The sequence below is a fragment of the Streptomyces sp. NPDC088732 genome, assembly GCF_044751205.1.
Classification (GTDB): domain Bacteria; phylum Actinomycetota; class Actinomycetes; order Streptomycetales; family Streptomycetaceae; genus Actinacidiphila.
The window spans coordinates 283822-398526 of sequence record NZ_JBIVLI010000002.1 but is presented as its reverse complement, the minus strand read 5'-3'; the positions used below and the strand labels follow the sequence as shown (position 1 = coordinate 398526).

Annotated in this window: 97 protein-coding genes, 2 tRNA genes and 3 pseudogenes (2 of these 102 cut by a window edge); 47 read left to right on the top strand and 55 right to left on the bottom strand. The window is 72.6% G+C overall.

Translation table 11 applies throughout. The annotated features are described in order from the left end of the window. Window positions 1–377 carry the 5' portion of an isocitrate lyase/phosphoenolpyruvate mutase family protein gene (locus ACIP9H_RS04635; protein WP_401583001.1) on the bottom strand. The gene continues 403 nt to the left of window position 1, outside the view, so 377 of the gene's 780 nt are visible here — the first part of the coding sequence; the start codon lies at window positions 375–377; its stop codon lies beyond the left edge, outside the window. A gap of 108 nt (window positions 378–485) precedes the next feature. Here ACIP9H_RS04635 and ACIP9H_RS04630 point away from each other — a divergent pair, with 108 nt between their 5' ends. Both ACIP9H_RS04630 and ACIP9H_RS04625 read left to right on the top strand, forming a co-directional pair. Continuing rightward, a complete protein-coding gene (locus ACIP9H_RS04630) occupies window positions 486–695 on the top strand; it encodes a hypothetical protein (protein WP_401582999.1) in 210 nt (69 codons plus the stop codon). A 126-nt stretch (window positions 696–821) separates the two neighbouring features. Then, the gene (locus ACIP9H_RS04625) at window positions 822–1616 is read left to right on the top strand and encodes an SAM-dependent methyltransferase (protein ID WP_401582998.1); all 795 of its coding nucleotides are present in this window, start codon (window positions 822–824) and stop codon (window positions 1614–1616) included. 134 nt (window positions 1617–1750) lie between these two features. Here the strand turns inward: ACIP9H_RS04625 and ACIP9H_RS04620 are convergent. From ACIP9H_RS04620 to ACIP9H_RS04610, 3 genes are all read right to left on the bottom strand, one after another. Next, window positions 1751–1823 (bottom strand) — tRNA-His (locus ACIP9H_RS04620). A gap of 90 nt (window positions 1824–1913) precedes the next feature. Continuing rightward, a complete protein-coding gene (gene orn / locus ACIP9H_RS04615; RefSeq protein WP_401582996.1) occupies window positions 1914–2525 on the bottom strand; it encodes an oligoribonuclease in 612 nt (203 codons plus the stop codon). A 5-nt stretch (window positions 2526–2530) separates the two neighbouring features. After that, window positions 2531–4078 carry a helix-turn-helix domain-containing protein gene (locus ACIP9H_RS04610; RefSeq protein ID WP_401957456.1) on the bottom strand — a complete coding sequence of 516 codons (1548 nt, stop codon included), beginning with the start codon at window positions 4076–4078 and terminating at the stop codon, window positions 2531–2533. Window positions 4079–4791: 713 nt separating this feature from the next. On the opposite strand from ACIP9H_RS04610, the gene ACIP9H_RS04605 reads away from it, so the two are divergent. Beyond that, a complete protein-coding gene (locus ACIP9H_RS04605; RefSeq protein WP_360905951.1) occupies window positions 4792–5313 on the top strand; it encodes a universal stress protein in 522 nt (173 codons plus the stop codon). Between the two features lie 107 nt (window positions 5314–5420). Continuing rightward, the gene (locus tag ACIP9H_RS04600; RefSeq protein WP_360905950.1) at window positions 5421–6017 is read left to right on the top strand and encodes an acetate uptake transporter; all 597 of its coding nucleotides are present in this window, start codon (window positions 5421–5423) and stop codon (window positions 6015–6017) included. A gap of 72 nt (window positions 6018–6089) precedes the next feature. Here ACIP9H_RS04600 and glmS read toward each other — a convergent pair whose 3' ends face one another. The 6 genes from glmS to ACIP9H_RS04570 all read right to left on the bottom strand — a co-directional run bounded on the left by glmS (window position 6090) and on the right by ACIP9H_RS04570 (window position 14133). Next, window positions 6090–7904 carry a glutamine--fructose-6-phosphate transaminase (isomerizing) gene (gene glmS, locus ACIP9H_RS04595; protein ID WP_401582994.1) on the bottom strand — a complete coding sequence of 605 codons (1815 nt, stop codon included), beginning with the start codon at window positions 7902–7904 and terminating at the stop codon, window positions 6090–6092. 89 nt (window positions 7905–7993) lie between these two features. Continuing rightward, on the bottom strand, window positions 7994–8269 hold the full coding sequence (locus ACIP9H_RS04590) for a hypothetical protein (RefSeq protein WP_360905948.1): 276 nt from the start codon (window positions 8267–8269) through the stop codon (window positions 7994–7996). Window positions 8270–8341: 72 nt separating this feature from the next. Continuing rightward, on the bottom strand, window positions 8342–9508 hold the full coding sequence (locus ACIP9H_RS04585; RefSeq protein WP_401582992.1) for an acyl-CoA dehydrogenase family protein: 1167 nt from the start codon (window positions 9506–9508) through the stop codon (window positions 8342–8344). Window positions 9509–9516: 8 nt separating this feature from the next. Further along, window positions 9517–10440, bottom strand: coding sequence for a hydroxymethylglutaryl-CoA lyase (locus ACIP9H_RS04580; protein WP_401583218.1), 924 nt, complete (start codon window positions 10438–10440; stop codon window positions 9517–9519). A gap of 29 nt (window positions 10441–10469) precedes the next feature. Beyond that, window positions 10470–12482, bottom strand: a complete 2013-nt coding sequence (locus ACIP9H_RS04575; RefSeq protein WP_401583216.1) for an acetyl/propionyl/methylcrotonyl-CoA carboxylase subunit alpha — start codon at window positions 12480–12482, stop codon at window positions 10470–10472. 22 nt (window positions 12483–12504) lie between these two features. After that, complete coding sequence (locus ACIP9H_RS04570; RefSeq protein ID WP_401582991.1) at window positions 12505–14133, bottom strand: carboxyl transferase domain-containing protein; 1629 nt, start codon at window positions 14131–14133, stop codon at window positions 12505–12507. A 139-nt stretch (window positions 14134–14272) separates the two neighbouring features. On the opposite strand from ACIP9H_RS04570, the gene ACIP9H_RS04565 reads away from it, so the two are divergent. The 3 genes from ACIP9H_RS04565 to tesB are packed head-to-tail and all read left to right on the top strand — an operon-like array spanning window position 14273 to window position 17013. Continuing rightward, window positions 14273–14896, top strand: a complete 624-nt coding sequence (locus tag ACIP9H_RS04565) for a TetR/AcrR family transcriptional regulator (RefSeq protein WP_401582989.1) — start codon at window positions 14273–14275, stop codon at window positions 14894–14896. A gap of 40 nt (window positions 14897–14936) precedes the next feature. Continuing rightward, window positions 14937–16094, top strand: a complete 1158-nt coding sequence (locus ACIP9H_RS04560; RefSeq protein ID WP_360905944.1) for an acyl-CoA dehydrogenase family protein — start codon at window positions 14937–14939, stop codon at window positions 16092–16094. Between the two features lie 34 nt (window positions 16095–16128). Further along, window positions 16129–17013, top strand: a complete 885-nt coding sequence (gene tesB, locus ACIP9H_RS04555; RefSeq protein ID WP_401582987.1) for an acyl-CoA thioesterase II — start codon at window positions 16129–16131, stop codon at window positions 17011–17013. 31 nt (window positions 17014–17044) lie between these two features. On the opposite strand, the gene ACIP9H_RS04550 is transcribed toward tesB, so the two are convergent. Then, the gene (locus tag ACIP9H_RS04550) at window positions 17045–17845 is read right to left on the bottom strand and encodes a phosphatase (RefSeq protein ID WP_360905942.1); all 801 of its coding nucleotides are present in this window, start codon (window positions 17843–17845) and stop codon (window positions 17045–17047) included. A gap of 117 nt (window positions 17846–17962) precedes the next feature. Beyond that, on the bottom strand, window positions 17963–19468 hold the full coding sequence (locus tag ACIP9H_RS04545; protein WP_401582984.1) for a PucR family transcriptional regulator ligand-binding domain-containing protein: 1506 nt from the start codon (window positions 19466–19468) through the stop codon (window positions 17963–17965). Between the two features lie 181 nt (window positions 19469–19649). On the opposite strand from ACIP9H_RS04545, the gene speB reads away from it, so the two are divergent. Then, window positions 19650–20612, top strand: coding sequence for an agmatinase (gene speB, locus ACIP9H_RS04540; protein WP_401582982.1), 963 nt, complete (start codon window positions 19650–19652; stop codon window positions 20610–20612). Window positions 20613–20652: 40 nt separating this feature from the next. Here speB and ACIP9H_RS04535 read toward each other — a convergent pair whose 3' ends face one another. Further along, a complete protein-coding gene (locus ACIP9H_RS04535) occupies window positions 20653–21231 on the bottom strand; it encodes a GNAT family N-acetyltransferase (protein WP_401582980.1) in 579 nt (192 codons plus the stop codon). A gap of 54 nt (window positions 21232–21285) precedes the next feature. Here ACIP9H_RS04535 and ACIP9H_RS04530 point away from each other — a divergent pair, with 54 nt between their 5' ends. Then, the gene (locus ACIP9H_RS04530; RefSeq protein ID WP_401582978.1) at window positions 21286–21921 is read left to right on the top strand and encodes a TetR/AcrR family transcriptional regulator; all 636 of its coding nucleotides are present in this window, start codon (window positions 21286–21288) and stop codon (window positions 21919–21921) included. A gap of 75 nt (window positions 21922–21996) precedes the next feature. Continuing rightward, window positions 21997–25842, top strand: coding sequence for an ABC transporter ATP-binding protein (locus ACIP9H_RS04525; RefSeq protein ID WP_401582976.1), 3846 nt, complete (start codon window positions 21997–21999; stop codon window positions 25840–25842). Window positions 25843–25906: 64 nt separating this feature from the next. Here ACIP9H_RS04525 and ACIP9H_RS04520 read toward each other — a convergent pair whose 3' ends face one another. From ACIP9H_RS04520 to ACIP9H_RS04485, 8 genes and pseudogenes are all read right to left on the bottom strand, one after another. Beyond that, window positions 25907–26533 (bottom strand): hypothetical protein, encoded by a 627-nt coding sequence (locus ACIP9H_RS04520; RefSeq protein ID WP_401582974.1) that lies wholly within the window; start codon window positions 26531–26533, stop codon window positions 25907–25909. A gap of 98 nt (window positions 26534–26631) precedes the next feature. Beyond that, window positions 26632–28428 carry a glycoside hydrolase family 3 protein gene (locus tag ACIP9H_RS04515; protein ID WP_401582972.1) on the bottom strand — a complete coding sequence of 599 codons (1797 nt, stop codon included), beginning with the start codon at window positions 28426–28428 and terminating at the stop codon, window positions 26632–26634. A gap of 92 nt (window positions 28429–28520) precedes the next feature. Further along, the gene (locus ACIP9H_RS04510; protein ID WP_401957445.1) at window positions 28521–29570 is read right to left on the bottom strand and encodes a hypothetical protein; all 1050 of its coding nucleotides are present in this window, start codon (window positions 29568–29570) and stop codon (window positions 28521–28523) included. Window positions 29571–29574: 4 nt separating this feature from the next. Further along, window positions 29575–29877, bottom strand: a pseudogene (locus ACIP9H_RS04505) (LysR substrate-binding domain-containing protein); the annotation flags it as partial. A 43-nt stretch (window positions 29878–29920) separates the two neighbouring features. Continuing rightward, the gene (locus tag ACIP9H_RS04500; RefSeq protein WP_401582968.1) at window positions 29921–30832 is read right to left on the bottom strand and encodes a LysR family transcriptional regulator; all 912 of its coding nucleotides are present in this window, start codon (window positions 30830–30832) and stop codon (window positions 29921–29923) included. A 157-nt stretch (window positions 30833–30989) separates the two neighbouring features. Then, a complete protein-coding gene (locus ACIP9H_RS04495; protein ID WP_401582966.1) occupies window positions 30990–31790 on the bottom strand; it encodes a sugar phosphate isomerase/epimerase family protein in 801 nt (266 codons plus the stop codon). A 10-nt stretch (window positions 31791–31800) separates the two neighbouring features. Beyond that, window positions 31801–32724, bottom strand: a complete 924-nt coding sequence (locus ACIP9H_RS04490) for a GNAT family N-acetyltransferase (RefSeq protein WP_401582964.1) — start codon at window positions 32722–32724, stop codon at window positions 31801–31803. A 110-nt stretch (window positions 32725–32834) separates the two neighbouring features. Next, on the bottom strand, window positions 32835–33941 hold the full coding sequence (locus ACIP9H_RS04485) for a LacI family DNA-binding transcriptional regulator (RefSeq protein ID WP_401582962.1): 1107 nt from the start codon (window positions 33939–33941) through the stop codon (window positions 32835–32837). A 236-nt stretch (window positions 33942–34177) separates the two neighbouring features. Here ACIP9H_RS04485 and ACIP9H_RS04480 point away from each other — a divergent pair, with 236 nt between their 5' ends. Genes ACIP9H_RS04480 through ACIP9H_RS04470 form a run of 3 tightly spaced genes read left to right on the top strand, consistent with a single transcriptional unit; the run spans window position 34178 to window position 36827 of the window. Then, window positions 34178–34801, top strand: a complete 624-nt coding sequence (locus tag ACIP9H_RS04480; protein WP_401957440.1) for a hypothetical protein — start codon at window positions 34178–34180, stop codon at window positions 34799–34801. Next, a complete protein-coding gene (locus ACIP9H_RS04475; RefSeq protein ID WP_401582958.1) occupies window positions 34798–35973 on the top strand; it encodes a dihydrodipicolinate synthase family protein in 1176 nt (391 codons plus the stop codon). The genes ACIP9H_RS04480 and ACIP9H_RS04475 overlap by 4 nt, the downstream gene beginning before the upstream one ends. Window positions 35974–35975: 2 nt before the next feature. Continuing rightward, on the top strand, window positions 35976–36827 hold the full coding sequence (locus tag ACIP9H_RS04470; protein WP_401582957.1) for a sugar phosphate isomerase/epimerase family protein: 852 nt from the start codon (window positions 35976–35978) through the stop codon (window positions 36825–36827). A 265-nt stretch (window positions 36828–37092) separates the two neighbouring features. Here ACIP9H_RS04470 and ACIP9H_RS04465 read toward each other — a convergent pair whose 3' ends face one another. The 7 genes and pseudogenes from ACIP9H_RS04465 to ACIP9H_RS04435 form a co-directional block, all read right to left on the bottom strand. Further along, window positions 37093–37536: a DUF937 domain-containing protein gene (locus ACIP9H_RS04465; RefSeq protein ID WP_401582955.1), complete on the bottom strand. Its 444-nt coding sequence runs from the start codon at window positions 37534–37536 to the stop codon at window positions 37093–37095. 66 nt (window positions 37537–37602) lie between these two features. After that, window positions 37603–37992 (bottom strand): D-ribose pyranase, encoded by a 390-nt coding sequence (gene rbsD, locus ACIP9H_RS04460; protein ID WP_401582954.1) that lies wholly within the window; start codon window positions 37990–37992, stop codon window positions 37603–37605. Beyond that, a complete protein-coding gene (gene rbsK / locus ACIP9H_RS04455) occupies window positions 37989–38891 on the bottom strand; it encodes a ribokinase (protein WP_401582952.1) in 903 nt (300 codons plus the stop codon). The genes rbsD and rbsK overlap by 4 nt, the downstream gene beginning before the upstream one ends. A gap of 43 nt (window positions 38892–38934) precedes the next feature. Continuing rightward, a pseudogene (locus ACIP9H_RS04450) lies at window positions 38935–39798 on the bottom strand (D-ribose ABC transporter substrate-binding protein); the annotation flags it as partial. 123 nt (window positions 39799–39921) lie between these two features. Continuing rightward, window positions 39922–40897: pseudogene (locus tag ACIP9H_RS04445) on the bottom strand (ABC transporter permease); the annotation flags it as partial. Further along, complete coding sequence (locus ACIP9H_RS04440) at window positions 40887–42425, bottom strand: sugar ABC transporter ATP-binding protein (RefSeq protein ID WP_401957637.1); 1539 nt, start codon at window positions 42423–42425, stop codon at window positions 40887–40889. The gene ACIP9H_RS04440 and the pseudogene ACIP9H_RS04445, both read right to left, overlap by 11 nt. 26 nt (window positions 42426–42451) lie before the next feature. Then, window positions 42452–43465, bottom strand: coding sequence for a LacI family DNA-binding transcriptional regulator (locus ACIP9H_RS04435; protein WP_360905924.1), 1014 nt, complete (start codon window positions 43463–43465; stop codon window positions 42452–42454). A 299-nt stretch (window positions 43466–43764) separates the two neighbouring features. On the opposite strand from ACIP9H_RS04435, the gene ACIP9H_RS04430 reads away from it, so the two are divergent. The 4 genes from ACIP9H_RS04430 to ACIP9H_RS04415 all read left to right on the top strand — a co-directional run bounded on the left by ACIP9H_RS04430 (window position 43765) and on the right by ACIP9H_RS04415 (window position 49589). Then, window positions 43765–45996: an ATP-dependent RecD-like DNA helicase gene (locus ACIP9H_RS04430; protein WP_401957435.1), complete on the top strand. Its 2232-nt coding sequence runs from the start codon at window positions 43765–43767 to the stop codon at window positions 45994–45996. A 132-nt stretch (window positions 45997–46128) separates the two neighbouring features. Beyond that, window positions 46129–47418 carry a citrate synthase gene (locus ACIP9H_RS04425; RefSeq protein ID WP_401582948.1) on the top strand — a complete coding sequence of 430 codons (1290 nt, stop codon included), beginning with the start codon at window positions 46129–46131 and terminating at the stop codon, window positions 47416–47418. Between the two features lie 457 nt (window positions 47419–47875). After that, window positions 47876–48622, top strand: coding sequence for an SDR family NAD(P)-dependent oxidoreductase (locus ACIP9H_RS04420; RefSeq protein WP_401582947.1), 747 nt, complete (start codon window positions 47876–47878; stop codon window positions 48620–48622). 205 nt (window positions 48623–48827) lie between these two features. After that, a complete protein-coding gene (locus ACIP9H_RS04415; RefSeq protein ID WP_401582945.1) occupies window positions 48828–49589 on the top strand; it encodes a DedA family protein in 762 nt (253 codons plus the stop codon). A gap of 67 nt (window positions 49590–49656) precedes the next feature. On the opposite strand, the gene ACIP9H_RS04410 is transcribed toward ACIP9H_RS04415, so the two are convergent. Beyond that, window positions 49657–50304: a TetR/AcrR family transcriptional regulator gene (locus ACIP9H_RS04410; RefSeq protein WP_401957431.1), complete on the bottom strand. Its 648-nt coding sequence runs from the start codon at window positions 50302–50304 to the stop codon at window positions 49657–49659. Between the two features lie 170 nt (window positions 50305–50474). Between ACIP9H_RS04410 and ACIP9H_RS04405 the strand changes: the two genes are divergently transcribed. Then, window positions 50475–52739, top strand: coding sequence for an MMPL family transporter (locus ACIP9H_RS04405; protein ID WP_401957428.1), 2265 nt, complete (start codon window positions 50475–50477; stop codon window positions 52737–52739). A gap of 3 nt (window positions 52740–52742) precedes the next feature. Here the strand turns inward: ACIP9H_RS04405 and ACIP9H_RS04400 are convergent, their stop codons facing one another. After that, the gene (locus tag ACIP9H_RS04400; RefSeq protein WP_319661490.1) at window positions 52743–52946 is read right to left on the bottom strand and encodes a MarR family transcriptional regulator; all 204 of its coding nucleotides are present in this window, start codon (window positions 52944–52946) and stop codon (window positions 52743–52745) included. A gap of 190 nt (window positions 52947–53136) precedes the next feature. Continuing rightward, window positions 53137–53790, bottom strand: a complete 654-nt coding sequence (locus tag ACIP9H_RS04395; protein ID WP_401582941.1) for a TetR/AcrR family transcriptional regulator — start codon at window positions 53788–53790, stop codon at window positions 53137–53139. A gap of 59 nt (window positions 53791–53849) precedes the next feature. Here ACIP9H_RS04395 and ACIP9H_RS04390 point away from each other — a divergent pair, with 59 nt between their 5' ends. Further along, window positions 53850–55871 carry a M3 family metallopeptidase gene (locus ACIP9H_RS04390; protein ID WP_401957424.1) on the top strand — a complete coding sequence of 674 codons (2022 nt, stop codon included), beginning with the start codon at window positions 53850–53852 and terminating at the stop codon, window positions 55869–55871. A gap of 52 nt (window positions 55872–55923) precedes the next feature. Here ACIP9H_RS04390 and ACIP9H_RS04385 read toward each other — a convergent pair whose 3' ends face one another. Beyond that, on the bottom strand, window positions 55924–56283 hold the full coding sequence (locus ACIP9H_RS04385; RefSeq protein WP_401957421.1) for an ArsR/SmtB family transcription factor: 360 nt from the start codon (window positions 56281–56283) through the stop codon (window positions 55924–55926). 18 nt (window positions 56284–56301) lie between these two features. On the opposite strand from ACIP9H_RS04385, the gene ACIP9H_RS04380 reads away from it, so the two are divergent. After that, window positions 56302–57378 (top strand): cation diffusion facilitator family transporter, encoded by a 1077-nt coding sequence (locus ACIP9H_RS04380; protein WP_401582936.1) that lies wholly within the window; start codon window positions 56302–56304, stop codon window positions 57376–57378. A 13-nt stretch (window positions 57379–57391) separates the two neighbouring features. Here ACIP9H_RS04380 and ACIP9H_RS04375 read toward each other — a convergent pair whose 3' ends face one another. Further along, complete coding sequence (locus ACIP9H_RS04375; RefSeq protein WP_401582934.1) at window positions 57392–57820, bottom strand: hypothetical protein; 429 nt, start codon at window positions 57818–57820, stop codon at window positions 57392–57394. A 198-nt stretch (window positions 57821–58018) separates the two neighbouring features. Between ACIP9H_RS04375 and ACIP9H_RS04370 the strand changes: the two genes are divergently transcribed. The 14 genes from ACIP9H_RS04370 to ACIP9H_RS04305 all read left to right on the top strand — a co-directional run bounded on the left by ACIP9H_RS04370 (window position 58019) and on the right by ACIP9H_RS04305 (window position 75912). Continuing rightward, window positions 58019–58537, top strand: coding sequence for an FxLYD domain-containing protein (locus ACIP9H_RS04370; RefSeq protein WP_401957417.1), 519 nt, complete (start codon window positions 58019–58021; stop codon window positions 58535–58537). A 932-nt stretch (window positions 58538–59469) separates the two neighbouring features. Next, complete coding sequence (locus tag ACIP9H_RS04365; RefSeq protein WP_401582931.1) at window positions 59470–59835, top strand: hypothetical protein; 366 nt, start codon at window positions 59470–59472, stop codon at window positions 59833–59835. After that, complete coding sequence (gene pstC / locus ACIP9H_RS04360) at window positions 59832–60866, top strand: phosphate ABC transporter permease subunit PstC (RefSeq protein ID WP_401582929.1); 1035 nt, start codon at window positions 59832–59834, stop codon at window positions 60864–60866. The genes ACIP9H_RS04365 and pstC overlap by 4 nt, the downstream gene beginning before the upstream one ends. A gap of 1 nt (window position 60867) precedes the next feature. Next, the gene (pstA, locus tag ACIP9H_RS04355; RefSeq protein ID WP_401957413.1) at window positions 60868–62115 is read left to right on the top strand and encodes a phosphate ABC transporter permease PstA; all 1248 of its coding nucleotides are present in this window, start codon (window positions 60868–60870) and stop codon (window positions 62113–62115) included. Between the two features lie 50 nt (window positions 62116–62165). Continuing rightward, window positions 62166–63929, top strand: a complete 1764-nt coding sequence (locus tag ACIP9H_RS04350) for a phosphate ABC transporter substrate-binding protein PstS (protein ID WP_401957410.1) — start codon at window positions 62166–62168, stop codon at window positions 63927–63929. After that, window positions 63926–66469: a hypothetical protein gene (locus ACIP9H_RS04345; RefSeq protein ID WP_401957407.1), complete on the top strand. Its 2544-nt coding sequence runs from the start codon at window positions 63926–63928 to the stop codon at window positions 66467–66469. The genes ACIP9H_RS04350 and ACIP9H_RS04345 overlap by 4 nt, the downstream gene beginning before the upstream one ends. Before the next feature lie 99 nt (window positions 66470–66568). Next, on the top strand, window positions 66569–67567 hold the full coding sequence (locus ACIP9H_RS04340; protein ID WP_401582923.1) for a hypothetical protein: 999 nt from the start codon (window positions 66569–66571) through the stop codon (window positions 67565–67567). Between the two features lie 86 nt (window positions 67568–67653). Beyond that, window positions 67654–69228: an Ig-like domain repeat protein gene (locus ACIP9H_RS04335; RefSeq protein WP_401957405.1), complete on the top strand. Its 1575-nt coding sequence runs from the start codon at window positions 67654–67656 to the stop codon at window positions 69226–69228. A gap of 127 nt (window positions 69229–69355) precedes the next feature. Beyond that, complete coding sequence (locus tag ACIP9H_RS04330) at window positions 69356–71236, top strand: hypothetical protein (RefSeq protein WP_401582921.1); 1881 nt, start codon at window positions 69356–69358, stop codon at window positions 71234–71236. 44 nt (window positions 71237–71280) lie between these two features. After that, the gene (locus tag ACIP9H_RS04325) at window positions 71281–72180 is read left to right on the top strand and encodes a hypothetical protein (RefSeq protein ID WP_401582919.1); all 900 of its coding nucleotides are present in this window, start codon (window positions 71281–71283) and stop codon (window positions 72178–72180) included. A gap of 15 nt (window positions 72181–72195) precedes the next feature. Then, window positions 72196–73494 (top strand): Ig-like domain-containing protein, encoded by a 1299-nt coding sequence (locus ACIP9H_RS04320; RefSeq protein ID WP_401582917.1) that lies wholly within the window; start codon window positions 72196–72198, stop codon window positions 73492–73494. Further along, window positions 73491–74489: a sortase gene (locus tag ACIP9H_RS04315; RefSeq protein WP_401957402.1), complete on the top strand. Its 999-nt coding sequence runs from the start codon at window positions 73491–73493 to the stop codon at window positions 74487–74489. The genes ACIP9H_RS04320 and ACIP9H_RS04315 overlap by 4 nt, the downstream gene beginning before the upstream one ends. 40 nt (window positions 74490–74529) lie before the next feature. Further along, complete coding sequence (locus ACIP9H_RS04310; RefSeq protein ID WP_401583213.1) at window positions 74530–75333, top strand: phosphate ABC transporter ATP-binding protein; 804 nt, start codon at window positions 74530–74532, stop codon at window positions 75331–75333. Between the two features lie 9 nt (window positions 75334–75342). After that, window positions 75343–75912, top strand: coding sequence for a flavoprotein (locus tag ACIP9H_RS04305; protein ID WP_401957399.1), 570 nt, complete (start codon window positions 75343–75345; stop codon window positions 75910–75912). A gap of 4 nt (window positions 75913–75916) precedes the next feature. On the opposite strand, the gene ACIP9H_RS04300 is transcribed toward ACIP9H_RS04305, so the two are convergent. The 3 genes from ACIP9H_RS04300 to ACIP9H_RS04290 all read right to left on the bottom strand — a co-directional run bounded on the left by ACIP9H_RS04300 (window position 75917) and on the right by ACIP9H_RS04290 (window position 81073). After that, window positions 75917–76624, bottom strand: coding sequence for a hypothetical protein (locus tag ACIP9H_RS04300; protein ID WP_401582912.1), 708 nt, complete (start codon window positions 76622–76624; stop codon window positions 75917–75919). Window positions 76625–76726: 102 nt separating this feature from the next. Further along, window positions 76727–79162, bottom strand: a complete 2436-nt coding sequence (locus ACIP9H_RS04295) for a SpoIIE family protein phosphatase (RefSeq protein ID WP_401957395.1) — start codon at window positions 79160–79162, stop codon at window positions 76727–76729. A gap of 225 nt (window positions 79163–79387) precedes the next feature. Then, on the bottom strand, window positions 79388–81073 hold the full coding sequence (locus ACIP9H_RS04290) for a phytoene desaturase family protein (RefSeq protein ID WP_401957393.1): 1686 nt from the start codon (window positions 81071–81073) through the stop codon (window positions 79388–79390). A 272-nt stretch (window positions 81074–81345) separates the two neighbouring features. Between ACIP9H_RS04290 and ACIP9H_RS04285 the strand changes: the two genes are divergently transcribed. From ACIP9H_RS04285 to ACIP9H_RS04275, 3 genes are all read left to right on the top strand, one after another. Next, a complete protein-coding gene (locus ACIP9H_RS04285; protein WP_401957390.1) occupies window positions 81346–81789 on the top strand; it encodes a VOC family protein in 444 nt (147 codons plus the stop codon). A 145-nt stretch (window positions 81790–81934) separates the two neighbouring features. Next, complete coding sequence (locus tag ACIP9H_RS04280) at window positions 81935–82855, top strand: aminoglycoside phosphotransferase family protein (RefSeq protein WP_401957634.1); 921 nt, start codon at window positions 81935–81937, stop codon at window positions 82853–82855. A gap of 76 nt (window positions 82856–82931) precedes the next feature. Continuing rightward, window positions 82932–84023, top strand: a complete 1092-nt coding sequence (locus ACIP9H_RS04275) for a hypothetical protein (RefSeq protein WP_401957388.1) — start codon at window positions 82932–82934, stop codon at window positions 84021–84023. A 367-nt stretch (window positions 84024–84390) separates the two neighbouring features. On the opposite strand, the gene ACIP9H_RS04270 is transcribed toward ACIP9H_RS04275, so the two are convergent. Further along, window positions 84391–84463 (bottom strand) — tRNA-Arg (locus tag ACIP9H_RS04270). Window positions 84464–84795: 332 nt separating this feature from the next. On the opposite strand from ACIP9H_RS04270, the gene ACIP9H_RS04265 reads away from it, so the two are divergent. The 5 genes from ACIP9H_RS04265 (at window position 84796) to ACIP9H_RS04245 (ending at window position 91016) form a co-directional block, all read left to right on the top strand. Next, window positions 84796–86430, top strand: coding sequence for a dynamin family protein (locus ACIP9H_RS04265; protein ID WP_401583210.1), 1635 nt, complete (start codon window positions 84796–84798; stop codon window positions 86428–86430). 4 nt (window positions 86431–86434) lie between these two features. Further along, complete coding sequence (locus ACIP9H_RS04260) at window positions 86435–88078, top strand: GTPase (protein WP_401582904.1); 1644 nt, start codon at window positions 86435–86437, stop codon at window positions 88076–88078. Window positions 88079–88195: 117 nt separating this feature from the next. Continuing rightward, window positions 88196–88642 (top strand): single-stranded DNA-binding protein, encoded by a 447-nt coding sequence (locus tag ACIP9H_RS04255; RefSeq protein ID WP_401582903.1) that lies wholly within the window; start codon window positions 88196–88198, stop codon window positions 88640–88642. Window positions 88643–88877: 235 nt separating this feature from the next. Continuing rightward, complete coding sequence (locus ACIP9H_RS04250) at window positions 88878–90290, top strand: LAETG motif-containing sortase-dependent surface protein (RefSeq protein WP_401582901.1); 1413 nt, start codon at window positions 88878–88880, stop codon at window positions 90288–90290. A 156-nt stretch (window positions 90291–90446) separates the two neighbouring features. Further along, window positions 90447–91016, top strand: a complete 570-nt coding sequence (locus ACIP9H_RS04245) for a hypothetical protein (RefSeq protein ID WP_401582900.1) — start codon at window positions 90447–90449, stop codon at window positions 91014–91016. A 20-nt stretch (window positions 91017–91036) separates the two neighbouring features. Here the strand turns inward: ACIP9H_RS04245 and ACIP9H_RS04240 are convergent, their stop codons facing one another. Then, on the bottom strand, window positions 91037–91573 hold the full coding sequence (locus tag ACIP9H_RS04240) for a TetR/AcrR family transcriptional regulator (RefSeq protein WP_401583208.1): 537 nt from the start codon (window positions 91571–91573) through the stop codon (window positions 91037–91039). Window positions 91574–91595: 22 nt separating this feature from the next. Continuing rightward, window positions 91596–92429: an alpha/beta fold hydrolase gene (locus tag ACIP9H_RS04235; RefSeq protein WP_401582898.1), complete on the bottom strand. Its 834-nt coding sequence runs from the start codon at window positions 92427–92429 to the stop codon at window positions 91596–91598. Window positions 92430–92687: 258 nt separating this feature from the next. On the opposite strand from ACIP9H_RS04235, the gene ACIP9H_RS04230 reads away from it, so the two are divergent. Next, window positions 92688–92858 (top strand): hypothetical protein, encoded by a 171-nt coding sequence (locus tag ACIP9H_RS04230; protein WP_401582896.1) that lies wholly within the window; start codon window positions 92688–92690, stop codon window positions 92856–92858. Window positions 92859–92877: 19 nt separating this feature from the next. Continuing rightward, entirely contained in the window at window positions 92878–93060 is a 183-nt protein-coding gene (locus tag ACIP9H_RS04225; protein WP_401582894.1) for a hypothetical protein, read from the top strand. Between the two features lie 52 nt (window positions 93061–93112). Here ACIP9H_RS04225 and ACIP9H_RS04220 read toward each other — a convergent pair whose 3' ends face one another. Further along, window positions 93113–93466 carry a hypothetical protein gene (locus tag ACIP9H_RS04220; RefSeq protein ID WP_401582893.1) on the bottom strand — a complete coding sequence of 118 codons (354 nt, stop codon included), beginning with the start codon at window positions 93464–93466 and terminating at the stop codon, window positions 93113–93115. A gap of 515 nt (window positions 93467–93981) precedes the next feature. Between ACIP9H_RS04220 and ettA the strand changes: the two genes are divergently transcribed. Genes ettA through ACIP9H_RS04205 form a run of 3 tightly spaced genes read left to right on the top strand, consistent with a single transcriptional unit; the run spans window position 93982 to window position 96810 of the window. Further along, a complete protein-coding gene (ettA, locus tag ACIP9H_RS04215; RefSeq protein WP_360905888.1) occupies window positions 93982–95646 on the top strand; it encodes an energy-dependent translational throttle protein EttA in 1665 nt (554 codons plus the stop codon). Between the two features lie 7 nt (window positions 95647–95653). After that, window positions 95654–96112, top strand: a complete 459-nt coding sequence (locus ACIP9H_RS04210) for an acyl-CoA thioesterase (RefSeq protein ID WP_401582891.1) — start codon at window positions 95654–95656, stop codon at window positions 96110–96112. Beyond that, window positions 96109–96810: a hypothetical protein gene (locus ACIP9H_RS04205; protein WP_401582889.1), complete on the top strand. Its 702-nt coding sequence runs from the start codon at window positions 96109–96111 to the stop codon at window positions 96808–96810. The genes ACIP9H_RS04210 and ACIP9H_RS04205 overlap by 4 nt, the downstream gene beginning before the upstream one ends. Window positions 96811–96826: 16 nt before the next feature. On the opposite strand, the gene ACIP9H_RS04200 is transcribed toward ACIP9H_RS04205, so the two are convergent. The 15 genes from ACIP9H_RS04200 to ACIP9H_RS04130 form a co-directional block, all read right to left on the bottom strand. Beyond that, window positions 96827–97240 carry a globin gene (locus ACIP9H_RS04200; protein WP_401582888.1) on the bottom strand — a complete coding sequence of 138 codons (414 nt, stop codon included), beginning with the start codon at window positions 97238–97240 and terminating at the stop codon, window positions 96827–96829. Window positions 97241–97269: 29 nt separating this feature from the next. Continuing rightward, window positions 97270–98238, bottom strand: a complete 969-nt coding sequence (locus ACIP9H_RS04195; protein ID WP_401582886.1) for an FHA domain-containing protein — start codon at window positions 98236–98238, stop codon at window positions 97270–97272. A gap of 41 nt (window positions 98239–98279) precedes the next feature. After that, entirely contained in the window at window positions 98280–99629 is a 1350-nt protein-coding gene (locus ACIP9H_RS04190) for a VWA domain-containing protein (protein ID WP_401582884.1), read from the bottom strand. A 68-nt stretch (window positions 99630–99697) separates the two neighbouring features. After that, the gene (locus tag ACIP9H_RS04185) at window positions 99698–100849 is read right to left on the bottom strand and encodes a PP2C family serine/threonine-protein phosphatase (RefSeq protein WP_401582882.1); all 1152 of its coding nucleotides are present in this window, start codon (window positions 100847–100849) and stop codon (window positions 99698–99700) included. A gap of 4 nt (window positions 100850–100853) precedes the next feature. Beyond that, window positions 100854–103502, bottom strand: coding sequence for a tetratricopeptide repeat protein (locus tag ACIP9H_RS04180; RefSeq protein ID WP_401582880.1), 2649 nt, complete (start codon window positions 103500–103502; stop codon window positions 100854–100856). Next, the gene (locus ACIP9H_RS04175) at window positions 103499–104755 is read right to left on the bottom strand and encodes a hypothetical protein (RefSeq protein ID WP_401957377.1); all 1257 of its coding nucleotides are present in this window, start codon (window positions 104753–104755) and stop codon (window positions 103499–103501) included. Before ACIP9H_RS04175 ends, ACIP9H_RS04180 begins: the two co-directional genes overlap by 4 nt. Before the next feature lie 126 nt (window positions 104756–104881). Further along, window positions 104882–105904 carry a glutamate ABC transporter substrate-binding protein gene (locus ACIP9H_RS04170; RefSeq protein ID WP_401957374.1) on the bottom strand — a complete coding sequence of 341 codons (1023 nt, stop codon included), beginning with the start codon at window positions 105902–105904 and terminating at the stop codon, window positions 104882–104884. Window positions 105905–105924: 20 nt separating this feature from the next. Then, on the bottom strand, window positions 105925–107346 hold the full coding sequence (locus ACIP9H_RS04165) for a hypothetical protein (RefSeq protein ID WP_401957371.1): 1422 nt from the start codon (window positions 107344–107346) through the stop codon (window positions 105925–105927). A gap of 220 nt (window positions 107347–107566) precedes the next feature. Next, on the bottom strand, window positions 107567–108583 hold the full coding sequence (locus tag ACIP9H_RS04160) for an N-acetylglucosamine kinase (RefSeq protein ID WP_401582873.1): 1017 nt from the start codon (window positions 108581–108583) through the stop codon (window positions 107567–107569). Continuing rightward, on the bottom strand, window positions 108574–109836 hold the full coding sequence (locus ACIP9H_RS04155) for a 6-phospho-beta-glucosidase (protein WP_401582871.1): 1263 nt from the start codon (window positions 109834–109836) through the stop codon (window positions 108574–108576). Before ACIP9H_RS04155 ends, ACIP9H_RS04160 begins: the two co-directional genes overlap by 10 nt. Continuing rightward, window positions 109833–110735 (bottom strand): carbohydrate ABC transporter permease, encoded by a 903-nt coding sequence (locus ACIP9H_RS04150; RefSeq protein ID WP_401582869.1) that lies wholly within the window; start codon window positions 110733–110735, stop codon window positions 109833–109835. The genes ACIP9H_RS04155 and ACIP9H_RS04150 overlap by 4 nt, the downstream gene beginning before the upstream one ends. Before the next feature lie 5 nt (window positions 110736–110740). Further along, window positions 110741–111691, bottom strand: a complete 951-nt coding sequence (locus ACIP9H_RS04145; RefSeq protein WP_401582867.1) for a carbohydrate ABC transporter permease — start codon at window positions 111689–111691, stop codon at window positions 110741–110743. Continuing rightward, entirely contained in the window at window positions 111691–113028 is a 1338-nt protein-coding gene (locus ACIP9H_RS04140) for an ABC transporter substrate-binding protein (RefSeq protein ID WP_401582866.1), read from the bottom strand. The genes ACIP9H_RS04145 and ACIP9H_RS04140 overlap by 1 nt, the downstream gene beginning before the upstream one ends. 140 nt (window positions 113029–113168) lie before the next feature. After that, window positions 113169–114347, bottom strand: coding sequence for an ROK family protein (locus ACIP9H_RS04135; protein WP_401582864.1), 1179 nt, complete (start codon window positions 114345–114347; stop codon window positions 113169–113171). 305 nt (window positions 114348–114652) lie between these two features. Continuing rightward, on the bottom strand, window positions 114653–114705 hold the end of the coding sequence (locus ACIP9H_RS04130; protein WP_401582862.1) for a mechanosensitive ion channel family protein. 979 nt of this gene lie beyond the right edge of the window; 53 of the gene's 1032 nt are visible here — the last part of the coding sequence; its start codon lies off the right edge, out of view; the stop codon is at window positions 114653–114655.

The following is a 114705-nucleotide window of genomic DNA, read 5'->3' as shown; positions in this document are numbered from 1 at the left end:
ACCAGGCGGCCCGTGCGCGGATCGGTGTCCTCCAGGTTGCAGCCGACGGCCCCGGTCGCGGCCAGCCGCTCGGCGAACTCCGCCGGGGCGAATCCGTAGCCCCGCTCCATGTCCGCCGTCACCGGGACCCCGGCGGCCCGCACGACGCGCGCGACCGCGGCCAGCATCTCCGCGGGTGGCACGACCTCCCCGTCGGGGTGGCCCAGGGACGCCGCGACGGGCGCGCTGCCGGTGGCGACGGCCGGGAACCCCGCCTCGGCCACCACACGGGCCGAGGCGGCGTCCCACACGTTGGGCAGGGTCAGCGGGCGGCCGGGGACGTGCAGTGCGCGCAGGCGGGCGGCGAGCCGCGCGGGGGAGGAGTCCGTGGTGCTCATGGGCCCACCGTAGGCGGGCCGCCGCCCGGCCGCCCGGTCCAATCGGGGCCCGTCCCGGTGGGCCACCTGGCGGGTGCGCCCGCCGCGGGTCTGCCGCAAGCTGGAAGGGTGACCGACACCCCCATCGTCGTCTCCCTCGTCCACGAGGGGGACCCGCCGTTCCGGATCGTCCAGATCGGCGGGGAGACCGTGGGCATCGCCCATGACCTCCTCGACGTCGTCCGTATCTGCCACCAGGCCGGTATCGACCACGTGGACCTCGACGACCCGGCCGTCGTGCGCTGGGTCGGTGGCGCCAAGTACCACTGGAAGCCCTGATCGGCGTTCTCTCACGCTGTGCCGCACGGTGATCAACCAGGGCCGTGCCCTGCGATGTTGATGTGCGAAGCTGTCGTCTGCCGTCCGCGGGCCGGGAGCCCGGACGGTCGTCGAGAGGAGCGCAGCGTGAGACAGGACGGCTTCCGCGCCGAGGAGATAGACACCAGCAGGCCGCACCCCGCGCGGATCTACGACTACCTGCTGGGCGGCAAGGACAACTACGAGGTGGACCGCCACGCGGGCGACGAACTTGCCGCCGCGGCACCCGAGGTGAGGATCGGCGTACAGGCCAACCGGGGCTTCCTCCAGCGCGCCGTCCGGTACGTCGTCGGCAGCGGCGTCCGCCAGATCCTCGACATCGGCACCGGGCTGCCCACCTCGCCGAACGTGCACGAGATCGCGCAGGAGACCGCGCCGGACGTGCGCATCGCGTACGTCGACAACGACCCGATCGTGAACACCTACGCCAGCACGCTGCTCAGCCGGCCCGGCGCCACCAGCGTCGTCCTCGCCGACCTGCGCGACCCGCAGGGGATCGTGGACCACCCCGACGTCCGCAAGGTCATCGACTTCGACGAGCCGGTCGCCCTGCTGCTCGTCGCCGTGCTCCACTTCCTCACCGACGCGGAGCAGCCCGGGCAGGTCGTCGCGAGCTTGCGCGACGCGCTCCCGGCCGGCAGCTTCCTGGTGCTCTCGCACGCCACGGGCGACTTCGCGGACCGCAGCGAGGCCCAGGCCGTCTACAGCAAGGCCACCGCCTCCTTGAACCTGCGTTCCCGCTCCGAGGTCGAGAGCTTCTTCGACGGCTTCGAACCGGTCGCGCCCGGTCTGGTCCAGGTCCCGTTCTGGCACCCGGACACCGAGCCCTCGCCGCGCTCCGGCGAGATCGGCTTCTACGGCGGCGTGGCCCGCAAGGCCTAGGCTCCGGCCGGACGACCGGGAGAGGGCCCCCGCGCCGCGGCGACGCGGCGGGGGGCCCTTCGTGGTTCCGCGCGGCCCGGTACGGCACGAAGAAGGCCCGGCCTGCTCGCGCAGACCGGGCCTTGATCGTTCAGGGTGAGTGACGGGACTCGAACCCGCGGCCACCTGGACCACAACCAGGTGCTCTACCAACTGAGCTACACCCACCATGTCCGGCGCTTTGTTTCCTTCGCACCGGCCGAGGAAAAGTGTACAGGGTCCGGGAGGGTGCTCGCGCCTACCTTTTCCGCGGGTCGGTCACTTCGCCGTTTCCGCAGGCAGGACGTGCTTCGCGGCGATGGTGCGGGCGGTCTCCGTGTCGGGTCCCGGCTGGGGGACGAAGACCGCCTCGCGGTAGTAGCGCAGCTCCGCGATGGACTCGCGGATGTCGGCGAGCGCCCGGTGGTTGCCGTTCTTCTCGGGGCTGGCGAAGTAGGCCCGCGGGTACCAGCGGCGGGACAGCTCCTTGATCGAGGAGACGTCCACGATGCGGTAGTGCAGGTGCTGCTCGAGCGTCGGCATGTCACGGGCGAGGAAGCCCCGGTCGGTGGAGACGGAGTTGCCGCACAGCGGCGCCTTGCGGGGCTCCCTCACGTACTGGCGCACGTAGTCCAGGACGAGCTTCTCGGCCTCCTCCAGGGTCACGCCGCCGTCCAGCTCCTGCAGCAGCCCCGAGGCGGTGTGCATCGTGCGGACGATGTCGGGCATGCTCTCCAGCGCCTCCGCGGGAGGGCGGATCACGATGTCGACCCCCTCCCCGAGCACATTGAGCTCCGAGTCGGTGACGAGCGCCGCCACCTCGATCAGAGCGTCCTGGGCCAGGGAGAGCCCGGTCATCTCGCAGTCGATCCACACCATCCGGTCGTTCATACGTCTCACCCTACGGGGCGATCCCGCGGAGCAGGCATAGCCGCGTTCCTGCTCCGTCCGTCCCGTCCGTCGCGGGACCGCCGCAGCGGGTGCACCTCGCGGGCGTCGAAGCGGCTGCCGGCCTGCTCGGGGATGCGGGCCGCGTAGCCGTCGGGGTCCTGCTTGACGATGCCGGCGCCGGCCGGCGGACCGCCCTGGCCCGGGATCGGGAGCACGCCGCCGGAGCGCTCGGCCTGCTGCGGGGAGCCGCGGCGCGGCGCGGGCACGGGGCCGCCGGACGGCTCGTGGCCGCGCGGGTCCTTGGCGGCCGCGGGTGCGTCGGCCTCGTCGTGGGGGCGCCGGGCACGGAAGGCGGTGCGGTAGGAGGCGGGGGAGGAGCCCAGCTGGCGGCGGAAGTGGCCGCGCAGGGCGACGGGGGACCGGAAGCCGCAGCGGGCGGCGACCTCGTCCACCGAGTAGTCGGAGGTCTCCAGCAGGCGCTGCGCCTGGAGGACGCGCTGGGTGATCAGCCACTGAAGGGGCGCGCTGCCGGTCAGGGTGCGGAAGCGGCGGTCGAAGGTGCGGCGGCTCATGTAGGCGCGCGCGGCGAGGGTCTCCACGTCGAACTGCTCGTGCAGGTGCTCCAGGGCCCATGCGACGACCTCGGCGAGGGGATCGCCCCCGATCTCCTCCGGTAAAGAGCGGTCCAGATGCCGTGGCTGGCCGCCCCAGTCGCCCCTGCGCGGCGGTACGACCAGCCGGCGGGCCAGCGCGTTGGCGGCCTCGCTGCCGTGGTCGCTGCGCACCACGTGCAGGCACAGGTCGATCCCGGCGGCGGTGCCGGCGCTGGTGAGCACGTCGCCGTCGTCGACGAAGAGTTCGCGGGGGTCGACATGGACCGAGGGGTAGCGCTTGGCCAGTGTCGGCGCGTACATCCAGTGCGTGGTGGCGGGGCGCCCGTCCAGCAGCCCGGCGGCGGCGAGCACGAAGGCGCCGGTGCACAGGCCGATGATGCGCGCGCCCTCCTCGTGGGCGCGGCGCAGGGCGTCCAGCGCCTCGGGGGGCGGCGGTTGCGAGATGGAGCGCCAGGCGGGCACCACGACCGTGCCGGCCCGTGAGAGGGCCTCCAGCCCGTAGGGCGCGGACAGTTCGAGGCCGCCGGTGGTGCGCAGCGGGCCGTCCTCGCCGGCGCAGACCAGCAGACGGTAGCGGGGTACCCCGGCGTCCTGGCGGTCGATGCCGAACACCGACAGGGGAATCGAGCTCTCGAAGATGGGGCCGCCGCTGAACAGCATGACGGCCACGACCTCCTGACGGCGCCGCGCCGACAGCTTGCGGGGCGCGCGGCCGGCCGCCGAGGCGACCGACGGGGCCGCCGCGGAAGCGGTGGCGGCCGGTGCCGCCGGAACTCCCGGGAGGTTCGGGAAGCCGTGGGCGGCCGGGGCCGCCGGAGTTGCGGCAGTGGCCGGGGCGCCCGGGGCACCCGGGACCCCCGAAGACACGGACAGTGCGGTGGACATGCCGGCGGCCGACTGGATCTCCGCCATGGTGCCGGTCCTGGACTCCTGGTTCATGGAGCTGGGGCCCCCCTCGGTCGACTCGTCCTCTCGGTCCTGCACGGATCCCCCGCCGTTGTCTCTCAAGATCGAATCTACTGGCTCAGTTGCATCCGCAATGGCAAGTTCATCACCTGCCGGTATGTCGACATGACCACGTGGCGTGAAGCATTCGATCACGAAGAGTTCCGCTCGTGAAGTGTGCCTTGAAGCGGTGGACAGGCGCACAAGGCTTGTGCGCCCCCTCATTCCGGTTCCTCACCGGCGACAGGGCGGTTGGCGGTGGTGTGTCCCAAGTGGCCTTCGCCACAAGGAAGTTGGCTGAAAATGAGGGGAATCAGTGTACGCGCCCCAGGTCAGCGCCCCGTCGTGCGCCCCCCATGTGGCCGATGAACGAGTGCGCCCCCAGGGCCCGAAGGAGCCCTGAGGACGATTCCGGATATGGCCGGTGGCGGACAGGCCGGGACAAGGGGCGGAGGGGCGACTTGTCCGGTTGGCGACGTGGCGTTGCGCTCGGCGCCTCGCTCCGGCATTCTCCTGGAAACTCCGGGGTAAGGGGACGCTGTGAGGGTCCGCGCACCTCTGGGCACTGGACCGGGGCCGCCGTACTCTGGAGTGAGCGGGAAGGGCAGCCCCTTACTGGTCGAAATCCGGTCGGTCCCGCGGCCCCCGCACTGTTGTTGTCCGCCCTCTCGGTGCCACCGGCGCCGACCTTGCCGAGAAACCGCATCATGGCCGGTTACGAGCTCCCCGAGCCCGCCGACGGAAAGCCGCTCGCCGAATCGGCGGCGGTCCCGCAGGCGGACTCCGAGCCGCGCGCTGCCTGCGACCCCGCCTTCAGGCACGGGGTGGTGGTCGGCTTCGACGGCTCCCTGTCCAGCGAGCGGGCGCTCGCGTACGCCATCGGCATGGCGCGCCGTTCGGGTTCCGCGCTGATCATCGTGCATGTCGCCAACCGCCTGCCGGCCACCGTGTGGGCCGGCTGCGAACCGCCCGTCTTCGTCGACGTCCCCGACCACCGCACCGAGGTGCTCGGCCTCGAACTCGCCTGCGCCGACCACCTGTCGGAGGTTCCCTGGATCCTCGTCGAGCGCGGCGGGGACATCTGCCACGAGCTGGAGGAGGTCGGCCGGGAGTACGAGGCCGACGCCATCGTGGTGGGCGGGACGCACGGGATCATCGGCAAGATCTTCGGATCGGTCGCCGGACGGCTCGCCCGGCGCGCCCAGCGGCCTGTCGTGGTCATTCCATAACGATTCGGCGCCAGTTGCCGTGAATGTCGGCTCCGCGGGATTGCTTGTGCCCTTGTGAAGGGTATCTCACCTGCAGTTTCTTCCCTCGAACACGAAGGGGGCCGGCGGTGGACAACGACGTCTCCACGGCACGTTCAGCAGGAGTCGGCGCAGCGGCTCTGGGATATCTGGCACTCGGCCTGACACTGATCGCCTACGGGCTGTTCAGCACGGGCGTCATCGACAACGCCGCGGCGGCCGACGCCGCGCGGCTCGCGCTCTTCGTCGGCGGCATCACCCAATTCGTCGCCGGCATGTGGGAGTTCTACGGCGGCAACGGCTTCACCGGCACCGCGTTCGCCTCGCTGGGCGCCTTCTGGGTGACCTGGTCCGGCGGGTCCGGCGCGGGTGCGAGCAAGGAGGTCGTCGGGCTGTTCATGCTCCTGTGGGCGCTGCTGGCACTCACCCTCACGATGGCGGCCTGGCAGATGGGCGGCGTGGCACAGGCGGCCTTCGGGCTGCTGACCGTCTCCGCCGCGCTGTCCGGCATCGCCGCCCTGGCCTCCAACGGCGGACTCGGCAAGGTGGCCGGCTGGATCGGCCTGGTGGCCGGCGTGGTCGCCTGGTACGGCGGCACCGCACTGCTCACCAACGCCGCCTGGGGCCGCAGGGCCCTGGCGGACGGCTGGCGGCTGGGCGTCCCGCACCGCGGGCACGCGGCCTGACCCACCGGTACGGAACGGCCCCCCGCGCCGCAGGGCGCGGGGGGCCGTTCCGTGTGCACGGGGGCGCGGGGCCTACTCCACGGTGACGGACTTCGCCAGGTTGCGCGGCTTGTCGATGTCCCGGCCCAGCGCCAGCGCCGAGTGGTACGCCAGCAGTTGCAGCGGGATGCCCATCAGCACCGGGTCGAGCTCCGGCTCGTTGCGCGGGACGACGATGGTGTGGTCGGCCTTCGCCTCCACCTGGTGCGCCACCGCGAGGATGCGGCCGCTGCGCGCCTTGATCTCCTCCAGCGTCGCCCGGTTCTTGTCCACCAGCTCGTCGTCCGGGACGATCGCCACGGTCGGCACCGACGGCTCGATGAGCGCCAGCGGGCCGTGCTTGAGCTCGGACGCCGGGTAGGCCTCCGCATGGACGTAGGAGACCTCCTTGAGCTTCAGCGAGGCCTCACGGGCGACCGGGTAGCCGCGCACGCGGCCGACGAACATCATGCTCTTGGCGTCCGCGTACTCCGCCGCCAGCCTTTTGATCTCGTCCTCGCCGGCCAGGACCTCGGCGATCTGGCCCGGCAGCTTCCGCAGGCCCTCGATGATCCGCCGGCCGTCGGCGACCGACAGGTCGCGGATCCGGCCGAGGTGCAGCGCGAGCAGCGCGAAGGCCACGGCGGTGTTGGTGAAGCACTTGGTGGACACCACGCACACCTCGGGGCCCGCGTGCACGTACATGCCGCCGTCGGTCTCCCGGGCGATGGCGCTGCCGACCACGTTGACCACGCCCAGGACGCGCGCGCCCTTGCGCTTGAGCTCCTGGACGGCCGCGAGGGTGTCGTACGTCTCGCCGGACTGGCTGACGGCGATGTAGAGCGTGTCCGGGTCCACCACCGGGTTGCGGTAGCGGAACTCCGAGGCCGGCTCGGCGTCCGCCGGGATGCGGGCCAGTTCCTCGATCATCTGGGCGCCGATCTGGCCCGCGTGGAACGCCGAGCCGCAGCCGAGGATCTTCACCCGGCGCACCGCGCGCGCCTCGCGGGCGTCGAGGTTCAGCCCGCCCAGGTGGACGGTGGAGAAGCGGTCGTCGATCCGGCCGCGCAGCACGCGGTCCACCGCGTCCGGCTGCTCGGCGATCTCCTTGTGCATGTACGTGTCGTGGCCGCCGAGGTCGTAGTTCTCGGCCTCCCACTCGATGGTGGTCGGCTCGGGCGACGTGCGGCTGCCGGCCGTGGTGTACGTGCGGTAGTCGCCGGCCTTCAAGGTGGCCATCTCGCCGTCGTCCAGGGTGACGACCTGGCGGGTGTGGCGGACCAGGGCGGCGACGTCGGAGGCGACCAGCATCTCGTGCTCGCCGATGCCGAGCACGACCGGGGAGCCGTTGCGGGCGACCACGATGCGGTCCGGGAAGTCGGCGTGCAGGACGGCGATGCCGTAGGTGCCCTCGATGCGCGACAGGGCCTGCTGGACCCGCTCCTCCAGCGTCTCCGCGTCGGAGCGCGCGATGAGGTGGGCCAGCACCTCGGTGTCGGTCTCGGAGGCGAAGACCACGCCGTCGGCGGTCAGCTTGGCCCGCAGTTCGGCGGCGTTGTCGACGATGCCGTTGTGGACGACCGCGATTTTGCCCTCGGTGTCCAGATGGGGGTGGGCGTTCTCGTCGCTGGGGGCGCCGTGGGTGGCCCAGCGGGTGTGGGCGATGCCCGTGGTGCCCGCGAAGCGCTTGGGGACGCGGGCCTCCAGCTCACGGACCCGGCCCTTGGCCTTGACGGCCTTCAGGCCGCCGGACTTGCCCGTGATGACGATGCCCGCCGAGTCGTACCCGCGGTACTCCAGCCTCTGCAGGCCCTCCAGCAGCAGCGGCGCGACATCGCGCCTGCCGATGTATCCGACGATTCCGCACATGGTGGTTGTCCCTCCCGATCGTGGTGCGGCCCGAACGCCGTGGGGTGCGGCGGGCCGGCCCCGGACGCGAGGCGCCCGCGGACCGTGCGTCAGCCGTAGACGATGCGGCGCAGCTGCCGCAGCGAGAACTCCGGCGGGGCCACCGCGCGGTGCGGCAGCTCGGCGGTGATCCGTTCGAAGATCTCCGCGTTCTGCAGCCCCTTGGACTGCAGCTCGCGGTGACGCCGCCGTACGAAGTCCTCGGCCGTCTCGTCGAAGTACGCCAGGACGTCGAGGACCACCCGGGCGGCCTCGCCGCGGCTCAGCGGCGTGGTCCGCACCAGGTGGTCCACCAGGTCGTCATGCGGCGTCCGGCGTTCGAGCACCGCTCGATACTGAGGGACGGGCGGGAGGGTTTGCAAGAATCCTGCCCGATATCGGGCAGGGGGCGGTGGAAACTACGCCGGAAGGCCGAGCTCGCGCGCGATCAGGATGCGCTGCACTTCGCTCGTGCCCTCCCCGATCTCCAGGATCTTGGAGTCCCGCCACATACGGGCCACCGGGTACTCGTTCATGAAGCCGTAGCCGCCGTGGATCTGCGTGGCCTCCCGGGCATTGGTGACCGCGCTCTCGGAGGAGTAGAGCTTGGCCATCGCCGCCTCCTTCTTGACCGGCTCACCGGCCACCAGCCGGGATGCCGCGTCCCGCCAGGCGAGCCGGGCGGTGTGGGCGCGCATCTCCATGTCGGCGATCTTGAACTGGATCGCCTGGTTGGTGCCGATCGGGCGGCCGAAGGCGACCCGCTCCCTGGCGTACGCCAGCGACTCGTCCACACAGCCCTGCGCCAGGCCGGTCGCCAGCGCCGAGATCGCGATCCGGCCCTCGTCCAGGGTGCGCAGGAACTGCGCGTAGCCCCGGCCCCGCTCGCCCAGCAGGTTGGCGGCGGGCACCCGGCAGTCGGCGAAGGACAGCTCACGGGTGTCCGAGGCGTTCCAGCCGACCTTGCTGTACTTCTTGGACACCGTGAAGCCGGGCGTACCGGACGGCACGATGATCGAGGAGATCTCCGGGCGGCCGTCCTCGGCGCGCCCGGTGACGGCGGTGACCGTGACCAGGGCGGTGATGTCCGTGCCCGAGTTGGTGATGAAGCACTTGGTGCCGTTGATCACCCACTCGCCGGTCGCCTCGTCCAGCCGCGCGGTGGTGCGCGTGCCGCCCGCGTCCGAGCCGCACTCCGGCTCCGTCAGGCCGAAGGCACCCAGCTGCTCGCCCGCGGTCAGGCGGGGCAGCCACTCCCGCTTCTGCTCCTCGGTGCCGTAGCGGAAGACCGGCATCGCGCCGAGGGAGACCCCCGCCTCCAGGGTGATCGCCACCGAGGAGTCCACCCGGGCCAGTTCCTCCAGGGCCAGGCAGAGGGCGAAGTAGTCGCCGCCCATGCCGCCGTACTCCTCGGGGAAGGGCAGCCCGAACAGGCCCATGCGGCCCATCTCGCGGACGATCTCGTAGGGGAACTCGTCCTGCTCGTAGAACTCGCCGATCTTCGGCGCTACGACGTCGTGCGCGAACTCCTCGACCGTGCGGCGGAGTTCCTCGTACTCGGCGGGGAGCCGGTGGGCGGTCGTCATGGCAGTGATCACTCCTGGTGGGAGAGGGCGCGGACGGTACGGGACGGGCTGGGTCGGCCCAGGTGCCCGGCCATCCACACGCTGGTGGCGGTGAGACGGCCGATGTCGACCCCGGTCTCGACGCCGAGGCCGTCGAGCATCCAGACCAGGTCTTCGGTGGCGAGGTTGCCGGTGGCGCTCTTGGCGTACGGGCAGCCGCCGAGACCTCCGGCGGAGGCGTCGACGACACCGACGCCGTGCCGGAGGGCGGCCAGGGTGTTGGACAGCGCCTGGCCGTACGTGTCGTGGAAGTGCACGGCGAGCCGGTCGACCGGCACACCGAGACCGGCCAGGGCGTCCAGCAGGGCCACCACATGGCCGGGGGTCGCCACACCGATGGTGTCGCCGAGGCTCAGCTCGTCGCACCCCAGCTCGTACAGGCGGCGGGCGACGGAGGCGGCCTGGGCCACCGGCACCGCGCCCTCCCAGGGGTCGCCGAAGCACATCGACAGATAGCCGCGGACCCGGGCGCCGGCCTCGCGGGCGCGGGCGACCACCGGCGCGAACATCGCCAGGGACTCCTCCACCGTGCGGTTGAGGTTCGCCTTGGCGAAGGACTCCGTGGCGCTGCCGAAGACGGCGACCTCGCGCACGCCGAGGGCCAGCGCACGTTCCAGACCGTGGTCGTTGGGCACCAGGACCGGCAGCCGCACCCCCTCGCCGAGGTCGTCCAGCAGCGGCATCAGCTGCTCGGCGTCCGCCAGTTGGGGCACCCACTTGGGGTGCACGAAACTCGTCGCCTCGATGGTCGTCAGTCCGGCGCCGGCCAGGCGGTGCACGAACTCCGCCTTCACCTCGGTCGGCACGGTCGCCTTCTCGTTCTGCAGGCCGTCGCGCGCGCCCACCTCGTGGATGCGCACCCGGCGCGGGAGCCCGTCCAGGGGCACCGACATGGGCAGTCCGAGACGTTCGTCCCCGGCCGTCACTTCGCCTCCTCCTCACGCGGGTCCTGATGCGGCGTGACAACGGCGAGCACCTGGTCCATGGCGACCGTGCTGCCCGGGCTCACGTCGATCTCGGTGACCGTGCCGTCGTGCGGGGCGGTGATGACGTGCTCCATCTTCATCGCCTCGACCACCAGCAGGCTCTGGCCCGCGGTGACCTCGTCGCCCTTGCCGACCTTGACCACGGTCACCGTGCCGGGCATGGGCGCGGCGAGGGTGTCCACCCCGCCGGCGCCCGCGCCGCCGCGCAGTGCCGCCTCGACCGGGTCGTACGCCTGGACGTGCCAGCCGTCGCCGTCCCGGCCGAGCCACTCGCCGGCGTGGTCGAAGGCATGGGTGACGCCGTCCCACTCCACCGTGACCCGCGGGCCGGCCCCGGCGACCAGCCGGGCCCGCACCGCGGGGCCGTCACCGACGCGCACCGTGGCGTCCCCCGCCCGGCCGCGCAAGCGCACCGCGACCGGCTCCCGCCCCGGGACGCGCAGCCAGTGCGGCGTCCACGCGGGCTCGCCGCCCAGCCGCCAGCCGCCCGGCACCGAGAAGGGGTCGGTCCACACCGAGGGCGGGCCCGCGGGCTCCAGGGCGGCGTGCCGCAGCAGCGCCGCCGCCGCGTAGACCTCCTCGGGCACCTCGGACGGTACGAGCCCGGCCAGTTCGCGGTCGATCAGCCCGGTGTCCAGCTCGCCGGAGACGACCTCGGGGTGCGCCAGCAGGCGCCGCAGGAAGCCGGTGTTGGTCTCCAGGCCCAGCACGCTCGTGCCGGCCAGCGCCGCCCGCAGCCGGCGCAGCGCGGTGGCGCGGTCCGGGCCGTGCGCGACGACCTTGGCCAGCATCGGGTCGTAGGACGTGCCGATCTCGCTGCCCTCGGTCAGGCCGGAGTCGACCCGGACGCCCTCGCCCGCGGGCTCCCGCAGCGCCAGCACCGTGCCGGCCGAGGGAAGGAAGCCCCGGGAGGGGACCTCCGCGCAGATCCGAGCCTCGACGGCGTGGCCGTCCAGGGCGATGTCCTCCTGGGCGAGAGGCAGCCGTTCGCCGGCCGCGATCCGCACCTGCCACTCCACCAGGTCCAGCCCGGTGACGAGTTCGGTGACCGGGTGCTCGACCTGGAGCCGGGTGTTCATCTCCATGAAGCAGTACGCGGCCGGGTCGGCGCCGGGGACGATGAACTCCACCGTGCCCGCGCCGACGTAGCCGCAGGACAGCGCCGCCTGCACGGCGGCGGCGCCCATGGCGGCGCGGGTCTCCTCGTCCAGCAGGACGGAGGGCGCCTCCTCGATCACCTTCTGGTGGCGGCGCTGCAGTGAGCACTCGCGCTCGCCGAGGTGCACGACATGCCCGTGGCCGTCGGCGAGCACCTGGATCTCGATGTGCCGGGGGCGGTCGATCCACCGCTCCACCAGCAGTGTGTCGTCACCGAAGGAGCCCCGCGCCTCGCGCCGGGCGGCCGCGATCTCCTCGCCGAGCAGCGCCTGGTCGCGCACCAGGCGCATGCCCTTGCCGCCGCCGCCCGCCGACGGCTTGAGCAGCACAGGGGTGCCGATCTCCAGCGCGGCGGCGGTCAGTTGCTCGTCGGTGAGGCCGCTGCCGCTGCTGCCGGGCACCACGGGCACCCCGGCCGCCTGGACGGTCTCCTTGGCGCGGATCTTGTCGCCCATCAGCTCGATGGCGCGGGCGGGCGGGCCGATGAAGACGAGCCCGGCGTCCTCGCAGGCGCGGGCGAAGGCGGCGTTCTCGGCGAGGAAGCCGTAACCGGGGTGGACGGCCTGGGCGCCGCTGCGGGCGGCCGCCTCCAGCAGCCGCTCGGCGGACAGGTAGCTCTCGGCGGCGGACGCCGGGCCGATGCGCACGGCGGTGTCGGCCTCGCGCACATGGCGGGCGTCGGCGTCCGCGTCGCTGAAGACGGCGACCGAGCGCACCCCGAGCCGCCGCAGGGTGCGGATCACCCGGACCGCGATCTCGCCGCGGTTGGCGACCAGGACGGTGTCGAACATCTGCGGAGTCACGGTCGTCCCCCTACATCCGGAAGACGCCGTAGCCGGGCGCCTCGGGATCGCGTTGCGGAATGGGCGCGTTGGCGCAGGCGGTGAGGGCGAGCCCGAGCACCTGGCGGGTCTGGAGCGGGTCGATGACGCCGTCGTCCCACAGCCGGGCCGTCGCGTAGTACGCGTTGCCCTGCTCCTCGTACTGCGCGCGGATCGGGGACTTGAAGCCCTCCTCGTCCTCCGCCGCCCAGGTGTCGCCGGCCGCCTCGATCTGGTCGCGCTTGACCGTGGCCAGCACGGAGGCCGCCTGCTCGCCCCCCATGACGGAGATCTTGGCGTTGGGCCACATCCACAGGAAGCGCGGCGAATAGGCGCGCCCGCACATCGAGTAGTTGCCCGCGCCGTAGGAGCCGCCGATGACGACGGTCAGCTTGGGCACCCGGGTCGTGGCGACCGCGGTCACCATCTTGGCGCCGTGTTTCGCGATGCCGCCCGCCTCGTACTGACGGCCCACCATGAAGCCGGAGATGTTCTGGAGGAAGAGCAGCGGGATCCCGCGCTGGTCGCACAGCTCGATGAAGTGCGCGCCCTTCTGGGCGGACTCGGAGAACAGGATGCCGTTGTTGGCGACGATGCCGACCGGGTGGCCGTGGATGCGGGCGAAGCCGGTCACCAAGGTGGTGCCGTACTCGGCCTTGAACTCCGAGAAGCGGCTGCCGTCGGTGATACGGGCGATCACCTCGCGGACGTCGTACGGGGTGCGCGGGTCGACCGGGACCGCGCCGTAGAGCCCCTCGGGGTCGACGGCGGGCTCCTCCACGGGCGCGACCGTCCAGGGCAGCGCGCCGCGGGCCGGCAGGGTCGCCACGATGTTCCGCACGATGCGCAGGGCGTGGGCGTCGTCCTCGGCCAGGTGGTCGGTGACACCGGAGACACGGGAGTGGACCTCGCCGCCGCCCAGCTCCTCCGCGGTCACGACCTCGCCGGTGGCGGCCTTCACCAGCGGCGGGCCGCCCAGGAAGATCGTGCCCTGGCCGCGCACGATGACCGCCTCGTCGCTCATCGCGGGCACATAGGCACCGCCGGCCGTGCACGAGCCGAGCACGGCGGCGATCTGCGGGATGCCGCGCGCCGACATGGTGGCCTGGTTGAAGAAGATCCGGCCGAAGTGGTCGCGGTCGGGGAAGACCTCGTCCTGGCGCGGCAGGAAGGCGCCGCCGGAGTCCACGAGGTAGAGGCAGGGCAGCCGGTTGTCGAGGGCGATCTCCTGCGCGCGCAGGTGCTTCTTGACCGTCATCGGGTAGTAGGTGCCGCCCTTGACCGTGGCGTCGTTGGCGACGATCACGACCTCGCGCCCGGAGACCCGGCCGATCCCGGCGACGACGCCGGCGGCCGGGGCCTGCCCGTCGTACATCCCGTCGGCGGCCAGCGGCGCCAGTTCGAGGAAGGGCGATCCGGGGTCGAGCAGTCCGTCCACGCGGTCACGGGGGAGCAGTTTGCCGCGCGCGGTGTGCCGGGCGCGGGCTCGCTCGCCGCCGCCGAGGGCGGCCGCGGCGAGCTTCTCGCGCAGCTGCGCGGACAGCTCCTCGTGTGCCTTGGCGTTGGCGTGAAAGGCCTCGCCCGCCGGATCCGCGGCGCTGGCGAGGACGGGTGCTTCCATGTCGCGGGCCCCCGGGTGTTAGCGGTCGTTAACTGTGATGCCCCCTACGTTAGCGGTCGTTAACACGGCTGTCTAGAATATGAGGACCACGAGATCGCGGGGGCGGCCGGACGCCGGACGCCGCCCGGAAAGGTGCGGTGTGGAGCCCACGAGGACGGCCGCGAGGGCGGCAAGCGGCAGACGCGACCAGATCCTTCAGGAGGCCGCGCGGCTCTTCGCCGAACGCGGGTTCCACGGCGTCGGTGTGGACGAGATAGGGGCGGCCTGCGGCATCAGCGGCCCGGGCCTGTACCGGCACTTCGCGGGCAAGGACGCGATGCTGGCCGAGCTGCTCGTCGGCATCAGCGGCCGGCTGCACGCGGCGGGCCGGATGCGCGTCGCCGAGGCGGGCGACCCCGCCGCCGCGCTGGACGCGCTGGTCCAGGGCCACATCGACTTCGCCCTGGACGACCGGGCGCTGATCATCCTGCACGACCGGGAGCTGGACCGGCTGCGCGAGTCCGACCGCAAGCTGGTCCGCCAGTTGCAGCGCCAGTACGTCGAGCAGTGGGTCACGGTCGTCCGGCAGGTCCACCCGGGGGCCGCCGAGGCCGAGGCGCGGGCGGCCGTGCACGCGGTCTTCGGCCTGCTCAACTCCACGCCGCACCTCGGTCCGCACGGCGGGCTGCCCGGGCGTGCGGCGACCGCCGTGCTGCTGCGCCGGCTGGCCCTGGGCGCCTTTGCCGCTCTGGACAGTCCGCGCGACCGGGAAGTAACTTACTGAGCGCTTGCTTATTTCGCTCGGTCTGCAGAGGAGGCGCCACGTGCGTCGCACGGTGTTCAACGAGGACCACGAGGCGTTCCGGGAGACCGTCCGGGACTTCATCGCCCGCGAGGTCGTGCCGGTCTACCCCCAGTGGGAGGAGTCCGGCTACCCGCCCCGTGAGTTCTACAACCGCCTCGGCGAACTGGGCATCTTCGGCATCGAGGTGCCGGAGGAGTACGGCGGCGCCGGCGTCACCGGCTGGAAGTTCAGCGCCGTGGTGACCGAGGAGTGCGCCCGCGCCGGCGTCAGCTTCGGCAGCAGCGGCGTGCACACCGGCCTGGTGCTCCCGTACCTCCTCGAGTTCGCCAACGAGGAGCAGAAGAAGCGCTGGCTGCCCGACTTCATCAGCGGCGACATGATGACGGCCATCGCCATGACCGAGCCCGGCACCGGCTCCGACCTGGCCGGCATGACCACCAACGCCAAGCTCTCCGCGGACGGCACCCACTACGTCCTCAACGGCGCCAAGACCTTCATCACCGGCGGCGTCGTCGCCGACCGCGTGCTCGTGGTCTGCCGCACCGCGCCCGCCACCGCGGAGGACCGCCGCGGCGGCCTGTCGATCCTCGTCGTCGACACCAAGAGCGAGGGGTACGCGGTCGGCCGCAAGCTGGAGAAGATCGGCCTGCGCACCTCCGACACCGCGGAGCTGTCCTTCAGCGACGTCAAGGTGCCCGTCGAGGACCTGCTCGGCGAGGAGGGCAAGGCCTTCTCCTACCTGGCCCACAACCTGCCGGTCGAGCGCCTCGCGATCGCGGTGGGCTCCTACGCGCAGGCCGACGCGGCGGTCCGCTTCGCCGGCCAGTACGTGCGCGACCGCAAGGTGTTCGGCAAGGCCGTCGCCGAGTTCCAGAACACCAAGTTCGTGCTCGCCGAGTGCGCCTCGGACGTGGACGCCATGCAGGCCGTCGTCGACCGCGCGCTGGAAGCCCACGAGCAGGGCGACTTCAACGCCGCCGACGCCGCCCGTGCCAAGCTGTTCTGCACCGAGACGGCGGCCAGGGTCATCGACCGCTGCCTCCAGCTGCACGGCGGCTACGGCTACATGCTGGAGTACCCGATCGCCCGCCTGTACGCGGACAACCGCGTGCACCGCATCTACGGCGGCACCAGCGAGGTCATGAAGTCGATCATCGCCAAGTCGATGGGCCTGTGACCGAGCGGTCCGCCGCCCGGCCCGAGAGAGCACTGTGACCAACGCGAGCCTGCTGTCCCTGCTCGATCTGCTCGACCTGGAGCGGATCGAGCAGGACATCTTCCGCGGCGCCAGCCGCTCGGCCGTCGTGCCCCGCGTCTTCGGCGGCCAGGTCGCCGCCCAGGCGCTGGTGGCGGCCGGGCGGACCGTGCCCGAGGGGCGCGACGCCCATTCCCTGCACGCGTACTTCCTGCGCATGGGCGACCCCGGCGCCCCGATCGTCTACCAGGTCGACCGGATCCGCGACGGCCGCTCCTTCACCACCCGGCGGGTGGTGGCGGTGCAGCACGGGCAGCCGATCTTCCACCTCTCGGCGTCCTTCCAGACGTACGAGGAGGGGCTCGAGCACCAGGAGCCGATGCCGGCCGCCCCGGACCCGGAGTCCCTGCCCACCGGCGAGGAACTGCTGCGGCCGCACGCGGGCCTCTTCCCCGACCCCACGGTCGTGGACCGCCTCCTGGAGGCGCGGGCCGCCGTCGACCTGCGGTACGTGGACGAGCCGCCGTTCCTCGCCCACGAGCGCGGCCCGCGCGAGGCCCGCTCCCAGGTGTGGTTCCGCACCAACGGCAAGCTCGCCGACGACCCCCTGCTCCACGTCTGCCTGGCCACCTATGTGTCGGACATGACGCTGCTGGACTCCGTCCTCCTCGCGCACGGACGCGGCGGCTGGGCGCTCGGCGACGTGGTGGGCGCGAGCCTGGACCACGCCATGTGGTTCCACCGGCCGTTCCGTGCGGACGAGTGGCTGCTGTACGACCAGCAGAGCCCGTCCGCCTCCGGCGGCCGCGGGCTCGGCACCGCCCGCATCTACACCCAGGACGGGCGGCTGGCCGTCTCCGTCATCCAGGAGGGCCTGGTCCGGGTCCCGCGCACGTCCTGACCGCTCCGCCCCGCACCAGGGGGACCCGCGGTCACGCCGGGCGGTTCAGGCCCGCGGCGTCCAGCAGGAAGGCGGTCATCGGGTCGTAGAAGCGCGGGTCGGTGACGTGGTCGTCGAGGGGGACGGTGACGGACACCGTGCCCTCGGCCTCGGCCAGGAAGAGCGCCGGGTCGTTGCAGTCGGCGAAGCCGATCGCGGTGATGCCGCGCTGTCCCGCGCATCCGGCCCAGCCGTGGTCGGCGACGACCAGGTCGGGCAGCGGCAGGTCCTGCGCCTCCAGCGCGTCCAGGACCGCCGCCATGGGGGCGGGGGAGTGCGTGTGCCACAAGGTGGCGCCGCGCTCCAGCATCGTCACGTCGCAGAACTGGAAGACCCCGCCCTCCTCCGTGGACAGGCCGCCGGGGACGGACATGACCTCGCAGCCCGCCGCGCGCAGGGCGGCGGCCAGGGTGCGGTGGACGTCCAGGAGGCCGCCGGGGTGGCCGGTGGCGAACAGCACCCGCTGTCCGTCCTCCACGGCCTTGCAGAGCACGCGGGCGGCCCGCTCCAGAGCGCTGATCGTGAGCTCGGGGTCGATTGTGTCCTGGCCGACGCGGTACCCGGGGTCGGCCACGACGCCGCAGCGCTCGGCCATCACCGCGAGCACCGCCTCCTCGTCCGTCCACCGGTCCGCGAGTTCCAGGCCGAGCCAGTAGTGGCGGTCGCCCTCGGCGAGCCGGGCGTAGTGGGAGCGGTTGTTCTCGCGGGGAGTGGCGACGTCGCCCGCTATGCGCGTGGCGACGAGGTGGTCGGCGAGTTCCTGACGGGAGGGCACGGTGACATGGGGCAGCATGCCCCCATTCTCCCGTGCCGCCGAAGGTCCGTGCGGCCGGGACGGGATCGACGCCGAGGCGTGATCTCCTGCCGGGGCGTCAGGAAGCCGGGCGGTCCGGCCGCGCCCGGCTCCCGCTCACAGCCAGCGCAGCGCGAACCACAGCTCCATGCGCACGTCCGGGTCGTCCGGATCCACGTCCAGCGCGGCGGCGGCGCGGGCGATCCGCTGCCGCACGGTGTTGCGGTGCACGCCGAGCGCGAGGGCGGTGCGGTCCCAGCTGCCGTGCAGCCCGATCCAGGTGCGCAGGGTCTCCACCAGCGCGGGGGAGCCGGCGACGGGAGCCAGCACCTGGTGCGCCCGCGCCCTGGCGTCGTCGGGCGCGACCAGGTCCGCCATGCCGCCGTGCCCGCCCCGGTGCCGCACCAGCGCGTCGCGGCCCGCGACGGCCCGGCGCGCCGCTCCCGCCGCCTGGCGGTCCCCGTCGGCCAGCGCGGCGGCGGGCACCGGCGCGCTCACCCCGAGCGTCCAGCCGGGCTGGGCCGCGACCTCCCGGTCCGCGGGGAGCAGCAGGCGCACCGCCTCGTCCCCCGCCTCCAGCAACGCCGTGCCCAGGGCGGCGCCGAGTGCGGCGGCGGCCCGCGGGTCGGCCGGGGCGCCGCGGCGCAGGGCGTGCACGACGAGCCATGGCCCGTCCGGCCCCAGCAGGGGGGCGACCTCCTCGGGGGCCGCGCCGAGCAGCAGCCGCACCAGTGCGGCCGACCGCGCGGCCTCCGCCGTCCCCAGGTGCGGCCCGGTGAGCAGGGAGAGCAGGACGGCCGCCACATTGGCCACCGCGTGGTCGGCCGGGTCGGGGTGCGCGGAGGCGAGGACGAGCGCGGGCCGCCCCTCTGTGCCGCCGCCCGCCAGGGCGTACGCGGACAGCCGTGTCCCGTCGTGGGCGTCGGTGGCGGAGGACGGCGGACGGGCGGCGTCCGCGGGCCCGGCGTCGCCGACCACGCGGGCCAGCCGGTGCGCCGCCGCGCGGACTCCGGCGTCCGGCGCGGTCCCGGCCGCGTACACCTCCGAACCGTCCGGTCCGACGAGCGCCGCCCAGGCGCCGAGGCGCCCGGCCAGCCGGCGCAGCACGGCCGGGACGGGGTCGGGGCGGGCGGCCGCCGCGGCGAGCGCCTGCTGCGCCTCGGTCACGTGCCGCAGCTCACGGGTCCGCGCCTCGCCCATGGCCTGCCAGACGGCGCGGGCCACGGCCGTGAACGGCGTCCGCGGCGGCACCTCCAGCAGCGGCAGCCCGTGGCGGTCGCAGGCCTCGGCCAGCGCCGCCGGGATCCGGTCGTGCACCGGGGCGAGGCCGAAGCCCAGCGCCGCGGCGCCCGCCTCCACCGTGCGCGCCACGTACCGGTCCAGGTAGGGCCCGGCGTCCACCGCAGCGGTGAGGTGCACGCCGGCGGTGAGCACCAGCTCGCCGCCGAGGAGATAGGGGACGGGGTCCTGCATCTCGCTGGCGTGCACCCACTGGACCCGTACGTCCGCCTCCGCCGCCCGCGGTCCGGCCACCTGCCGCAGCCCGAGGTCGGGCAGGGCCAGCAGCACCGACAGCGGGATCTGCGGGGCGGGCGGCGCGAGGTCCTGGCGCGGGGACGACATGTGCGTTTCCTTCATTGGGGCCAGGGTGAATGGAGGAAACGTACACTTCAGGACACCTTGGTAGCCACTTAATGTCGCCGGAGTGGACCGCGGCCGTACCGGCGGCATGCGGCAGGCTCTCGTCCGAGGCCGTGGGCGGAGCCACCACGAACGCATCACGTGCACGAAAAGGCAGGCACCCATGAGCAGCAGCGCACCGCGCGGCCCCGTCGACTCCTCCCGTGTCCCGCGCTACGCCGGACCCGCCACCTTCGCGCGGCTGCCGCGCCTGGACGAGGTCGGCGCCGCCGACGTCGCCGTGGTCGGCGTGCCCTTCGACGCGGGGGTCTCCTACCGCCCGGGCGCCCGCTTCGGCGGCAACGCGATCCGCGAGGCCTCGCGCCTCCTGCGGCCCTACAACCCGGCGCAGGACGCCTCGCCCTTCACGCTCGCCCAGGTCGCGGACGCCGGCGACATCGCGGCGAACCCGTTCGACATCAACGAGGCCGTCGAGACGATCCAGGCCGCCGCCGACGACCTGCTCGGCACCGGCGCCCGGCTGATGACCCTCGGCGGCGACCACACCATCTCCCTGCCGCTGCTGCGCGCCATGGCGCGGCGGCACGGGCCGGTCGCGCTGCTCCACTTCGACGCCCACCTCGACACCTGGGACACCTACTTCGGCGCCGAGTACACCCACGGCACGCCGTTCCGCCGGGCCGTGGAGGAGGGCATCCTCGACACCTCGGCGCTGTCCCACGTCGGCACGCGCGGACCGCTCTACGGCAAGAAGGACCTCACCGACGACGAGAAGATGGGCTTCGGCATCGTCACCTCCGCCGACGTCTACCGGCGCGGCGCCGACGAGGTCGCCCAGCAGCTGCGCGAGCGCATCGGCGGGCGCCCGCTGTACATCTCCGTCGACATCGACGTCCTCGACCCTGCCCACGCCCCCGGCACCGGCACCCCCGAGGCAGGCGGCATCACCTCCCGCGAGCTGCTGGAGATCCTGCGCGGTCTGGCGTCCTGCAACCTGGTCTCCGCCGACGTCGTGGAGGTCGCCCCCGCGTACGACCACGCCGAGATCACCAGCGTCGCGGCCTCCCACACCGCGTACGAACTCACCACGATCATGACCCGGCAGATCGCGGCGAGCCGCGCCTGACCCGGCCGAAGGGCCGCGTACTGCGCGGGCGGGGGCCGGATCACCCCGCCGTGTTCCGCGCGCCCGCCCCGTCCCCGGTCGGCGGCCACTCGTCGGCGAGCACGGCCCACACCTCGTAGTCGTGGCGCACCCCGCGGTAGGGGGAGTGCTGCCGCAGCACTCCCTCCCGCGTCATGCCGAGCCGCCGGGCGGTGGCGATGCTGCGCTCGTTGCCCGCGGCGGCCCACCATTCGGCGCGGTGCAGGCCGCGCTCGCCGAACGCCCAGTCCAGGAGCACCCGCACGGCCCGGGTGACCAGGCCCCGGCCCTGGCCGGCCGCCTCCAGCCAGCAGCCGACCTCGCACCGGCCCGCGGCGGCGTCGAAGGACACGAACATCACGCCGCCCACCAGGGTGCCGTCCAGCCAGATGCCGTAGATGCGGTTGCCGTCCTGGGCCTGGCCGTCGGCGTAGCGCTGGAGGACCGCCCGCGCGGAGTCCGCGTCGGTGCTGCGTGTCGCCCACGGGATCCAGGGGTCGACGTTCTCCCGGGCCCGGTCGATGTGGGCGAGGAACTCCTCGGTCCGCCACGGCTCCAGGGGGCGGAGCACGGCGTCGTCGGTGAGCGGGATCGCGAACATGGGCGGCGGCCTTTCCGGCGTACGTAACGAGCGTTCGGTAGGTAAGCTACACCCGTGCCGCCAGCCCGTGGAGACCATGAAGCCCGTCGCCAGGACGTCTCGGAGGCGGTGTGGCAGGTGCTCGCCGCCAAGGGCTTCGCCGGGCTCACGCTCCGTGCCGTCGCCGCCGAGATGGGCGCGTCCACCGGCCTGCTGATGCACTACTTCCCGACCAAGCGGGCCCTGGTGGCGCACGCCCTCGGCATCCTGGAGCAGCGCACCGCCGAACGCCCCCGGCGCGAGCGCCCCTCCCCGGGCCTGGCCTCCCTGCGCGCGGTCCTGATCGACATCCTCCCGCTCGCCCCGGACGCCGCCGACCGCAACCGCATCTGGGTCGCCTCCTGGGACGTCGCCCTGTCCGACGACGGCCTCGGCCGCGACCAGGCGGAGCGCTACGCACGCATGCGGGACGGGCTGCGCACCCACCTCGACGAGGCCGTCGCGCTGGGGGAACTGCCCCCGCACGCCGATCCCGGCGGGCTCGCGGCGACGGCCGTGGCCTTCGTGCACGGCCTGGTCGTGCAGGCGCTGTTCGACCCGGCGGCCCTTCCGCCCGCCCGGCAGACCGCCCTCGTCGACGACTTCCTCGCGGGGCTGCGCGCCCCCCGGACGGGGTCCGCGGACCCGACCGCTGTCGGACCCGCGTCGTAGCGTTGTTTCGGGAGGATGAAATCCGCACATCGGGGCGTTGTGATCCTCTGGCGGAGAAGAACCGACGAGAGGACCGTGGTGGCGGCAAGGGACGGCGGGCAGAAGAGCGGTACGGCCGGGCCGGGATGGTTGCGCCGGCTGACGGGTTACACCTGGCGGTACCGGCGGAACGTCCTGCTCGCACTCGGCTCGTCGCTCGGCGGCATGGCGGTGATGGCCCTGGTGCCGCTCGTGCCGAAGATCATCATCGATGACGTGATCGTCAAGCACGACAAGCCGCTCGCGCCCTGGGCGGCCGTGCTCATAGCCGCCGCCGTCGTGGTGTACGTGCTGACCTTCGTACGGCGCTTCTACGGCGGCCGGCTCGCGCTCGACGTGCAGCACGACATGCGCACGGAGATGTTCCACTCGCTCACCCGGCTCGACGGCGTGCGCCAGGACGAGCTCAACACCGGCCAGGTCGTCGGCCGGGCCACCAGTGACCTCCAGCTCATCCAGGGCCTGCTCTTCATGGCCCCGATGATGATCGGCAACGTCCTGCTGTTCCTGCTCTCGCTCGTCGTCATGCTGGTGCTCTCACCCCTGCTGACGGTGATCGCGCTGGCCGTCGCGCCCGCCCTGTGGTTCCTGGCCGACCGCAGCCGGCGGACCCTGTTCCCCGCCACCTGGTACGCCCAGGGGCAGGCGGCGGCGGTCGCCGGCATCGTCGACGGCTCGGTCACGGGCGTCCGCGTGGTCAAGGGCTTCGGCCAGGAGCAGCAGGAGATGTCCAAGATGCGCGCCGTCAGCGAGCGGCTGTTCGCCGGCCGGCTGCGCACGGTCCGACTCACCGCGCGCTACAGCCCGGCGCTCCAGGCCGTTCCCTCCCTCGGCCAGGTCGGCATGCTCGCGCTCGGCGGCTGGATGGCGGTACGCGGCCAGATCACGCTCGGCACCTTCGTCGCCTTCTCCACCTACCTCGCGCAACTCACCGGCCCGGTGCGGATGCTCACCGTGATGCTGACCGTCGGCCAGCAGGCCCGGGCCGGCGTCGAGCGCGTCACCGAACTCATCGACACCCGGCCCAGCCTGCGCGAGGGTTCGCGGGAACTGCCCCGCGAGGCCGCGGCCACCGTCGAGTTCGACCACGTGAGCTTCGGCTACGACCCGGCACGCCCGGTGCTGGACGACTTCTCCCTCGGCGTCGCCCCCGGCGAGACCGTGGCGGTCGTCGGCGCCTCCGGCAGCGGCAAGTCCACCGTCTCGCTGCTGCTGCCGCGCTTCTACGACGTCACGGGCGGCGCGGTGCGCGTCGGCGGCGAGGACGTGCGCGAGCTGACCTTCGACTCGCTGCGCGACGCGATAGGACTCGTGCCCGAGGACAGCTTCCTGTTCTCCGACACCGTGCGCGCCAACATCGCCTACGGCCACCCCGACGCCACCGACGAGCAGGTCCTCGCCGCGACCCGGCACGCCCAGGCCCACGAGTTCATCTCGGCCCTGCCGCAGGGCTACGACACCGTGGTCGGCGAACAGGGCCTGACCCTCTCCGGCGGCCAGCGCCAGCGTGTGGCGCTCGCCCGCGCGATCCTCACCGACCCCCGGCTGCTCGTGCTGGACGACGCGACCTCCGCCGTCGACGCCCGCGTCGAGGCCGAGATCCACGACGCCCTGCGCCAGGTCATGGCAGGCCGCACCACCCTGCTGATCGCGCACCGCCGCTCCACCCTCGCGCTCGCCGACCGCATCGCCGTCCTGGAGGCCGGCCGGCTGGTCGACATCGGCACCCACGAGGAACTGCAGGACCGCTGCGCGCTGTACCGGCGGCTGCTGACCGACCCCGACGAACTCGGCGCCGACGTGGTCACCCACGACCCGGCCGGCGAGATCGCCGCCGCGCCCCCGTGGCCCGGAGAGGGCGCGATCACCGGTCTGCTCGACCGCCCCGCCGCCCCGGCCGCGCCCCCGGCCGGCGGCGTCACCCCGGAGCTGTGGCCCGAGGATCGCCGCCACCGCGACGAGACCCCCGACCGCAGGGGTGCGGCTCCCGCGGCGGCGGCCGCCCGGGGCGGCCCCGGCAGCATGGCCTCGGCCATGGCCGGCATGCCCGCCACACCCGAACTCCTCGCCCAGGTCGCGGCGCTGCCGCCGGCCGATGACGTCCCGGACGTCGACGAGAAGGCCGCCGCGGACGTCGACAAGGACTTCGGCCTGCGCAGCATGCTGCGCGGCTTCCGCGGGCCGCTGCTCTTCAGCCTGCTGCTGGTCGCCGTGGACGCGCTCGCCGGACTGCTGCTGCCGGTCCTCATCCGGCACGGCATCGACTCCGGCGTCCGGCTGGCCGCGCTCGGCGCGGTCTGGGCCGCCTCGCTGCTCGGCCTCGCCGTCGTCGCCGCGCAGTGGGCCGCCCAGTGGGGATCCACCCGCCTCACCGGCCGGACCGGCGAGCGCGTGCTCTACACGCTCCGCGTGAAGATCTTCGCGCACCTGCACCGGCTCGGGCTCGACTACTACGAGCGCGAGCTGAGCGGCCGGATCATGACGCGGATGACCACGGACGTCGACGCCCTGTCGACGTTCCTGCAGACCGGGCTGGTCACCGCCCTGGTCAGCCTGCTCACCTTCCTCGGCATCCTGGTGGCGCTCCTCGTGATCGACGTGGAGCTGGCCCTGATCGTCTTCGCCACGCTGCCTGTGCTGCTGGTGGCCACGTGGGTGTTCCGCCGCAGGTCGGTCAAGGCGTACGAACTGGCCCGCGAGCGCGTCAGCGTCGTCAACGCCGACCTCCAGGAGCACGTCGCCGGGCTCCGCGTCGTCCAGGCCTTCCGCGGCGAGCGCGGCGGGGCGAAGCGGTTCGCCGGCCGCAGCGACGCCTACCGCCAGGCGCGGGTGCGCGGGCAGTGGCTGATCTCCGTCTACTTCCCCTTCGTGCAGCTGCTGTCCAGCGTGGCCGCGGCCCTGGTGCTGATCGTGGGCGCGCACCGGATCGGTGCGGGCACCCTCACCGCCGGCGCCCTGGTGGCGTACCTGCTCTACATCGACCTGTTCTTCTCCCCCGTGCAGCAGCTCTCCCAGGTCTTCGACGGCTACCAGCAGGCCTCGGTGTCCCTCGGCCGCATCCGTGAACTGCTGCGCACCCCGACGACGACCCCGGCCGCCGAGGCACCGCGCGAGGTGGGCCGGCTGAGCGGGGAGATCACCTTCCGCGACGTGCACTTCCGCTATGCGAAGGACGCCGCCGAGGCGCTGGCCGGCATCGAGCTGCGGATACCCGCCGGGCAGACCGTCGCCTTCGTCGGCGAGACCGGGGCGGGCAAGTCCACCCTGGTCAAGATGGTTGCCCGGTTCTACGACCCCACCTCAGGCGCGGTCCTCGTCGACGGCCAGGACCTCCGCGAACTCGACCTGACCGGCTACCGTCAGCGGCTCGGCGTCGTCCCGCAGGAGGCGTACCTCTTCGAGGGCACCGTCCGCGACGCCATCGCGTACGGGCGGATGGACGCCACCGACGCGGAGGTGGAGGCCGCCGCGCGCGCCGTCGGAGCCCACGAGATGATCGCCACGCTCGACGGCGGCTATCTGCACACCGTCGCCGAACGCGGCCGGAACCTCTCGGCCGGACAGCGTCAGCTCATAGCCCTGGCCCGCGCCGAACTGGTCGACCCGGACGTCCTGTTGCTCGACGAGGCGACCGCCGCCCTGGACCTGGCCACCGAGGCCCTGGTCAACCAGGCCGCCGACCGGCTCGCGGTGCGCCGCACCACCTTGGTGGTGGCGCACCGGCTGACGACCGCGGCCCGCGCGGACCGGGTCGTCGTCATGGACCACGGCCGCGTCGTCGAGGACGGCACGCACGAGCAACTGCTCGCCGCCGACGGCCGGTACGCCGCGCTGTGGCGCACCTTCGTCGGCGAGGACGAGAACAGCGAGGCCGCGGCCTGACCCCCGTGCGGGCGGTCCGCGCCGACCGGTGCGGGCCGCCCGCGGGCCACGGTCCGGGCGCGCGTCAGAGCCGGCGGGCGCACCCCACGCCGTCGGGCCCGCCGCCCACCCGGACGTAGAGCACCGTGTCCTTCGGGCAGGCGGCGCGGCTGCCGGCGAGGCGGGTGACCTGGTACTGCGGCTTGTGCGTGGCGGAACCGTCGCAGGTGGTCTCCTTCACCTCGCCCTGCCGCGAGGTGTACACGCAGTCGCCCGCGATGGTCTGCGGTCCCCCGCCCTCGCCCGGGTCGCCCGGGTGAGGGGCCATGAGGTTGCGCATGCAGGCATAGCCCTGCGGCTGGGCGGCGCTGACGGTCAGCAGGAAGTCGGTGGTCGCCGGGCAGCGGTCGCCCGGCCGCGCGGCGTTCTTCGTCGAGGGCGACGGCGAGGCGGGCAGCAGCCCGTACAGCCGGGCGACCACCCGGGCCAGGGCGGCCGGGTCGTCGCAGGCGATCTCGCGGTAGGAGCCGACCGGGTCGCTGGTCGCGCACTCGTCCTGGGCGAGGAAGACCCCGTCCTGCGTGGTCGGCGTCAGGCTCGGTCCGGCGGCGCTGCTGCCGGTCCCGCCCGGGCCCGGTGTGCAGGACGCCAGCAGAACGGCGAGCAGCCAGGCCCCGCCGAGCAGTTGACCCGAGATCGTCTGAATACGCACGGCGGCCCCCCACCACTTCCCCCGGGCGACGGTGCCCCTTTTGGGGAGGATAAGGGGTCGGGACCGGTTCCGGGAGGGGCCGCCGTGCGCGCTCCCTGTCAGTACCCCAGACCCCACCCGACGGGATACAGGTCCCGTGCCGGGTCGTCCGCGCGGACCACCGCCACCGGCAGCTTCCCGCTCGGCCGCACCCGGCCCGCCAGCACCCGGGCCGCCGCGCGCAGGGACACGTCGGTCCACCCGTAGGTGGCCAGTGCCGCCGCCGTCCCGTCCAGCCGCGCGACGTCGTACGGGTTGCGGATCGCGATCTGCACCACCGGCACACCGGTGGCGGCCAGCGCCCGTACCAGGGCGATCTGGCGGTCCGCGGCGGAGCCGACGTTGTACGTGGCCACGACCACCGCGTCGGTGCCGCGCGCGGCGGCCACCGCCCGGTCGATCGCCGCCTGGTCGGGCGCGATCCCGGTGGACACCGCCTCGGCGTGGTGCCCGAGCGCGGTGAGCGCGGCCGCCAGCACGGCGGTCGGCGGCCCGCCGGTGCCCGAGGGCGCCGCCGGATCGGCTCCGGCCACCAGCAGCCGGCGCCGGGCGGCCAGCGGCAGCACACCGTTGTTGGCCAGCAGCGTGACGGTGCCGTCGGTGATCCGGTCGGCGGCGGCGAGGTGGGCGCGGGTGCCGACGGCCTTGTCCACGCCGCGGTGGGTGACGTACGGGTCGTCCAGCAGGCCCCGGCGGGCCTTGAGGGTCAGGATGCGCTCCAGCGACCGCTCGATGCGCTCCTCGGTCAGCTCGCCGGAGCGCACCGCGGCCAGCACGCCCTGCCAGGCGGTCTCCAGCAGCGGCGGGTTGAGCAGTTGGTCGACGCCCGCCTTGAGGGCGAGGACGGGGACGCGGTCGTCCCCGTACTTCTGGCGCACACCTTCCATGCCGAGGGCGTCGGTGACGACCACGCCGTCGTAGCCCAGCTCCTCGCGGAGGATGCCGGTCAGGATCGGCCGGGACAGGGTGGCCGGGTCGCCGGAGTCGTCGAGGGCGGGCACCAGGATGTGCGCGGTCATGATCGAGTCGATGCCGGCGGCGACGGCGGCCCGGAACGGCGGTGCGTCCAGGCGCCGCCACTCCTCCAGGGAGTGCGTGATGACCGGCAGTTCGAAGTGGCTGTCGGTGCCGGTGTCGCCGTGTCCGGGGAAGTGCTTGGCGGTGGCGACGACCCCGGCGCCCTGATAGCCGGCCACCTGGGCGGCCACGAGCGCGGCGACGGCCTTGGGGTCGGCACCGAAGGACCGTACGCCGATGACCGGGTTGGCGGGGTTGACGTTGACGTCGGCGACCGGCGCGTAGTCCTGGTTGATGCCCATGGCCGCCAGTTCGGCGCCCGCGACGGAGGCGGCGGTGCGCGCGTCGCGCACGCTCCCGGCGGCGCCGAGCGCCATCCCGCCGGGGAAGAGCGTGGCGGGCGAGCCGACGCGCGTGACCGCGCCGTGCTCCTGGTCGGTGGAGATCAGCACCGGGACGCGCGAGGCGCGCTGGATGCCGTTGGACAGGTCGGCGATCTGGTGCGGGTCACGGGTGTTGTGGGCCCACGCGAAGTAGATGATGCCGCCGACGTGGTACTTGGCGATGAGCTCGGCGGCACTGGAGACGCCGATCTCGGCCTGGTTGGCGGCCGCGTCGGCGGGGTCGGGTGCGGTGGCCGAGTGGCCGTACACCCGCATCACGAAGAGCTGGCCGATCTTCTCCTCGATGCTCATCCGGTCGATGATCGCGCGGACGCGTCTGCGGTCGTTCGCCGCGGCCGCGCCCGCGGTGCCCGGGACGCCGAGGGCGAGGGCGGTGGAGGCGGCCGCGGCGGTGCCGAGGAGGGCACGGCGGGACGGACGGGGAGGGCTGTGCATGACGGACTCCTTCCGGCAGGAGGAGGCGGGACACACCGAAGGTGACCCTGAAAGAAACCTTCAAGCAGACACGCTTAGCCGGAAAGTTATTGTCAGTCAATGAGGCGTGCGCGTTCCGGCACCAACGAGGACGGCACGGCCAGGACCGCCGTCCAGCGCTGTGCCTGGATGCAGCGGATCGTCTCGTCCCCGGTCGTGACGGCAGAGAGCTCCTGACGGCTGATCATCAGCCAGGCGCCGGTCGGCCGGCAGCCCGTCAGCACAAACGCGAAGCGCCGCTCGCCCGGCCGGGACGGATGGCCCGCCAGTTGCTTGCGCACGGTCCTGGCGTCCTTGGGGGAGAGCGTGGCGAGGAAGGCGTCGAGCTGCCGGCCCGAGGTCACCTCGGCGTTCCGCGCGGCGGGCGCGGGCTCACCGCCGTCCAGCCGGCCGAAGGCCACCGTCCGGCCCGGTCCGGCCGGGTCGGGCTGCGGGCTGGGCTCCTGGGCGAACCGCGGATGCGCGGGCATCCGGTCGCGGGGCACCTCGAAGACGGTGACGACCTGGTGGGCCGCGAAGCACTCCGGCGGTGGAGGCGGCTGGTCGAGCCCGAGCACCAGCCGGTCGCCGCTGCGGAACAGCTGCGCGTCCGTGGCGGCGCTGCACCCGGTCGTGCGGTTCCAGGCGACCAGCACATAGCGCGAGAAGTCCGTGGCGGCGGCCCGCTTGCCGATCTCCGCGCCCACCGCGGGGTCCGACGCGGCGAACCACCCCGGGAACCGGCCCGCGTCGCGTTCGTCGTTCAGCACCGTGTGGAGCGACGGGGCCCGGACGGACGACGAGAAGTACACCCGGTGCGAGGCGATCCCGCCCTGGCGCGGCGCCGAGGGGGCGACCGGGACCGACGGGGAGGCGGAAGTGGAGGTGGAGGCCGGGGGCTTGGGATCCGAGGTCGGCGTGACGACGGCGGACGACGCGGGGCCGCCACCGGCGCTCTCGGAGGGGGGCGCACCGGTGGCGGACTGCTGCCGGCCGCAGGCGGCGGAGAGGGTTGTCAGCGACGCAGCCAGCAGCGTGACCGACACCGCTTTGCGGAGACTCACCAGCAGCACGTGAGTTGGACGGGACGCGGCCCGGAACGGTTCCCTGCGTGTGGAGGACATCCGCCTATGGTCGGGCAACGACCCGCGGGTAGTGCTCCCGCAACACGCGGACCGTCTCACTGATGGCGGGACGCCGTGACGCCCCCGTGCGCCACAAGGCGTACAGCCGCCGCACCGGCGCCGGCTCCAGCGGCACCACGGCCACGCCCGCGGGCACCGGCCCGCGCCCCAGCCGGGGCACGAGCGCGATCCCGAGTCCGGCGGCGACCAGTTCCAGCTGCGTCTGGTACTCGGCGACCTGGAACGCGAGGTCGGGCTCGCTGCCCAGTTCCCGCAGGGTCCGCACCAGCAGCACGTGGGTTGGACGGGACGCGGCCCGGAACGGTTCCCTGCGTGTGGAGGACATCCGCCTATGGTCGGGCAACGACCCGCGGGTAGTGCTCCCGCAACACGCGGACCGTCTCACTGATGGCGGGACGCCGTGACGCCCCCGTGCGCCACAAGGCGTACAGCCGCCGCACCGGCGCCGGCTCCAGCGGCACCACGGCCACGCCCGCGGGCACCGGCCCGCGCCCCAGCCGGGGCACCAGCGCGATCCCGAGTCCGGCGGCGACCAGTTCCAGCTGCGTCTGGTACTCGGCGACCTGGAACGCGAGGTCGGGCTCGCTGCCCAGTTCCCGCAGGGTCCGCACCAGCCACTCGTGGCAGACGTGCCCGGGCGGCTGGCAGATCCACCGCTGGTCGACGAGGTCCTCGCGGGCCAGGGGGCCGCGGGCCGCCAGGGGATGCGCGGCGGGCACCAGGATGTCGCAGTGGTCCTCGCCGATCTCCACCCGCTCCAGCCCCTCGGGGGCGGGCAGCGGCGCGATGTCCCAGTCGTGCACCACGGCCAGGTCGACCACGCCGCGCGCGACCAGGTCGACGGCCAGGTGTGCGCCCTCCTCCAGCAGCCGCAGCTCCAGCGACGGGTGGGCCGCGGCCAGTTCGGCGAGGACAGCCGGCAGCAGCCCGCGCGCGGCGGTGGGGAAGGCGACCGTCGTCAGCCGGCCGGTGGGCCTGCCGCGCCGCTCCTCCAGGGCGACCTCGGCCCGCTCGACGATGGCCATCAGCTCCTGCGCGGTCTCGGCCAGCAGTTGTGCCGCCTCGGTCAGCGCCACCCCGCGGCCCTGGCGTTCCAGCAGCGTGGTGCGGGTCTCCCGCTCCAGCTTCGTGATCTGCTGCGAGACCGCGGAAGCGGTGTAGCCGAGGGCGGTCGCCGCCGCGCCGACGGAGCCGTGCACATGCACCGCGTGCAGCGCGCGCAGCCGGGCCAGGTCCAGCATCCGTTCACCCCATCGTTCAGAGATCGTGAATCCGATCGCGCGGCGACAGGTGCGGTTGCTGAAGAGTCGCCGGGACCGCAGGATACGGCGCCCGGTGCCGGGACGATGTGACGCGCGCCTCGTGCTCGCGTCGCCCGCCGTACGAGCGGTGGGCGAGTCAGGCCGACTCGCCGAGCAGCCCCAGCAGATGGGAACGGCCCCGCGACAGCAGCTCCGGCAGCGCCCGCACCTGCGGATACCAGCGGCGCTCGTACTCCCAGCACAGCCAGCCGTCCCAGCCCGCCCGGCTGAGCACCTCCACCGTCCCGGCGAGCGGCACGGCACCGCGGCCGAGCGGCACCGGGGTGGTGTCCTGCGCCGAGGAGACGTCCTTGACCTGCACATAGCCCAGATACGGCGCCAGCACCGGGTAGGTGTGCTCCGGCTGCTCCCCGCCGAGCCACGGGTGCAGCACGTCCCAGAGGGCACCCGCGCTGTGATGGCCCACCAGCCCCAGGACCCGGGCCACGTCCGCGCCGGTGCGGTGCGAGTCGTGGGTCTCCAGCAGCAGCCGTACACCCAGGTCCGCCGCCTCCGACGCCACCGCGGCCAGGCGGCGGGCCGCGCGGGTGTCCGCGCTGTCCGGCTGCGAACCGTTCCCCGCGCCCGGGAACACCCGCAGGTGCGGTGCCCCGAGGCCGGCGGCGAGCCGCATGTGGTCGCGCAGCCCGCGCAGTACGGGCTCGTCCTCGCCCGGAGCGGCCACCTGCACATAGGAGGCGACCGCGACGACGTCGACCCCGGCGGACCGGAACTCCTCGCGCACCGCGGCCCGCTCGCGCTCCGTCAGGCCGGCGTGCACCGGCTCGTCGTGACCGGCCCGCAGTTCCACGCCGTGCCAGCCGTGCCCGGCCGCCAGCCGGGCCACGTCCGCCATGGGCAGCCCGGGCACGCCGAGGGTCGAGAACGCCAGCTTCACTTTCCGGACGTTACAGCACAAGTCGCCAGTCCTGCCCGACGAGATCCTTGCCGAAGCTGTGGTGCGCCTTCTGCCCGGTCAGCTCGAATCCGGCCGCCTGGTAGATCCGGCGGGCCGAGGCCAGGACGTCGTTCGTCCACAGCACCAGCTCGCGCCTGCCGGTCCCGCGGGCGTGCCGGACGCAGGCGTCGACCAGGTCCCGGCCGATGCCGTGGCCGCGGGCCGCGGGGTCCACCAGCAGCAGGCGCAGCCGGGCCGTTCCGGGCTGCTCGCCCGGTACGCAGAAGACGCAGCCGGCGCGTTCGCCGTCCAGTTCGGCGATCCACGCGCGCTCATGGCCGTCGGCGACGATCCGGGCGACGAGCGTCTCGTACTCGGCGTTCCAGCCGAACTCCTCGGCGTAGACCTCCGCGTTGCGCTGCACCACCCAGCCCAGGTCGCCGGGGCGCGGCCCGCGCAGCCGGACCCGCTCAGCGGCTTCCGGGGCGGATTCGGGGGCGGATTCGGGGGCGGTGGCTCCGCCCAGGACCTCGCGGACCGTGCGCATGGCGCCGGTCAGTCGTTCGCGGTCGCGCGGGGCCAGGCCGCCGACCATGGACGAGACGGCGTCCCGGGACCGTTCCTCCAGCAGCCCGGCGGCCGCCCGGCCGTCCGGTGTCAGGTCCACCCGCTGCCGCCGGGCGTCCCGCTGCGAGGGGGTCCGGGTCACCAGCCCGCGCTGCTCGAAGGCCGCGAGCATGCGGCTGAGCTGCCCGGCGTCGACGGACAGCGCTGCCCGCAGATCGGCCGCGTCGAGCCCGTCGGCGTGGGCGAGTTCGTACAGGACGCGGGCCTCGGTGAGCGTGTACGGGGTGTGCAGATGTCGGCTGTAGTCCAGCGCCCCGATGAGGTTGGTGTAGAAGCGGTTGAACGCCCTGATCTCCTGAACGGTCACGGTCCCTGTGCCTCTCCCGGGGAAATCCTTTGACTCAGTCAAAGGTATTCCGCCGTGGGGGCACTCCGCCAGTGCCGCGCGGTGTGCCGCCGCGTCCCGTTCCGGGCCCGCTACGCGTCCTGCCGCGGCGGCGCGGTGGAGGCGCGCACCATGAGCTCCGTGCGAACGGTCGCGAGCCCTCCGGGCGGCGGTACCTGACGTCCCATCACCAGGCGTCCGGCGCGGGCCCCGGCCTCCTGGAGCGGGATCCGCACGGTCGTGAGCGCGGGGGAGGCGTCGGCGCTGAACGGCAGGTCGTCGTAACCGGCCACCGAGACGTCCTCCGGGATCCGCAGTCCGCGTTCGCGCAGGGCGGCGCAGACGCCCAGCGCGACACTGTCGTTGGCGGCGAGGACCGCGGTGAGGCGGGGCTCGCGGCGCAGCAGTTCGTGGGCGGCGTCGTAACCGGAGGAGCGGTCGTAGTAGCCGTGCACCGTGAGGCGGTCGAGTTCCGCGGCGGAGCCGGCGAGGCCCGCGTCCGCGAGGGCGGCGCGGTGGCCCTCGATCCGGTGCCGCGTGGTGGTCCGTTCGGCGGGGCCCGCGACATAGCCGATGGTGCGGTGGCCGAGGGCGAGCAGGTGCTCGGTGAGGCGCTGGGCGCCGCCGCGGTTGTCGAAGGCCACGGTCACGACGGCGTCGCCCGCGGAGCCGGGGAGCGCGGCGAGTTCGGGCAGCGGGGGCCGGCCGCACAGCACGATCCGTGTGCCGGAGGCGGCGAGCCGGGCGAGCCGGGCGGCGACGGCGGCGGAGTGCTCGGTGCCCTCCACGGCGCCGCCGGTGAGCACCACCCCTGCCGCGCGCTGCCGTGCCAGCAGGGTGAGGTAGTTGAGCTCCGCCTCGGGCGAGCCGCCGGTGTTGCAGACGACGGCGAGCTTCCCGGCGCCCGCCGGCACCCCGGCCGGGGTGTCCGGGCCGCCGCTGATCTCGCTCTGCACGGCACTGGCGATCAGACCGAAGAAGGGGTCGGCGACGTCGTTGACGAGCACGCCGACCAGGTCGGAGGTGGCGGCGGCGAGCGCGCGGGCGTGGCCGTTGACGACGTAGTCCAGATCGTCCACGGCCCGCAGGACGCGCTCGCGGGTGTTCCCGGCGACCGGGTAGTTGCCGTTCAGCACGCGCGACACGGTTGCGGCGGACACTCCGGCGTGCGCCGCGACGTCGGCCAGGGTCACTGCCATGCTTCTGCTTCCTCCGGTTCGGTCCGTTTCGGGCCCTCGGCCCGTGGCCGCACATGTTCTCATCCCGGAGCGGCTCGGGGAGCGGGTCCGGCCCGGCCCGAAGGGCAGAAAGCGCTGTCTGTCAGAAGGTGGTGCTTCTTGTCGATTGTCGTGGCGATGGCTAGCGTGAGGGACGAGAAAGCGCTTGCTGTCATGGTCACCCCCTCGGCACCCCGCCGCCGAAGAGAGGAACTGCTGTGGTCCGCAAGGCAGTTCGGATCACCACGGACGGCGTCACCGGCCGCACGGGCTTCCGCCGGCATCGGGTCCGCCCGGTCCTCGCCCCTCGCGGGCGGGGCGGTCCCGGCGACGGCGGCACTCCGCGGCCGGAGCGCGCCCTCGCCGGACGGCCCGGCCCGGAACCGGCTCAGGTCCCCATCGGCCGCGCCCCGGTGCTCGCCGGCCCGGCCGCCGGCGGCTGCATCGCCGTGCGGGCCACGGGCGTTCGCGGGGAACATCCGGCCGCCCCCCGGCCGGCGGCCCCACCGCGACCGGCCCACGCGGCCACGTCCACCGGCGTCCGGCACCGCGTCGTCCGGGAGGACGGCCTGCGCAACTGCCGTACCCGGCACCGCTGCCGCGCGCCGGAACCGGCGCGGCAACCCGACGCGCGTGGTTTCCGGCCGCAGGGGGAACTCTTCCCGCGCCAGGTCCTGCCCGGCGGGTCCTCGCCCCGCGATCTGCCGGCCGGCGCCCGCGGAGCGCAACCCGCCGAACTCGCCCAACTCGCCGAACCCACCGAACTCGCCCCACCGGCAGAGCCGGCCCTCGGATCCCCGACCGCGGGCCGCCGTCCCGACGTACCGGAGCTGACCCTGTGACGACCATCCGTCTCCCCGACGCGTCGGGGGAGTTGCGGCCGTACCGGCCGCGCACCGAACCCGCGGGCCACTTCTCCGCACCAGCCGGCAGCGCCGCGCCGCGCAGCCGCGTCGTGTACGCGGCGGCGCACGTCGTCGCGGACCCGTTCCGCACCGCCCCCGGTCTGCCGGCGGCCGTCGACTGGGACGCGACCCTGGCCTTCCGCCACCACCTGTGGTCCCACGGACTGGGGGTGGCGGAGGCGATGGACACCGCGCAGCGCGGCTCGGGCCTGGACTGGCCTGCCGCTGCCGAGTTGACGCGCCGCTCCTGCGCCGAGGCCCGGGCCGCCGGTGGCCGCATCGTGTGCGGCGTGAGCACCGACCAGCTGCCCGTGACCGAGATCGGCTACCCCTACAGCCTGGACGACGTCCGCAGGGCGTACGAGGAGCAGCTCGCGCTCGTCGAGGACGCCGGCGGGCGGCCCGTGCTGATGGCCTCCCGCGCCCTCGCCGCGGTCGCCAAGGGGCCCGAGGACTATCTGGAGGTGTACGGCCATCTCCTGCGGCAGTCCGCGCGACCCGTCGTCCTGCACTGGCTCGGGCCGATGTTCGACCCCGCGCTGGAGGGCTACTGGGGAAGCACCGCCCTCGACGCCGCCACCCGCACCTTCCTGGATTTGGTCGCGGCGCACCCCGGCAAGGTCGACGGGGTCAAGATCTCCCTGCTGGACGCGGAGCGCGAGATCGGGCTGCGCCGCCTCCTCCCGGACGGTGTGCGCTGCTACACCGGCGACGACTTCCACTATCCCGAGCTGATCGCCGGGGACGAGCAGGGCCACAGCCACGCCCTCCTCGGCGTCCTCGACCCGCTCGCGCCCCTGGCCGCCGACGCCCTCCGCGCGCTGGACTCCGGTGACACCGCGGCCTTCCGCGCGCTGCTCGACCCGACGGTCGAGCTGGCCCGGCACCTGTTCGGGCCGCCCACCCGCCACTACAAGACCGGTGTCGTCCTGCTCGCCTGGCTCGCCGGCCACCAGTCGCACTTCACGATGCTCGACGGTCTGCACTCGGCCCGCCCCCTTCCCCATCTGGCCCGCGCGTACGAACTGGCCGACCGCGTCGGACTGTTCCCCGACCCGGCACTCGCCGTGTCCCGCATGCGGAACTTGCTCTCTGTGTACGGAGTGTGACAGTGGGTACTGACAATCGCGTCCCGGACGATCTCGTGCGGCTCAGCGTCAACCAGGAGACCGTGCGCCAACTCGCCCTTCCCGAACTGGTCGACGGCCTCGCCGCGCGCGGTGTGCCGGGCGTCGGCCTGTGGCGCGGACCGGTCCGCGAGTTCGGTGTGGAGGCCGCCGCGAAGCTCGTCCGCGACGCGGGGCTCACGGTCACCTCGCTGTGCCGCGGCGGCTTCTTCACCGCCTCCGACCCCGGTGAGCGGGCCGCCGCGCTCGCCGACAACCGCGCGGCGGTGGAGGAGGCCGCGGCGCTGGGCACCGGCACGCTCGTGCTGGTCTCCGGCGGCCTCCCGGCCGGGGAGCGCGATCTCGCCGCCGCTCGCGAGCGGGTCGCCGACGCCGTGGCCGAACTCGCCCCGTACGCGGGCGAGCGGGGTGTCCGCCTCGCGATCGAGCCGCTGCACCCGATGTTCGCCTCGGACCGCTGTGTCGTGTCGACCCTCGCCCAGGCCCTGGACATCGCCGAGCGCTTCCCCGCCGAGCGGGTCGGCGTCGTTGTGGACACCTACCACCTGTGGTGGGACGACCTCGCCGGCCGGGGCATCGCGCGGGCCGGGGAGGGCGGTCGCATCGCCTGCTTCCAGGTCGCGGACTGGATCACCCCGCTGCCCGCGGGCGTCCTGCTGGGGCGCGGGCAGCTCGGCGACGGGTGCGTCGATCTGCGGGGGTTCCGCGAGCAGGTGGACGCGACCGGATTCGCCGGGCCCGTCGAGGTAGAGATCTTCAACCCGGCCCTGTGGGCCCGTGACGGCGGGGACGTTCTGGACGAAACCATCGCAAGGTACCGCTCCCACGTGGTGTGAACGGGCCTCCGAGGGGTGATCGGAAAACTTTGAAATTTCTTCTGGAGGGCGTGCAACCATCCCCCGGGCTCGCGGGTCTATGTAGCGTCAAGACCCTGAGGGGGGCCTCGTACGGGTCTTGAGTGAGGGGGAGGCGCGGTGTCCGGAGGGGGCTCGGGACACCACGCAGAGGGAGGGGAACGCTTAAGGGGTCCGGCCGAGCCGGACCCCTTTCGCCGTTCACGGGGCGGTGTACGGGCCCCGCGCCCCGCGGTCCCGCAGGCGGTCAGCGCTTCTCGCGCGCCCGCCGGGCCAGTACCGCCGCGACCACCGGGATGATCGACTCCAGTGCCCCGGCGACCGCCTCCTCCGGCAGCCCGGTCCGCTTGGCCACCGCCCGCGCCGCCGGAGCGGCGACCTTCGTCAGGACCGCCACGAGGGCGCCGCTGTTGCTTCCGCCCTGTGCGCCGCCCTGCACCCCGGCGAAGCCGGCGGCCGCGGCGGGCAGCGATTCGGTCGCGTTCGCCGCCTGTTCCATGGCCTGGCACAGTTCGGCCGTTCCGCCGGGGGTCACCGCGTCGTCGGTGAGCACCCCGGTGAGCGAGGCCACGGAACCGCCCACGACCTGCCGCGTCTCGTCGGCGTCGGTACCGAGCAGCGCGGCGATCTCCCGGAGCCGGTCCTCGCCCAGCTCCTCCAGTACCTCGTCCTTCAGCGGTCGATCGCTCATGCTCCGGACGTTAGTTGCGAATCGCCCGCTCGGCCCGCCGACCGCAGCCGGACGGATGTACCCCGCTCAGAAGGGGACACCGCAGCGCAGGATGACGTTCGCGTAGGGTCGCGCCTCCCCGGTGCGGACGACCAGCCTGGCCTGGTGGGTGAGCGCCTTGAAGTCCTCGTGGGGGACCAGCTCCAGGTCCGGGAACGCCTCCTCGAGCTGCGCGGTGACCTCGGGGTTGTGGTCGCGCACCTCCTTGGCGGCGACGGCGCCCTCGATCACCAGCTCCTCCTGGAGCCCCCCCAGCACCTCGGCGAACGAGGGCGTCCCGGCGCGGAAGGCGAGATCGACGACGACGGGGCCGGGCGGGATAGGCAGGCCCGCGTCGCAGACGACGACCAGGTCGGTGTGACCGAGCGCGGCGAGCGCGCCCGCCAGGTGGCGGTTGAGGATTCCGGACTTCTTCACAGCTGTTCCGTCTCGTCGAGGGTGGGGAAGGACTCCTGCGCACCCGCCTTGGTCACGGCCGCGGCGCCGACGCGCACCGCGAACCGCACGGCGGTCTCCAGGTCGTCGCCGGCGCCCAGCCGCCAGGCCAGCGCCCCGGTGAACGCGTCACCGGCCCCGGTGGTGTCGACGGCCTCCACGCGCAGGCTGGGCACGAGCACCGTGCCGTCGGTCGTCGCCGCGAGGGCGCCCCCGGCGCCCAGGGTGACGACCACCGAGCGCGGCCCGAGGGCGAGCAGCCCCCGTGCCCAGTCCTCCGGAGTGGCCCCCGCGTCCTCGCCCAGCAGGAAGCGCGCCTCGTGCTCGTTGACCACGAGCGGATCGCAGCCCTCCAGCACCTTCGGCGGCAGCGGCGCCGGGGGCGACGGGTTGAGCACCACCCGCGTCCCGGCCTCCGTGGCCGCCGCCACGACGGCGGCCACGGTCGCGGGCGGGATCTCCAGTTGCAGCGACACGACGGGGGCGGCGGCCAGCAGCTCGTGCGCCCCGGCCACATCGGCCGTCCCCAGGCGCCCGTTGGCGCCCGGCGAGACGACGATGCTGTTGTCGCCGGAAGGGTCCACCGTGATCAGCGCGACCCCGGTGGGGGTGTCGCCGACCAGGATGCCGGAGGTGTCCACGCCGGCCGATCTGAGCGACCCGGTCAGCAGCCGCCCGTGCGCGTCGTCGCCGACCCGCGCCAGCAGCGCCGTGCGCGCGCCCAGGCGGGCCGCGGCGACGGCCTGGTTGGCGCCCTTGCCACCGGGGTGGGTGGCCAGGTCGGAGCCGAGGACGGTCTCGCCCGCCGCCGGGCGGCGGTCGACGTGGATCACCAGGTCGGCGTTGGCCGACCCCACGACCAGCAGGTCGTAGCCGTGCATCTTTGTGTTCCCTTCGCGGAATCGGCCGTAACGGTGCGTCGCGTCAGGACGTGAAGCCCGCGACGTTCTGCTCCGTGACGACCTTGACCGGCACCTTGACCAGGGTCGGGAGCTTGTCGCCCTTGGCGGCCTTCACGGCGTTCTGCACGGCCAGCTTGCCCAGTTCGCTGGGCTGCTGGGCCACGGACGCGGTGAGCGTGCCCGCCTTGACCGCGGTCAGGCCGTCGGGGGTGCCGTCGAAGCCGACGACCTTGACGGTCTTGCCGGCCTTGGAGCCGAGCGCCTTGATGGCGCCCAGGGCCATCTCGTCGTTCTGCGCGAAGACGCCGGTGACGTCGGAGTGCGCCTGCAGCAGGTTGGTCATGACGTCCAGGCCCTTGGTGCGGTCGAAGTCCGCGGCCTGCTCGGCGACCACCTTGATGCCGGGGTAGGCCTTGATGCCCTCGTCGAAGCCCTGGCCGCGCTCGTTGGCGGCGGAGGTGCCCGCGGTGCCCTGGAGCACGACCACGGTGCCCTTGCCGCCGAGGGACTCGGCCAGCGTCTTGGCGGCCAGCCGGCCGCCCTCGACGTTGTCGGAGGCGACGGTGGTCGCGAGGTCGGCCTTGTTGACGCCGCGGTCGGCGGCGACGACGGGGATGTTCGCCTTGTTGGCGGCCTTCACCGACGGGCCGGCCGCGTCGGAGTCCACCGGGTTGACGATGATCGCCTTCACGTTCTGGCTCGTGAAGTTCTGCAGCTGGTTGGCCTGCTGGGACGCGTCGTTCTGCGCGTCGGTCACGGTCAGGTTCACGCCCTCCTTCTTCGCCTCGGCCTGGGCGCCCTCCTTGAGCTGGACGAAGAAGGGGTTGTTGAGGGTGGAGACCGACAGGCCGACCTTCGTGCCGGAGGACGAGCCGGAGCCGGAGTTGCAGGCGGCGGCGGTGAGGGCGAGGGCGCTGACGGCGACTGCGGTGACCGTGATCTTCTTGATACGCATGGGTCGTTCCTTGCGGGTGTGATGAGGGTGGTGTGCGGAAGGGCGGAGCGTGGCGTCAGCCACGACGCCGCAGGGTGTCCAGGAGGACCGCCAGGGCAATGACGACGCCGATCACGACCTGCTGCCAGAAGGCGGAGACCGAGAGCAGGTTGAGGCCGTTGCGCAGCACGGCGAGGATCAGCGCGCCGATCAGGGTTCCCGAGGCCTTGCCGACGCCGCCGGACAGGCTGGCGCCGCCGATGACGACCGCGGCGATGGCGTCGAGTTCGTAGCCGTACGCCGCCTGCGGCTGCGCCGAGGCGAGCCGGGAGGCCAGGACGATGCCCGCGACGGCCGCGAAGAGACCGGACAGGCCGTAGATGACGAGCTTCTGGCGCTTGACGCGGATGCCGGAGAGGCGGGCCGCCTCCTCGTTGCCGCCGATCGCGTACATGGCGCGGCCCATGTAGGTGCGGCCCAGGATCACGGCCGTGGCGACGCCGGCGACGATCATCACCAGGACGGGCACCGGCAGCCAGCCGCCGATGGTGTCGCCCAGGTGGGAGACGGAGTCGGGGAACGCGATCGGGCTGCCCTGGGATATGACCAGGGTCAGGCCGCGGCCGATGGAGAGCATCGCCAGGGTGGCGATGAAGGGCGGCAGCTTGCCGAAGGAGACCAGCAGGCCGCTGAGCAGGCCGCTGGCCACACCGGTGGCCACGGAGAGCACGACGGCCAGCCACACCGGCAGGCCCGCGGAGCTCGCGCTCCAGGCCAGCACCGTCGCCGAGAGCGCCGCGACGGAGCCGACCGACAGGTCGATGCCGGCCGCGACGATCACAAAGGTGGAGCCGAAGGCCAGGATCGCCACGACGGCCGCCTGGACGCCGACATTGAGCAGGTTCTGCGTGCTCAGGAAGTCGCCCGACAGGAACGACAGTGCCACGAGCAGAACGACCAGGGCGCTGAGGGCGCCGTTGTTGAGGAGCACGCGGCGAGCCGCGGCGACGCCACCCGTGTCCGTCGTCTTCTTGAGCGTGTCAGTGGCCACGGGAGCCCTCCACATCCTTCTTCGTCGCAGTGGTGTTGCTGTTGCCGTTGTCCGCGGTGCCAGGGGTGCCCGCGCCGACGGCGAGGGCCATGACCGAGTCCTGAGTGGCCTGGTCCGCGGGGAGTTCGCCGGCGATCCGGCCCTGGGACATCACCAGGACGCGGTCGCTCATGCCCAGCACCTCGGGGAGGTCGCTGGAGATCATCAACACGGCGTGGCCGGAGGCCGTGAGCTGGTTGACGAGCTGGTAGATCTCCACCTTGGCGCCGACGTCGATGCCGCGGGTGGGCTCGTCGAGGATCAGCACCTTGGTGTCGGCCAGCAGCCACTTGCCGATGACGACCTTCTGCTGGTTGCCGCCGGACAGGGTGCGCACGTGCTGGTGGAGGCCGGCCATGCGCACCTTGAGCTGACCCGAGATGCGGTCGGCTTCCTTGCGCTGCCCCGTCCGGTCGACGAAACCGGCCCGGGTGGCGCGACCGAGGGTGACCAGGCCCAGGTTCTCCTGGACGCTGGCGTCCAGGACCAGGCCCTGGCCCTTGCGGTCCTCGGGCACCAGGCCGATGCCCGCGTCCATGGCGGCGTTCACGTCGTGCCGGCGCAGCCGCTTCCCGAGCACCTCGACGGTCCCGGAGTCGTAGGGGTCGGCGCCGAAGACCGCGCGCACGACCTCGGTACGCCCGGCGCCGACGAGCCCGGCCAGGCCCACCACCTCGCCGGCCCGCACCTCGAAGCTCACGTCCTGGAAGACGCCACCGCGCGTGAGGCCCTCGACCCGCAGCAGCGGCGCGCCGGCGTCGGAGCGCTCACGCGGGTACTGCTGGTCGATGCTGCGTCCGACCATGAGCCGCACGAGTTCGTCCTCGGGCGTGGCCGCGGGCACCTGGGCGACGCTGCGCCCGTCGCGCAGAACCGTCACACGGTCGCCGAGCGCGGCGATCTCCTCCAGGTGGTGGGTGATGAAGACGATGCCGACGCCGTCGGTGCGCAACTGGCGCACGATCGCGAAGAGCTTCTCGACCTCCTCACTGGTGAGGACCGCGGTCGGCTCGTCCATGATCAGCACCCGGGCGTCCAGGCTGAGCGCCTTGGCGATCTCCACCATCTGCAGGCGGGCGATGCCCAGTTCCCCCACCGGGGTGCGGGGGTCGACGTCCACGCCGACGCGCTGGAGCAGGGCGGCGGCGTCGGCGTTCATCTTCTTGCGGTCCAGCAGGCCGAAGCGGCGCGGCTGGCGGCCCAGGAAGATGTTCTCGGCCACGCTGAACGTGGGGACGAGGTTGAACTCCTGGTAGATGGTGGCGATGCCGAGCCGCTCGGCGTCCTGCGCGCCGTGGATGCGCACCTCCTGGCCGTCCACGAGCAGGCGCCCTCCGTCCGGGCGGTTGGCGCCGGACAGCATCTTGATGAGGGTGCTCTTGCCCGCGCCGTTCTCACCGAGCAGGACGTGCACCTCGCCGCCGTGCAGGTCGAAGTCGACGCCGTCGAGGGCGACCACGCCGGGGAAGACCTTGCGGACTCCCTCCATGCGGAGGATCTCGGGGCTGGTCGTGCTCAACGGGGGCTCCCTTCGGACGCGCCGCTGGAGCGGCGCACTACGAGGCGGGCGGAGACGGTGACCGACGGTGCGGGCCGGCCCTCCACCCGGTCGATCAGCGAGCGCACGGCCGCCCGGCCGAGCTCGCCCGTGGGCTGGGAAATCGCCGTGATCGGCGGATCGGTGTGGAGGAACCACGGGATGTCGTCGAACGCGGCGAGCGCGATGTCCTGCGGGACCCGCAGGCCGCGGGCGCGGATCTCGTCCATGGCGCCGAGCGCCATCAGGTTGTCCGCGGCGAAGACCGCGTCCGGCGGGACCGGGAGGTCGAGGAAGCGGGCCGTGGCCCGGCGGCCGCTGTCCGCTTGGAAGTCGCCCTGCCCGATGTAGTCGTCGGGCAGGGCGAGGCCGAATGCCTCGAGCGCGTCGCGGAAGGCCTTCACGCGCTCGCGGCCGGTGGTGGTCGCGGCCGGGCCCGAGATGATCGCCAGCCGGCGGTGCCCGAGGGCGTGCAGGTGGGCGACCAGGTCGCGGACCGCCTCGCAGCCGTCGGTGCGGACCACGGGCACGTCGTTGCCGATGCCGGGGATCCACCGGTCCACGAAGACCATGGGGGTGCCGGCGAGCACCGCGTCCATGATCAGCGGCGAGCCGCCGTCCGTGGGGCTGACCAGCAGGCCGTCGATGCGTCGGTCCAGGAGGGTGCGGATGTGGTGGTCCTGCTGCTCCGGCCGCTCGTCGGCGTTGCCGATGATGACGCTGTAGCCGAGCGCCCTGGCCTCGTCCTCGACCGAGCGGGCGAGCTCGGTGAAGAACGGGTTCAGCACGTCGCTGATGACCAGGCCGAGCGTTCGCGTCTGGTCGGTGCGCAGCGACCGGGCCACCCCGTTGGGGCGGTAGCCGAGTTCGGCCACGGCCTCGAGCACCCGGGTGCGGGTGTCCGGGCGGACCGCGGGGTGGTCGTTGAGCACGCGGGACACCGTCGCGACGGATACGCCGGCGCGGGATGCCACGTCCTTGATGCTCGCCACCGTCCACCTCCTCGTGGAATCGATTACAAGGAGGATTGGAAACGATTACATGCGCGGCGGCAAGAGCACGCAACCGGATCGTTACATTCCAGACCCTCGTGCGGGCGGAGTTGTCCACAGGCCCGGCGGGGCTGTCGGCGCGGGAAGGTACCTTCGGAACACGACGTCGGACCACGTCGGCGGACGGGGGAGGAGGCCCGTGTCATGGGGGAATCGGGGGCATGTCGCGGCGGGCCGCGTCCCCGTCCGCGGCGCGCTCCGCGCGCGACGCCGGCGCGTGTCCTGCGGGGGGTCGTGAGATGACGCAGTCGCAAGAGTCACAACGCCCGGCGCTGGCCGAGGTGACCGGTGTCCTGGAACGCATCACGTACGCCAACGAGGAGAACGGCTACACCGTCGCCCGGGTCGACACCGGCCGCGGCGGCGATCTGCTCACCGTGGTCGGCGCCCTGCTCGGCGCCCAGCCGGGCGAGTCGCTGCGCATGCAGGGCCGCTGGGGCTCCCACCCGCAGTACGGCCGCCAGTTCACGGTGGAGAACTACTCGACGGTGCTGCCCGCCACGATCCAGGGCATCCGCCGCTACCTCGGCTCCGGGCTCATCAAGGGCATCGGCCCGCGGATCGCCGAGCGGATCGTGGAGCACTTCGGCACCGACACCCTGGACGTCATCGAGCGCGAACCGGCCCGCCTGGTCGAGGTCCCCGGCCTCGGCCCCAAGCGCACCCGGCTGATCGGCGCCGCCTGGGAGGAGCAGAAGGCCATCAAGGAGGTCATGGTCTTCCTCCAGAGCGTCGAGGTGTCCACCTCCATCGCGGTGCGCATCTACAAGGAGTACGGGGACGCCTCGATCTCCGTGGTGAAGAACCAGCCCTACCGGCTGGCCGCCGACGTGTGGGGCATCGGCTTCCTCACCGCGGACCGCATCGCCCGCGCGGTCGGCATCCCGCACGACAGCCCGGAGCGGGTCAAGGCCGGGTTGCAGTACGCCCTGTCCCAGGCCACCGACAACGGCAACTGCTTCCTGCCGGAGGAGCAGTTGCTCTCCGATGCCGTGAAGCTGCTCCAGGTCGACACCGGTCTGGTCATCGACTGCCTGGCCGAGCTGGCCGCGGAGGAGGGCGTGGTGATCGAGCCCGTGCCCGGCCCGGACAGCGAGGAGCCCGTGCGCGCGGTCTACCTGGTGCCCTTCCACCGGGCCGAGATCTCCCTGGCGGGCGCGCTGCTGCGGCTGCTGCGCGGCCCCGAGGACCGGATGCCCGCCTTCCACGACGTGGACTGGGACAAGGCGCTGGCCTGGCTGGCCGAGCGCACCGGGGCCGATCTCGCTCCCGAGCAGCAGCAGGCGGTGCGGCTGGCGCTGACCGAGAAGGTGGCGGTGCTGACCGGCGGCCCCGGCTGCGGCAAGTCGTTCACGGTCCGTTCCGTGGTGGCCCTCGCGCAGGCCAAGAAGGCCAAGGTCGTCCTGGCCGCGCCGACCGGGCGGGCCGCCAAGCGGCTGGCCGAGCTGACCGGGGCCGAGGCGTCCACCGTGCACCGGCTGCTGGAGCTCAAGCCCGGCGGGGACGCCGCGTACGACCGGGACCGGCCGCTGGAGGCCGATCTCGTGGTCGTGGACGAGGCCTCCATGCTGGACCTGCTGCTGGCCAACAAGCTGGTCAAGGCCGTGCCGCCGGGTGCCCACCTGCTGTTCGTCGGCGATGTCGACCAGCTGCCCAGCGTCGGCGCGGGAGAGGTGCTGCGCGACCTGCTGGACGAGCGGAGCCCGGTCCCCTCCGTACGGCTGACCAGGATCTTCCGCCAGGCGCAGGAGTCCGGGGTGGTGACCAACGCGCACCGGATCAACTCCGGCGTCCCGCCGCTCACCCAGGGGCTCGGCGACTTCTTCCACTTCGTGGAGGACGACGGCGAGGAGACGGCCCGGCTCACCGTGGACGTGGTCGCCCACCGGATCCCCCGCCGGTTCGGCCTCGACCCGCGCCGCGACGTCCAGGTGCTGGCGCCCATGCACCGCGGACCGGCCGGCGCGGGCGTGCTCAACGGACTGCTCCAGCAGGCCGTGACCCCGGCGCGCCCGGACCTTCCCGAGCGCCGCTTCGGCGGCCGCACCTTCCGCGTCGGCGACAAGGTCACCCAGATCAGGAACAACTACGAGAAGGGCGCGAACGGCGTCTTCAACGGCACCGTGGGCGTGGTCACCTCCCTGGACACCGTGGAGCAGCGGCTCACCGTCCTGACCGACGAGGACGAGGAGATCCCCTACGACTTCGACGAACTCGACGAGCTCGCCCACGCGTACGCGGTGACCATCCACCGTTCGCAGGGGAGCGAGTATCCCGCCGTAGTGATCCCGGTCACCACCGGAGCGTGGATGATGTTGCAGCGGAACCTCCTCTACACGGCCGTTACCCGGGCGAAACGCCTGGTCGTGCTCGTGGGCTCGCGCAAGGCCATCGGGCAGGCGGTCCGCACCGTCTCCGCAGGCAGACGCTTCACGGCGCTCGACCACCGGCTGTCACGAGCGGCAAGATAGGCACTGGGTGCCACCTTTCGGTCCTATGGCCGACCCCGAGTGCACGTGGCCACGCCAAATGGGGGACAGTAGGGGTAGGTCAGGGCACCTCGAAACCTCGAAGAAGAGGCACGACGTCGGTGAGGGAATGACGTGAGCGACAACTCAGTAGTACTGCGGTACGGGGACAGCGAGTACAGCTACCCGGTGATCGAGGGCACCGTTGGGGACAACGGCTTCGACATCGGCAAGCTCCGCGCCAATACCGGCCTGGTCACCCTGGACAGCGGCTACGGCAACACCGCGGCCTACAAGTCCGCGATCACCTACCTCGACGGCGAGCAGGGGATCCTCCGCTACCGCGGTTACCCCATCGAGCAGGTCGCCGAGCGTGGCAGCTTCCTGGAGACCGCGTACCTGCTGATCAACGGTGAGCTCCCGACCGTTGACGAGCTCGCCGGCTTCCGGGGCGACATCACGCAGCACACGCTGCTGCACGAGGATGTGAAGCGGTTCTTCCAGGGCTTCCCGCGCGACGCCCACCCGATGGCCATGCTGTCCTCCGTGGTCAGCGCGCTGTCCACCTTCTACCAGGACAGCCACAACCCGTTCGACGAGAAGCAGCGCTACCTCTCGACGATCCGGCTCATCGCGAAGCTGCCGACGATCGCCGCGTACGCGTACAAGAAGTCGATCGGCCACCCCTTCGTCTACCCGCGCAACGACCTCGGCTACGTCGAGAACTTCCTGCGCATGACGTTCGCGGTCCCCGCCGAGGAGTACGAGCTCAACCCGGTCGTCGTCGACGCCCTGGACAAGCTGCTGATCCTGCACGCGGACCACGAGCAGAACTGCTCCACCTCCACCGTCCGCCTGGTCGGCTCCTCGCAGGCCAACCTCTTCGCGTCCATCTCCGCGGGCATCAACGCCCTGTGGGGCCCGCTGCACGGCGGCGCCAACCAGAGCGTGCTGGAGATGCTGGAGGCCATCCAGGCCGACGGCGGCGACGTGGACGCCTTCATCCGCAAGGTGAAGAACAAGGAGGACGGCGTCCGCCTCATGGGCTTCGGCCACCGCGTCTACAAGAGCTTCGACCCCCGGGCGAAGATCATCAAGGCCGCGGCGCACGACGTCCTGTCCGCCCTGGGCAAGTCCGACGAGCTGCTGGACATCGCCCTGAAGCTCGAGGAGCACGCGCTCAGCGACGACTACTTCGTCTCGCGCAACCTCTACCCGAACGTGGACTTCTACACCGGCCTGATCTACCGGGCCATGGGCTTCCCGTCCACGATGTTCACCGTGCTCTTCGCGCTCGGCCGGCTCCCCGGCTGGATCGCCCAGTGGCACGAGATGATCACCGAGCCGGGTTCCCGCATCGGCCGCCCGCGCCAGGTCTACACGGGCGTCGTCGAGCGCGACTACGTGCCGGTCGAGAGCCGCTGATCCCGCACCCCGGCGTCCCGCTCCGGCGGGGCGCCGGGGTACGCCGGAGCAAAGAGAAACGCCCCGCGCCGAATCCCCCCACGGGTTCGACACGGGGCGCTCCCGTTTCCCGGAGCGGATCCCCCCACGGGTCCGTACCGGGCGTTCTTTGGGTGCGCTCGCCCCACCGGAGCGCGCCGCCCGGGAGGGCCGCTCAAAGCTCTCCGGGCAGTGCGTCCAGGCGTGACGACCGGGCTGTCCCCCAAAGACAACCCGTTCATCATCTCACCGAGTCCGCCGGGAGCCCGGTGTCTTCTCGGGGTTAGACCCCCCTGTAAACCAAAAGGTTACGTTTCAGCCAGTGTGATCTAGGTCTCGCCTACGTCTTTCTACGTCATCCGCATCAGGAATGACCCCCGTGTCGGTCGCGGGGACCCCGTCCCGTAACGTGCTGTCCCACCTTGAGGGGCGGAGCGTGATGTCGCAGAACGCAAGTGTGGGCCGGAACGTCGTGGTGACCGGCGGGGGAACGGGCATCGGCCGGTCGGTGACCACGAGGTTCGCCGAGGCCGGCGATCATGTGACCATCGTGGGCCGCCGCCGCGAGGTGCTGCGGGCCACCGCCGAGGAACTGCGCACCGAGCACGGACTCGACGTCACCCCGGTCGCCTGCGACCTCGCCGACCCCGACGACGTCGAGGCGGCCCTCGCGCGGCTGCCCCGGCGCGTGGACGTGCTGGTCAACAACGCGGGCAGCCGGGAACTGGCGATCGGCGCGGGCCCGCACGGCGTCCTGGCCCGCTGGCGAGGCGATTTCGAGCGCAATGTGCTGACCGCGGTGCTGGTGACCGAATCCCTGCGGGACCGGCTGCCCGAGGGGGGCCGGGTCATCACCGTGACGTCGGTGGCCGCGCTGCGCGGAGGGGGCTCCTACGGCGCGTCCAAGGCCGCCCTGCACGCCTGGAACCACTCCCTGGCCGCCCAGCTCGGCCCGCGCGGCGTGACCTGCAACATCGTCGCCCCGGGCACGGTCGCGGGCACCGAGTTCTTCGGCGCGCGCCTGGACGCCGCCGAGCTGACCCGGCGGGCCGGGCGCACCCTGGTCGGCCGCGTGGGGCGCCCCGACGACGTCGCCGCGGCGGTGGTCTTCCTGGCCTCCCAGGACGCCGGGTTCATCACCGGCGAGATCCTCCAGTGCAACGGCGGGGAGCTGCTCGGCCGCTGAACCGGGGTGCCGCGCGCCGGTGTACTCCCCTGGTGGGAGCCGGCCGGCACGGCCCCTCCCTGAGGATGACGCGGTCCCCGGAAAACCCCGGGAACGCCCCCGATCCCGGTGAAACCGGGTTGCCCCCGCACGAGCGCGGCTGCCAGCGTGGAGCCGGGAGCGGGCGGGGCGACAACCGGGTCCGGGCGGGAAGAGGGGCGGCGGTATGGACGTTGCACGATTTGTGTCGGCCCTCGACTTCACCGCAGGTCTCGAGGGGTACCTGCGCGACGGCCATGCGCTGTGGGCCTACGGTGTGCTCGCGGCCACGACCGCGCCGCCGCTGGTACCCAACTCCGCCCTGCTGGTGACCGGCGGGGTGCTGGCCGCCCAGGGACGGCTGGACATCGGGCTGGTGCTGCTGGCGGTCGCGGGCAGCGCGGTCCTCGGTGACATGGTCATCCACCGGATCGGCCGGGCGGTGAGCGGCAGCGTCCTGACGCGCCTGTACCGCAAGCCCCGGCGCCGGGCGCTGCTGGAGTGGGCGAGCACCCGCATAGAGCGCCACGGCGTGCCCTTCGTGATCGGTGTGCGCTTCCTGCCCAGCGGCCGGGTGATCGGCGGGCTGGCCGCGGGGATCGTCCGCTACCCGGCGCGGCGCTATCTGATCGGGGCGGGCGTGGCCGAGGGGGTGTGGGCGACCTACTCCGTCGGGCTCGGCTACTTCGGCGGCCTGGCCATGTCCAACTCCTTGTACGCGGTGGGACTCGGCCTGGGCGTCTCGTTGTTCGTGGCGGGGCTCGGCAGCCTGGCGCAGGTGGTGTCCGGGCGCCGCGCGGCGGCCGAGAGTGCGGCCGCCGGGCGGGTGGTGGCGTCGGGAGGGACGGTTCCTCCGGGGCCGCGGGTCAGCGACGAGCAGGGACTCGGCGCGGACGGCGGGGGTGCGGCGGCGGCACCGGGCCGGGTACGCGGCGGCGGGACGGTGTGAGTTCCCCGGGCTCGGGGCTCGCGGCCAGGGCCTTTGCGGCCTCCCGGCCCTTCCTGCCGGGAGGGCTTCAGCCGGCCGGGGCCGGGCTGGTGCCCGGTGCGGGAGCGCCGGCGACCCCGGCCGCCGCGGCTGCCGCCGTCACGTCGACCGGTCCGGTCCCGAGGCGCGGTGCGAGGTAGCCGAACAGGGCGTTTTTGAGCTCGCCGGTGTAGGCGGCGCGCTCCGCGCCGTCGTGCCCGACGACCAGGGCGAGGCCCGCCTTGAACAGCCCGAAGGCCATGGCCGCGACCTGCGTCCGCTCCGCCGCGGACAGGTCGGGGGCGCGCAGGCCGAGCAGCGTCTCGACCCGCTCCAGGAGGGAGCTGTGCAGGGCGTCGTGCTCCGATGTGACCGAGCCCGGGACGTCGCTGTCGTGGACCAGGGCGAGGAAGGCCGGGTTCTCGCAGTTGAAGTCGATCATCGGGTCGACGATCACGTCGAGCATCTCGCGCAGCGGCAGCGAGGCGTTCTCCGGCGTGAACAGCTCGCCGTGCGCCTCGCGCATCCGCAGGTTGAGGGTGCTGCCCAGCTCGATGGCGATGGCTTCCTTGTTGGGGAAGAACTGGTAGAGCGTGCCGGGCGACACACCGGCCTCACGCGCGATGGCGTTCGTGCTCGCCGCGGTGTAGCCCACCTTGCGGAAGACGTCCGCCGCGGCGTCCAGCAGTTGTGCCACGCGCCGTTCCCCGCGTGCCTGACGACGGCGCGGTCTTTGCTCCTCGGGCACGTGTACTCCCCAATCACTGTTGACAAACGCGAGTGGCCGCTCGCATTCTGAAGAAACGCGAGTGATCGCTCGTGTTGGCCAGTTTACGGCTGTTCTTCATGGGAGGGGACACCTCTGTCATGTCCGATGTCAACCGCGGGCGCCCGCCAGGGGTCTGGACCCGGGTGACCACCGCCCGGCCGGGACTCACCCTGCTCCTCGCGCTGCTGTTCACCGCTCTCGCTGTGGTCGCGGGCAGCGGGGTAGCGGAGCGGCTGCACAGCGGCGGCTGGGAAGCGCCCGGCTCCGAGTCGTCGTACGCCAACGCGGCCCTGCAGAAGTACTTCCCGGACTCCCAGCCCAATCTGATCCTCCTCGTCGACAGCCGGGGGGCCGGGGTGGACTCCCCGGCCGTGGCCGCCGAGGGCCGCGAACTCGGCCGCAGGCTCGCCGCGGACAAGGACGTCAGCGGTGTCACGTCCTACTGGACCACCTCGGCGCCGGCCCTGCGCGCCAAGGACGGCGGCGAGGCCATGATCGCCGCCCGCATCGCCGGCGACGACGACGCGATCGCCAAGACCGTCGAGCGCCTCGCCCCCGCGTACCGCGGGGAGCACGGCCCGGTGGAGGTCAGGGTCGGCGGCCTCGCCGCCTTCCGGCAGGAACTGCAGACCACCATCCAGGACGACCTGGCCCGCGCCGAGGTCATCGCCCTGCCGGTGACCCTGCTGCTGCTCGTGATGGTCTTCGGCAGCGCCGTGGCCGCGATGCTGCCGCTGGTGATCGGCATCGTCGCGATCCTCGGCACCAACGCCGTGCTGCGCGGCATCACGGCGTTCACGGACGTATCGATCTTCGCCCAGAACCTCACCACCGCCCTGGGGCTCGGACTCGCCATCGACTACGCCCTGTTCATCGTGCGCCGCTTCCGGGAGGAACTGGAGGCGGGCGCCGATCCGCGGGCCGCGGTGGGGGCGACGCTCCGCACGGCGGGCCGTACGGTGCTCTTCTCGGCGCTCACCGTGGCCGCGGCGCTGTCCGCGATGTTCCTGTTCCCGCAGTACTTCCTGCGCTCGTTCGCCTATGCGGGCATCGCGGTGGTGCTGCTGGCGGCGGGTGCCGCCCTGGTGATCCTGCCGGCGGCGCTGGTGCTGCTGGGCCACCGGGTCAACGCCCTGGACCTGCGCAGGATCCTGCCGCGCCGGAGGAGCGCACGGGAACCCGGCGCGGGGTACGCCCGGCTCGCCACCCTGGTGATGCGCCGGGCACCGCTCTTTGCGGCCGGCACGATCGCGGGGCTGGTGCTGCTCGGAGTCCCCTTCCTCCAGGTGCAGTTCGGCACGGCCGACGACCGCCAGCTGCCGGCGACGGCAGAGGCCCATGTCGTGCAGCAGCACATCCGTGACGACTTCCCCGGCAACCCGGGCGACGAGATCACCGTGCTCGCCGAGGGCGGCCCGACGGCCGCACAGCTCGGGGCCTACAGCAGCAGACTGTCCCGGCTGCCCGGGGTGGTCGTCGTCGACGGCCCCGCCGGGCAGTACGCTTCCGGAGAGCTCAGCGCCGCGCCCGGCCCCGCCGAGGCGGCCCGGGCCGCCGGCGGGGCGGCCTATCTGACGGTGCTGCCGAGGACGGCGGCGGTGGACCCGGCCGGCCAGGACCTCGTGGACAGGATCCGGGCGGTCGACGCACCCTTCACGACCTCGGCGACCGGCACGGCCGCCCAACTCGTGGACACCAAGGACGTCATAGCCGACCGGCTGCCGTGGGCGGCCGGGATGATCGCCGCGGTCACCTTGCTGCTGGTTTTCCTGCTCACCGGCTCCGTTGTCATCCCCGTGCAGGCGGTGCTGCTCAACGCCCTGAGCCTGACGGCGATGTTCGGCGCCGTGGTGTGGGTCTTCCAGGACGGCCATCTGTCGGGGCTGCTGGGCTTCACCGCGACCGGCAGTATCGAGACCACCCTGCCCGTGCTGATGTTCTGCGTGGCCTTCGGGCTGTCGATGGACTACGGCGTCTTCCTGCTGTCGCGCATCAAGGAGGAGTACGACCGCACCGGTGACCACCGGTCGTCCGTGGTCTTCGGGGTGCGCCGCACCGGCGGCCTCATCACCGCGGCCGCGGTGATCCTGGCGGTGGTGATGGTGGCCATCGGCACGTCCCGGGTCGCCAACACCAAGATGCTGGGCCTCGGGATCGCGCTGGCCGTGCTGATGGACGCGATGGTGGTCCGCACGCTGCTCGTGCCGGCCGTGATGCGGCTGACCGGACGGGCCACCTGGTGGGCGCCGGGACCGCTCAAGCGGCTGCACGAACGCTTCGGGCTGAGCGAGGGGGAGGGGCCGGGCGGGGCCCCGGCGCGGGAGGAGCCCGCGCGGGACCCGGAGCCCGCCGCGACCGGCTGAGCGTCAGCCGAGCTCCCGGCGGCCTCTGTTGCCCGGCCGCCGGGAGCTCCACAGACGGATGGTGTCCGCGTACCAGAAGGGTTTGCCGGCCTCCACGACGTCGGGCGGCGGCAGGTGCCCGTGTTTCCGGTACGAGCGCACCGTGTCGACCTGGACCCCGATGTGAGCGGCGATCTCGGCGTACGACCAGAGGGTCCGATCCGTCATCTCACACGCACCTCCTCGCGATGGCTTCGAGCGGTCAGCCTCGCCGGGTCAACGACATGGGATGACGGGTGAAAGGGCCTGTTGATCAGCTGTTACGCGAAGCCCGCGTAACAGTGACAAACCTGGCAGAGGTGGTGATGATCGGACACCCGTCCGGCGGACGGGACCGGAACTCCGTCCGGGCGAACCCTCAGTCCCCGAACCGGGCGGGCAGGGGCGGTGCTTCCGCCGAGGCGACGGCACGCAGCCGCGCGAGGATGGCGGTGCCCGCCTTGGCGTAGGCGGAGGCGTCGTCGAAGAGCACCGAGTGGAGATTGCCCGACTCCATCAGCGCGATCAGCTCGAAGGCCAGCAGGGGCACATCGAGGTCGGCGCGCAACTGCCCGGCCCCGCGGGCCTTCTCGACGGTGATCTCGACATAGGTGATCCACTCCAGGCGCGCATCGGCGACCAGGTCGTGCACCGGACCGGTCCGCGCGTCGAACTCGGCCGCGACGGCGAGGAAGAAGCACCCGCCGGGGAACACCCGGCTCCGGGAGTACTCCAGCCACCCCTCGCACAGCCGCCACACCCGGGCGATACCGGGAGGCAGTTCGCGCGGGGGCCGCACCACATGGTCGAAGTACAGCTCGCGGGCCGCGCGGACGGCGGCCAGCTGAAGCTCCTCCTTGGAACCGAAGAGGGCGAACACCCCGCTCTTGCTCAGTCCCAGCTCGGCCGCCAGCCTGCCCAGGGACAGCCCTTCGAGACCCTCGACCGAGGCGAGGGCCGTGGCGCGGCTCAGGACCAGGCGGCGCGTCTCGTTGCCGCGCCGGACCCGGTTGTCCGTACGGGGGGTTGTCACCCGGCCATCCTACGAAAGGCCGCGTCCGCCCGGAATGCGTCGGGCGTAGGGTCGGTCGCGTGACCTCGACGCATCCCTTCCTCAGTCCGAGCACCCTCCCCTACGAGCTGCCGCCGTTCGCCGACATCCAGGACGAGCACTACCTGCCGGCCTTCGAGCGCGGCATGGCCGAGCAGCTCGCCGAGGTGCGGGCCGTCGCGGCGGACCCCGAGCCGCCGGGCTTCGAGAACACGATCGTCGCCCTGGAGCGCTCCGGCGACCTGCTGGGCCGCGTCTCGAACGTCTTCTTCAACCGTGCGGCCGCCGACACCAGCCCCGCCGTGCAGGAGATCGAGGCCCGCGTCAACACGGCACTCGCCGCGCACGCCGACGCCATCCACCTCGACCCGGACCTCTTCGCCCGCATCAGGACGCTCCACGACACGCGGCACGAACTCGGCCTGGACGCCGAGTCCCTGCGGCTGCTGGAGCGTTACCACACCCGCTTCGTCCGCGCCGGTGCCGAACTCACCGCCGAGGGCCGCGAGCGGCTGCGTGAGCTGAACGGCGAGATCGCCGAGGCCTCGACCACCTTCGAGCAGAACCTCTTCGCCGACACCAAGGGCGCCGCGATCGTCCTGGACAGCGCGGACGAACTCGCCGGCCTGTCCCCGGACGCCATCGCCTCGGCCGCCGCCAACGCCACCGCCCTCGGTCACGACGGCCGCTACGTGCTGAGCCTGAAGAACTTCTCCAACCAGACCGAACTCGCCTCCCTGGACGACCGCGCCCTGCGCCGCAGGCTGCTGGAGGCGTCCCTGGGCCGCGGTCTCACGAGCAACCGCGCCGTCGTGGTGAGGCTCGCCCGGCTGCGCGCCGACCGCGCCGCGCTGCTCGGCTACCCCTCGCACGCCGCGTACGTCGTCGCCGACCAGACCGCGGGCACCACCGAGGCGGTCACGAACCTGCTGACCCGGCTCGTCCCGGCCGCCGTCGCCAACGCCGAGCGGGAGGCGGCCGCGCTGGCGGAGGCCTCGGGCCTCGCGGACTTCGCGGCGTGGGACTGGACGTACTGGTCCGAGAAGGTCCGCAAGGCCGAGTACGACATCGACGCCGCCGCGATGCGCCCGTACTTCGAGCTCGACCGGGTCCTGAAGGACGGTGTCTTCCACGCCGCGGGCCAGGTGTACGGGCTGGGCTTCACCGAGCGCCCCGACCTGAGCGGCTACCACCCCGACGTGAGGGTCTTCGAGGTCTTCGACGCCGACGGCGCACCGCTGGGCCTCTACCTCGGCGACTTCTTCGCCCGCGCCTCCAAGCGCGGCGGCGCCTGGATGAACAGCCTGGTCGACCAGTCGCACCTGTTCGGCCGCAAGCCCGTGGTCGTCAACAACCTCAATGTCGCCAAGCCCGCGCCGGGCGAGCCGGCCCTGCTCACCTTCGACGAGGTCCACACCCTCTTCCACGAGTTCGGCCACGCGCTGCACGGGCTGCTCTCCGACGTCCGGTACCCCTTCTTCTCCGGCACCTCGGTCCCGCGCGACTTCGTCGAATACCCGTCCCAGGTGAACGAGATGTGGGCGACCTGGCCGCAGGTGCTGGCGCACTACGCCCGGCACCACGAGACCGGCGAGCCGATGCCCGCGGACCTGGTGGCCCGCATGGAGGCCGCCGAGCGCTTCGGGCAGGGCTTCCGTACGGTCGAGGCCCTGGCGGCGGCCGTGCTCGACTGGGCCTGGCACTCCATCCCGGCCGGCCACGACCCGGGCGACGCCGAGGAGTTCGAGGCGGCCGCGCTGAAGGAGGCGGGTCTCGCGCTGCCGGCCGTCCCGCCGCGCTACCGCAGCACCTACTTCGCGCACATCTTCGCCCACGGCTACAGCGCCGGTTACTACTCCTACCTCTGGAGCGAGGTCCTGGACGCCGACACCGTCGAGTGGTTCAGGGAGAACGGCGGCATGCGGCGGGAGAACGGCGACACCTTCCGGCGCGAGCTGCTCTCGCGCGGCGGCAGTGTCGACTCGCTCGCGGCGTACGAGGGCTTCCGGGGACGGGCGCCGGAGATCGGGCCGCTGCTGGCCCGCCGCGGCCTGACCGGCTGAGCAGGCACCTTCAGCGGCGGCGGCGGCAAGCAGCAGCGCCGCCGCCGCCCGGTCAGTCGTGCGGCCGTGCCCCGCTGATGCGGTGGTCGGCGAGGTTCAGCGCCTCGTCGACCACCCGGCGCAGATGTCCGTCGGCCAGGGCGTAGACCATGCGGCGCCCCTCTTTCCGCACGGTCACCAGCCCGGCCAGCCGCAGCTTCGCCAGGTGCTGGCTGACGGCCGGGCGGGCGGCGCCGCACATCTCGGTCAGCGTGCCGACATCGGCCTCCCGCTGCCCCAGGGCGTGCAGGATCCGCAGCCGGGTGCGGTCGGCGAGCAGCCCGAGCAGGTCGGCGGCGACGGCGTACTGCTCGGCGCCAGGGTCTCGCGGGTGCGCATCCTGTGCAGGTGACAGGTGCATGCGTGCGCTCATACGCACATAATGACAGTCATGGACGAGCACCGGCACCCCCATCCGCACGACGGTCACGGACAGCCGCACGGCCACGACCACGACCACGGCCATACGCACGGCCACGGCCGAGACGACAAGCACCGCCACGGCCACGGCAGGGCCCGCCCCCACTCCCACGCCGCCGCGGACAAGCTGGACCGCGCCCTCGAAGGCTCCGCCGAGGGCATCCGCGCCCTGTGGATCTCGCTGGCGGTCCTCGGCGCCACCGCCGCCGTGCAGGCGGCCGTCGTCGTGCTGTCCGGGTCGGTCGCGCTGCTCGGCGACACCGTGCACAACGCCGCCGACGCGCTGACCGCCCTCCCCCTGGGCCTGGCGTTCCTGCTCGGACGGCGCGCCGCCACCCGCCGCTTCACCTACGGCTACGGCAGGGCCGAGGACCTGGCAGGGATCGTCGTCGTCGCCACGATCGCGGCGTCCGCGGTCGTCACCGGGTACCAGGCGCTGGACCGCCTGATGGACCCGCGGGACGTGTCCCACCTGCCGGCGGTGGCCGCCGCCGGGCTCGCCGGATTCGCGGGCAACGAATGGGTGGCCCGCTACCGCATCCGCATCGGGCGCAGGATCGGTTCGGCCGCGCTCGTCGCGGACGGACTGCACGCCCGTACCGACGGCTTCGCGTCGCTGGCCGTGCTGCTCGGCGCGGGCGGCGCGGCACTCGGCTGGCGCGCGGCCGACCCGGTCGTCGGGCTGCTCATCGGCGCCGCCATCCTGCTGGTGCTCCGTGACGCGGCGCGCGAGGTGTTCGGCCGCCTCATGGACGCCGTCGACCCCGCGCTCGTCGACGCCGCCGAGCGTGCGCTGCGCGACCGGCCCGGAGTCCTGGACGTCGCCGAACTGCGGCTGCGCTGGATCGGCCACCGGGTGCGGGCGGAGGTCGCCGTCGTCGTGGACGGTTCGCTCGACCTGCGCGCGGCGCACCAGGTGGCCGTGGACGCCGAGCACGCGCTGCTGCATGCCGTTCCCCGGCTGAGCGCCGCCCTGGTCCACCCCGACCCGGCGCCGGCGGCCGGCCTTCCGGATCCGCACGCCGGCCTGGCCCACCACGGCACGTGAGGCACGGCGCGGTTCAGCGCGGTCCCGTGCCGTGGTCGGCCGCCGCCTGTGCGGCCGCGCCCCTGATCCGTCCGGCCAGTTCCCGCAACCGGTCGGCGGGGGCGCCCAGTCCGTTGAGTCGCAGACGGGCGGCCTCGGTGAGGGTGTCGGCGTTGGCGGTGAAGGCCAGATTGAGTGCCTGGCGCACCATCCAGTGGTCGTACGTGAGCAGCCGGACGGCCTCGTCGCGCGCGTTCGCCCGCTCCCCGTCGACGGGCAGGTCCCGCAGCCGCTGGGCGATGCCCTGCAGAACCGCCGCCTGCCGGCTGCCGTCACGGGCCACTTCCGTGGGGACCGGGCCCCGCTCGCCGCACGCGGCGATCACGCGGTCGGCCTCCGGCTGGGCGGCCACCGCCTGGTCCAGGAGCGCGGCCAGCGCCGCGAGTTGCTCGTACGGGGACATGGCTCCTCCGGTCGGGCGTCGCGTGGCCACGGATCTTCCAGTGTGCGCCCGGGGGACGTCCGCGGGGGAACGGTGATGACTGCGAGGAATGATCAGTACCGGATCGGTCACGGCAACATCACAGACCGCTCGCATGTCTGCGCGGACTGTGAGGGTGATGTCACGGTGTCCCCCACACCCAAGCCTCAGGGGGCTCCTGTGACACAGTCGTCGCACACGCAACCACCGGGTTCGCACCCGTCCCAAGGACCCGGCTGGGTCCAGCCGCCGAAGAAGTCGGGGGCGGGGAAAATACTCGGCTTCGGCATCGTCGCCATCCTCGTCGTGGTCGGCGGCAGTGTCGCGTTCGCCCTCCGCACCGGCGGCGACGGGGACTCCGGCGGCAAAGCGCCGGCGGTGAGCACCGAGCCGGCGCAGGACGCCGCCGGGCAGGGCCAGTTCAAGGACGATGTGAAGATCGACTCGTGCGGGCTCACGGACTTCACCAAGTCGCCCAGTGCCGAGGTGACCATCACCAACCACGGGGACAAGAGCGCCGACTACCAGGTGCGCGTGGAGTTCAGCGACTCGACGGGACACCTGATCTCCCAGGGCGTCGCGACGACCACGGGACTGGCCGGCGGGGCCTCGGTGAAGGAGAGCGCCCAGGGAACCGGCCCGGCGGCGGGCGACATCACCTGCAAGGTGACCGAAGTGGGCCGCACCGCCGCGAATTGACGCGGTGCGGCAGGAACGGCCCGGCGTCGCCGTTGCGGACGGGCCTTTCCCTCCCCGGCGACTCCGGTCGCCGTGCGGGCCCGCGGCCGGGGGCCGCGGGTTCTCCGCGCGCGGGATCGCGGGCGATTCTCGTACCCACCGGTAGGGAGTCGGGCGCGCCGGACGGGGCGTCGGACCGCCCGCACGGGGACGGCCGGCCGTCGGCCGTGTGAACGTCTCCCGGTGGCCGGCGAACTGGCGAGAAACGTCCTCTGAACAGGTTGCACAGGCGCGCTCCGCGGCCGGCCGCGAATGGCGAGAATCTGTGCCTCCAGTTTCAACTACGTGTCCCTGTAAGACTGTTGACGATCGTTCTCACGCAACTGCCGCTCGACGCGTACCGCTTCTGCGTGAGATCGCCTGCGTCGGACCGTGGCTGAAAAAGCGGAGCGTCACCGCAACCTTGATCATCATTACCTTGCGTGGATCTGCACGTCTCGTTCATCTTCCATCCGTTCGGCGTTCTCCCCTCCTTGAACGCAACCCCCTCATGTGCCGCGACTGTCAGTCCCGCTTGGGGATGTATTTCGGCCTGTTGCGCGAAAAACACAATGGGGAGGGAGGTCGGCCTTATGGTCCGGCCGCGCGTTCTGTACATGTTGGCCCAGGGGGATGGCAGGTACCTGCCAGGGGTCCAGCATGTGCGTTCGGGGAATCCGGGTGACCCGGACCTCTCCCCGGAGGGTTCGTCGCGCACTGCGAGACCCGAGAGACCTGAAAGACCCGAAAGACCGGGCAGACCCGACAGACAGGACCGTCACGACCGGACCGACCGGCAGGAGCGCGGCGAGGGCCGCCCCGCCGCGGTCGGCTGGCGGCTGGTCGGTGCCAACAACCGTGAACTGGGCCGCAGCGCCCGCGCGTACGCGTCCCTGGCCGAGTGCCAGGCGGCCGTGCTCCTGCTCCGAGAGAACATCGGGCAGGTCCGCGCGCAGCTGGCCATGGCGGATGCCGGCAGCACCTGGACCTGGCGGGTCGCGCTCGGTGGAAAGGACGTCGCGGTGTCCGGCCGCACCTACCAGCGCCAGCGCGAGTGCCAGCAGAATCTGGGGCTGTTCCTGGCCGCCGTCACCGTCGCGGAGATGACCGAAGGAACGGCCCACCGGCCGCGGTTGCGCGGTCTGCGGGCCGCAGCTCAGCCGGGGTCTACGCGAGAAGACTCCGACGAGGGCCGCGGCACGGGCGACGCCCAGGAGACCCGGGGTCCCCGGGACACCACGCCGCCCACCGGGCTGCGGGCCGGGGCGGGGGTCCGATGACCGTCGCACTTCCCGGGTTCGGACGTTCCTCCGAGCCCGGTCCCGATCCCGTGGACGACGCCCCTCGCGACATCCGCGGCAGCGCCGAGCGCGCCGACCTCGCCTTCCGCCTCGTGGCGCGGGGGAGCGGCGCGACGGTGCTCGTCATCATGCTGCTGGTCGGTGTCTTCCTCACCTACCGCGCGTGGCAGGCGCTCAGCGTCGCCGGCTTCTCGTTCCTCACCACGGCGGCCTGGGAACCCGATGCGCACCACTTCGGCATCGCCGCGGTGCTCACCGGCACGGTGCTGATCGGCCTGACGGCGATCGCCTTCGCGGTGCCGCTGGCGGTGGGCACCGCGCTGTACATCTCGGAGTACGCGCCGCGCCGCGTGCGGCGCACGCTCGTCAGCCTCGTGGACCTCATGGCGGCGGTGCCGAGCGTGGTGTACGGCCTGTGGGGCGCCTTCTTCCTGCAGAGCCACGTCGTCGGCCTGTCCCGGTGGCTGGCCACGTACTTCGGCTGGATCCCGATCTTCAAGGTCACGGGCACCGACCCCGACGACCCGCTGGCGACCGCCACGGTCTTCACGTCCTCCACGTTCATCGCGGGGATGGTCGTGGCGCTGATGGTCACGCCGATCGCCTGCTCGGTGATGCGGGAGGCCTTCTCCCAGGCGCCCGTGGGCGAGCGCGAGGGCGCCTACGCGCTCGGCGCGACCAAGTGGGGCATGGTGCGCACCGTCGTCCTGCCCTTCGGGCTCGGCGGCATCATCGGCGGCACGATGCTCGGCCTCGGCCGGGCGCTGGGCGAGACGATCGCGGTTTACATGATCATCTCCCCGGTCTTCGCCATCCAGCCGCACATCCTGCAGAACGGCGCCAACTCCGTCTCGGCGCTGATCGCCCTGCGCTACGGCTCGGCGACCGAGTTCGGCATGTCGGCCCTGATGGCCGCCGGCCTCGCCCTGTTCCTCATGACGCTGGTCGTCAACTTCATCGCCTCCTCGATCGTTGCGCGCAGTCGCTCCGGCGCGGGGGTGGAGGCCTGAGATGAGTGACCTCCTCACCAAGGAGCGGACGGCCCCGGCCGCCCGCCCCGACGAGCCCGAGATCCGGCGCAACACCTCCGGTGTGCACCTGACCGACCTCCTGGCGATAGCCGGAGCCCTGGTCGGCGCGGTCGCGCTGACCTCGCTGCTGTTCTTCTGGGTCGCCCCGTTCGACTCGCTCCTCGGCTTCGTCGTCGTCGCGTACGTGTGCTTCCTCGGCATGTACGCCGTGCTGGTCTCCCTCGACCAGAACGCCGCGGCGGTACGGGACCGGGTGGCGGCGGTGGTGTGGCAGAGCCTGGCCCTGCTGCTCCTGATCGCGCTGGTCTTCGTGGTCTCCTACACCCTGTGGCGCGGCCACGGGGCGCTGGTCCACCTGAACTTCTTCACCAAGGACCTGTCGGACACCGGCCCGCTCCAGCCGCTCACCCAGGGCGGTGTGCTGCACGCCATCGTCGGCACCCTGGAGCACATCACGATCGCCCTGGCGATCACGGTGCCGCTCGGCCTGGCCTGCGCGGTGTTCCTCAACGAGGTGCCCGGCCGCTACGCGCGCTTCGTCCGCACCATCGTCGAGGCGATGACGGCCCTGCCGTCCATCGTGGCCGGCCTGTTCATCTACGCCACCGTCATCCTCATCATCGGCCTGGAGAAGTCCGGCTTCGCCGCCGCGCTCGCGCTGAGCGTGATGATGCTCCCGATCATCATCCGCGCCGCCGACGTGGTCATCCGGCTGGTGCCGAGCTCGCTGCGCGAGGCGTCGTACGCGCTCGGGGCCGGCCAGTGGCGGACGGTGTGGACCGTGGTGCTGCCCACCGCGCGGTCCGGCCTCACCACCGCGGTGATCCTCGGCACCGCCCGCGGCATCGGCGAGACCTCGCCGGTGCTGCTGACCGCCGGATTCACCGCCAGCCTCAACACCAACCCGCTGAAGGGCGCGCAGATCTCGCTGCCGCTGGCGACCTTCTCCCTCGTCGGGTCGCCCCAGCCGAACATGATCGCCCGCGGATTCGGTTCCGCGGCGCTGCTGATGTTCCTGGTGCTCATCCTCTTCGTCCTGGCCCGCGCCATCGGCGGCCGCGGTCCGGGCGAGCTGAGCCGCGGTCAGCAGCACCGCCGGGTGCTGGCCTCGCAGCGGGACGTGGTGCGCATGAGCGCCCGCCGGCCCGCGGCCCCGCGGCCCGCCGCACCGGCCGGTCCCGCACCGGCCGGTCCCGCACCGGCCGATTCCGATCCGGCCGACTCGTGACCCCCCGCCGCCCAGACCGCACCACCCGTACCGATCAGGAGCCGCCCGTCATGTCCGGAGCCCGTCCGGCACCGCCCGCACGTACCCGTTCCCAGGCCGTGAGACTGCTCGCGCTGCTGGCCGCCCTGCTGTTCACGGCCGTGCTGCCGACGCCCGACACCGCCGCCGCCGCGACGTACGTCCCGATCTCGGGCGCGGGGTCGACCTGGAGCCAGAACGCGCTCGACCAGTGGCGGGCCAACGTCAAGCAGTACGGCATGACGGTGAACTACAGCGGCACCGGTTCCTCCGACGGCCGCAACCAGTACCGCAACGGCACGGTGGACTACGGCGTCTCCGAGATCCCGTACGGCATCGAGGACTCCGGCGTCGCCGACCCGCCGCCCGCGCGCAAGTACGCGTACATGCCGATCGTCGCGGGCGGCACCTCCTTCATGTACAACCTCAAGATCGCGGGCAAGCGGGTCACCAACCTGCGGCTGTCCGGCGACGTCATCACCAAGATCTTCACCGGCGTCATCAAGACCTGGAACGACCCGGCGATCAAGGCGGACAACCCCGCCCTCGCCAACGCCCTTCCCGCGCTCCCGGTCGTCCCCGTGGTCCGCTCCGACGGATCCGGCACCACCGCGCAGTTCACGACCTGGATGGCCAACCAGTACGGCTCGCTGTGGGACGACTACTGCGCCAAGGCCGGCCGCAAAACCCCCCACTGCGGGCAGACCTCCAACTTCCCGCTGGTGAGCGGCCTCCGCATGGTCGCCCAGGCAGGGTCCAACGGTGTCTCCGGCTATGTCGCGCAGGCGGGCAACGTCGGCACGATCACCTACGTCGAGTACTCCTACGCCGTCTACACCACCGGCTTCCCGGTGGTGAAGGTGCTCAACAAGGCCGGCTACTACGTCGAGCCGAAGGCGACCAACGTCGCGGTCGCGCTGCTCAAGGCGCACATCAACAAGGACCTGACGCAGCAGCTCGACCAGGTCTACACCGACAGCGACAAGCGGACCTACCCGCTCTCCAGCTACAGCTACATGATCATTCCGACCAAGCTGGAGTACAAGTTCAACGAGCAGAAGGGCAAGACACTCGGCGCCTTCGCGTACTACTTCCTCTGCCAGGGCCAGCAGAGCGTCGACGACCTCGGCTACTCACCGCTGCCGATCAACCTCGTGCAGGCGGGCCTCGATCAGGTCCGCAAGATCCCCGGCGTCAAGGCCGAGTCGATCAACATCAAGAACTGCCACAACCCCACCTTCTCCACCAACGGCACCAACACCCTCGCCAAGACCGCCCCGTACCCGCCCGCCTGTGACAAGCAGGGCAGTACGCAGTGCGCGACCGGCACCGGCGGTGCCAAGGCCCCGACCAACGTCGGCGGTTCCGGCGGCAGCGGCGGCAGCGGCGGCAGCGGCGGTTCGGGCGGCACGTCCGGCAGCGGTGGCGGAAACGGCTCCAACGGCAACGGCGGCTCCACCGGCTCGGCCGGGACGTCCGGCAGCGGTTCCGGCGGCAGCGGCGCGGCCACGTCCGGCGGCGGTGACGCGGGTGCCACGGGCGGCGCCGGCGGTGCGACCGGCGGCGGCAGCGCCTCACCCTCGGTCGACCCGGACACCGGTCAGGTCGTCGACAACGGCGCGGCCGCGGCCGACGGCGGCGGCAACGGTGCCTACCCGATGCCCGTGACGACCGCGAGCAGCATCAGCGGCGGGACCCAGACGACCCTGATGGTGCTGGCCGCGGTGCTGCTGGTGGCCCTCACCATCGTGCCGCCGCTGCTCAACTCCCGCCTCGGCCGCAAGGGGCGGTCATGAGATCCCTCCGCCGGCAGCTGGCCGGCCTGCTCGCCGTCGCCGCCCTGGCGCTCATCGGTGCCACGACCCCGGCCTCCGTCCCGGTGGCGGCTGCCGCGTCCGGGTCCGAGGTGACGGTCTCGGGCCACGACGCCTTCCCCAACCTGAAGGTGACGGTCAGTCAGACCAAGAACCTGGTCAACCAGGTGGTCAAGGTCTCCTGGAAGGGCGCCGCGGAGACGGTCTCGGACAGCAACTACGCGTCCGACTACCTCCAGATCATGCAGTGCTGGGGCGACGCCTCCACCGGGCCCGACCCCGAGCAGTGCCAGTTCGGCGGCTCCTCCGCGCTCGGCGCGGGTGCGGGCAGCCAGGGCGCCGGCGCGTACACCAACACCCGCCAGCTCAACTACGGCAGCCTCAAGGACCCGGCGCAGACACTGCCGCCGCCGACGAAGTCGGGGAACTCCTACGTCCCCTTCCGTTCGGTGACCGGCGACAAGACCGATCCCGGCAACTGGAACGACTTCTACGACGTCAGCACCTCGAACGAGGTCCCCTACGCCCGCAGCGGCCCGGGCGGCACCGGCGAGGTCTACTTCGAGACCCAGACCGCCCTGGAGGCCCCCGGCCTCGGCTGCGGCGAGGTCCCCGACGGACACACCTCCACCACCGGCCGCAGTTGCTGGCTGGTCGTCGTGCCGCGCGGCGAGAGCGAGGTGGACGGCAGCGCGTACGGCACCCAGCCCAGCGGCCTGCTGCAGTCCTCGCCGCTCAGCGCGACCAACTGGAAGCAGCGCATCGTCGTCCCGCTGCAGTTCGAGCCGATCGGCGACTTCTGCCCCATCGGAGCCGACGAGCGCGGCACGCTCGGCGACGAGGCCGTCGCGGAGGCCGTCGTGCGCTGGCAGCCCACGCTGTGCCAGCACGGCTCCAAGACCATTTACGGCTACGCGCAGATCACCGACGACACGGCCCGCGCCAAGCTGGTCTCGGGCAAGCCGGGCATGGTCTTCCTCAACCGGCCGGCGACCGGGGACCAGGTCCCCGCGGACCAGAAGCCGGTGTACGCACCGGTGACCCTGTCCGGGCTGACCTTCGGCTTCTTCATCGAGAGCCGGGCGGGCTTCGGTGCCCCGGGAGACGTCGTCGCACGCAACGGAACCCGGCTCGGCAAGCTGAACCTCACCGCCCGGCTGGTCGCCAAACTCCTTTCCGAGTCCTATCCGGACGGCAACTCCCGCCTCGCGGACAACACCATCAGCAACCCGCTCAACCTGGGCCACGACCCGGAGTTCCTGAAGTACAACCCGGATTTCAAGGACCTCGACTTCGGCGGGTCCCTGGGCGACGCCCTGGTGGCCGAGCCGCTGTCCGACGCCACGTCGGCGCTGTGGAGCTGGGTGGAGCAGGACCCGGCGGCCCGGGAGTTCCTGGACGGCACCCCTGACAACACCGGTGCCCACGGCGACTCCACCTTCTCGGGGATGAAGGTCAACCCGCACTACAAGAACTTGCAGTTGCCCATCAACTCCTTCCCCAAGAGCGACCCGTTCTGCCAGGAGTTCGACACCCACCCCGACAACCCGCTGTGCATCCAGGACAAGCACCCCTACGCCACCGACATGCACGCCGCCGCGCGCGCCGTCGCACGCGGCGAGACCCTGGCCCGCACGATCTGGGACGCCACCACCCAACCGCCGGCCTACAAGAAGGACCCCCCGCAGCCGGCGGGACAGCGGGCCGTCATCGCGGTGACCGACACCGCCACCGCGCACCGCTACGGGCTGGTGACCGCCGCCCTGCAGAACGCCGCGGGCAAGTTCGTGGAACCGACCACCGCCTCCCTCCTGGCGGCGCAGAAGACCATGAAGCCCAGCGGCGTCGCCGGCGTGCTGAAGAACGACCCCGCCGCCAAGGACGCCGCGGCCTACCCGATCCCGCTGCTCAGCTACGCGGCCACCGTGCCCGAGAAGCTCGGGAAGAAGGAAGGCCAGGAGTACGCCGACCTGCTGCGGTACGCGGTCGGTTCGGGCCAGCGTCCCGGTGTCTCCGCCGGCACCCTGCCCGACGGGTACGCCCCGCTGCCGCAGGCACTGCGCTCGCAGACCCTGCAGGCCGCCTCGGCCATCGTGTCCAGGTCGGGCGTCACGGTTTCCGACCCCGATCCCGACCCCGGCAACGGCGGGAGCACGGGCGGCGGCGGTGACGGCGGGAGCGCGGGTGGCAGCGGCACCGGCACCGGCGGCGGTGACGGCGGAGCCGGTGTTCCGGGCCCGCCGGCCGGCACCCCCACTCCGCCCGCGTCGCAGGCGCCCTCGGCGCCGGCCGCCGTGCCCTCGGGCACTCCCTCGGCCACTCCGGTGGCCGCCGGCAGTCCACTGCCGCCCACACCCGACTGGGCACTCGGCGCGACGCGCTTCGCCCTCCTGATCGCCCTCGTGGCCGGCCTTGTCGCGGCCGTCTGCGGCCCCCTGCTGCCGAGAGTGGCGCCGCGGGTCGCGACCGGCCTGCGGGCCCTGCGCACGAGGGGTCCCAACACACCGCAAGGAAAGGGGTGATGCCCGCACTCGAACCATCGACAGGTCCGCGCCAACGAACTGTCTGAACCATCGCGCCGGGCACCACCCGGCAAAAGCCTAGCCGAGAGGTAATTTCACGTGAACATCCGCAAGCTCGTCGTCGCGGCCATCGGTGCCGCCGGCCTCCTCACCGGTACCGTCTGCGGCAGCGTCGCAGTTGCCGACCCGTCCGGCTCGCCGGCCTTCCGCCAGCTGTCCGGTGTGGGCTCCGACACCACCCAGGACGTGATGAACGGCATCGCCAACGCCGTCACGATCAACGGTGTCAAGGTCATCGGTTCGTACAACGCCACCGGCACCGCGAACGTGACCACCAAGGACCCCGCCACGACGCCGGGCTGCACCATCCAGCGTCCGAACGGTTCCGGCGCCGGCCGCACCGCGCTGCTGACGTCGCTGACCGCCGGCAACGGCTGCCTGGACTTCGCGCGCTCCTCCAGCCTGACCCTGACCGCCGCGACCCCGGGTCTGACCTACGTCCCGTTCGCCGTGGACGGTGTCAGCTACGCGATCACGCCCAGCAGCACCGTGCCGCGCAAGCTCGGCCTGGCCGACCTCAAGGCGATCTACCACTGCGACCCGGCCTACGTGGGCACCGCCCCGAACTACAAGCTGACGGCGCTTCTGCCGCAGGCCGGTTCGGGCACCCGCTCCTTCTGGGAGTCCACGGTCGGCATCACCGAGGCCGACGTGGTCGCCAACGTCTACCCCTGCATCAAGGACACCAAGGGCGGCGCCCCGGTGCAGGAGCACGACGGTCGCGTGCTCGACGACAAGTCGATCGTTCCGTTCTCCATCGCCCAGTACAACTCGCAGTCGTCGCAGACCGTCGCCGACCTGCGCGGCCGGGCGATCCTGGGCACCATTGACGGCCTCGCGCCCAACGTTCTCAACACCAACTTCGGTGTGAAGCGCGACGTCTACAACGTCATCCCGACCAGCAAGATCGGCACGGCTCCCTGGAGCACCGTCTTCGTCGGTTCGAACTCGCTCGTCTGCCAGCAGACCGGCGTGATCAACACCTACGGCTTCGCGGCCAACCCGAACTGCGGTGACACCAGCAAGCAGACCCCCTGACGCGGTCGCTTCATTTCATCCCCCCATGGATGTCTGAACCTTCGCTTTCGCCACTTTCTCATCCTTCCCAGAGGGAGAGCACGACTGTGTTGAAGAACAAGTTCTCGCGAGCCCTGGCGGGCGGTCTCGCGGGTACGGTGGCCGTCCTGACGGCCGGGCTGCTGGTAGCCCCCGCCGCGCACGCCGACGAGATCGGTACCGCCGTGGCCAACCCCGCGCGCGGCTCCGACACCCAGAGCATGGACTTCACGATGAGTGGTCCCTGCCCGGACCCCTCGACCAACATCCTTGTCTACGTCCAGGGCGCGGGTTTCCCGGACGAGGGCCAGAACGTCGTCGGCAACTCCCCGTTCGAGACCTACAACTCGACGGAGACCGGCGGGCTCATCATCCCGCTGACGGAGACGATGCGTGACTACGCCAACGAGGCGGGCTTCAGCACGCTTCAGGGCAAGTACACGTTCACCGTCACCTGCCGCAAGGCGTTCGGCGACACCATCTACGGTGAGTTCAAGTCCTCGATCTGGTTCACGTCCAACACGACGTACCAGAGCACGGACCCGGACGTGAAGACGGCCACCTCCACCGCCCTCGCGGTGTCCCCGAACAGCCCGGTCACCGCCGGCACCCCGGTCACCCTGACCGCGACCGTCGGCCCCGCCGGCGTCGCGGGCGAGGTGCAGTTCAAGGACAACGGCGCCGCCCTCGGCACGCCGAAGGCCGTGACCGGCGGCACCGCGGCCCTCACCACGAGCAACCTGTCCTCGGGCAGCCACTCGCTGACGGCCGAGTTCACGCCCTCCGACACGGCCTACGCCGCGTCGACGTCCACCGCGGTGGACTACCAGGTGAACGTCGCCCCGGCGACCGCCACCACCACCGCGCTGGCGGTCTCTCCGTCCGGCACGGCGCCGCAGTTCAGCCCGGTCAAGCTGAGCGCCACGGTGGCGCCCGCCGCCGCGGCCGGCTCGGTCAAGTTCCAGGACACGGTGGGTGGCAACACCTCCACGCTGGCCACGGTGCCGGTCAACGGCGGTGAGGCCTCCTTCACCACCAGCAGCCTGCCCAAGGGCGACCACGCCTTCTCGGCGACCTTCGTCCCGGCCAACACGGCGGACTACCTCGGTTCGGACTCCGGCGCGATCCCGTACGTGATCGGTGCCTTCAGCGGTGTCTCCGCCTCCGAGGACATCACCACCACCGTCGAGGCCGGCGCGCTGGCCATCAGCGTGGACAACCCGCACGTGACCCTGCCCTCGCCGGTGCTCAACGCCGACGGTGACCTGCTCACCACCGCGGGCAAGATCAACCCGGTCACCCTGACCGACACCCGCGCCGGTAACCCGGGCTGGTCCGCCAGCGGCCAGGTGACCGACTTCTCCGACGGTGGCACCCACGCCATCAACGGCCAGAACCTCGGCTGGACCCCGAACGTCATCGACCACTCCCCGGCGCAGACCGTCACCGCCGGCACCAAGGTCGACGCGGCGCACGGTGCCGAGGCCGGGGACGCGGGCACGGCGGGTCTGAAGTCCTCCCGCTCGCTCGCCATCGGCACCGGTCTGGGCACGGCGCACTTCGGGGCGGACCTCGCCCTGAACGCTCCGACCTCGACCGTCGCCGGTACCTACACCGCGACCCTCACGCTGACGGCCATCTGAGCCGGTAGCAGGTCATGGGGCGGTGCCACCTGAGGCCGCCCCGGGCCGGGACGGGCAGCGATGCCCGTCCCGGCCTCCGGCCGCATTCACCCTCCCGTACTGCCCGCGCCCGAACGGACGACCTGACATGATCACGCGTTCCGCCCGCCGGCTGGCCGCCGTCCTGGCCGCCTGCCTCTTCGCCGTTCTCCCCGCAGCCGAAGCCGCTTCGGCCGCTCCCGCACAGCCGTCGTCCGCACGGCCGGCCGCGGATCCGCACGGGCGCACCACCTTCGGCGTCCAGCCGTCGTCCGCGAAGAAGCCCGACGCCCGGCCGAACTTCTCGTACGGCGTCACCCCGGGCGCCGCGGTGCGCGACTACCTCGCCGTCTGGAACTACGGCAACGAGCCGCTCACCCTGAACGTGTACGCCGCCGACGCCATCAACACGGCCGAGGGCGGCTTCGACCTGCTCGCGGGCGGCGCCAAGTCCAAGGACGCCGGTGCGTGGGTGAAGGTCGGCAAGAGCCGCGTGACCATTCCGCGGCGCTCGAAGGTCATCGTGCCCTTCACCCTGACCGTCCCCGCCGCCGTGACCCCGGGCGACCACGTCGCCGGCATCGTCGCGTCGCTGGCGGGAGTCCGCACCGACAAGAAGGGCGACCGGGTCAAGGTCGACCAGCGCGTCGGCGCCCGTGTGTACGTCCGGGTGGCCGGCGAGCTCAAGCCCCGGCTGACCGTGGAGGACGTGCACACCAGCTACCACGGCACGGCGAACCCCTTCGGCAGCGGCTCCGCCACCATCACGTACACCGTCCGCAACATCGGCAACGTCCGGCTGGGTGCCCGTCAGATCGTGAAGGTCCGCGACCTGTTCGGCGGCACCGCCAAGATCACCGGTGTCGAGGACATGGCCGAGCTGCTGCCCGGCACCAAGCTCACGTTCACCGCCAAGGCCACCGGCGTGCTGCCCACGGTGCGCGACACCGCGACCGTGCAGGTCGACCCGGTCTCCGTGCGCGGTGACATCAAGCACCCCATCCTGCCGCGGGTGACCCGCACCCAGGGCTTCTGGGCCGTGCCGTGGATCTGGGTGGCCGTCGTGCTCCTGGCCGTCGGCGCCGGTCTGTTCTTCTGGCTCCGCGGGCGCCGCCGCCGTCCGGGTTCGGCCGCCCCTGCCGGCCGCCCCGCCCCCACCGGGTCCAAGCGGGCCCCCAAGGCGAAGGCGGCCGCGCCGGTCGCCATGGTGCTGGCCGCGCTGGTGGGCTGGATGGGCGCGCCGAGCGCCGCCGCGGCCGCCCCCGGCGCCCTCTCGGTCTCGCCGCCGCACGGCTCGGCCATGCAGCCGATCACGCTCACCGCCGCGGCCCCCTGCCCGCCGGCCACCACGTACGTCATCGTCCGGGTGCACGGAGCCGGCTTCCCCAAGGGCGGCCAGAACGTCGTCGGCAACGCGCCGATCAGCACCTACCCGCAGGGTGTCGGCGGCGGCCTGACGATCCCGCTCACCTTCACCATGCAGGACTACGCCGCCACGGCCGGTTTCCGCGACCTGCACGGCACGTACACCTTCACGGCGACGTGCCTCAAGGGGGCCTTCGACGACAAGGGCCTGCGGGACTTCACCGGTTCGGTGCGCTTCGTCTCCAAGGACGCGTACCGCGACGGCACGCAGGCCGAGCCCGAGAACCCCGCCGCGGGCACGACCGGCGGCGGCCAGGAGGTGCAGGGCATGCAGGGCGGCACGGGTCAGGCCGATCCGTCCGCCCCCGTCGGCCCGGCCACGGGAACGGGTACGGGCGCGGGCGTGCCCAGCGGCGCGCCAGCCGGCTCCGCCGCGCAGAACGTCCAGGGCGGCACCTCCGGCGACCCCCTGGTCGCCACGGCCGCCTCATCGGGCTCCCACACCGCGCTCGTCGCCTGGTCGCTCGCCGGCTTCGTCGTCGCCTTCCTGGTGGTCGCCTTCGGCGCGACCCAGTGGGCGCGCGGCCGCAAGGGCCGTGCCGCCACGGCCGATTCGGACGACTGAGCGTCCGTCACCACATCAGACCCTACGCAAGAGGAGAGAAGATCATGTCCATCAGAAGCCTGTCCCGGCCGGCAGCGGCCGGCCTCGGAGCCCTGGTGCTCACGTGGGGCGCGGTGGGCCTGCTCGGTGCCTCCGCCGCGCACGCCGAGGTCGTGGGAACGATGACGGTGGCCCCGGACCACGGGTCCGACACCAGCGGCATCACCCTGACCACCGACGCCCTCTGCCCGGCGCCCGCGGACTACGTCATCGCCTCGGTGAAGGGCTCCGGCTTCCCCGCCGAGGGCCAGAACGTCGTGGGAAACGCGCCGACGAGCACCTACAACCAGACGCCCGAGGGCGGCTTCGACGTGCCCCTGATCGAGACGATGCGCGACTACGCCAACGAGGCGGGTTTCAAGGTGCTGGAGGGCAAGTACACCTTCACCGTGACCTGCGGGAGGGCCTTCGGGGACACCACCTACGGGGACTTCACCGGGTCGATCTGGTTCACGTCCAACACCACGTACCAGTCCACCGACCCGGCCGCGCCGACGAACACGCCGACCACGACGCCGACCACCACCCCCACCACGACGCCGACCACGACGCCGACGACCACGCCGACCGACACCGCGGAGCCCACCGACACCGGTGAGCCGACCGACACGAGTGAGCCGACCGACACCGGTGAGCCCACCGACGGCACCGCGGACGGCGGCACCACCGACGGCGGTACGACCGACGGCGGTTCCACGGACGGCGGTTCGACGGACGGCGGCACCGAGGGCATCTCCACCAACGTGAACGGCGGCGGTACCGGCGGCGGCTCGCTCGCGGCCACCGGCGCCAACGCGGCCGTTCTCGGCGGCACCGCGGCCGCCCTGGTCGCGGCCGGATTCGCCGCGGTGCGCATCGCGCGCCGCCGCGGACTGCTCACCTTCCACGACACCCCGAACGACTGAGGTCCGGAGACGACCATGATGTCCACCACCGCACGCCGCTGCCTGTCGGCCGGCGTCGCCTCCCTGCTCGCCGCCGGCGCGCTCGCGCTCGGCACCTCGGGTGCCCGTGCCGACGTCGTCGGCACGATGAAGGTGACCCCGTCGACCGGCTCCGACACCCAGGGCATCTCCCTGAGCACCTCGGCGCCCTGCCCGGAGCCCGCGACCAACCTCATCGTCTCGGTGAAGGGCGCCGGATTCCCCGCCGAGGGCCAGTACGTCGTGGGCAACTCGGAGATCGCCATCTACAACCCGACGCCCGACGGCGGCTTCGAGGTGCCTCTCACCGAGACGATGCGCGACTACGCCAGCGAGGCGGGTTTCAGCACGCTCCAGGGCCGCTACGACTTCACCCTGACCTGCCGCAAGGCCTTCGGCGACGCCACCTTCGGCGACTTCACCACGTCGATCTGGTTCACCTCCAACACCCACTACCAGGACACCCTGCCGCAGGTCGCCACCACGACCACCCTGGCCGCCTCCCCGGCGGGCCCGGTCGTCGAGGGCTCCGCCGTGAAGCTCACCGCCACCGTCGCCCCGGCCGGGGCCGCCGGCACCGTGCGCTTCCTCGACGGTGCGACGCAGGTCGGCTCCCCGGTCAACGTGACCTCCGGAACGGCGTCCCTGAGCACCAGCGCCCTCAAGGTGGGCACCCACTCCCTGAAGGCCGCCTTCACCCCGGCCAATTCGGCGGCGTACGGGGCGTCCACCTCGGCGGTCAAGTCCTTCGTCGTCAAGATCAAGCCCCCGGCGCTCGTGACGGCCGCCAAGGTGACGGGCACCGCCCGGGTCGCCTCGACCGTGACCTGCTCGGTGAGCTTCCGCGGCGCCAGCACGGTGACCTACGCCTGGCTGCGCGACGGCAAGACGTACGGCGGGAAGACCGCCAGGACCCTGGTCCTGGCCGCCACGGACTACAAGCACAAGATCGCCTGCCGTCCCACCGCCGGCAACAGCACGGGCAAGCTCACCGTCACCAGCCCCGCAGTGACCGTGGCCGTCGGCCCCGCCCTGCAGAACGCCACCAAGCCCGCGATCTCGGGCACGGCCAAGGTGGGCAAGCGCGTCACCGCCAAGGTCGGCACCTGGAAGCCCTCGGGCACGTCCTACAGCTACGTGTGGCGGCGTGACGGCCACAACATCAAGGGCGCCACGCACTCCACGTACGTCCTCACCAAGTCCGACCGCAAGCACCTGGTGACCGTCGTGGTCACCGCGCGGCGGACCGGCTACACGAACGGCACTGCCGTCTCCAAGTCGGTGAGAGTGGCATGACCCCAGCCGGCACCCCGGCCCCGGTCGCCGAACTCGGCGAACGGCCCGCCGCCCCCTCGGGGGCCGGCGGGCCGTGGGGCCACCCCTATGCCTTTGTGCCGGAGGCCGGATCCGAGGCCGGCCGGGCGCGCGTGACGCGCCCGGCCGGCCCCGGGCTGCGCGTGGCAGGCGCCGCGCTCAGCATCCTCGCGGCACTGCTCCTCGGATTCGTCGCCGACGTCGGCCTGCTCGGCCACGTCCGGCACGTCCGCGACCGGCAGGTCGACTACGCCGACCTGCGCGGCGAACTCGCCAACGGCGTCGCCCCCGTGGGCGCGGCGCCGATGGAGGGCGTCAAGCAGCTCGCCCCCGGCGTGCCCTTCGCCGTGCTGGAGATCCCGCGGCTGCACCTGCGCGAGGTCGTCGACGAGGGAACCACCGCCCGCACCCTGTCCCGCGGGCTGGGCCACCGCCGCGACACGCCCCTGCCCGGCCAGGCCGGCGTCAGCGTCATCATGGGCCGCCAGGGCATGTACGGCGGGCCCTTCCGCAACCTGGACGGACTGCACGAGGGCTGGACCATCAAGGTCACCACCGGCCAGGGCACCCACACCTACCGGGTGATCGGCGTGCGCCGCGCCGGCGACCCGCAGCCGCAGGCCGTCGCCCAGGGAGGCGGCCGCCTCACCCTGATCACGGCCGACGGCACGCCCTTCATGCCGTGGGGCATCCTGCGCGTCGACGCCGACCTCATCTCGCCGGCCCAGCCCGCGTCGGCGCCCGCCGTCGCCGCCGCCGCCCTGCCGGACGACGAGAAGCCCATGGCCGTCCAGAAGTCCGCCTGGCTGCCCCTGGTGCTGTGGGGCCAGGCCCTCGTGGCCGCGGCGGCCCTGCTCGCGTGGGCCCACGCCCGCTGGGGACGGCGGCACGCCTGGGTCGTGGGTGTTCCCGTGCTCGGCGTGCTCGGCCTCCTCGTCGCGGACAACGCCGCGCTGCTCCTGCCCAACCTGATGTGAGGACCCGTCCGTGACCGAGACCACCATCCCGCTCCCGCCGATCCCCGGGCACCCCGAGGACGCCCCTTCCGGTGCCACCCTCGAAGCCAACCGCATCTCCTGCTGGTTCGGCGACCACAAGGTCCTCGAAAAGGTCTCCCTGACCATGCCCGCCGGGCAGGTGACCGCCCTCATCGGCCCGTCCGGCTGCGGCAAGTCGACCTTCCTGCGGACCCTGAACCGCATGCACGAGCTCATCCCGTCCGCGTCGCTCGCCGGCGAGGTCCTGCTGGACGGCGAGGACATCTACGCGCCCGACCGCCGGCTCACCGAGGCCCGCCGCCGGATCGGGATGGTCTTCCAGAAGCCCAACCCGTTCCCGGCGATGTCCATCTACGACAACGTCACCGCGGGCCTGAAGCTCACCGGGCTGCGCGTGCGCAGCGACGCCAAGGACGCCCTGGTCGAGGAGTGCCTGACCAAGGCCGGCCTGTGGAAGGAGGTCCGGTCCCGGCTCCGGCAGCCCGGCGGCGCCCTGTCGGGCGGTCAGCAGCAGCGTCTGTGCATCGCCCGCTCGCTCGCCGTGCGCCCCAAGGTGCTGCTGATGGACGAGCCCTGCTCGGCGCTGGACCCGACCTCCACCCGGCGCATCGAGGAGACGATCCGCGAACTGGCCGACGAGGTCACCATCGTGATCGTCACCCACAACATGCAGCAGGCCGCCCGCGTCTCCGACCAGTGCGCGTTCTTCCTGGCCGAACAGGGCACGCCCGGCGGCATCGTGGAGCACGGCCTCACCACGACCATGTTCTCCACGCCCGCCGACCCGCGCACCGCGGACTACGTGGAGGGTCGCTTCGGGTAGGGGAAGGCCATGCCTCCTCAACCGGTCCGTGGAGTCCTCGCCGTCGTCGGCTCGGCCGCCGGCGGCGTCGAGTCCCTGCGCGACGGCCTCGTGCTGCCCGCCCTCGCCCGCGGCTGGCGGGTGGCCGTCACGCTCACTCCCACCGCCGCCCGCTGGCTGCGCCCCCTCGGCGAGATCGACCGCCTGGAGCGCGCCACGGGCCTGCCGGTGCGCGACGAGCCGCGGCTGCCCGCCGAGCCCCGGCCGCATCCGGCCGCCGACTGCCACGTGGTGGCGCCCGCGAGCGCCAGCACGGTGGCCAAACTCGCCCTCGGCATCGGCGACAACCAGGCCCTCACGCAGACCTGCGAGGCGCTGGGCACCCGCGGTGTCCCGGTCGTCGTCCTGCCCGCGGTCAACGCCGCCCACGCCCGGCATCCCGCCTGGGGCCGCCATCTCGCGACGCTCCGCGAGGCCGGCGTCCACCTCGTCGACGACCCGGCCGGCCGCCCGCTCCCCGAGCCCCGCACGTCGCTCGCCGCTCCCGAACTGCCCTGGGGCGCCGTGCTCGACACGCTGGACCGCGTCATGGGCGGCTGAGGCGTCACACGTGCGGGGTCACCGGCGCCGCGGTCTCGTAGCGGGCGATGTTCCTCGCGGCGCCCTGCACGAGCGGCTGCAGACGGTCCGTCAGTTCCTGGTAGTCGCGGACCCGTCCGTCCGACCACTGGGCCAGCCCGACGATCATCACGCGTCCCACACCGGCGAAGGACTGCACCATTCCGCTGTCCGCCGGCAGGACCGGCAGCCCGGACCCGCGGGGCGGGGTCTGGGCCGCCACCTGGTAGTCGCCGAAGTTCGTCATCAGCCAGGTCACCAGCCGCAGTGTGTCCCGCGGATCCTTCATCGTGAACACGGCCAGGTTGAACCGGTCGCCGTGCGCGTCCTTGTAGAGCGCGATCTCCTCGCCCACGCAGCCCTTGCTCGCCCTGATGCGCCCCGCCAGCGAGGGCCCGACCGAGTCGCGCGCCGTGCACGACTCCATCACGGTCGCCCCGAGCCGGGTGAACACGCCGTCGGTCCCGTTCGCCATCCGCGCCGGGAACAGCTCCGCCGGCGGGGCCATCGGCCGCTCGTCCGCCGCGGTCCCCGGGGTGGCGCGCACCGCCGGCGCGGAGGCCGCCGGTACCGCCATGTCCGTGTCCTGGGGCGCCTCGGCCGGCTGCCGGAGCACGAGGAAGGCCGCCAGCGCCGCGATCACGGCCAGGGCGGCATTGCGCGGCCAGACCGGTTCCGAGTTGTTCGTCTGCATGGCGGGACCGTAGTGATCACTGCCGTACTCCGGGATACGCGCGGGTCACGGCCCGATGGCCGTCCGGCTGCGCGGAGCACCCGGTCCCGGCCGCCGACGCGTTCAGGACGCTGACGCCAGTTCCGCCTCGGCCCAGACGACCTTTCCGCCCGTCACCGAGCGGGAACCCCACCGGCGGGACATCTGCGCGACCAGGAACAGGCCGCGGCCGTTCTCGTCGACGGTGCGGGCGCGGCGCAGATGCGGCGAGCACACGTCGGTGTCGAACACCTCGCAGGTCAGCACGTGGTGGTGGATCAGGCGCAGGCCGATCGGGCCGGTGCTGTGGCGGACGGCGTTGGTGACCAGCTCGCTGACGATCAGCTTCGTGGACTCCTCGAGACCCTCCAGGCCCCATTCGTCCAGCTGGAAGGTGGCCAGGTGCCGGGCGCGGCGCGCGGCCGTGTCGTCGCTGGGCAGCGTCCAGGAGGCGACCTGGGCCGGGTCGAGCGACCGGGTACGGACCAGCAGCAGGGTGACGTCGTCGCACGGCGCCTGGTCCGGGTAGGGCTCCGTCGCGAGGTCGCAGAGGTCCTCCAGGGACCGCCCCGGCTGGGCGAGGGAGGTGCCCAGGCGGTGCATTCCCTCGTCGATGTCGTGGCCGCGGGTCTCGATCAGGCCGTCGGTGTACAGGGCGAGCAGACTTCCCTCGGGCAGTTCCAGCTCCACCGACTCGAAGGGCACTCCCAGCCCGATGCCCAGCGGGGTTCCGGTGGGCAGCTCGGGGAAGCTGACCCGGCCCCGGGGGTCGATGACCGCGGGCGGGGGGTGCCCGGCCCGTGCCATGGTGCACCGGCGGGTGGCCGGGTCGTACACGGCGTACAGGCAGGTGGCGCCCACCGCCGCCGGGGTCTCGTCGTCGTCCTCGTCGGCCAGCCGCTGGACCGTGTCGTCGAGGTGGGCCATCAGCTCGTCGGGCGGCAGGTCCATGTCGGCGAGCGTCTGCACGGCGGTGCGGAGCCGGCCCATGGCCGCGGCGGCGTGGAGACCGTGCCCGACCACGTCCCCGACGACCAGCCCCACCCGGGCGCCGGACAGCGGGATCACGTCGAACCAGTCGCCGCCGACCCCGTGGTCCACGTCGGCGGGCAGATAGCGGGAGGCGGCCTCGACCGCCGTGCCGCCCCGCAGGCGGCTCGGGAGCAGGTTGCGCTGGAGCGCGAGGGCCGCGGTGTGCTCGCGGGCGTACTGGCGGGCGTTGTCCAGCGACACCGCGGCACGGTTGACGAGTTCCTCGGCCAGGAGCCGGTCGGCCTCCTGGAACGGCACCGGGTCCTGGGTGCGGACGAAGACGACCATGCCCAGCACGGTGCGCCGCGCGCGGATCGGCACGATCATCAGCGAGTGCACGCCGTGCTCGTGGACCTTCCGGGCCAGTGCCGGGATCTTGTCGATCCACAGCCCCGGAGCGGTGTCCAGGATCGGCTCCAGATGGGTCCTGCCGGTGCACAGGACCTCGCTGAAGGGCGAGTCGGGCGGGACGGGGACCGGCTCCCCGCCTACCCAGACGGACTCCGGGACCCCCCGGTGGATCGAGGCCAGACCGGCCCGCCGGAAGACGGGCTGCCGCTCACCCGGACCGATGCGGACCGGGGGTCCCTCACCGAACGGCACCGCCTGCTCCAGGTCCACGGCGACGTAGTCGGCGAGCAGGGGCACGGCGAGGTCGGCCAGTTCCTGGCTGGTCTGCATCACGTCCAGGGTGCTGCCGAGGCGGGCCCCGGCCTCGCCGAGGACGGCGAGCCGCTCGCGCACCCGGCGGCTCTCGGTGACGTCGACGCTGATGACGCACACCCCCAGCGGCTGTCCGTCGGCGCCCTGCAGGCAGTGGAACGAGGCCGCGAACGGGTGCTCGGGGCCCAGGTTCGTCGGCAGCCACGTCCGGTACTCGTGGACCTTGGTCGTGCCGCTCCGCAGCACCTGCCGCATCACGCCCTCCAGCGCTTCGGCCTTGGTGCCGGGCAGCACATCGGTGAACCGCTGCCCGAGCCGGAGGTGCAGGGGGATGCCGTCGTGGTCCTCCATCACGTCGTTCGCCCAGGTGCACCGCAGCTGCCGGTCGCGGACGACGATGCCGATCGGCGCGCGGGTCAGCAGCGCGCCCCGCATCGCCTTGTTGCCCGCCTTCCCGGACATCGCGCCGACGTCGCCCACGGACGCGAGCCAGCGCGTTGTCCCGTCCTGCCCCCGCACCGTCGAGAAGCGCAGGCCGACGTCGACCGTGCGTCCGTGGCGGTCGCGCACGTCCGTCGTGCCCGACCAGCCGTTGTCGTCGCGGCACTTCTCGACGAAGGCCGACATCGTCGGGGCTTCCCCGAGGGAGGGGAGGACGGGTGCGGCGGACCGGCCCACCGCATCGCAGGCCGAATATCCGACGAGACGCTCGGCGGCCCGGGTCCAGGCGACCACCGTCCCCCGCTCGTCGAGCAGTGCGATGGCCGAGTCGGATATCGCGGACGTGTCCGTGTGTTCACTGAGCGTGAGCGTGGTGGTGGTCATCGGACTTCTCCCTCGGGCAGGCGGGCGCCCACGGCGGTGCTTGATATGTCGCTTTCAGGGCTGTTTACGCATTCGACCGGACGCGGCGCCGATCTGTGACACACGCCTCAAAAAGCCCCTCCGCGAGGAGGGGCGGACGTACGGGGCTGCGACAGGCCGACGCGGCAACACGGTCCGCTCCGGGCCGTGTTCACGGCCACGAGCCCGGCGGGGCCGAGATGTTCCTCATCCCCGGCGGTCCGGCCCTCCGCCACCGGCCCCGTCCCGGGCCGAGCGACGCCGGGCACGGGCCGCCCACGTCCCGCGGCGCAGCCGGACGTCCTGGAGCACCTGGCGGGCGGCGAGCCGGCCGGACGCGGCGTTGTTGCCCGCGCCCGGCCAGGTCGCGGCACCGGTCAGATACAGGCCGGGGACCGCCGTGCGATAGCCGCTGTGCCCGGGCATCGGCCGGAAGACGAGGTTCTGGCACAGATGGTGGCTGCCGGCGACACTGTCGCCGCCGACCAGGTTCGGATCGGCCGCCTCCAGGTCCTGGGGGCCCCAGGCGGTGGCACCGGCGATCCGCGACCGGGTGCCGGGCGCGTAGTCCTCCAGCTTGGCCAGCACCCGCTCGGTCATCGGCCCGACCGCCTCGGGCCAGCGGGTGTCCCGAATGGTCCCCGCCGCGTCCCCGCGGATGACCGAGGGCACCGCGCGGATCTGGATCCACACGACGTGCCGGCCGGCCGGGGCCCGCGTCGGGTCGACCGTGGAGGTCTGCCCCACGACCAGCAGCGGTTCGGCGGGCAGCAGCCCCGCCTGGGCCTCGGTGTAGGTGCGCGCCAGATCGTCGACGTACGGCGCCACGTGCACGTAGCCGAAGCCGGACAGTTCGTCCCCCGCCGCCCAGGGCAGCGGCCCGTCGAGCGCGAGGTGCAGCATCATCGTGCCGGGCCCGTACCGGTAGTCGCGCGCCTTGCGCCGCACATGCGCGGGCGCCTCCCCGGCATCGAGCAACCGCTCGTACAGCGCCACCGGCGCGACGTCCGCGACCACGGCACGGCGCGCCGTCAGCGTGGTGCCGTCGGCGCAGCGCACGCCCGCCGCCCGGCCGTCGCGGCACAGGACGCGATCCACTTCCGCCCCGGTGCGGATCTCGCCGCCGTACTCCGCCAGCACCGAGGCGAGCGCCAGCGGCAGCCGCTCCGCGCCCCCCTCGACGACGGCGATGCCGTTCTCCATGTCCGCGAACATCTCCAGCAGCGGGAACATCGCCCCGCCCGCCACGTCCGGGCCGAAGTCCAGGTGCATGCCCCAGCAGGCCGCCATGGCCCGCGCCTCCCGGGTGGCGAACCAGGTCTCGCCCAGCTCCCGGGTGCTCATCACCAGCGTGTGGGCGAGCTCCCGAGCGCCCCGCAGGCCGTGACGGCGCAGCAGGCCCGCCAGTTGCCGCGCGGCCGCGCCCGACGGCACGGCACTGCCGTACAGGCCGAACAGGTACGGCGCGAACCGCTGGTACAGCCGGTACAGGCCCGCGAAACCCGCGGCATCCCCGGCGCTGTGCTCCGCCAGCCGCGCGAGGGTGCGCTCGTAGTCGCCGTGGACCTGCACGCTCGACCCGTCCGGGAAGGCATTGGCGAAGGGGCGGTCGGTCGTGCGGAACCGCAGCCCGTGGCGGGACAGCGCCGGGGCGAAGTCGGCGTACGCGCGGGACCCGAGGAAGAGGTTCTGGTTGGTGGAGTACAGATCGTGCACGAACCCGGGGAGCGTGACCTCACCGCTCGCGATGGCCCCTCCCACCACGGCGTTCCGCTCCAGCACGGCCACCGACCACCCCGCCCGCGCCAGGTACAGGGCCGCCACGAGCCCGTTGTGGCCGCCACCGACGACGACAGCGTCGTAGGCGTAGCCGTAGGAGTCTGGTGCGGTCATGTGCCGGGTCCCTGCCGCTCGTGCCACCGCGAGGACGCGGCGTGCCACCCCCGCCCAGCGCCCGCGCTGCCACTCCCGTCCCCGGAACACCCCCCTTCCCATGCTCCTCCCGCCCCGGCGGTCCGCAACACCGCCGGTGCGGGCCCCGGACCGGCCGGGCGCCGGGCCGGGCGTGCCTACCCTGGCCGTGGATGTCGAGAACGGGCCACCGGCTCCGTCCCGGGGACACCAGCGGCGGCCACCGGCCGCACCAGGATGAAGGAGAGACCCGCATGGCGATTCAGCGGATGGACAACGTCGGCATCGTCGTCGAGGACCTGGACGCCGCCGTCGCGTTCTTCGTGGAACTCGGTATGGAGCTGGAGGGCACGGCGGAGGTCGAGGGCCCCTTCGCCGACCAGTGCACCGGACTCGACGGCGTCCACTGCGACATCGCGATGGTCCGGACCCCGGACGGCGGCAGCCGGCTCGAACTGGCGAGGTACCGCAGCCCCGTGGCGATCGGCGACGAGCCACGCAACCGGCCGCACAACATCCTGGGCACGCACCGCGTCATGTTCGCCGTCGACGACATCGAGGACACCGTCGGCCGCCTGCGCCCCCACGGCGGCGAACTCCTCGGCGGGATCGCCCGCTACGAGGACAGCTTTCTGCTCTGCTACCTCCGCGGCCCGTCCGGCATCATCGTCGGACTGGCCGAGCAGCTGCACAAGTGATCCGGCCCGAGGCCGGGCTGTGACCTGGGGCGGCGAATATCGGTTGATCCCACCCCTGGCATCTGAATACTGGCTGTCGTCCCAGCCGGTCCGGTCCGCCTCCGGCGTTCCGGACGCGACCAGTGGAGGGCCCGCGGGCGTGACCATGCACGATGACCAGGTGGACGTGACGGCCGAGATCGTCGCGGCCCTGATCCAGGAGCAGTTCCCGCAGTGGAGCGGCAAGGCGATCCGACGTGTGTCGTCGACCGGGACGGTCAATGCGATCTTCCGCATCGGGAACGGCCTCTCGGCCCGCTTCCCGCTCCGTCCGGCCGAACCTGCCGGGGCGCTGGCGGTTCTCGAGCAGGAAGCCCGGGCGAGCGCGGAGCTGGCACAGGTGTCGAGGTTCCCCGCCCCGGAACCGGTCGCCCTGGGAAAACCCGGAGCGGGTTACCCCATGCCGTGGTCGGTCCAGACATGGCTGCCGGGAACGATCGCGTCCGATGCCGACCCGAGTGGGTCGGACGCTTTTGCCGAGGACCTCGCGGCCTTCATCGCCACCCTGCGCGGCGCCGGGACGCGGGGGCGGCTCTTCGGCGGGAACGGCCGTGGCGGCGTTCTCGCCCACCACGACGACTGGACGGCGAAGTGCTTCGAGGAGAGCCAGGGACTGCTCGACGTGCCGCGGCTCCGTCAGGCGTGGTGCCACTTTCGGGAGTTGCCCCGCACGGCCGCCGACGTGATGAGCCATGGTGACCTGATCCCCGGCAATGTACTGGTCGCGGGAGACCGGCTCAGCGGCGTGATCGACACCGGCGGCTTCGGCCCGGCGGACCCGGCGCTGGATCTGGTCAGTGCCTGGCACCTGTTGCGGCGGGGCCCGCGGGAAGTCCTCCGGCGGGCCCTGGCCTGTGACGACCTGGAGTGGGAGCGCGGCAAGGCATGGGCGTTCGAACAGGCGGTGGGCTTGGTCTGGTACTACGTCGAGAGCAATCCGACGATGAGCGCCATGGGGCGCCGGACACTCGACCGCATACTGGAGTCGATGGGACCGGAACGCGGCGGCGCGACTCGTCGGTGGTGAACGGGTGCTCCGGTGACGGCTCGTCGTCACGGCCGGCGGGTTGCCGTCGGTGACCACGCGCTGGATGATCTCCGGTGTGAAAAGCCCCTTTGCCGCCATACACAAGGCCCGCGTCGCGCGATGGGTCCGTACGCAGTTCGACCCCGCCGAGTACGGGCTCGCCCCTCTGGCGCAACTCGACGCCGGGCGCCCCGGGCCGCCGCTGCCGGCCTCGCGGCTCAGGGAGATGCAGGCCCTGGCGGACACGGTGTGGGCGGGCGACTGGCGCGCGGCGGCCTCGTACGTGGCGGCCGCCGGACAGGAATGGGACCAGCGCTGGAACCGGCTGGAACTGCTGCAGGAGATCGCGCAGCGGGACGGCGCATGGCTGGACGAATGGGTCCGGAGCGAGCCGGAGAACAGTGACGCCGCCACGCTCCGCGCGGAGTTGCTCGTGCACCAGGCATGGGAGGTACGGGGATCCGGGTACGCGAACCAGGTCCCGATCGAGAGCATGAGCCGCTTCCAGCAGATGCTGCCCGAGGCCATGAAGGCGGCGCAGAAGGCCGCCGAACTCGCACCCCGGGACCCGGGCCCCTGGGTCGTCATGATCACCACTGCCCGCGCCCTCAAGTACCGCGGCATGAAGTTCCAGCCCCTGTGGGACGGACTGGTGGAGCGCGCCCCGCACCACTACGCGGGCCACTGGCAGGCCCTGCAGTACTGGTGCGCCAAATGGTGCGGCACCGACAAGCAGATGATGGACTTCGCGGAACGCGCCGTACGGAACGCGCCGGAAGGCAGCCCCCTGGCGGGCATCTACCTGTACGCCCTGTCCGAACTCGGCGAACGCCACGGTGTCATGGCCCCCGTGGCCAACGCCAAGGTCAAGGCCCTACTGCCGGACGTCGTACGCTCGCTGAACCAGGTGCCCGAGGACGACGAGCGACTGCCGCGCCTCAGGCACCTGCTCGCGCACTACCTGGGGAACATCGGCGACTACGACGCCGCGCTCGAGCAGTTCCAACTCATCGGCCCGTGGTGCGGCGCGGAACCGTGGACCGACTCGGGCGACCCGATCGCCGCGTTCCAGCTGGCGCGTGGCACCGCCGCGGCCAGGGCGGCGAACGGCAAGCGGACGACAGCCAACGGCGGAAAGCCGCGGCCGGACATCCTGATCCGGGGATGACCGGCTAACTCGGCGCTCCGGGCTCCTCGCACCGCCCCAGCCCTGCCCGAAGCGCCGACGCGGATCCGCCGTTCGCCGTCGGTACGGGACGTCCTTGCGGGGTCGGTTTTCCGCCGGGCCGGGCGCTCTGCTCGCCTCACCGCCGGGGAAGCGCGGGCACACCCGTACGACGACCCGGACGAAGATCGTCGCACTGCCGCGAGAACGTCGCCACGCAGTCGACAGAGCCACCCGCGAGAACCCGGTGACAGCAGGGCGACGTCGGACCACGCTCATGATCACAAGGGCGAGGTCCGGCGCTGCGGCGCTCGCTCCGGCAGGCACCTGACCAGCAAAAAGCCCCTCCGCAAGGGAGGGGCGCAAGGCGTGCCCCCGGCAGGACTCGAACCTGCGGCCAAGCGCTTAGAAGGCGCCTGCTCTATCCACTGAGCTACGGGGGCCGGACGATGGCCGCGACCAACCCGCCCCATGGTGTCGACGGTATCCGTGACCTTGCCGGGGACAAGGATAGGGCGCGGCTGATGTGCGGCCGGTTGCTTCGCCTTCATGACACGTTGTGTAGGTTCGGTGAAGCGGTCTGATAATCGCAGGCAGGTGCGAATGTCGCACCACTTTTGACGCACCAGTCTTCGGCCGTTGTGCACTCGTTATGCCGCTGCCTCTCCGTGCTCATGTGTCCCGTTGGGACGCTCTTGCGGGCCGAAAGGCGTGAAGTACGCGAAATACGCTTCAAAAACCCACCAAAATGGGGCATTCTGCGTCTGTGGCGATCTTGGACACGAGGCCCGATCTGCTGGACGTGCTCTCTGCGATGCGCGACCGCGTCGACGCCGCGCGCTTTCCCCTCCCGATTCCCGGGGCGGAGCGGGCCCGCCGTACCCGCCGGGAGCTGCTGGCGCAGCTCGACGACTATCTGGTGCCCAGGCTGCGGGCGCCGGAGGCGCCGTTGCTTGCGGTGGTCGGCGGGTCGACGGGCGCGGGGAAGTCGACGCTGGTCAACTCGCTGATCGGGCGGCGGGTGAGCGACTCAGGGGTACTGCGGCCGACGACGCGGACACCGGTGCTGGTGTGCCATCCCGAGGACCGGGCGTGGTTCGCCGATCCGCGGGTGCTGCCGGGACTGGCGCGGGCGTGGGCGCCGCGGCCGCGGGCATCGAGCGACGCGGACGACGGGAGCCGCGAGGCGGACGACGACCACGGCGCGCCGGACGGCCCGTTGTGGCTGCGGCTGGAGACCGACGACACCCTGCCGCGCGGACTGGCGCTGCTCGACGCGCCGGACATCGACTCCCTCGTCGTGCGCAATCGCGAACTCGCCGCCGAACTGCTCTGCGCCGCCGACATCTGGATCCTGGTGACGACCGCGGCCCGCTACGCCGACGCGGTGCCGTGGCATCTGCTGCGCACCGCCAAGGAGTACGACGTCACCCTGGCCACCGTGCTGGACCGGGTGCCGCACCAGATCCTCGACGACGTCTCGGACCACTACGCCGCGCTGCTGGACCGGGCCGGCCTCGGGGACGTACCGCGGTTCACGGTCCCCGAGCTGCCCGAGTCGGCGGGCGGTGGCGGGCTGTTGCCGCACACCGCCGTGGCCGCGCTCGGCAGCTGGCTCGCGCACTGCGCGGAGGATCCGGCCGCGCGGCACCAGGCGGCCCGGCGCACCGCGTCCGGCGTCCTCGGTTCGCTCGACAGCCGGCTGCCGGAGCTCGCGGGCGCGTCCGCCGCCCAGCACGCGGCGGCGACACGCCTGGCCCGCTACGTGGACGACGCCTACGACGCGGCGCAGGACGCCTTCGACGAGGCCGTGACCTCGGGGGCGGCGCTCTCCGGCGAGGCGCTGGCGTGCTGGCGCGGCTATCCGGACTGCGGTTCCGGGGCCCTGCAGGCCGCGCTCGCCGAGGGACTCGCGGTCCTGCTCCGTACGCGGATCACCGCCGCCGACGAGCGCGTCCTGGACGACTGGCGGCGCGACCGGGCGGGCAGCGCCCCCCTGGACGCCGCGGCCCGCATGCCCGCCGACGAGGGGCTCGACGACCGCATCGAGGAAGCCGTCGCCGACTGGAGCTGGAACCTGACCAGGATCGCTTACGAGGCCGTGAGTTCCGCGCCCGAGGACGTGGACCCCGAGGACGCGGCCGCGCTGCTCGGGGTCGCCCTCCTCGGCGGCCGTGCGGGCACCCCGGCCGGCGAGCGGCTCGCCACGCTGGGCGGCGCCCTGGCCGCGCTGCGGGCCGGGGACCGGGCGCGCGAGGCGCTGGACCGGATCGTCGGGGAGCTGCTGGACGCCGAACGCGAACGCCGCTTGCGGCCGGTGGACGCACTGGACGTCACGGCGGGCCAGCAGGCATCGCTGATCGCGGAGCTCTCCGTGATGCAGAAGTCGTACGGACTGTGGGAGAGGTGAGCGGGTGCTCGCGGAGCGGGTGGACGCGCTGTCGGAACTGCTGGGGCTGTCGCGCACGCGCGTGAGCCCCGAGGCGCTGGACGGCGCCGGGGAACTCCTGGAACGGGTCGGCGACCGGCGCAGGCTGTCGGCGGACCACACCGTGGTGGCACTCGCCGGAGCGACGGGCAGCGGGAAGTCCTCGCTGTTCAACGCGCTGACCGGGCTGGACCTCGCGCGGGTGGGTGTGCGCCGGCCCACCACCTCCGAGCCGGTGGCCTGCGCCTGGGACCCGCAGGGCGCGGCGGGGCTGCTGGACCGGCTGGGCATCCCCCCTCGGCACCGGCACGCCCGGCACAGCGTGCTCGACGGCGAGGACCCGGTGGGGGAGGGGGGCACGGAGCACGACGGGCCCGCTGGGCTCGGCGGGCTCGTGCTCCTCGACCTCCCCGACCACGACTCGGCGGCGCTGACCCATCGCGACCAGGTGGACCGGCTGCTCACCCTGGTCGACGTCGTCGTGTGGGTGCTGGACCCGGAGAAGTACGCGGACGCGTCCGTGCACGAACGCTATCTGCGGCCGCTCGCCGGGCACGCCGACGTCACCCTCGTCGTCCTGAACCAGACCGACCGGCTGCCGGGCGACTCTGCGGAACTCGTCCTCGACGACCTGCGGCGCCTCCTGGACGAGGACGGGCTCGCGGTCGGCGAGCACGGCGAGGACGGCGCCATGGTGCTGGCCACCTCCGCGCTGAGCGGGGACGGCGTGGCCGAACTGCGCTCGGCGATCGGGCAGATCGTGGCGGAGCGCGCCGCTGCGGGTCGGCGCCTGTCGGCGGACGTGGACGGGCTCGCGGAACGGCTGCGCCCGCTGTACGTCGCCGAGGGCGCGACGGGTCTGACGGACGCGGCACGTGAGGACTTCGCGATCCGGCTCGCGCAGGCGGTCGGCGCCGCGGCGGCCGGGCGGACGGCGGAACGGGAGTGGCTGCGGGCCGCCGACGAGGCGTGCGGGACACCGTGGCGGCGGCTTTCGGGCCTGGTGCGGGGTGTACGGTCCCCGGCCGGCGAGGGGCCGCACGAGGTGGCGGCGGACGGGCGCCTGCCCGCGCTCGCCGCGTCCCGGGCGGTCGTGGAGGAGGCCGTGCGCCTGGTGGCGGCCGACGCTGCGGTCGGATTGCCCGCCCCGTGGGCGCAGGCGGTGCGCGAGGCGGCCCGGCGCGGGGGCGACGCGCTCCCCGAGGCTCTGGACGCCGCGGCGGAGCGCGTCGAGCCGGGGGAGCCGGGGCGGCCGGGCTGGTGGTCGGCGGTCGGTACGGCGCAGTGGCTGCTGGCGCTGCTGGTGATGGCGGGCACCTTGTGCGGCGCCGCGGCGGCGGCGGGCGCCATGGGTGCGCCGTGGTGGCTGTCGTTGGTGCTGCTGGGTGCCGGGGCGGGCGGCGGGCCCGCACTGGCCCGGGCCGGCCGTTTCGCGGCGCGCGGCCCGGCACGGCGCCACGGGCAGGCGGCGGAGCGCCGGCTGGCGGACGCGGCGGCCGACTGCGGCAGGGCCCGCGTGCTGGAGCCGGTCGCGGCGGAGCTGCTGCGCTACCGGGAGGTGCGCGAGCAGTACGGGGTGCTGGCCGGTCGCCACTTCCGGGTGACGGAGTTGTCCACAACCCGCCAGTAATCCACAGGTTGAATCCGGTTTCTCCACGATCGCCGCCGGCGGGGCACGATGGCTTTGTCGCGAGGGCGGCGGCGAAAGGGCCGCCGCCGGCGGCACGGAATCAAGGGGGAATCGGTTGTGAGCGAGACGCTGGTCACCGTCGTCGGAAATGTCGCGACCCGGCCGGAATTCAAGAAGACGCCGACCGGTGTGCCGGTCGCCCGGTTCCGGCTGGCCGCCACGGCGCGCCGCTGGGACCGCGAGCGCGGCGGCTGGTCGGACGGCCATACGAGTTTCTACACGGTGTGGGCCTGGCGGGCGCTCGGTGAGCACGTCGTGGCCTCGGTGGGGGTGGGCGAACCGCTCATGGTCCAGGGGCGGCTGAGGGTGCGTGAGGAAGAGCGCGACGGGCAGCGCTGGATCTCGGCCGACATCGATGCCGTCGCCGCGGGCCACGATCTGACCCGGGGGACGTCGGCATTCCGCCGTGTGGCCCTGCCCCGGCCGGAATTGACGGTTCCGCAGTCGGTGGTCACGGACGGGGGGTCGGTGCCGGCCGATCCGGCCGCGGCGCTGTCCGGATAAACCGGACAGCGGGCATTTCGCCCCCTGTCGACTTGCGAGTATTTATCGACAATCTCGCGCTCACACGTACGCGCCGGTAACGATTGCGATTCGAATTCCCGGGCCGCAGTGAATCCTGATGGCTTTGATACGCGTGCTTCCTAGGATTCTTCGGGTACCCCGGCGTTCCACGGGGGATCCACAGCTGCTGGCGAGGCACGTGCCCCACGACCGGCCTCGCCCGGAGGGGAAATTCATGTTCACTGTACGGAGGCGGGGAACTGCCCGTCTTGCCGCCGCGATAGTGGCCTCCGGCCTCATTGCGGTCGGTTCCATGGCCGGCGCCGGGTCCGCTGCGGCGGACGACGCGACCCCCACCGCGGGCGCCAAGGCCACGCTCGGCGATCTGAAGACCTTCGACAAGGCCGTCATCCACGACCACGGCAAGGACGAGAAGGTCTCCGCGGGCCTCTTCGAGATGACCGTCGACGGTGGCGGCACGATCCAGACGTACTGCATCGACATCCACAACCCCACCCAGGGCAAGGCCGGTTACAAGGAAGTCTCCTGGGACCAGTCGAGCCTGCACAACAACTCGAACGCCGGCAAGATCAACTGGATCCTGCAGCACTCGTACCCGCAGGTGAACGACCTGGCGGCGCTCAAGTCCGCGGCCGGCCTCAGCGGTGACCTCACGCCGCAGCTCGCCGCCGCCGGCACCCAGGTCGCCATCTGGCGCTTCTCGGACAACGCCGACGTCGACGCGGTGAACCCCGTCGCGGAGGAGCTGGCCGACTACTTGGGCAAGAACGCGCAGACCCTCGACGAGCCGGCGGCCTCGCTGACCCTCGACCCGCCCGCCGTCTCCGGCAAGGCCGGGGACCTGCTCGGTCCGATCACCGTGCACACCAACGCCGCCACCGTCACGGTGAGCCCGGCGCCGAGCACGCCCGCCGGTGTGAAGATCACCGACAAGGACGGCAAGGAGGTCAGCACCGCCAAGGACGGCGACGCGCTGTACTTCGACGTCGCGGCCGGCACCCCGGACGGCACCACGTCCCTGACGGCCTCCGCCAACACCAAGCTCCCGGTCGGCCGTGCCTTCACCGGCATCGACACCACCACGCAGGTGCAGATCCTGGCGGGCTCCAGCGACAGCACCGTCACCGCCTCGGCGACCGGCACCTGGGCCGCCAAGGGCCCGATCCCGGCGGTCTCCGCCGAGGTCGACTGCGACAAGAACGGCGTCGACGTCACCGCCACCAACGAGGGCGACCAGCCGTTCACCTTCACGCTGTCCGGCAAGGAGTACACGATCGAGGCCGGCAAGTCCGAGACCGTGACCGTGCCGGTGGACGAGGACCAGGCCTACAAGATCACCATCACGGGCCCGAACGGCTTCGAGAAGACCTTCGAGGGCGTCCTCGACTGCGACACCGCCGGCACCGGCGGCACCACCACCCCGTCCTCCTCGCCCAGCCCGGCCTCGGTCGGCGGCTCCAGCGAGGGCACCACTGACACCGGCTCCACCACCGGCGGCGACCTCGCCGAGACCGGCTCCAGCAGCGCCACCCCGATCATCGCGGGCATCGCGATCGCGCTGGTCGTCATCGGCGGCGCCGCGGTCTTCTTCCTCCGGAAGAAGAAGCCGGCCGCTCCCGCCGAGTGAACTGACTGACCGGCTCCGGCCGTAGTCCCACCCCCAGGGGGCGGAGGTCACCGACCTCCGCCCCCTGGGTTTTGCCCGGCGCCCCCGGAACCTTCCCCTCGGGGGCGGCGTCCGTAGCCTTCGGCACAACGACGCGACGGGCAGGGGACGCACACCATGGGCAAGGGACACAGACGGCGGCCGTGGGCCGTGCTGGGGATCATCGCGGTCGGGGCTGTGGCCGGGACGCTTCTCTACGCGGAAGAGGCGACACCGGCAGCGCCGCGCGTCGACCCCGCGCTGGAACGGGCGGTGCTCCCGGCGGTGGACCGCTACCTGCTCACGGAACCCCTGGGGGGACCGCTCGGCGGTGACGACTTCCCCGACGAGAGCGGACCCGCGCCGCGCGGCTTCTGCACGGAGCACATCATCGAGATCCGTCCCGCGGGAGACGGCCTGCGGGTGGGGGTGGTCGCCTGGTGCGGGCACTTCTCGCGGCACGGCGCGGGTGTGAGGACGTTCGACGCGGGGATCGTGGCGGGGGCGCTGACGGTGTCCCCGGCCACGGCGCCCGCCCGGGTGAGCGACGTCTCGTGGGAGCCCGACGGGGACTCCTCCTCCTGGGCGGCGGCGCAGTTCTCCGCCGGAGGCGCCGCGGAGGCCGAACGCCTCCTCGGCGACTCCACCGCCTACCTGACCGACCCCGAGACCAAGGCCCGCGCCGCCTTCGGCCTGCCGGGGCGTTAGCTGCCCCGGTTCTTGTCGGCCTACACCATCGCGCGCAGGCCCCGGTCGGTGAAGGTGATCAGCCACTCGAAGCTCTCGTCGATGTCGGTGCTCCACTGGAAGCTGTTGGCCGCCTGCAACGTCGCGAAGCCGTGAAAGAGGCTGCGGAGCATGCGCAGGGCATGGTCCACGTCCGCGTCCTCCACGTCGTAGCCGCGCAGAACCGCTTGGAGCGGTTTGAGCAGGCGCTGACTCGCGGGGGTCAGCGGATCGTCGGGGCCGGACGGTTCCATGCCGATCGTCGCGCCGTACCGGCCGGGATGCCGGAGGATGAAGGCGCGGAAGGAACGCGCCGCCGCCGCGAGGGCGTCACGGCCCGCGTACCCCTGGACGGCACTGCCGACAGCGTCGGCGGCCTCGGTCAACGCCAGTGCCGCGATCCGCCGGTTGAGGTCCTCCTGGCCGCCCACGTGCTTGTAGAGGGACGGGGTGCGCACGCCCAGCCGCTCGGCCAGCAGCCCCATCGTCAGGTTGGCGATGCCCACCTCGTCGGCGAGCACGGCACCCGCCGCGACCACGGTCGCCTGGTCCAGGCCGGCCCTAGGCACGGGCGGCCGACTCGAGGAAGGCGAGCACGAGGGCGACGACCTGGTCGGGGAACTGGTCGTGGGGGTAGTGCCCCGCGCCCTCGACCATCTCCAGCCGGCCGAGGCCGGAGGGCAGGGCGTCGACGATCGCCGCCCCCTCGGCGGCCGGGTCGGCCCAGTCGGGGTCGAGCGAGCCCATGACGACCAGGACCGGGCTCTGGACGTTGCCGAGTTGCGCGCCGGCGTCGGCCGGGGTGCCGCGGCCCATGCCCTGCAGGGCCTTCATCCGGCCCGGCTCGCGCAGCAGCGAGTCGACGCGGTCCAGCCGCTCGGCCCAGTGGGCCGGCTTCACGCCGGGGTAGGCCACGTCGAGGTAGGACCGCCACAGCGGCACGCTGCCGAACAGGCCGGTGCCGATCAAGCGCAGCATGCCCTGCCGGAAGCGCTTCACCCGCAGGTCGCCGAGGCGGACGGACTGCTTGCGGGTGAACGGCGCCAACTCGACGACAGCGGTCACGCGCGAGGGCTCCTGCGCCGCGGCGATGGTGGCGGCCCCGCCGGAGATCGAGTGGCCGACGAGCACGGCGGGTCCGCCCAGGTGCCGGATCACGGCGAGCAGGTCGCCGGCGATGGCGGTGCGGCTCCAGGCCGGCCAGTCCACGCTGGACTCGCCGCAGCCGCGCAGGTCGACCGCGGCGACCCGGTATCCGGCCGCCACGAGCGGCGGTATCACGTCCCGGTAGGCGGCGCGGCTGTCGCCCATGCCGTGCGCCAGAACGATCAGCGGGCCCGATCCCGCCACCTCGTAGGCGATCGTCCCACCGTCGACGGCCAGGTACTCGGTCATGACCTCTCCTGAATGGCTAATTGCGTTAGCTGAAAGCTAATACGATTAGCCAACCCTGTCAATGGGGACCTCCGGGCACGGTTCGCGGCTTCTTCCTTCCGGGCCGCCCGGGGGCACCACCGAGGCCGAGCGCCTCGTCAGCGACACTGCCGCGAACCCCGAGGACAAGGCGCGAGCCGCCTTCAGCCTCCACCCGAGCGGCGCCTCGCGCCGACAACCCGAGGACCCGGGGATGGCGACGCGGGTACCTTCCACCGCGTGATCACTGTGTCGAACGATGAACTGGTCACCACCGCGCAGGCCATGCTCAATCCCCGCAGCGAGGGTGACCGACTGTCCGGCGACGTGGGCTGCGTGCATCGACACCGGACCGGGAACCGGATTCTGTGCGGAGCGCGCGGCCGGCGCAGCCGTGGTCACCGGCCGTGAGTGCCGGATTGTCGAGGTCGTGGCCGTGTGGCGCAACGACGAGGGGATCCTGCACGTCCTGCCACTGTGCGGCCGGTGCCGGGTGTTCCTGCGCCGGAACGCCCCGGCGAACCTGGAGGCGGAAGTGGTTCTCGGACGCACCAGGACGGCCAAGCTCCGCGACGTACTGCCCGCCCGCGAGTGGCCGGATCCGCTGGACTGACCCGTGGCCCCGATGCTCTTGATGGACGATGCCCCCGAACTACCGGAAGCACTCAGCCGAATCTGCGCGACGTGCGGACCGCGCCGATGTGCCTTGCCTGCCGCCGCGTCAGCAACTCGTCGATGGGTTCGAGGACTCGATCCCATGCGGCTTCAGTCTCTTCGGGCCTGATACGGGTCCGCGCGTAGTCCTGAGCCGCGGTGATCGCCCTGTTGTAGAGGTCGTGATCGGCGGGGACAGCGGTCGAGCGCTCACGGCGCAACCACGCGATCAGCTGCGGCATGTCCCGTGACCAGTTCGGGTTCGCCAAGGAGCGCACACGCAGATACCCCAGCAGATCCCACCATCGGCGGCTGTGCCACGTGCGTGAGTCCGCGGGGGGCAGACCGGGGGGCAGATCCTTCACGGGCTCCATGGTGTCTGGTGACGGCACCTGTGGCGACGGGGTTTCCCGGCTCCAGCCGCGCGGGACAGCGCCGGGAGAGCCTGCGTGCTGGTCCGGTGCCTGGGCGCACCGATGCATGGCGGTGATGGGCCCTGGGTCACGTGTTGGCGATGCCGCCGAGGTACGCGGTATGCCGTCGCTGATCAGTGCTCTCAGGGAGAACGAAGCCATCGCCTGCCGCGGCCTTGGAGCGCGACCGGACCTTCGCGTGGCTGTGCAGCGAGCGCCCCTGCAGGTGGCGCGCTTGCTGCTGGAGTGACTCCGCCGGGTGCGCCACGGAGCCAAATGCGTCGCGGCTGGGCCGCGCAAGGTGACCCGAGGGCGAACACCGGCGACCGACAGTGACAGGGCGGCCGCCTGTGCCCCCCGAGAGTTCGCAGGTCGCGAGGCCCGCGCAGTACTCGTTTCCGCCGAGGGGTGGCGGTACGGCAAGATGGGGTGTATCTGCCCACACATCGATTGCCGGACGGTTTCTCTTGGCTGAGTTCATCTACACCATGCGCAAGACGCGCAAGGCGCACGGCGACAAGGTGATCCTCGACGACGTCACCTTGAGCTTCCTCCCCGGAGCGAAGATCGGTGTCGTGGGGCCGAACGGCGCCGGTAAGTCCACGGTGCTCAAGATCATGGCGGGTCTGGAGCAGCCGTCCAACGGTGACGCGTTCCTCTCGCCCGGCTACAGCGTCGGCATCCTGCTGCAGGAGCCGCCGCTGGACGAGTCCAAGACCGTGCTGGAGAACGTCCAGGACGGCGTGGGCCCGATCAAGGGCAAGCTGGACCGCTTCAACGAGATCGCCGAGCTGATGGCGACCGACTACTCCGACGCGCTGCTCGACGAGATGGGCAAGCTGCAGGAGGAGCTGGACCACGCCAACGCCTGGGACCTGGACGCCCAGCTGGAGCAGGCGATGGACGCCCTCGGCTGCCCGCCCGGCGACTGGGCGGTGACCAACCTCTCCGGTGGTGAGAAGCGCCGCGTCGCGCTCTGCAAGCTGCTGCTGGAGGCCCCCGACCTGCTGCTGCTCGACGAGCCCACCAACCACCTGGACGCCGAGTCCGTCCAGTGGCTGGAGCAGCACCTGGCCAAGTACGCGGGCACCGTCGTGGCGATCACCCACGACCGGTACTTCCTGGACAACGTCGCCGAGTGGATCCTCGAGCTCGACCGCGGCCGCGCCTACCCCTACCAGGGCAACTACTCCACGTACCTGGAGACCAAGCAGTCCCGTCTCAAGGTCGAGGGCGCGAAGGACGCCAAGCGCGCCAAGCGGCTCAAGGAAGAGCTGGAGTGGGTCCGCTCCAACGCCAAGGGCCGGCAGGCCAAGTCCAAGGCGCGCCTCGCCCGTTACGAGGAGATGGCCGCCGAAGCCGAGAAGATGCGCAAGCTCGACTTCGAGGAGATCCAGATCCCGCCGGGCCCGCGCCTGGGCAGCATCGTGGTCGAGGTCAGCAACCTCTCCAAGGCGTTCGGCGAGAAGGTCCTGATCGACGACCTCTCCTTCACCCTGCCGCGCAACGGCATCGTCGGCGTCATCGGCCCCAACGGCGCCGGCAAGACCACGCTGTTCAAGATGATCCAGGGCCTGGAGGACCCGGACTCCGGCTCGATCAAGGTCGGCGAGACGGTCAAGATCTCCTACGTGGACCAGAGCCGCGCCAACATCGACCCCAAGAAGACCCTCTGGGCGGTCGTGTCGGACGAGCTGGACTACATCAACGTCGGCCAGGTCGAGATGCCGTCCCGCGCGTACGTCAGCGCCTTCGGCTTCAAGGGCCCGGACCAGCAGAAGCCCGCCGGCGTGCTCTCCGGCGGTGAGCGCAACCGCCTCAACCTGGCGCTCACCCTCAAGCAGGGCGGCAACCTGCTGCTCCTCGACGAGCCGACCAACGACCTCGACGTCGAGACCCTGTCCTCGCTGGAGAACGCGCTGCTGGACTTCCCCGGCTGCGCCGTGGTCGTCTCCCACGACCGCTGGTTCCTGGACCGGGTGGCCACCCACATCCTCGCCTACGAGGGCGAGTCCAAGTGGTTCTGGTTCGAGGGCAACTACGAGTCCTACGAGAAGAACAAGGTCGAGCGGCTCGGCCCGGACGCGGCCCGTCCGCACCGCGCCACGTACAAGAAGCTCACCCGGGGCTGATCGCCTGATGGCACGTCACATCTACCCCTGCCCGATGCGCTGGTCGGACATGGACGCCTTCGGGCATGTCAACAACGTCGTCTTCCTCCGCTACTTGGAGGAGGCGCGTGTCGACTTCATGTTCCGGCTGGCGCCCGGGGAGGGCAGCGCGTCGTTCACGGGCGGGTCGGTCATCGCCCGCCACGAGATCGACTACCTGCGCCCGCTCGTCCACCGGCACGAGCCGGTGACCGTCGAGACCTGGGTGACCAAGGTGGGGGCGGCCTCGATGACGGTCGCGTACGAGATCAAGGACGGGGAGACCGTCTACGTACGGGCCTCCACGATCGTCGTCCCGTACAACCTCGAGGAGGGCCGGCCGCGGCGGATCACCGCCGAGGAGCGCGCGTTCCTGGAGGAGTACTTCGACGACGCCGCGTCCAGTGCCGGCGCGAGCGCCGGCAAGGAGGAGGCCGCGGCCGCATGACGGCGTCGCTGCGGCTCGCCGAGGCCAGGGAGGCGGAGGGTTTCGCCGTCTTCCTGGCCCGGCTGCTGCGCTGGGACAAGGCCGCGGTCGTCCGGTTGCAGGCGTCCGGCTCGGTGCTCGCGGTCTTCGGCCAGCCGCCCTTCGGCGGCGGGGTCGTGGCCGTGCGCACGGCGGAGCTCGCCGGCGCGCACGAGGCGGACGCCACCGTCTCGGCCGGGCAGTTGCTCGACGGGCTCGACGGGGAGGCGGGCACGCTCGCCGTCCCGGCCGCCGTCACCGGCCCGGCCTGGGCCGGGGTGCTGCCGCCGCGCGGTGGCTGGCGGCGGCTGGAGGGACTGCCCTCGCCGGACGACGTTCGGGCGGTGGCCGTCGCGGCGGTGACGGAGTTCCGCACCCGCAGCGAGGCGCTGGCGCCCGAGCACCGCACCCGCGCGGAGCTCGACGCGCTGGCGGACGACATCTGGTCCCGCCGGCTCGGTGCGACCGGCCTGCCGCTGCGGGCGGTGCACGCCGCCCACGCCCTCGGCTTCCTGCGCCCGGTACGCGCCACCGTCCCGGCCCCGCGTACGGCGGGCGGGAGCGGGGAGCCGGCCATGGACCTGCTGGCGGCGGGGGCGTGGCTGCGGCTGCGCACGTCGTACGGCTCGGTCGCGGTGCGCCGCGGCAGCGGCCTGGGGCTGTCGGTCAGCCCCGTCTGACCGCGCTCCGGTCCCGTCAGCCGGGCGTGTTCACCATCGACGCGGCCGCGTAGACCAGGTAGTCCCACAGCTGACGCTCGTGGTCCGGTTCCAGGCCGATCTCGTCCACCGCGTCGCGCATCACGCGCAGCCAGGCGTCGTGCGCCTCCTGGTCGACCCGGAAGGGCGCGTGCCGCATCCGCAGCCGGGGGTGGCCGCGGTTCTCGCTGTACGTGCGCGGGCCGCCCCAGTACTGCATGAGGAAGAGGGTCATCCGCTCCTCGGCGGGGCCCAGGTCCTCCTCGGGGTACATCGGCCGCAGGACCGGGTCCTGCGCGACGCCCTCGTAGAAGCGGTGGACGAGCCGCCGGAAGGTCGGCTCGCCGCCCACCGCCTCGTAGAACGACTGCTGGTCGAGTGTGCCCCGGGGAATCTCGTTCACGTGTCCCATGGTCTCAGACGGGCCGGCGGAGCCGGGAGTCAGTCGCGCACGATCCGGATCGTCGTCCACGCGCCCACGTGCACACGGTCCCCTTCGGCCAGCGGGACGGGCACGAAGGGGGCGATGGAGTCCTCGCCGTTGTTGACCGTGGTGCCGTTGGTGGAGTTCTGGTCGACCACCGACCAGCCGCCGTCCGGCTGCCGCACGAGCACGGCGTGCTTGTGGGAGACGCCCGGGTCCTCCGGGGCCCGCGCGAGGTCGATGTCGGGTGACTCGCCGGTGCTGTGCCGGCGGCGGCCGATGGTGATCTGCGGGCCGGTGAGCGGCAGGCGCAGCTCGGGGGAGTAGGAGGGGAAGTACAGGCCCTGGGCCTCGGGGCCGCTGCGGGCCATCATCGCCGTGAAGTACTCCCGGTCGGCGCCGATCACGGCGGTCCAGGTGCCGGGGCCCGCGGGCGCGGCCTCGGGCTCGTACGCGGAGGGCGGGGTGAGCAGGAAGTCGCCGGACCCGGCGGTGACCGACTCCGGCTCCAGCGGCTCGGCGGGCCGGTTCACCTGCGACGGGCGCGTCAGGGACGACTCGTACCGCTGGTACGGCGGCATGCCGGGCCCGCCGGCCGGGTAGGGCGGGGACACCGTGCCGCCGGACGGCGCCTGCGGGACGAAGGTCGTGCCGGCGTGCGTGACGAAGTTGTAGCGGCACTCCTCGCAGAACTGCGCGTAGCCCTCGCGCGGCGTTCCGCAGTGCGGGCAGGGCTCGACGGCCGCCGTGGCGTCCGGGTCGTAGGCCCGGCCGCCGCCGAAACCGCTCCCCGCACCGTAGCCGGAGCCGGGGGTGTAGCCGGGGTCGTAACCGCCCGAGTACGGCGGTGGGGGCGGGGGATAGGGGGACGGCGCGCCGGGTGCGCCGGGTGGGGCGGAGGAGGCCGCCGGTGAGGCCATGCGCATCCCGCACACCTCGCACCAGTCGTCCGTCGCGGACTCATGACCGTTCGGGCAAGTCGACATGTCGTTTTCTCTCCCCCTCCGCCCCGATTTACCCCACCACGTTACTTCTTGACACGGACAGTCTTGGTCGAACGTGTCTCCAGGGTCATCTCGTCGGCGTCCGCGACCCTGGCCTTCAGCCGCACAGTACCCGTCGCCGCGTCGACCACGTCCACCACCTTGGCCAGCAGCTTCGCGGTGTCCTCGTTGCCCGAGGCGCTGGCCAGCTGCACCGCGCGGCCCAGCTTGGCGGTCGCGGAGTCGAAGTCGCCCTGCTTGCGGGCCTCCAGACCCTGCTGGATGACCTGGGCCAGCTCCGCCTGGCCGGTGTAGTGGGCGACCTGCGGGTTGATCCGCGTGGAGGCGACCATGTCGTCGGTCCACACCGCCCGCACCAGGCCCTGCCCGAGCACCTGCGGTGTGCCGTCGGGCTGCGGCTGGACGAGCGAGATGCGGGCCGCCAGCATCTCCTGGCCCACTCCGGCCGTCGGCACGACCACGTTGACGTGGTAGTCGCGGGACTCGTCGCCCCAGGAACCGGTCGGGTAGTCGCCGGCCCGGGGACCGGCCTCGGCGCGCCGGGCGGTCAGGTCCTCGACGGTGGGCGCCACCTGCTTCACGTACTGGATCTCCGCGCCCTGCGGGGTCCACACGCGCAGGGCCACGTCCGCGACCTCCTTGCCCATGGCGGTCTCCATCATCTGCCGGAAGTCCGCCTCCAGGCCGGAGGGATCGGCGACGATGTCGACGGAGCCGAGCAGTGCCGAGGCGATGCCGGTCAGCTCCTTGACCTCCCAGTCGGTGCCGACGCCGCGCGCGTCGCAGGTGAAGCGGCCCGCGCAGGCGTCGAGGGCGGCGCGCAGGTCCTCCGGCTTCTCGTGCTCGTTGCGGCCGTCGGTCAGCAGGATGCCGTGGCGTATCGACACATCGGCGGTGGACAGCAGCCGGTCGGCCAGCCGCAGCCAGGTGCCGATCGCGGTGCCGCCGCCGGCGCTGAGCCGGCGCAGCGCCTGCTTGGCCTGGTGGCGGGTGGTCGGGTCGGCGACGGCCAGGCCCCCGTCGGCCGGGTAGACCTCCTTGGCCTGGTGGGTGCCGGCCACCACCGCGAAGGCGACCCCGTCGCGGATGGTGTCGACGGCCGCGGCCGTCGCGTCGCGGGCACTGCGCATCTTGGTGGGCGGGTAGTCCATGGAGCCCGAGCAGTCCACCATGATCACCACGGCCGCCCCGGGACGGCTGCCGGGCAGGTCGGCGGGGCCCAGGCCGGCCAGCGGCAGCCCGCCGGAGGTGCCGCCGCCCGTGGAGGTCACCGTGACGATCGCGTTGACCTCGCGGCCGCCCTCCGGCAGGAACTCGTTCTGGTAGATGTCGACGGAGAACTGCGGCACGTTCGACTTGGAGAAGTTGGCCATCGGGTGCGCTCCTTGCGCTTGTCAACCAAGAAGAAGGATCAACGAGTTGAGGAGTGGGGGGAGGGAGGTCAGGCCACCGGGAAGGGCAGCACGGCCACGGTGATGTTGTCGTGTCCTCCGCCGTCGATGGCGACGCCGACGAGAGTGCGGGCGCAGTGCAGCGGCCGGACGCGGGCGTCCCCGGGCATCACCGAGGCGAGTTCCGCGGCCGATTCCGCGTAGTTCCAGAGTCCGTCGGTGCACACCACCACGACACCCGGTCCGTCCGGCTCGAAGGAAGCGGTGTGCGGGTCCAGTTCGACCGCGTCCGCGCCGAGCCACCCGGTGATGGCGTGGGCCCGTTCGTCCGCGTACGCCTCGGCCTGGGTCATCAGGCCGAGCGAGACCATGCGCTCGGCCCAGGAGTCGTCCTCGGTCAGCCGGGCGCCGGGGACCGAGCGGTCGTCGGGGATCCAGTACGCGCGGCTGTCGCCGATCCAGCCGACGGTGAAGGTCTTGCCGGAGGTGACCGCGCTGACGCAGGTGCAGGCGGGCGCGTTCTGGTGCCGCCGGCTCTCCTCCTCGGGGGTCTCGGCGGCCAGGTCGGCGACGGCCTGCGCGGCGACCAGCAGGGCCTCGCGCATCGCCTCCTCGGGCCGTACGCCGCGCGACAGCGAGGGCACGAGCGCCTTCACCGCCGCGTCCGCCGCGGTCTCCGAGGCGTCGTCGGGGCGGTACGCGGACGAGACGCCGTCGCACACCACGGCGACGACCGACTCGGTGCCGTCCGGCAGCGTGGTCGTGGACAGCGCGAAGGCGTCCTCGTTGCGGTGGTGCCGCAGACCCCGGTCGGTGACCGCGGCCACCCCGCCGAGCTCCACCTCCTGGTGGTCGCGCGGGCGGGGCTGGGCGTGGCCGCAGTGCTCGCAGTAGCCGTCGGCGTCGATGGCGCCGACCTCGCAGGCCACGCAGCGCGGCCGGGCCGGAGCGGCGCCCTGCTGCTCGACCCGGGGGTCCGCGATGCGGGCCTGGGTGAGCCCCGAGGTGCCGAGGCCGAAGGCGAGGGTGTCCGCCTCCCCCGCGGGCGGGGCGAGTTCGTACGCCTCGGGCTCCGCGGGCGGCGCGAGCGGGTAGCCGTCCGGCCGCCGGGGGGCGGCCAGATCGGCGCCGCAGGCGTCGCAGAACTTGTCGGCGGGCTCCAGAGGCTCGGCGCACTCCGGGCAAACGGTCGTCTGGGGCATGGCGTTACACCCACGTCCGGGGGCGGAAGCGGTTGGCCCGCTCCACCAGTTCGATCCTTGTCCGGCCCTGGTCGGCGAGGCGGGCCAGCACCCGGTAGGACTGCTCCAGGCCGAAGCGCAGGCCGCGCTCGTCGAGGTCCCGGCCCAGCAGCGGCGGTGAGCCGGTCCCGGCGTCGCCCTGCTGTCCGGCGAGCACCCAGTCCAGGGCGGTGCCCAGCACCTCCGTGGACAGCTGCTCGCGCTGCCGGGTGTCCAGGCCCAGCCGCTGCAGGTCCTCGACCTGCTGCGCGGCGGCCCGCAGGTCGCCGAGCAGCGCCTCGTGCGGCGGCCGGTCGCGCAGGCGCGCCCGTACCGCCGCGACCCGTGCCGCCGTGTAGTGGATGGACGCCTCGGGCACCGACTCCAGCGCCGCGACGGCTCCCGCGCGGTCGCCCGCCGCCAGTTGGACCCGGGCGAGGCCGAAGGCGGCGCTGACGTAGCTGTGGTCGGTGGTCCACACCAGGCGGTAGTACTCGGCGGCGTTGTCCAGCTGCCCCAGCACCTCGGCGCAGATGCCGAGCGCCAGCTTCGGCGCGGGCTCGCCGGGGAAGGCGTCGTAGACCGCGTCGAAGGCGAGGGCGGCGGTCCCGTGGTCGCCGGTGGCGAGCGCGGCCAGGCCGCGGTGCCACACCACCCGCCAGTCGTCGCCGTGTTCGTCCTGGAGCGCGGCCAGCGCGTCGGTGGCGGAGCGCGCGTCCGCCGTGTCGAGCCAGGCACGCACCAGGCGCAGCCGAAGCTCCGTGGACTCCGCGGGAGCCGCCTGGAGGGCCGCCACCAGTTCCGCGGGCGCGGCGGCCGCCATGCCCGCGAGGAAACCGGCGTTGGGATCGGCCGCGTCCACGTGCGGCACCGGCAGCGCCAGCGCGGCGGCCCGTACGTCGAGCCGGGTGACCGCAGGACCGGCAGGGCCCGCGAGGCCGGTTCCCGCCGCCGGGGCCGACCCGGTCCGCTGCGCCGGGACGGTGTACGGGGCGCTCGCCACCGTCGGGCTGTAGGTGCCGTTCGCCGGCGGCAGGGCGGGCATCGGGGGCGCCGCGGCGACGGCGGGGGCGGCCCCGGTGGCGATCGCACCGGCCCTGCCCTTCGTCCGGCCGCCGCCGAGCGAGGACGCGTCGCCGTGGACGGGCGTCAGCAACTCGCTGTCGACCACGCGCAGCTCGGGCCCGAACAGCGTCGACAGTGCGGGACGCGGCGTGCCGGTGCCCATGGCGACGACCTCGCGCAGCACGCCCAGCAGCTGGTCGGCCATCTCCTCCGCCGAGGCGAAGCGGCGCCCCGGGTCGGGATCGGTGGCCCGTACCAGCAGCCGGTAGAAGGACTCGTAGCGCGAGAAGACCTCGATGTTGGCGGGGTCGGGGAGGCTGTCGACGAAGACGTTCGTGTAGCCCTGGAAGTCGAAGGTGAGCACCGCCAGGGTGCGCGCGACCGTGTAGAGGTCGGAGGCGACGGAGGGCCCGACCTCCGGCACCTCGGGGGCCTGGTAGCCGACGGTGCCGTAGATCGCGCTGTCGCTGTCGTCCATGCGGCGGACGGCGCCCATGTCGATGAGTTCCAGCCGGTCCTCGGTCTGGATCGCGTTGTCGACCTTGAAGTCGCAGTACAGCAGGTTGCGGCTGTGCAGGTGGCCGAGCGCGTCCAGCGCCTCGATGGCGTAGGCGATCGCCTGGTCGACGGGGAGCGGCTCGCGCCTGCCGTCCGCCGAGCGGCGCTCGTTGGCGATCTCCTTGAGCGACTTGCCGCCGACGTACTCCATCACGATGTAGCCGTCGAGGCTGCCGGTGCGCGGGTCGAGGTGCTCGACGAAGTTGTAGATCCGCACGATGTTGGGGTGCTCGATCTCGGCCAGGAAGCGCCGTTCGGAGACCGCCGCCGCCAGCGCGTCCTCGTCGCCGGTGTCCAGCAAGCCCTTGAGCACCACCCAGCGGTCGCTGACCGCCCGGTCCACCGCCAGGTAGATCCAGCCGAGTCCGCCGTGGGCGAGGCAGCCCACCACCTCGTACTGGCCGTGCACCACGTCGCCCGCCCGGAGCTTGGGCGTGAACGAGTACGGGTGGCCGCACTTGGTGCAGAAACCGTCCGTGCGCCCCGGGCGGTCGCCGCGGCTGCGCCCGACCGGCGCACCGCACTCGCCCTTGCTGCAGAACCGCTTCCGCTCGGGGACCTGCGGGTCCTCCAGCACCGACGCGGCCGGGTCGGGCCGCGGGATCGGCGGCACGGCCACCAGTCCCGCGCCGAGCTTGCTGCGCGTCGGGCCGCTGGAGCCGGAACGCGAACTGCGCACCGACACCGGGGTGCCGCCGACCGTGCTGCCGCTGAGGGAGCGGGACAGCCGCCCGGACACCGAGCGCCGGGAGGAACGCGAGGTGCCCGACGTGCCGGAGGAACGGGACGAACGGGATGAGGCGGCGGACCCCGACGAGCCCTCCGGCCCGGATCCCGCACCCGTTCCCGTTCCCGTTCCCGGGGCGGCCCCGGATCCTGATCCGGCGGCTGTTCCCGTGGTGCCCGCGGCGCCCCCCGCCGTCACCGGCGCCAGGCCGCAGGTGTCGCAGAACAGCACACCGCCGCCGACGTCCTCGATCGTCCCGTCGCAGCCCGGACGCTGGCACTTCATCGCCCATCCCCCCTCTGATCGGCAGGCCCCGCCTGCCCCGGTACCAGCATGTCGGACACCGCGCGCTGATAGCGCAGCACCGCGCCCTCCGCGGCGCGCAGATCGCACGGCGCACTCCACAGAAGACGCCGCGCGTGGTCGTACCGCTCCATCAGAAGCGGATCCTCCGCCAAACCGTGACGTGCCACCTTCGCGCGGTAGGCGTCCAGCCGCCCGCGCAGCTCCGCGCGCACCGCCAGCGGGGCGGTGACCGCGGTCAGCGACTCGCGGGCGCGCAGCAACTCGTCGTCGGCGCGCTGCTCCAGGCCGTCCAGCAGCGGGGACAGCCGGTGCCACTGCCCGGTCCTGCGGAACTCCACGGCGGCGGTCAGCTGGTCGTGCAGCGCGACCGGCGCACCGCTCACCGCCGGCACCTCCGACGCGGCGATCTTCGCGAGCACCTCGACGCGGGCGCTGCGCGCCTCGGTGAGCGTCCGGTCGGCGCGCGAGAGCACGTCCCGCAGCCGCATCATCCGGTGGTCGGCGTCGTCCCGCACGTGCAGGACGGCCTCGACCTCGCGGCGTATGTCCTCCAGCGCGCGGCCCGCCCGGTCGTAGCGCCCGGTGTCGGGCCGTCCCGCGGTCCAGAACAGCAGCGGGTCGGAGACGACCTGCGCGCGCAACGCGGCGAGCGAGGCGAGCAGTTCCTCCAGATCGTCACCGGAGGGGTGGGTGCCGGGGCGCACCCCGACCGACTCGGCGAGCGAACGCACCCGCTGGGCCTCCACGGTGAGCAGGTCGATGCGCGCCGGCAGCGCCGACCACACCGCGTCGGCCGCCGAGACCACGTCCAGCACCTGCGCGTACCAGTCGTTCATCCGCGCCAGCAGCTGTTCCAGGCTGAGCTGTTCGCTCAGCCGGGCAGGGCCCGTCAGCCCGCGGGCTGCCTCCGGGACCGTACCGCCCGAGACCGTGACACCGGAGCCGCGCAGCAGCTCCGTCAGCTCCCGCAGCTCGCTCTGGGTGGGCCAGCGGCGGCGCGAACGCAGCGCCCGGGCGCTGGTGAGCGCGTCGGTGTACGCGTCGAAGTGCGCCCACAGCAACGAGACGGCCTGGTCGGCCGCGGCCCAGCGCTCCTTGGTGGCGCCGGTGAGCGCCGCCCCCTCCAGCAGCCTGCGGCCGGAGTGGTCCTGGAGCGCCAGCAGGGACGCCTCGATCGCCTCCCGCTCGTCACCGAGCCGCGCCAGGGCACGGTCGACGTCCTCGCGACTCATCGCCGGTCCGGATGGTCCCGCGAGCGCCATCGCACCTACTTCCTTCTCCGCCGGTCCCCGTGTCTGCTTCAGATGTCGGCCAGTTCCCCGTCGGTCTTGCGGCGTCCTGGCGGGCGCCGGTCTGCCTCAGTCCCGGTACAGCGGTTCCGGCGGCCCCTCGATGCCGGGGAGATCCGCCTCCAGCCAGGTACGGTACGCCTGCATCCACCGGCTGTCCGGACCCCCGCTGCGGTAGTCCGCCAGCACCTTGTTGACGCGCCGCACCAGGTCGGTGTCGTTCTCGTTCATGGCCACGCCGTAGTACTCCGTCGTGACGGGCTTCCCCACCAGGCGCACCGCCGGATCCTGAGCGGCCTGCCCCGCGGCGAGCGCGTTGTCGGTGAACACGGCGTCCACCTCGCCCAGTTGCAGCTTCACCAGGCAGTCCAGCTGGTTGGGGACGAGAACGATCCGCGGCCGCAGCCGGTCCTTCTCCTCCTCCAGCTTCGCCTCGCCGGTGGTGCCCTGCGCGGTGCAGATCCGCTTGCCGGTGATGGAGTCGTCGAAGCCCTTGACGGTGGAACCCTGCCGGGGGGCGAGCAGTTGCTGCCCAGCCGCGAAGTAGGCCGTGGAGAAGGCGATGTGCTTCTCCTTGATCCGCTCGCAGGTGATGCTCACCGTGCGCACCAGCACGTCGACGTCACCGTGGTTGACGGCCTCGAAGCGCTTGGCGGTCGGCACCGTCTTGTACACGATCGCGTCCTCGTCGCCGAGGATGTCGGCGGCGATCGCCTTGGCCAGGTCGATGTCAAAACCGATGATCTTGCGGCTGACCGGGTCGCGGTAACTCCAGCGGTAGCCGTTCTGGTCGACGCCGACGACGAGCTTGCCGCGCTCCTTGATCCGTTCGACGGCGGGGCCGCTCTCCCCGGACGGCCGCAGACTCGCCTCCGGGTGGCCGCCGCAGTCGTCGTCCGCGGCCTGCCGCGCGGACCGCTCCGCGTCGGCCGGCTCCGCCGAGTGGGTGACGGCCGCCGCGCGCTCCGCCTCCGCCCGATCGGCCGCCCTCAAGTGCAGCGGCAGCGCCGTGCCGGCGACCGCCAGCACGCACAGCCCGGCCATCGCGGTCACGCCTCCCCAGCCCCGCATGCCTTGCCGCCCGCGTGTCATCCGCGGCCTCCCTCCGCCGCTCATCGGTACTCCGACAACCGGCGCCCGATGCCGAGCACCGCACCCGCCGCGCCGAGCACCGCCAGGAGCGCGGCGCCGACACCCAGTCCGTTCAGCGCGCCGCGGCCGTCCGCGGCGGCCTGCTCGAACTCCTGCTGCTCATGCGCGACGGCCTTGGCCAGGCTGCTGTCGACCCCGTCGAAACAGACGCCCGTGTACTCCTCGGCCCGCTCGCCGTTCTCGTAACTCCCGCCGATCGTCTGGGCCACCGCGTCCAGGTAACTGCCCGCGTCGTCCTTCGCACGGGCCTGGAGGTTCAGGCTCCACCAGGCCTTGGCGTCCTTCATCGCGACGGTGATGCTCTCGCGGCTCTCCGCGTCGTCCGCCAGCCGCAGCGCCCGGGCGAGCAGACCGGACTTCCCGTCCGCCTTGGTGCCGGCCATGTCCTGGATCTGCCGCAGGTACGCGGTGTTGTACGCGTCACCGCTGCCCCGGGCCACCAGCGTCAGGTTCTCGTTGCTGCGGGCCTGCAGGGACTCGATGCGCGCCTCGTTGAGGACCTGCAGCGACCGGGCCCCGTGCGCGTACGAGTCGTCCAGCCGGGCGCGCGCCACGCCGTGCCCGGCGACCAGCCACAGCAGCACGGCGACGGTGGCGGCGGTCCCCGCCAGCAGGCCGATGTTGAACACCCGGTGGGTGCGCTTGAAAGAGCGCCGCTGCGCCCACACCAGGGCCACCAGCGCGACGCCACCGAGCGCCCAGGCGCCCCACGGCAGTGCCTGGGCGTCGTCGTAGTCCCGGCCGAGCCGGGCCGTCTCGATCGTCCACAGATCCTTGGCGTCGGGCAGGATCTGCTCGTTCATCAGGTCGTTGGCGCGCCGCAGGTACGCCCCGCCGACCGGGAAGCCCTGCCGGTTGTTGGACCGGGCCCGCTCGATCAGGCCCGTGTACTCGGAGAGCCGCTGGTTCAGCCGCTCCAGCCGGTCGCGCGAACCGGGCGAGCCCTCCGAACTCGCCGCCGCCTGCGTGATGCTCCGCGAGGCGACGTCGATGTCCTTGTCGTAGCGGTCGCTGACGGCCGCGGGCTCCACGCCGCCGGCGAGGAAGCCGCCGGAGGCGGTGGCACCGGCATCCGCGAGCGACCGGTAGATGTCCGCCGCGCGCGCACTCAGCGGCTCGCTGTGGTGGATCACGTCGTCGGCCGCGGTCGCCCGCTCGGAGATCTGCCAGGCCGTCACCGCGCCGAACGCCACGACCAGCACCACGAGCAGGGCACCGATCACCCGCAGCCGTCCCGGCTCGGTGGTCGCGGCCCTGCGCCACACGCGCAACTGGTCCACCCAGGCCCACGACCGGGCGTCCCCGGGCACGCCGGAGCCGCCCCCCGCCGCGTCGCCGGGCCCCCGCACGGTCGGCGGCTCCGTGTTCGTCGGCGTCCGCATCCGCCAGCCTCCCCCCGACTCGATCCCCGCGCACGCGCGCCGAGCCCATGACCAGCAGTATGGCCGCCGGCGCCGACATCCACCCCCGAATTGGGTGGATCTTGCCGCCGGTTCCGCCCGCCCCGCCCCGGTCGACGCCCCCCGTCCGGCCCGTTCGCGCGTACCCTCTCGCAGCTCACCACGCACGCGGGTGCGTGTTCGGTTCCCTGCCGCGCGCGGCCTACGGCACCGGCGCCACCGGCTCGTAGTGCGCCCGGACCCGGGCCCGGGCCTCGGGCCCGGCCCCCGAGCGGTCCAGCCCGAGCAGGGCCGCGCCGAGCACGGGCGGAGCCGTGACGACCCGCGGAACGGCCCGCGGGGCGCGGGCCGCCAGCAGCGCGACCACGGAGTCCATCAGCAGCGGGTGACGGGCGGCCAGCACACCGCCGCCGAGCACGACGTCGACCTCCTCGTCCAGCAGGCCGAGCCGGTCCAGCGCGACCGCGGCCATGACCACGATCTCCTCCGCCTGACGTTCCACGATGTTCCGTGCAACCGAATCGCCCGATTCTGCGGTTTTGAAGAGTACAGGGGTCAATTCGTGCTTCCGGGAGAAATCAATGTGTCCCAAGTGCAGTGCTTCGATCAGCGCGTACATCGACGTCAGCCCGAAGTGCGCCGGCAGCGCGGCCGCCAGCGCGGTGGGGCCGCCGCGCCCGTCCTCGGCGCGCGCCGCCCACCACAAGGCCTCGTCGGCGAGGCCCGATCCGCCGCCCCAGTCACCGGAGAGGTGGCCGATGGCGGGAAAGCGTGCCGTACGGCCGTCGGGCAGCATGCCCGCGCAGTTGATGCCGGCACCGCAGACGACGGCGACGCCGCGCGGTTCCTCCACACCGGCCCGCAGCAGCGCGAAGGTGTCGTTGGCGACCCGGGTGGTGACACCCCACCCCCGTGCGTGCACGGCGAGTTCGAGCTGCTGCTCCTCCACGGGGAGATCGGCGTTGGCCAGGCAGGCCGAGACATGCCCCACCAGCGCCTCGCCCGGGCGCAGGGCGGCACCGGCCGCCTCGGCCGCCCGCTCGACGATACGGGCCACCACCTCGACCGCCGGCTCCACACCGACGATCTGCGGCTGGAAGCCGCCGCCGCGGGCGGTGCCGAGCACCGACCCGTCGGCGGCGACGAGGGCGACATCGGTCTTGCTGTTGCCCGCGTCGATCGCGAGGACCCCCCCGTCGAGGGGATGGTTCAGATCCACGCCAGGTGCTCCCGGTTGTGCGCGATCAGACGGTCGGTCAGGGCGTCGGCGTACTCGTGCTGGCCGATCAGGGGATGCGAGAGCAGCGCCGTGAAGACGCGGTCCCGGCCGCCGTGCACGGCGGCCTTCAGCGCCAGGTCCTCGTAGGCGGTGACGTTCGCGATCAGGCCGCTGTAGAGCGGGTCCAGCGGCTCGACGGGCAGCGGGTGCGTCCCGCGTGCGTCGACGGTGGCGGGCACCTCGATGACGGCGTCGTCGGGGAGGAAGGGCAGCGTGCCGTTGTTGAGGGTGTTCACGACCTGGACGTCACCGGTGTCCCGCAGCAGCGAGGAGGCCAGGGCCACGGCCGCCTCGGAGTAGAAGGCACCGCCGCGGCGGGACAGCAGCTCCGGCTTCTCGTCGAGGCTCTCGTCCCCGTACATCTCCAGCAGTTCGGCCTCGATCGCGGCCACCTCGGCGGCCCGGGACGGCTTCGACCGCAGTTCCCGCACGACCTCGTCGTGCGCGTAGAAGTAGCGCAGGTAGTAGGAGGGTACGACGCCGAGCCGGTCCAGCAGGGTCCTGGGCAGGTGCAGGTCGTCGGCGATGGAGTCGCCGTGCGCGGCAAGCAGCTTGGGCAGTACGTCCTCGCCGGCGGGGCCGCCGATCCGCACCCCCCGCTCCCAGGTGAGGTGGTTCAGGCCCACGTGGTCCAGGTGGACCTGGTCGGGGGACACCCCCAGGAAGGAGGCGAACTTCCGCTGGAAGCCGATCGCCACGTTGCACAGGCCGACGGCCTTGTGCCCGGCCTGCAGCAGGGCCCGGGTGACGATGCCGACGGGGTTGGTGAAGTCGATGATCCAGGCATCGGGCGCGGCCCTGCGGACCCGCTCGGCGATGTCCAGCACCACCGGGACGGTGCGCAGCGCCTTGGCCAGCCCGCCGGCGCCGGTGGTCTCCTGGCCGACGCAGCCGCACTCCAGCGGCCAGGTCTCGTCCTGCGCGCGGGCGGCCTGCCCGCCCACCCGCAGTTGCAGCAGCACGGCGTCGGCGCCCGCCACGCCGGCGTCCAGATCGGAGGTGGTGGTGACGGTGCCGGAGTGGCCCTGCTTGGCGAAGATCCGCCGGGCGAGGCCGCCGACCAGCCGCAGCCGGTCCTCGGCCGGGTCGACGAGGACCAGCTCCTCGATCGGCAGGGTCTCGCGCAACCGCGCGAACCCGTCGATGAGTTCGGGGGTGTACGTGGACCCGCCGCCCACGACAGCCAGTTTCATCCCTTGACTCCCGTCAATGTCACGCCCTCGATGAAGGCCTTTTGAGCGAAGAAGAAGACAACGATCACCGGTGCCATGACCAGCACCGTGGCGGCCATCGTCAGGTTCCAGTTGGTGTGATGGGCGCCCTTGAAGGATTCCAGGCCGTAACTCAGCGTCCAGGCCGCCGGGTTCTCGCTCGCGTAGATCTGCGGTCCGAAGTAGTCGTTCCAGCAGTAGAAGAACTGGAACAGCGCCACGGCGGCGATGGCGGGCTTCGCCATGGGCAGGACGACGCGCAGCATCGTGCGCAGCTCGCCGCAGCCGTCGACCCTCGCCGCGTCCGTGTACTCCTTGGGGATGGTGAGCAGGAACTGCCGCAGCAGGAAGATGGTGAACGCGTCGCCGAAGGCCATCGGGATGATCAGCGGCCACAGGGTGCCCGACAGGTGCAGCTGCTTGGCCCAGAACAGATACATGGGGACGATGACGACCTGCGGGGGCAGCATCATCGTGGAGATCACGAGCATCATCGACAGATTCCGCCCGCGGAAGCGGAACTTGGCCAGCGCGTAGGCGACCGGCGTGCTGGAGACGACCGTCAGCACGGTGCCGAGGCCCGCGTACAGCAGGGTGTTGCGCCACCAGGTGAGGAAGCCGGGGGTGTCCCAGACGGTGCCGAAGTTGCCCCATTCCCAGGTCCTGGGCCACAGGTCCCGGGTGAGGGCCTGGTTGTCGCTCATCACCGCGGTGAGGAAGACGAAGACGAACGGGAGGACGAAGAAGAGGGCGGCCGCGATGCCGAGGGCGTGGACGGCGATCCAGTGCAGTGCCGCCCGGCGGGTCGCGGCCCGCCGGGACGAGGCGGACGCGCCGGTCACCGGGCCGGCGGCGGGCGGGGCGAGTGTCGCGTGGGTCATCGGTATCAGTCCTCCGCCGACAGGAAGCCGCTGCGGCGGCGCATCAGGAGTGCGGTGAAGACCATGGCGAGGGCGAACAGCACCAGGGCGATCACGCAGGCCGCGCCGGTGTCGAAGCGCTGGAAGCCGAGGTTGTAGACCAGCTGCGGCAGCGTCAGCGTGGACTTCTCCGGGTAGCCCGGCTCGAACTGCTGGCCGGAGCCGCCGATGATGCCGCTGGCGACCTTTCCGGCGACCAGGGGCTGTGTGTAGTACTGCATGGTCTGGATGACCCCGGTCACCACGGCGAACATCACGATGGGCGAGATGTTCGGCAGGGTGACGTAGCGGAACCGGGTCCAGGCTCCGGCGCCGTCGAGCTCGGCGGCCTCGTACTGCTCCTTGGGGACGTCGAGCAGCGCGGCCATGAAGATCACCATGAGGTCGCCGATGCCCCACAGCGCCAGCAGCGTCAGGGCGGGCTTGGACCAGGTCGGGTCGTTGAACCAGCCGGGCTGCGGCAGGCCGATGCTGCCCAGCAGGTGGTTCACCGGACCGGTGCCGGGGTTGAGGAGGAAGGCGAAGGCCATCGTCGCGGCGACCGGCGGGGCGAGGTAGGGCAGGTAGAAGGCGGTGCGGAAGAGCCCGGCACCCGTCTTGATCTTGGTGATCAGCAGGCCGATGCCCAGGCCGAAGACGACCCGCAGGCTGACCATGACCACGACCAGCCACAGGGTGTTGCGCAGCGCGGGCCAGAAGAAGGGGTAGTCGTTGAAGACGTACGACCAGTTCTTGACGCCGTTCCAGGTCGGCGGGGCGAAGCCGTCGTACTTCATGAAGGAGAAGTAGACGGTCGAGATCAGCGGGTAAGCGAAGAAGACGCTGAAGCCGATCAGCCACGGGGAGAGGAAGGCGAGGTTGCGAAGCGCCTCGCGGCGGCGCTTTGCCCTCAGCAGGGGGTGGACGCTCGCACTCATCACTGGGCCTGCGCGATGTCCTTGTCGACCTGCGTGTCGACGGCCTTGAGGCCGGCGGTCAGGTCGGACTGCTTGCCGGACTCGTAGGCGTAGCCGAAGTCCTGCAGCGTCAGCTGGTAGGTGCCGCCGTTGACGCTGGCGGGGGTGGTGGTGCTGTTGGGGTTCTGCGCGATGTCCACGAAGGTGCGGAAGAGGGGATCGGCGTCCAGCTTCGGGGACTTCAGCGCGGCGAGCGTGGAGGGCACGTTGTGGATGGCGTTGGAGAAATTGACGACCGCGTCGGTGTCGGTGGCCATGAACTTCACCAGTTCCCAGGCGGCGTTCTTCTTGGCGCTGGTGTTGGCGACGCCGATGATCGTGCCCGAGAGGTAGCCCTTGCCGTAGGTGTTGGCCTGGTCGTCCGGCACGGGGAAGGGGGCGACGCCGATGTCGAACTTGGCACCGGCCTCCTTGGCCATGCCGGCCCGCCACTCGCCGTCGATGGCCATGGCCACCTGGCCGGTGTGGAAGGGGTTCTTGGCGCCCCACTCGTCACCGAAGGTCGACCGGTACTTCTCCAGCTTCTTGAAGCCGCCGAGCGCCTTCACCATGTCCTGCTGCCAGGTGAACATGGCGGCGAAGCCGGGGTCCTTGGCGACGGTGGACTTGCCGTCGGCGTCGAAGTACTTCGCGCCCCACTGCGCGGCCAGGTGCGTGGTGGTCGACTCGTAGCCGTGGAAGTTGGGCATGAAGCCGAGCTGGGAGTAGGAGTCGCCCTTGGCCTTGGTGAGCTTGACCGCGTCGGCCTTGAACTCCGACAGCGTCTTGGGCGGGGCGGAGATCCCGGCGGCCTTGAAGGCGTCCTTGTTGTAGTAGAGGCCGTAGGCGTCGCCGAGCAGCGGCAGCGTGCAGCGCTTCCCGTCGAACTGGGTGTACTCCAGCATCGGCTTGGGGAAGGTCGCCGCCGTGTCGATGCCGGACTTCTTCAGGAAGGGGTCCAGGTCGGCGAAGGCGTTGGACGAGCAGAACTTGCCGACGTTGTCGGTGGTGAAGGACGAGACGACGTCGGGGGCGTTGGGGCCGCCGGCCCGCAGCGCCTGGTTGATCTTGTCGTCGGTGATGTTGCCCTGCACCTTGACGTGGATGTTGGGGTGCGCCTTCTCGAAGGCCGCGACGTTGGCGCTGATCGCCTCCACCTCGCTCGGCGCGGACCAGCCGTGCCAGAAGGTGATGGTGACGTCCTTGTTGGGGTCGTCGCTCGCCGTGTTGTTGCTGGAGCCCGTACATGCGCTCGTCAGCAGGGATATCGCGGCGGCGGCGGCGATGGCGGCGGCGGCCGTCTTGGTGGAACCGGACACTTCGCTTCCTCCGGGGACTTCGGGGGCGGTTCGAGGGTGTGCGATGCCTGCGGAGGAGCCCGTCCGGTGGGGCCGGCGACGGGTGTCCCCCGCTGCGTGAGCGGATGGTGGGTGGTTCGGTTGAGCGGATTGAGCGGGGTTCAGCGGGAGGTGTCGAACACCTCGTCGCGGGTGGTGGCGAGGGCGCTTTGCAGTGCCCCGCACAGAACGGGGCGCTCCGGCACCCCGCCGAGCACCAGCCGGGGCCGGGGCACGGCCAGTTCGGCCAGTTCCGTCTGGACGCGTGCGCGCAGGGGTTCCCCGCCGGCGGCGATCACTCCGCCGGCCAGGACGATCAGTTCGGGGTCGAGCACGGTCACCAGCGAGGCGAGACCGATGGCGAGCCCGGTGGCGAAGTGCCGCAGCAGTTCCGCCTGCGGCCCGCCTTCGTTCCCGGTGGCCGCGTCCGCGGCCGCCGAGGCCAGCAGCGCCGAGGCCGCTCCGGCCTGGGTGCCCCGGGGCACGGCCAGCCCCAGTTCGCGGGCGATCCGCAACACGGCGTTGCAGCCCGCCAGTTCCTGGAACCCGCCGGCGTTGGCCTTGGCCACGTGCCGGACCAGGGGCGTGCCGGGCACCGGCATGAAGCCGACCTCGCCCGCGCCACCGGTGCGGCCGCGGTGCAGCCGGCCGCCGATGACGATGGCGGCGCCGATGCCCTCCTCGTTCCACAGCAGGACGAAGTCGTCGTGCCCGTGGGCCGCGCCTAGCCGCTGTTCGGCGACGGCGGCGAGGTTCACGTCGTTGTCGTACTCCAGGGGTACGGGCAGGGCCGCGGCCATTTCCTCCAGCAGGGTGGGGGAGTGCCAGCCGGGGAGGTGGCTGGCGTAGCGCAGCCGCCCGGTGCTCGGGTCGAAGGCGCCCGGGGTGCCGACAACGATCCGGTGCAGGTCGGTCAGGTGCAGTCCGGCGGCCTTCACCGCGCCGTCGACCGCCTGCGCGACCTGTTCGACGGCGCCGTGGGAGCGCCGGCTGCGTCCCGGGGTCGGCAGTTCGAACTCGCCGGTGACGGTGCCGGTGATGTCGGCGACCGCGGCACGGATGTGCTCGGCGGTCACGTCGAGTCCGGCGACATGTGCGGCGGCGGGGTTGACCGAGTACAGCTGGGCGTTGGGGCCCGGCCGGCCGGCGGTGGTGCCGGTGGCGACCACCAGCCCGGCGGACTCCAGCCGGGCGAGCAGTTGTGAGGCGGTCGGTTTCGACAGGCCGGTGAGCTTGCCGATGCGGGTGCGGGACAGGGTCCCGTGTTCGAGGAGCAGGTCGAGCGCGGCGCGGTCGTTCATGGCGCGCAGGACACGCGGCGTACCGGGCGTGCCAGGGGTGCCGGGTGTACCGGGAGTACCGACCACGGGCTCGTCCTTCCTCGTGTCGGCGGCTTGTCGGGGCTCGTGTGCGGGGTGGGGGCGTTGGTAGTTAGGAAACTTTCCTGTTGGTGAATGGCAAGGTAGGCGCCCGGCCGCGGGAGCGTCAAGGGTGGATCAAAGACGGCGTCAAAGTGTTATCAGGGGCGCCAAGGCATGAAAAGGGGGCGCCGGGCGGATGCCCGGTGCCCCTTGCGATCCCGGCGCGTGCGCCGGCATCGATCAGCTCACTTCGTGGTCGGCAGCGGCTGTGCCGCGAGCGCCTGCGGCGACGAGGGGT

Bases quoted from the DNA above. Each gene is read 5' to 3' on its own strand.
- orn (WP_401582996.1), bottom strand. From the start codon at position 2,525: ATGAACGACCGGATGGTGTGGATCGACTGCGAGATGACCGGGCTCTCC.
- ACIP9H_RS04610 (WP_401957456.1), bottom strand. From the start codon at position 4,078: ATGAACCAGGAGTCCAGGACCGGCACCATGGCGGAGATCCAGTCGGCC.
- ACIP9H_RS04605 (WP_360905951.1), top strand. From the start codon at position 4,792: ATGGCCGGTTACGAGCTCCCCGAGCCCGCCGACGGAAAGCCGCTCGCC.
- glmS (WP_401582994.1), bottom strand. From the start codon at position 7,904: ATGTGCGGAATCGTCGGATACATCGGCAGGCGCGATGTCGCGCCGCTG.
- ACIP9H_RS04585 (WP_401582992.1), bottom strand. From the start codon at position 9,508: ATGACGACCGCCCACCGGCTCCCCGCCGAGTACGAGGAACTCCGCCGC.
- ACIP9H_RS04580 (WP_401583218.1), bottom strand. From the start codon at position 10,440: ATGTCGGTGCCCCTGGACGGGCTCCCGCGCCGGGTGCGCATCCACGAG.
- ACIP9H_RS04575 (WP_401583216.1), bottom strand. From the start codon at position 12,482: ATGTTCGACACCGTCCTGGTCGCCAACCGCGGCGAGATCGCGGTCCGG.
- ACIP9H_RS04570 (WP_401582991.1), bottom strand. From the start codon at position 14,133: ATGGAAGCACCCGTCCTCGCCAGCGCCGCGGATCCGGCGGGCGAGGCC.
- ACIP9H_RS04550 (WP_360905942.1), bottom strand. From the start codon at position 17,845: ATGCTGCCCCATGTCACCGTGCCCTCCCGTCAGGAACTCGCCGACCAC.
- ACIP9H_RS04545 (WP_401582984.1), bottom strand. From the start codon at position 19,468: ATGTCGTCCCCGCGCCAGGACCTCGCGCCGCCCGCCCCGCAGATCCCG.
- speB (WP_401582982.1), top strand. From the start codon at position 19,650: ATGAGCAGCAGCGCACCGCGCGGCCCCGTCGACTCCTCCCGTGTCCCG.
- ACIP9H_RS04535 (WP_401582980.1), bottom strand. From the start codon at position 21,231: ATGTTCGCGATCCCGCTCACCGACGACGCCGTGCTCCGCCCCCTGGAG.
- ACIP9H_RS04515 (WP_401582972.1), bottom strand. From the start codon at position 28,428: ATGCACAGCCCTCCCCGTCCGTCCCGCCGTGCCCTCCTCGGCACCGCC.
- ACIP9H_RS04510 (WP_401957445.1), bottom strand. From the start codon at position 29,570: ATGTCCTCCACACGCAGGGAACCGTTCCGGGCCGCGTCCCGTCCAACT.
- ACIP9H_RS04500 (WP_401582968.1), bottom strand. From the start codon at position 30,832: ATGCTGGACCTGGCCCGGCTGCGCGCGCTGCACGCGGTGCATGTGCAC.
- ACIP9H_RS04485 (WP_401582962.1), bottom strand. From the start codon at position 33,941: ATGGCAGTGACCCTGGCCGACGTCGCGGCGCACGCCGGAGTGTCCGCC.
- ACIP9H_RS04465 (WP_401582955.1), bottom strand. From the start codon at position 37,536: ATGAGCGATCGACCGCTGAAGGACGAGGTACTGGAGGAGCTGGGCGAG.
- rbsK (WP_401582952.1), bottom strand. From the start codon at position 38,891: ATGCACGGCTACGACCTGCTGGTCGTGGGGTCGGCCAACGCCGACCTG.
- ACIP9H_RS04440 (WP_401957637.1), bottom strand. From the start codon at position 42,425: ATGGAGGGAGTCCGCAAGGTCTTCCCCGGCGTGGTCGCCCTCGACGGC.
- ACIP9H_RS04430 (WP_401957435.1), top strand. From the start codon at position 43,765: ATGACGCAGTCGCAAGAGTCACAACGCCCGGCGCTGGCCGAGGTGACC.
- ACIP9H_RS04420 (WP_401582947.1), top strand. From the start codon at position 47,876: ATGTCGCAGAACGCAAGTGTGGGCCGGAACGTCGTGGTGACCGGCGGG.
- ACIP9H_RS04415 (WP_401582945.1), top strand. From the start codon at position 48,828: ATGGACGTTGCACGATTTGTGTCGGCCCTCGACTTCACCGCAGGTCTC.
- ACIP9H_RS04405 (WP_401957428.1), top strand. From the start codon at position 50,475: ATGTCCGATGTCAACCGCGGGCGCCCGCCAGGGGTCTGGACCCGGGTG.
- ACIP9H_RS04400 (WP_319661490.1), bottom strand. From the start codon at position 52,946: ATGACGGATCGGACCCTCTGGTCGTACGCCGAGATCGCCGCTCACATC.
- ACIP9H_RS04385 (WP_401957421.1), bottom strand. From the start codon at position 56,283: ATGAGCGCACGCATGCACCTGTCACCTGCACAGGATGCGCACCCGCGA.
- ACIP9H_RS04380 (WP_401582936.1), top strand. From the start codon at position 56,302: ATGGACGAGCACCGGCACCCCCATCCGCACGACGGTCACGGACAGCCG.
- ACIP9H_RS04375 (WP_401582934.1), bottom strand. From the start codon at position 57,820: ATGTCCCCGTACGAGCAACTCGCGGCGCTGGCCGCGCTCCTGGACCAG.
- pstC (WP_401582929.1), top strand. From the start codon at position 59,832: ATGACCGTCGCACTTCCCGGGTTCGGACGTTCCTCCGAGCCCGGTCCC.
- pstA (WP_401957413.1), top strand. From the start codon at position 60,868: ATGAGTGACCTCCTCACCAAGGAGCGGACGGCCCCGGCCGCCCGCCCC.
- ACIP9H_RS04350 (WP_401957410.1), top strand. From the start codon at position 62,166: ATGTCCGGAGCCCGTCCGGCACCGCCCGCACGTACCCGTTCCCAGGCC.
- ACIP9H_RS04345 (WP_401957407.1), top strand. From the start codon at position 63,926: ATGAGATCCCTCCGCCGGCAGCTGGCCGGCCTGCTCGCCGTCGCCGCC.
- ACIP9H_RS04330 (WP_401582921.1), top strand. From the start codon at position 69,356: ATGATCACGCGTTCCGCCCGCCGGCTGGCCGCCGTCCTGGCCGCCTGC.
- ACIP9H_RS04325 (WP_401582919.1), top strand. From the start codon at position 71,281: ATGTCCATCAGAAGCCTGTCCCGGCCGGCAGCGGCCGGCCTCGGAGCC.
- ACIP9H_RS04320 (WP_401582917.1), top strand. From the start codon at position 72,196: ATGATGTCCACCACCGCACGCCGCTGCCTGTCGGCCGGCGTCGCCTCC.
- ACIP9H_RS04315 (WP_401957402.1), top strand. From the start codon at position 73,491: ATGACCCCAGCCGGCACCCCGGCCCCGGTCGCCGAACTCGGCGAACGG.
- ACIP9H_RS04305 (WP_401957399.1), top strand. From the start codon at position 75,343: ATGCCTCCTCAACCGGTCCGTGGAGTCCTCGCCGTCGTCGGCTCGGCC.
- ACIP9H_RS04300 (WP_401582912.1), bottom strand. From the start codon at position 76,624: ATGCAGACGAACAACTCGGAACCGGTCTGGCCGCGCAATGCCGCCCTG.
- ACIP9H_RS04295 (WP_401957395.1), bottom strand. From the start codon at position 79,162: ATGACCACCACCACGCTCACGCTCAGTGAACACACGGACACGTCCGCG.
- ACIP9H_RS04290 (WP_401957393.1), bottom strand. From the start codon at position 81,073: ATGACCGCACCAGACTCCTACGGCTACGCCTACGACGCTGTCGTCGTC.
- ACIP9H_RS04285 (WP_401957390.1), top strand. From the start codon at position 81,346: ATGGCGATTCAGCGGATGGACAACGTCGGCATCGTCGTCGAGGACCTG.
- ACIP9H_RS04280 (WP_401957634.1), top strand. From the start codon at position 81,935: ATGCACGATGACCAGGTGGACGTGACGGCCGAGATCGTCGCGGCCCTG.
- ACIP9H_RS04250 (WP_401582901.1), top strand. From the start codon at position 88,878: ATGTTCACTGTACGGAGGCGGGGAACTGCCCGTCTTGCCGCCGCGATA.
- ACIP9H_RS04245 (WP_401582900.1), top strand. From the start codon at position 90,447: ATGGGCAAGGGACACAGACGGCGGCCGTGGGCCGTGCTGGGGATCATC.
- ACIP9H_RS04235 (WP_401582898.1), bottom strand. From the start codon at position 92,429: ATGACCGAGTACCTGGCCGTCGACGGTGGGACGATCGCCTACGAGGTG.
- ACIP9H_RS04210 (WP_401582891.1), top strand. From the start codon at position 95,654: ATGGCACGTCACATCTACCCCTGCCCGATGCGCTGGTCGGACATGGAC.
- ACIP9H_RS04205 (WP_401582889.1), top strand. From the start codon at position 96,109: ATGACGGCGTCGCTGCGGCTCGCCGAGGCCAGGGAGGCGGAGGGTTTC.
- ACIP9H_RS04200 (WP_401582888.1), bottom strand. From the start codon at position 97,240: ATGGGACACGTGAACGAGATTCCCCGGGGCACACTCGACCAGCAGTCG.
- ACIP9H_RS04195 (WP_401582886.1), bottom strand. From the start codon at position 98,238: ATGTCGACTTGCCCGAACGGTCATGAGTCCGCGACGGACGACTGGTGC.
- ACIP9H_RS04190 (WP_401582884.1), bottom strand. From the start codon at position 99,629: ATGGCCAACTTCTCCAAGTCGAACGTGCCGCAGTTCTCCGTCGACATC.
- ACIP9H_RS04185 (WP_401582882.1), bottom strand. From the start codon at position 100,849: ATGCCCCAGACGACCGTTTGCCCGGAGTGCGCCGAGCCTCTGGAGCCC.
- ACIP9H_RS04180 (WP_401582880.1), bottom strand. From the start codon at position 103,502: ATGAAGTGCCAGCGTCCGGGCTGCGACGGGACGATCGAGGACGTCGGC.
- ACIP9H_RS04175 (WP_401957377.1), bottom strand. From the start codon at position 104,755: ATGAGTCGCGAGGACGTCGACCGTGCCCTGGCGCGGCTCGGTGACGAG.
- ACIP9H_RS04170 (WP_401957374.1), bottom strand. From the start codon at position 105,904: ATGACACGCGGGCGGCAAGGCATGCGGGGCTGGGGAGGCGTGACCGCG.
- ACIP9H_RS04165 (WP_401957371.1), bottom strand. From the start codon at position 107,346: ATGCGGACGCCGACGAACACGGAGCCGCCGACCGTGCGGGGGCCCGGC.
- ACIP9H_RS04155 (WP_401582871.1), bottom strand. From the start codon at position 109,836: ATGAAACTGGCTGTCGTGGGCGGCGGGTCCACGTACACCCCCGAACTC.
- ACIP9H_RS04150 (WP_401582869.1), bottom strand. From the start codon at position 110,735: ATGACCCACGCGACACTCGCCCCGCCCGCCGCCGGCCCGGTGACCGGC.
- ACIP9H_RS04145 (WP_401582867.1), bottom strand. From the start codon at position 111,691: ATGAGTGCGAGCGTCCACCCCCTGCTGAGGGCAAAGCGCCGCCGCGAG.
- ACIP9H_RS04135 (WP_401582864.1), bottom strand. From the start codon at position 114,347: ATGAACGACCGCGCCGCGCTCGACCTGCTCCTCGAACACGGGACCCTG.